Here is a 115,343-nt window from a genome sequence, read left to right as displayed (position 1 = left end):
CATCAGCCAATCTTTGCTGACTTCAAGTACATCCGCAATTTGTTGGATTTTTTCAGAATTACATGCGACAACTCCGTTGAGTAACGCTTCAATTTGAAACGCTGGAAGCTTGAATAACTTAGTACATGCTTGAATGCGCTCAATTATTAATGTAGGAACCCCAAGTTCATCCAACTCATAATTCAAACGCTCAGTTAGTTTTTTATTTGACATGGTAGTCTCCTATTTGCTTTTTTATAAGTGTACGGCAGCTATGCTTAAGAATTAATTAACGAATAAATCCGTGAAAGCAAATTATGCGTAAATAAATTTTCGCTTTTGATACACAGTGATGAACAGATTAAAGTTTAAAGAAATGATTCCAATTTAAACGTAGAACGTTTATTTAATGCGGTACCATGGTCATGTAAGAAGACATCGGCTGTTTTACGCCCCTCTTCAAAAAGCATACGCAGAAATGACCATTCTGCGTTTAATTTTGAAGAATAACCCAATTGCACCATTTTATTACTGGTAATCCGATGAATACGCATTTTCGCCCAGCGTGCACGCTCTCCTGTTCCTGTACCCGCTGTTTTTCGCAATATAGCCAACATGCGTAACTCTTTCATTAATGTGGCGTTAAACGCTACCTCATTAAGGCGATTTAGAATATCGCGCGCGGTTTTCGGAGTCCCATGCCGTTCAACAGGATTAATTTGTATCAAAACAGTATCACTTGACTCACACTCTTCTACTAAAGGGGTTATCGTTGGGTTTCCAGTATATCCTCCATCCCAATAAGCTTCACCATCAATTTCAATTGCTTGAAATATCAAAGGTAAACAAGAAGATGCTAATAAAACTTCCGCTGTAATTTCGCTATTACGAAATACATTGCCTCGACCAGTGCGTACATTCGTTGCAGTAATGAATAATTTAATTGGTGATTTTTTTAGTGCTGGAAAATCAATGCTGTGTGCAAGAATATCGCGCAAGGGATTTAAGGCAGCAGGATTCAGATCATATGGGGAAAAAAGATGCGATGCTAATTCAAAAGTAATAAATGAAGGTGAATAATCCATAGTCCAATTACCTGAAATAATATCAAAGATACCTCGTTGCAAAGGGCTGAAACGTGCTGCCTCAGAAACGCGATACCAAAAGTCATGCAAAGCATGGCGTGCCCCTTCAGCCCCGTTTTTGGCATAACCGCTGGCTAAAACAGCCCCGTTCATAGAGCCTGCTGAAGTTCCGGAAATTCCCTCAATTAACAGGCGTGGCTCTTCCAGGAGCCTATCTAAAACGCCCCAAGTATAGGCGCCATGGGCGCCGCCGCCTTGCAATGCCAGGTCAAGAAGAATAGGTTTACCTGATGATTTCTTTATTGCCATAAATCCTTGTATCCGTAATCGCTTTTATAGCTAATTTTAGCATCTTTTAGTTAAATCAAAGATTAAATACTGTAATATTTGAGTATATTTAATTCACTTAGTATAATTTATTAATATCCATTAAGTGGAATATATTGATGCTACCCAATCACTTTTTCTATTCTAAAAATAAAGAACATACGAGCTATAGTTTTAATGCTCCTGGTCAGTTAAACGTTAATAAATTCATTAATGGCAAGCCTTGTTGGCAACGAAGTGCAAATAATAATGGCCTAGAACCTAAAATATTTGTACTTTATGATTGGACTGCAGATCAATGGACAGAAAAGCAACTTGATGATTATATTAGCAAATTAAATTGCCTTGTTGAGAAAGGCTTTACATGTTACATATGGCAAAAAGAGAAGTTAATTCCTCTAACTAAAGAGAAAATTGCAAATTTATCTGCTTCAATAGAACGCAATATTTCCCTAAGTACCTCTCAAAACGTACTCGACTATATAGAAAAAACAAAAAAATTACAAAAGCATCAAGTGCTTCTCCTGGATGATTATGAATTAGAGTATTTGTTTACTCCTGAAAATCAACGACCAACTCGTTATTTAGAACTATCCAAACTTGTTGATTATAAGACGAGTAACTCTAACACAAATTTTTTCTCCGTGATGAAGCAAGCTACACCACCTATTACCATTATTTATGATGAATTATCTGAACTCGCAGATGAGTTTATTTCAGAAAATCAAAAAAAGCTGGATAAATTTAATAGAATCGAAAATTACACAAAGATTATCTTCAAAAATAAACAAATTGTTGAGCTCACTCAAAATAATACTTTTAGTTTTGCAAGCGCTCAATACATACAAGGGGATGTCCTGGCCACAACGAAACACCTTGGGTTTACCGAGATACAAGATAATGCAGTACTGCCTCAGCTATTGAAACGCACCCCTTTATTGAATAAGTTAGAATTCGATAATCAAACAATTCCAAATTTTCACACCAATCTGGACTTGCCATTATTAGAATATCTTGAAGTAAACGGAGGATATTTAAGCGCTGATGACTTATATAAGCTTACAGTCCACTCAAACTCCTTAAAAACATTAAGTTCTCTTTATTCCACCATAAAGGGATATTGCACACAAACTTATCATTTCCCCGCTTTAGAGAGTTTTTCTTTACTATCAGTGAACGTATCAGCAAAAGTTATTGAGCAGATATTATCTCAAACACCTGAGTTACAGAGATTAGACTTAAGAAACTATAAAGATACAGAAAATTATCCTGGTGATGTTTCTGTTAAAATAAATCTTCCTGAACTGGTATCACTCGAGTTATCAGAATCCAATATTAGTAAAGAGCTTGTTGATAAAATATTAGCTTCGACTACAAATCTAAAATCGTTATCAATTGAAGGGAAAGAACAATTCTCCGCATTTGAATCTAATATAGAAAATTTACAATTAATTGAAAATTTAGACATTAAAAACCCACACTATAAACAGGGTGATTTAATTGCGCTATTGTCAAAACTTCCTAATCTTCGCCAAGTAACTTTATCTGAGTGCTCTGTTGATGGACCTATTCCTCAAGAGAATATTGAATTTAATTCACTAGAAAAAATTGTGCTGAAGGGCTGCTCTTTTGATACGGAACAATTAGCCACAATACTTGCAAAAGCTCCCAATTTAAAATCAGTTGAAATCACAGAGTGTTCCAATATTGATCGAAATAAAGAACTTAATGTTTCTCTCCCCAATTTAGAAGAGTTGATACTGGATTGCCAAGTAAATGCACAATCATTGCAAAATATACTTTCTCAGGCACACCATTTAAAATATTTAAAGTTAGGATCAGAGGTTTTTGACGAAAACATTAACGAAACATTTTATTTAGATTCACTGCAACAATTCGAATTGGATTTAGCTCATAACTTGGTTTACTCGAAAGAACTGTATCAACTCATAGGTAATGCCCCAAATATAAGAAGTTTAGTCATAACTAAGATGGTCCTTGTTGATGAAATTACTCAAGAGTTTAATCTATACTTACTAGAAGACTTAACTTTAAATGACTGTGCACTCAGTGTGGATAGCCTAAAAAAACTACTTGCGAAAACACCTAATTTAAAAAATTTAAGTATCGATAATTGCATATCAGAGCTCACTGAAGATCCAGAGTTATTACAACTTATTAACAAGCTCAATGAAACCAAAAACGCAAACACAAAAAAAACCGAACCTATAAATATCAATCAAAGTCCAGCATTCAGCACTATGTCAGTAGATGCCGATACTCATTATGACCCCAACATAAGCTATAACATCCCTCGTATTTTTTATCCTCTCGATCCCAAGGATAAAATACCTGAGCCCAACTATTATCGACAGGCAGTCTTTGGTGGTTTTTCTATATCGCCAACACCTTGCAATATCAATAAAGCGTTTAATTTACAAAAAGGGCCCAATATAGCACTTATTCCCTCCCCTCAATCCCAAGCTTGTGAAGAAGATGTTTTTGCTATCGGAAAGAGTCTACCGAAAGAGAAAGAAACATCCTACGTTTATGGAAAACAAAAGTTAAATATCAGCCCCGAATGGCAAGCTTTAACTTCTCTGAAGCCTGATGAAATGTTGACTCATTTTCATACTGACCCTAAAGTCGATGTTGAAATTGCTTATTCTCAACGAGACAACCAATATTATGTGCGAAGCACTAGCACCCAAACCATTGACATTGACTTTTTATTGCGCATTCCCAAACGTACTTCATTACCATCCACAATTCCTCCTCAGATGCAACAATATATCGAGATATGCAACTCATTTACCCAAGGACCTCTCATAATAGAGCAACCAAATCCTACAGGTTTTGATTATCTTGAATGCATTGCAAAACAAAAAAAAGGGGCATGCCGACATTCTGCCATGCTATTTAAAGCCCTTATGCAACAAAATTTACCACACATACCTGTTCGTATTGTTAATAATGATTGCCATATGTATCCAGAAGTATTTCTTGAGGGACGTTGGCATGGGATCAGTTTAAGCGGTTATCCTGCTCAATTGAATATTAATGAAGCAAATAATCCCCATAAACGACGCCCTATTCCTACGCAGACAGCCCCAGACATTGCTAAATCTCAAGAGGAGCCGACAATTACGCATGTGGTAATTGATCAAACTCCAGAACATAAACAATGGACTCAAATCAATAATGCGTTAGAAACCTGGAAACAAAATGTCGTTGCCACAATAAATGCTTTTGAACTCTCACAGCAGTTAACCCATAATGACGAGCAGAAAAAACACTTGGTAAATATTCCTGATAATCAGGAACTTGAAATCTATAAACTGTATTTACAAAAATACTGTCATTCTATTAATCGCCCCGTATTTGTCATTAATTCACCAGATGATTTAGTATGTTTAGCCCCTTTTGTTGCTCATCAGGGAGCTTTAGGTATCATGCAAAATGGCCCAGGTGGGCGTTTGCATGATTTCTTAACCGCACCCGTCGATAAAAATAATCCTCCGATTTTAATCGTCAACTATAATAATTTTTCTCGTGAAGACATTATACGATTTAACGAGTTCTTGGAAGGACGTGCTGATGGTACACCTATTCCTCCAGAAGCCCGTATTATTGGCTTAAGAAATCCGCAAAAGCCAGATTGTTATCACGGCAGTGATTTCACCTCACGTTTTGATAAAAGGGCAACTTATTTAAAAATCACGAATGCGCTGTTAGGGCAAAATTATTTCGAAACTGCAGAACAAAGCGCCACAATTGCGGAGCCGATTAATCTATACCATTCTCCTAACTGGGAAGAGTTACTCTTAGGATATTGGGTGATTCAAGGTAATGAATTGCATTGGTCTGAAGGGAAACTTGTTGATGCATTAAAAACCAATCGGCCTTTGGAAATCCAAAATGGTCCTTGGCAGGATGAGCGTTTTAATCGTTTTTGGCAGCAAGCATTTGCCTTAGGTTATATTGAACATGCAGGGCGTAAAATCGTACTTCCCAAGAACTTAAAACTACGAAAAGTAGAAAATTATGACTGGAATAATGCTCCTATCACTTTAAGTTGGCATACAGATTTTAAACCCGGGGCAGAAACACTAAATTCAACTCTGTTTAATACTCTTTTCGTGCGCTATGAATGCGATAAAAAACAAAAAGCCTTATACAGTAAAAACGGTCTAATTAAAGCCCATGCCAAACAAACACTACACGTCAACCTCACCCATGATCTTAGTGAAGATGAATGGGCTATGCTTGTGGATGAATGTAAAAAATATCAAGTGCATTTAGTGTGTCACGCGGCGCCCTGCGTGATCCTACCAGAGTATCTTAAAGCAACTCTAGCCCCTCAAAGTACCAGCGTACCTTGGGATCAATGCCTGGGAATCAACCCACACACTCTAATTTTTGCAAGTTCCGATGTGGATGTGACCGTAAAACAATTTGCTGATGGCAGTGGAGATTGGCAGATCATTGATGTATCCGAATGCGATGCTTCTGATTTATTATTCAAACTCAGTGGTGAATTTAAAAAAGACGATTTACGCTTTGAGTTTAATGAAACCGAAAATGCTTTATTGAAGGCGTTGAAGATGAATCAACGTGTGATTTTAAAAGGAGCTTTCTCTCAAGAGCTGCGTGATGCTTTGGCACCGCTCTTATTAGAACGACTCTCTACGGCTAATCCTAATGGGCAATTGATGATAATCAGTACACTTGAGACGCCAATCCAATATATTAAAAATATCCCTCATCAGGTCAGTACTGAAGAAAAAAGCACCATTTTAAGCACAAAATTCACTGCAGAAGAACTTAAAGTTGTGGATGGCCAACCTTTAGAAACAGAGCCACTGGCCATACTACAAGCACGCTTGCAAAGTTATAGACGTGCCCCTCTAAGTTCTACGGACAAAGCCTGGGAAGGCATGAATAGCCTTCCCGTGAACTTGCATACCGGTGATTTTGATGCCGAGCACAGCAAGGAAAAAGCTCAAGCCTTCATCAAAAAACGCAAGAATGAACTCGAGATCTTCCTTGCGCAAGAACATAATGTATGCATTACAGGACTTACCGGTGTGGGTAAATCCACCTTCGTGGAAACCTATTTAAACTCCGCCAACAGCAAAGTCTTTACAGATATACATGATTGGGTAACATCAAAAGAGCCAGGGCGCAAAGTCCTTTTTCGTGATGAAGCCAATATTACCGATGCCGACTTGAGTGAGCTTGAAGGCCTATATAATAATCCTCCTGGCATTTTAGTTGATGGGGAATATTTTCCCTTAACTTCAGAACATTGCGTATGTGCAGCGATGAACCCTAAAAACTACAGTGACGAGCGCCGTCTACCTTCGTTTTTTGCGCGTCATGGCAATGCCTTAGTTTTTGAACCTATGCCTCAAGAATACATTTATGAATACATTCTAAAACCGGTTTTTGCGTATACACGCCTTGCCGAACATAGCTTTGATATTGCTCAACAATTGTTGCCTATTTATTCCTTTTTAATAACACATTCCCATGAAGAAGTGTTAATTTCTGCACGTGAATTACAAATGATGGCTTTATTGGTGCTGCAATACCATCGGCAAAATCCCCAGGCAGATATAAGCAAAGTAGCTGCCAATTATGCCTATACCATTGGCAAGAATTTAGTACCTAAGCATTTACACCACCAATTTGATCAGAAATTTAAACCACAAGAACCTTTATTCAACGCATACAAAGCTCCAGAGTTTTTGGACAATAAATTTTTGATGACTCCATCACGGCAACAAACACAACAAAAGCTCAATGAACTCATTGAGCTGCATCGTTTCCGTCGTACAAGGGCCATAACTCACCAGCAAATGTTTGGTGGCATCAATGGCATGATTTTGGAAGGAGTTCCAGGCATTGGAAAAACCCAATTAGTACGCGAAACTTTAGAAGCCCAAGGATATCACGAAGCATTGATTAATCAAGACCAGGTTCCAGAATATTGCTACTATCGCATGCCCGCCAGCATGCATCCAGAAGAGAAAAAACGACTTTTACTTAAAGCTTTTGATGAAGGTGCTGTAGTCGTTATTGATGAAATTAACAGCTCACTGATTATGGAGCAATTAATTAATGAATTATTGATGGGGAAAACTCCAGAGGGTAAACGCCCTACATCTCCAGGATTTATGATTTTGGGAACACAAAATCCACCAAGCATGGGGGGAAGAAGAGAATTAAGCAATGCGGTGAAAAGACGTTTTTTGCACGAAGTACTGCCTGATTATACCTCTCAAGAGATGAAAACTATTTTAATGCACCAGGGATTATCAGTAGAGATGGCAAATAAATTAGTTAACGTCTATGATCAGAAAGTAGCTGAAGCCCAAGCTAAAAATCTCTTCCCAGCACCTAATTTTAGAGATTTAAATAAACTGGCCAAACAATTCATTACTGCTGCGGCAAGCAAGAAACGCATGCGTTTGGAGAGTTCAGAAATAGAGGAACAGGTAAAGAGACAAAAGCAAGAGCATAATTACGCGCAGCTCTGCGAAACATATACAACGCCATTACAAAAAATTAAAGGGTTACTTACCGATTATGTAGGGAGTTATAGTACGCATTCACCCACTTTTTTTAAAGAAGGTACTTATACGACTCAAATCAATAGCTTATTACGGCAGAAAAAAATCAATACAGTGGAAGAATTTATGGAGCAATTGAATCAAATTCAAATACCCGCTTCAGACAAGCAATTAACCTCGCGGATTATCTTTATTAATAATCACATCTTACACTCTACCGCGCAAGATATGGCAATGAAAAAAATTAGACCCTCAAGACTTCAATAGTTGACTACACATGGACAACCTCATAATTACAATATTAATTACATGAAAACTCACTCACGTTTAATGCTTGGCATACGCTTTTTCAGCAGTTTCATGAACTTCGGCAATATAGCCACCAGGGAACTGTACCATTGCAGAAGTGCGTTGATCAGACACAAACGGTTCAACAAGTACTTTGGTTCCTACCGCCTTAGCTTTTTCTAAAGTATCATTCAAATTGGTAACTTGATAGCCAGTGATTTCCCGCCCATAAGGCCATGCTAAATGCCCATTTGTGATAATAACCAGCATCTTACCAAATTCCGACTCAATGGTAACGCGGCGGTACGTGGTACCTGGTTGACCAATTTCAACACCCGAAGCATGTGGTGCGTCGGTAACTACCTTACCTTTTGCAAAACGAACAAAACGTTGAATAAATAAATTAGCTCTATCTTGGGAAACGTAAACTCGATTTTCTGGAATTGTGGATAAAGATTCATAAGATGGTGGTGTGTTATGCCAATAAATGTGCATATTCACCCCTCCCGGCCATTGAATGATGGCATCACGGCCAATGGGATCAGAAAATGGACTTACAATCACATCAGCACCTGCAGAATGTGCAGCAGAAATTGCTTTATCAAAATCATTGACTAAATATCCAGTACGCTCAGTACCAAAGGGATAAGGAATGGGTGTTTTAAAACCAAAAACAGAAATGGTTCCAACTGGAGTTAAAGCGAGCTGAGATATAGTTTGACTAAGAGTTGGCGTGACTTGAAATATACCTTGTTTTGAAGTTTTACCACCAAAAGTGGCGACAAAACTGGAAATAAATCGATCAAAATCTTCGGGGGCAACGTAAACATGAGTTGTATCGTACTGAGGACCAACAGCAAAACCCATATTAGATGCAGCATACACAATACCTAAAAATAAAAAATAGAAAATAAAAGCACTAATTCCAATGTTTTTCATCCATGAATCCTTGCAAAATAATCATTTATTCAAGCACATGAGTCGTGGAAATTATATCGATATTATTATCTTTAAAATACCCATTGCATCAAAAATAAATATTAATGAGAGCTTTTTGCGATTTTGAAACAATCTAATAAGCAGTTTTATACTTATTAACTATTGCAAGTAATTACTTCAGCATCAATAAGAATTTGTTCAACTTGTTTATTTTTAAATACAACATGTTTATGCAATCCTATAGAAATTACTGCCGGTGCCAATTCTTTCATTATTTTAATTGCTACTTGTCTATGGTGTTCGGTAGTACTTTTTTTTTCTAAGAGATCTACGTTTGCTAAAAAAGCAGCAATTGTACCTTTTCTTATCATTTTTCCATTGATGATCGTGCTATCAACCCCATCAGGTAAAATATCGTCTGGCCGTACTAATTTATTAGTCAAAATAGTTACTCCTCTTTTCTGAATTTTATTACAACATAAAGGGCCGATTATGTGATTCCTAAAAACTATTTATCAGCATAAATAGAACGACGTCATAAAATTTTATACTAACATTTTTCTAAATAAAGTATAGGGATCTCTCTTGATAATATAACCTTCTCAAACTTTTTTGCTTAAAAATAAAACAATGGTCTATATTTAAGATATTGCTTTAATCAAATTTGGTTCCATTAATAAACATAGGGATGCTCTATTATGGACAAAAAAATCGAATTATTGACGCCTAAAAATTCCGTTTTATTGCTGATTGACTACCAACCACAAATGGCTTTTGGTGTCGTAAGCATTGATCGTCAAATGTTAAAAAACAATGCAACTGCCCTGGCATGTTCTGCTAAATTATTCCAGGTTCCTACTATCCTTACTTCGGTTGAAACAGAAAGTTTTAGTGGCTATATTTGGCCTGAATTACTCGATATTTTTCCTAATCATGAAATTATCGAACGTACCAGCATGAATTCTTGGGATTCTCAGTCGGTAAGGCAACATATCGAAGCAACTGGCCGTAAAAAATTAATTCTTGGTGGATTATGGACTGAGGTCTGCATCAATTTGTGCGCTTTCTCGGCGATGCAAGATGCTTATGAACTTTATGTTGTGGAAGATGCTTGTGGTGGTACCAGTGAAATAGCGCATCGCGCCTCAATGGACCGTATGATACAGGCTGGGGTCATCCCTTTGTGTTGGCAACAATTATTGCTTGAATGGCAGCGTGATTGGGAAAGAAGAGAAACATATGATGGCGTTATGGATATTGTAAAACAATACAGCGGTGCCTACGGAATGGGTGTGGATTACGCATATACTATGGTACATAAGCAAAAACCACGTAGTGAATGGAAAGGAAAAATAGTTAAATAGAATCGAAAGCGCTAAATACTTAATCAATTCCAAGTGGATTAGTTAAGGAGTTTTTCATTATGGATGTAATTTATTATAATGGTAATTTTAAAGGCTCAGGCATTAATGGAAAGAAAATCACTGCTGTTGCCATCAAAAATAGTCGTTTTGCTCAATTTGGTCGTGATGATGAAATTATAAAGCTAAAAAATAATTTAACACAACTGATTGATCTCAATAAGAAAACCGTAATTCCAGGTTTAAACGATTCCCATATCCATCTGATTCGTGGTGGACTTAACTATAATATGGAACTGCGTTGGGATGACATTCATAGTCTTAGCGATGCCTTATACATGCTCAAAGAGCAGGCAGATCGAACCCCTGAACCACAATGGGTTCGCGTTGTTGGTGGCTGGAGCGAGTTTCAATTCAAAGAACGACGCATGCCTACTTTAGAGGAAATCAATACAGTTTCTAAAGATACACCTGTATTCGTCTTGTATTTATATGATCGTGCATTACTTAATAAAGCTGCATTAAACGCTATTGGTTACGATAAAAATACACAAGAAATGCCAGGAACCATGATTCAACGCGATAAGCAAGGTAATCCAACCGGTATGTTAATTGCACATCCTAATGCCATGATCCTTTATTCAGCCCTTGCTAAAGGACCTAAATTAACTCATAAGGATCAAATAAACTCCACTTTGCAATTTATGCGTGAACTCAACCGCTTAGGCATTACTAGTGTGATTGATGCGGGTGGTGGTTTCCAAAATTATCCAAATGATTATGAAATCATTGAATCCTTGCATAAGGAAAATAGATTAACAGTGCGCATTGCTTATAATTTATTTACACAAAGACCAAGATACGAATTAGAAGATTTTACTCAATGGACTAAAATATCTAAATACAAGCAAGGAAATGAGTATTATCGCCATAATGGTGCCGGTGAAATGCTTGTTTTTTCTGCAGCTGATTTTGAAGATTTCTTACAGCCTCGCCCTAACCTGTCATCAACTATGGAAAAAGAGTTAGAACCTGTAGTGCGTGTTTTAGCCGAAAGCAATTGGCCTTTTAGACTCCATGCAACTTATGATGAAACTATATCCAGAGTATTAACTGTGTATGAACATATTCACACGCAAACTCCTATTGATAAATTACATTGGTTTTTTGATCATGCAGAAACAATTTCTGATCAATCCATAGAGCGTGTGAAAAAGCTAGGCGGTGGAATTGCCATTCAAAATAGAATGGCTTTTCAAGGAGAATATTTTATCAATCGCTATGGCGCAAAACAGGCAGAACATACACCACCGATTAAGAAAATTATCGAAGCAGGAATTCCTGTTGGCATGGGTACCGATGCAACTCGTGTTTCAAGTTACAACCCTTGGTTATGTTTGTATTGGCTAACAACTGGAAAAACGGTAGGTGGTCAAGCCCTCTATTCAGAAGACAATATTCTATCTCGTGAAAAAGCCCTGGAACTTTACACTCAAGGAAGCGCATGGTTTTCTGCGGAAACCGACAGCAAAGGCTCTTTTTTACCAGAGCAATTGGCAGATTTTGCAGTTCTATCTCAAGATTATTTCCAGGTTGCAGATGAAGAAATTAAAGATATTTACTCATTAATGACCGTTGTTGGTGGCCAGATTGTTCACGCAAGCGCTAATTTTTCTAAATACAATCCGCCCCTACTTCCGGTGAGCCCCTCATGGTCTCCGGTGAACTATTATGGCGGATATCATCATGATAAAGTGTTACATTCTGCGGCACAAGTAGCCCATCAACATCATAAACACTCCTCTTCTTGCACGCATCATTTATGGCAATGGGGGGGATGTTTTTGTTGGGCATTTTAACTATCAAAAAGTGAGGTACACAAAATGGATTTAAGTAAGCGAATAGAACCTAAAACTTGGGCTTTTGTAGAAAAAATTCACAAAGCAGGTGGCAAGCCACTATATGATCTTCCTGTTAAAGAAGGAAGAGCCATATTTGATAAACTGCAGGCATTATCTTCCGACAAACCAGAAGTTGATCTGCATGATTTAGTCCTCAACAAAGGCAAAGGAGATGAGTTTTCCATTCGCATTGTCCGTCCCAAAGGCGTTAAGGAACCTTTACCTGTGATTATGTATTACCATGGAGCTGGTTGGGTTTTTGGCGATTATCAAACTCATGGGCGTTTAGTGCGTGAACTTGCAGTTGGTGTACATGCCGCTGTGGTATTTGTGCAATATACTCTGGCCCCAGAAGCACAATATCCTACACAAATAGAACAGGGTTATGCGGCGATGAAATACGTATTTGAGCATGGTAAAGAATTAAATCTCGACACTTCTCGGTTTACCGTTGCTGGTGACAGTGTTGGTGGCAATATGACCATTGCCATGACTTTAATGTCTAAAGAACGACATGGTCCACATATTGATTATCAAGTATTGATTTATCCAGTAACTGACTCTAATTTTGAAACTTCGTCTTATAAAGAGTTCGCTGAAGGACCTTGGCTTACTAAAAAAGCAATGCAATGGTTCTGGGATAAGTATTTGCCCAATAAAGAAAAACGCAATGAAATGACTGCATCACCCCTCAAAGCAAGTATTGAGCAATTAAAAGGCTTACCTCCTGCTTTGGTCATCAATGGCGAATGTGATGTTCTAAGAGATGAAGGCGAAGCCTATGAGCATAAACTTAATGCCGCAGGTGTTCGAGTAACGGGACTGCGCCATCATGGCACAATTCATGACTTTTTAATGCTTAATGATTTAGCAGACACACCGGCATCACGTAATGCGATCGAAACTATTATTCATCACTTACGTGCATTGTTTGCTAAAAAGCATTAACAAGAACAACAAATCATAGATGATTCCAAATCAAGAAAAACAAGCGGTGAAGACAGAGCAAAGAGTATCAGACAAATGCTGATAAACCAGCGCTAAATGGAGTACGTTGCGCCTAAATTTCGGTCACAATCCTCTTTTAGGGTTAACAGAAATTAAGTTGACGGCGTCCCTTTTTTTATTTACAAATAACTAAATTTAATATAAAATGTATATTTTTAGGCCAATTTGGTGATGTAATGCCTTATTTAGTTTTAGATCTGGACGAAACCATTTTTGTAATAGAAGAACACAAGCAGTTTATTCATCAGAGTCAAGAATTGTCATCTCTATTCATGATCTTCACCCACTCAACAATGTTCCCAGCTTACGTTATTAACCGCCAAAAGCTGTCCCTGCTCATCCAAGAAGCTTTTGATGAATACGATGGCGTCATCATTCTCACAGCAGGTTCATGGCCTGTTTCTATTTTACAAGATATAGCCCCACAACTTATTTTATCTGAAGAAAATAAGCGGCGATTTGTAGCTAGTCCTTTTTTCTCTCCAGAAGTAGAGGCAGATTTTGGAGACTTCCCCGCGGCGACGATTAAACACCAAAGTAAAGATATTCGTTTACTTAATATTAGGCATTATAATAGCGAATTTCGCAACGCGCTTTTTGTTTTGCTTGACGACAACCCCGTACATATCAATGCTTGTTGTGATGCACCTCATGTAATAGCGATACAGGCAACTACTGAAACCTCCGAAACAGAGTTTTATGAGCATGCAAAAAAAGCATTAGAGATACTATCTTCTCTGGAGCGACACCATAATTATCAAACGACATCATATACTGTTCCTGAGAATGAAGAGAATGCCTCAAAAATAATCATTCCTACATCTAATACTATTAATGTTCCCAAAAGTATAGGCATTAGCCCTTCATTAAATTTCTTTTCACCAAAACCCGAATATGCTTCAAACATGCCTCAAATGGAGGGATCTGCTGAATTTAAATTATTCCTGAGAAATCAAAATCTTCTCTAAATTGGTGCTCAATGGAACTGTCTAGACGCCGATGATGTACAAGCTTTGATGTCATGAATTCCTGGGTTGCGCTTCGTCGCACCCAGGGCTTCGTTATTACTCGTGATCTGGATGAACCACAAAAATACCCGGGGCATTGCGCAGATATTCATTATAATCCATACCATAACCAAAGATAAAATGATCTTCAATTTGTAAACCCACAAAATCAGCTGATTGTAAACCATTTTCTACACGCTTACGATATTTATCAACCAAGACTGCGCTGTACACTTTATTTGCACCTAATTGATTAATTTCATCAATAATTGCAGCCAAAGTCACACCGCCATCAAGAATATCATCAACAACTAAAACCGTTCGTCCAGCAAGAGCAACTGAAGGTTTCGCTTTCCAAACGATATCGCCACCAACTGTAGAGCCACGATAACGAGTTGCGTGGACATAATCTACTTCTAAAGGAAAATCCAAACGTGGTAGTAAATTACCCAGAAGGACCAATCCGCCAACCATTACACAAATGATTACTGGATTCTCATCTTGCAATTTTTTATGGATATTAATTGCCATTCGGTCTAAAGCTGCTTCAACTTCATTTGTAGTAAACAAACAAGTTGACTTTTCATAAACTTCTTTAATCTTACTAGGAATAGTCATTTACGTACTCTTAAAGTAAAAAAGACAGGATTAATCTTTTAATTTTCCTGCGCCAGGGAAAGGACTAACTTTCCCACCATAATTTGGATTATCCTTAACCTTAGCTGTCCCATGTTTATTCACTTCATCAATACGATACACTGAATGCATCGGGATAAATGTACGCTTTACTCCATTAAATTCCAATTTTAATCGCTCTTCCGAAGGATCAACTACTAATGCTGTTTGCTCACCAAATACCAATTCTTCAACTTCTAAAAAGCCAAACATTTCACTCTCTTTGACTGAACGCGCATAGATCTCATAAATTGCTTCCTGATTGGCAAAAGTAATTCGGAATAGTGTTTTTTTTGTCATAGCCCAAGCCTGTTTTTAATGCTTTGCGAAGTATACAAAATTATAGATTTTATTCAACAGGAGTCAACGTTACTGGTTGTAACGGGGATTGATAATCACTCATTGGCTTGGTTACAGGCCTTAGCAAATGATTAGGAGTAATAAGCTGATATTTTTGAGCAATATAACAGTAAAAACCCGAAGGAAATGGCCATAACATTTTACCAATTTCATCTAAAAAAGTCAGTCGTGTAATCCATTTAGGATTGTTGATTGGGGGAATATAACAAAAATTACTTAATAAAATTTGCTGATAACCTCTTTGAATAAACATTCTATTTAAAGTAAATGGCGAACGCATTTTAACTTGATGCTCTCTATAACAATGAAGCCTGCCTAATTTTATTGCCGCACCCCATAAGCTCCAGGGATTAATACACATAAACACCACAAACCCCATGGGATTTAACACTCGATCAATTTCATCAATTAAACTCAAACTATAGTTAAAAGGCTCCAAAGTTAAAGGAACAAGCACGCAATCAACACTATTACGATTTAAGGGTAAATGGTTTAATTTGCTTTCAATCTGAGCTTTATGCAGTACAGTAAATGGCGAGACAATCCATTGATGGTCAAAATGAAGCTTTTTGAGCCAAACATTCTCTCCACAATTCCCAAGCTGCACTAAAGTATCTCCTCGTACCAGCTCTTCTACTGACTCAAGATTTACCGCAAACTCATGTGCAGCAAAAAGACCAAGTGGCGTTTGAAACCATTTATTCAAAGTTCTATATTGTTTTATTTGTTGTGCAATCAACAAGGTAATGCCTTTTAAAAAGGTTAATCTTGAATTAAACTACAATACAATGAGTTTCATGTGCAAACAATCCATTTTCAATCTTTCACTTAAGGAAATGTGTGATTTTATTGAATAGAACAACCTCAGTTAACATTATACACAAACTGATAAAAATTTATGTTGAAAAATAACGGATTTAAACTACAAGGAATTGGACAGCTTTTTGTCCTTGAAAAGCTTTTGGAAAAGTCTCAAGCTATTTTATTTTATAAACTTGCTACCGATGAAAGAATTTCTTTAGTCCAGTACTTGGTCAAAAATAACATCCTTTCAGCAATACAAATAACACAAACAGTCGCAGTAAGCTTTGGCGTACCAATGATGGACATAGACTGTATTGAAATCGACGCCCTACCTATAACTCTAGTCAGCGAAAAACTCTTACGTCGTCACGCGATGATCCCCTTGTTTTGTCGCGGCACGAATTTATACTTAGCTACAGATGACCCAAGCAAGCACTCTTCATTAAAAGAAATTCAGTTTCATACTGGTTTAAATACACATGCTATTGTGGTTGAAACCGATAAACTTGCAACATTAATTAACCATCTATTAACCATGAAGGAAAACGAGGGTTTATCGGAATATGGGGATGATGTAAACGATTTTAATGGCATTATTATTCATGATGATGAAGAGATCGGGGCTAATTCAAATAGTGAAGATGCGCCTATAGTCAAATTTGTGAATAAAATGCTGCTTGATGCCATTAAACAAGGAGCTTCAGATATTCATTTTGAACCCTTTGAAAAAGAATACCGTATCCGCTACCGCCAAGATGGTATTTTAACCGAAGTTGCCACACCGCCATTGAGCCGCTCTTCACGTATCACGGCACGTCTTAAAGTAATGTCCAATCTGGATATTTCTGAGCGTCGAGTACCTCAAGATGGGGGCTTCAAGATGAAAATCTCGAAAAATCATTCCAGAGATTTTAGAGTCAGTACTTGTCCTACCACAGGAGGTGAAAAAGTAGTGATACGTATTCTAGATCCCAACACAGTCAAGCTTGGGATTGAAGCCTTAGGATTTAGCTCAATTCAAAAAGAACATTTTATTCGTTCTATTGAACGTCCTCAAGGTATGATTTTAGTTACCGGACCAACGGGTAGCGGTAAAACTGTAAGTTTGTACACCGCTTTAAACATGCTCAATACCAAAAAAGTCAATATTTCAACTGCTGAAGATCCAGTAGAAATCAAGGTCACTGGCATCAACCAAGTCAATATCAATCCTAAAGCTGGCCTCACGTTTTCTAATGTTTTACGTTCATTTCTACGCCAAGACCCTGATATTATCATGGTTGGTGAGATTCGTGATTTAGAAACGGCAGAAATCGCCGTTAAAGCCGCGCAAACCGGACACTTAGTGTTATCAACTTTACATACCAACAGTGCTGCAGAAACTCTAAACCGATTGGTAAATATGGGTATTCCTACTTTTAATATTGCCAGTTCGGTGACAATGATTATTGCGCAACGCCTAGCGCGTAAATTATGCAATCATTGTAAAATTTTACGTGATGATTTCACCAAACTCAGTTTATTAAGCTTAGGTTTTACCGAGGATGATTTAGAAGACATTAAACTTTATAAAGCGGTCGGTTGCACTCAATGCATTAATGGCTATCGTGGGCGCATTGGTCTATTTGAGGTACTACCCATGACTAAAACCATAGGTGAAATAATTATGTCAGGAGGAAATTCTCTGGATATTCTAAAAACTGCACAAGCCGAAGGTATGAAAACTATTTATCAATCAGGCCTGGAAAAAGTTAAAGACGGCATGACTACCATTGAGGAGGTCAATCGGGTAACCGTTGATTAACCAAAATGGCAAAAACAGAGAAAAGTACTAAGAATGCACTAATCTTCCACTATACCGGTATTAATAAAGCAGGGCAAAAAGTAATTGGTACTATTGAGGCAAGAAGTTTAGCCTTAGCTAAGGTAGAAATACGCCAACAAGGCGTTGTAATTAATAAGGTGGCGCAAAAACGTACCTCATTATTTAATAAGAAAATTACCTCAGGTGATATTGCCCTATTTAGCCGACAACTCGCAACTATGGTTGAGTCGAGCATTCCTCTAATGCAAGCCTTTGATATCATTGCTAAAAGCCAACCCAACATAAAACTTAAAGAATTGATCGAACACATCAAACATGATATAGAAACCGGTTTAACTTTAGCCGAAACCTTCCAAAAACACCCTGCCCATTTTAATGAGCTCTTTTGTAATTTAGTAAATGCTGGAGAAAAATCCGGTTCTTTAGACATTATGTTAAATAAGATAGCCACCTATAAAGAAAAAATCGAAACTATTAAAAAGAAAATCAAAAAAACACTGGCCTATCCCATGACAGTTATTGTGATTGCTTTTATTGTGACTACAGGTTTATTGATTTTTGTAGTACCACAATTTGAGTGCTTGTTCAAAGGATTTGGAGCGGAGCTGCCGGCTATGACTAAAATTGTGGTACAAGTGTCTAAATTCTTTCAATCCTGTTGGTATCTGATTTTTTCCACCTTAGCTATGACGGTGTATGCCTTTATTTATACACAAAAACATTCAGCAAATTTTGCCCAAAATGTAGATAAAGTTTTATTAAAATTGCCCATAATCGGCTCCATTCTTAAAAAAGCAGCCATTGCCCGCTTTTCAAGAACCTTATCGATTACGTTTGCCGCTGGGTTACCTTTGGTCGATGCACTTAAATCCGTAGCTGGAGCAACTGGAAATATAATCTTTTCCAATGCAACAAAGCAGATTAAAGACGAAGTATCCACTGGTCAGCAAATGAATAAGGCCATGGAAAATACGTCTTTATTCCCGAAGATGGTCATTCAAATGATTGCCATCGGTGAGGAGTCTGGGTCTTTGGAAAAAATGTTAACTAAAGTCGCAGACTTTTACGAAGAAGATGTAGATAATTCTGTAGACTCACTCAGCAGCTTATTAGAGCCGCTGATTATGTCCATCTTAGGTATTTTAGTAGGTGGCTTGGTTATTGCCATGTATCTGCCTATATTTAAACTTGGTTCTGCAATTTAAAAGGTATAAGCGTAAAATGGTTCATGAACTCACTACCAATCATCTTTGGTTTATGTATGTTGTCGTCGCCCTATGTTCACTTGCTGTTGGCAGTTTATTAAATGTTATCATCTACCGTTTACCCATTATGTTACAACACGAATGGAAACATGAATATTCTGAATTGATGGGATTGGAAGAGGAAATCACGCCGTTATTGAATTTATTCTTTCCGCGATCTTTTTGCCCTTCGTGCAAGGCCACGGTTACATATTGGCAAAATATTCCCATTCTAAGTTATTTATTCCTGCGAGGACGCTGTTATCAATGCCAAAGCCCTATATCCCCGCGCTATCCCTTTATAGAACTAGGCACAATGCTTTTATCTCTCTATGCCAGCTGGCATTTTGGTTTTATTTGGCAGCTTCCTTTTGCTTTGCTTGCTTTGTGGATTTTGATTTGTTTGCTGTTTATCGATATTGATCATCAACTGCTACCAGATAGCCTAACCTTAAGCTTATTGTGGTTAGGCTTAATCGCGAATACCGCTAATTTATTTGCTCCTTTGTCCGAAGCAGTACTCAGTGCAGCTGGGGCTTATTTAAGCTTATGGTTTTTTATTAAATTATTTTATTTATTTACCGGAAAAATTGGTATGGGTAATGGAGATTTTAAATTATTCGCAGCCTTTGGTGCCTGGTTTGGATGGAAAATATTACCTTTAATTCTGCTCTTTTCCTCAATTACTGGTACAATAGTAGGGCTTTTGTATTTATATCGAGAAGATAAATCCAAAGACACCATGATTCCCTTTGGTCCCTTCTTATGTATTTCAGGAATTGCTGCATTATTTTGGGGGCAGGAAATAATCAATTGGTACTTACGTATATGGTTTTAAATTTTGAGGACTCATAATGCCGTATCAAGTAATTTTATTTGATTTAGATGATACTTTAATAGATTTTGTCGCTGCAGAGGCTGTTTGCTTGCGCAAGATTTATGAGCAATTTTATAACTCAATAGATTATTCTTTTTTTAAAACACATTATCATAATGTAAACAATGAACTTTGGAGTCGTGTAGGAGCCTCTGAAAATGCTCTTCTGCCTGGAGATGTTCGTTTCATGCGCTTTAAAGAATTAAATGCACGCTTAGCTTATGACGCTGAGCATATTGAAATTGCAGATCTTTATGAATATCTTCTTGGTGAAGAAGCTGACTGGTTTCCAAATGTAAAAAGAGCTATTGAATTATTGCATCAAAAAGGACATATTTTAGGCATTATAACCAATGGATTATCTGACTCACAAGCGAGGAAATATGAGCGCTTGGAATTAAACCGATGGTTTGACTGTTTTATCGTTTCTGACGAAGTAGGCTATGCTAAACCACAAAAAGAAATCTTTGATTTAGCCTTAGAAGCAATTGCTAATAAGCACCAACAACCAATCCATATTTTTGATAAAAAATTTATGTTGATGGTAGGTGATTCCATGATGAATGATGGTCAAGGAGCTATGAATTTTGGGATTAAATATTGTCATATCAATAAAAACGCAGACGATCTAAATACACCTCAGGCAACGCTGAGCTACCATATTAACTCAGTAGCTCAATTACCAGCGGCATTGGGGTATGAATAGCCGTAAATTAAGACATCTAATTAGTAATTTTCATTGATGGTTGTATATCTTCATTTAGAGATTCGCTTTGTTGATAATAATTGATAAGTAACGCCTGCTCAAATTCATTATTCTCAAAAACAATGCGTGATTTTTGAGCTATATATCTCACCATGTTTTCTATAAAATCATTAATCTTTGGAATTTTTTCTTTATGTATTTCTAATTGACTAAGGCAATTAGCGGCAGCGCTTTCGAATTGCATAGAAAAATCAACAACAGGCGGTGGTGCTATGTTAAGGTCAAGAATTTTTTTTATCTGTGATAACATACTAGCATCTAAAAACTTAATAATTGTTTCATCTTGTATCATTTTTTGCAATTCATCTCTTATCTTGGTGTGCTGCGAATTAATTTTTAAAGCGACATAATAAAGATTGACTGCAATTAAATGATGCCAAATTTTCATGTTTGACTGGAAATCTGTAAGCTCAGGGCGTTTATAATGCAAAAAATCTCCCATAAATTTTAATATATAAACATATGTATCTTTAGTTGGTTTTGCTCTAACAGTTGCCAATATAGAATTATAAAACGCTTGAAATAGCGAAATGTCAGTATCAATCTTGCTTATAGAAATGTTTTCTTGATGTTGAACATTTTGAGATTTTTGTTTTTGTAAGCAACTTTGAAATGGTTTAAACATAGTTAAAGCAGATGATGTTGAATAAGGTGAAGCCATATTTGCTAACTTAGCTCCTGGTAGGTACTGTGGAGGATTTAAATGTAGTATATTATCAAGAGTGCTGGATGCCTCTACTTGTGGAGTTGTCCTCATTTTTCTAATTGGCTTATCATTATCCTTATGAGCACTTGTTATCGAATTACTCGATGGGCCTAAATCAATATTTTGAGATAAAACTTGCGTCGTTGTGGTGAATAAAGATGTAGATTGAGTTTCAGTATGAGGTTCCTTCTCTTCGGTAAGGATAGAGTTTTCTGCCAACTTTTCTTGAGATGTAACATCATCTGATAATATGTCCATCCAAAAATTATCCTCGAATAAAGACTCCAAGCCTTTTTCATACAAAGCCGCTAAATTTTCAGAAACATTTGGAGCTGCTTTTTTTTCTTTAGGCTTAATTATGAGACGAGAGAGAGCAGGTAACTTAGCTCTTGGTGGGTACTGTGGAGGATTTAAAGGTAGTGTATTATCAAGAGTTCTGGATGCTTCTACTCGTGGAGTTGTCCTCGTTTTTCTCATTAGTTGCTTATCATCATGACGAGCACTTGTTATCGAATTATTCAATGGAACTAAATCAATATTTTGAGAAAAAACTGATGAGTTTGTCCTCAAATTATCCTCGGCTACTGGCTGAATTATGACTTGCGAGAGAGATTTATTCACTACATTAGAGACAGAACATTCATCATTCATTTTTTCTGTAAGAGGTTCGCTCCTACTCAATTGTTCAAACGATGCATCTTTGTGACGACGTAACCTTGAAAAAGACCTTGATTTCCTAGCATCATCAAGACAATTACTATCATTATCTTGTTCACTGGATAGCTCGGAAGATTTCCTTTTAAGGGTTACAGGCTTAGTAGAGTCATTTTTTAAAAGACTTTGTGTTCTATTTGTAGATTGATTGTGTTGGGATGCTTTTTCCAGGTCTTTATTTACTTCAATAACCAGTTCATTTTGTGCAAGGGCTCTGTTCTCCTTTATTAATTCGCGGATCATACTCTCGCAAGATTTTTTAATATTATCTGGACTCAAATTCATCGCCAAAACTACTATCAACTGGTAACCCAAAAACTCTAAAGCCTTTAAAGAGGGCGTTTTAATTGAATTCAGAGTTGACTCATTAATATATTTTTCCATCGCTAACAAATATTTGGTGTCTCTTGTCAGCATATATTGTTGGTGAAGTAAATTCAGATAGCCGTTAGAAACCCGTAATGGTATGGGAAAATTATATCGTTTATGCAGAGAGAGACAACGCTCCATCCAAATTAATGCTTGTTGATAATCATCTCCATCAGCAAACACATCACTAATATCTTCACAGCTCAAAATTGCTATTTCATAGGTCTCTTTAACATCTTCCTCAGTTGTAATAGTCTGAATATTTTTTTCATGATAAGTAGTTAATACACCCCAATTTATTACAAGCTTTTCAAGATCATGATTAAGCTCTTTCCAAAATTGTTCAGCATTAGATTTATTAATATCTTTTGATTCATTAAATGCATAGCATCTTGCATAAATTACGTTGGCTAAAGCCTGAGTAGTATTGTCATGGTAATCGTGATCGTTATATTGTTCTTTAGAAGCGGCCTTAGCGAGTTTATTCAGGCCTTGATTATAATAATTGAACGCAGCCTTATAAGCTTTTTTATTGAATGCGATGTCACCCTCAGTTTGTTCTGGGGAGTCAAAATAAAGTTTCGTCATAAAATGTCTTAAAATTTATAATAATTTAGGCATAATACATTATAAAAGATTAAGATAAAACTAATCTGGTATATTTTTGCCCATCTTCTTGAAAATTCTGGATATTACATCCTCCTGCAACTGAATTGAAAACATTAACAATGCTATCTAATAATTGTATTTTTTCTTGAATTATAATTAATTGATAACGATCTACATTAATTTGTGCATTTACTACATCACGAAAATCTCTTGCACCCGCTTTAAATTGAGCAAATGTGATAGAATATCTTTTTCTTGCTGCAATATAGCTCTTTTGAATTAATAAATATTCTTCTCGCCTCTTTTTTTCATTCATAAGACTATTATCTACATCAGCAAATGCAGAGCGTAAAGTTTGTAAATAATTATAATAAGTTGCATAGTAATTGGCTTTTGTAGATTGTAGATTTTGATATGCATTACCATTTAATACTTTGATTGACGCAAGTGCTTGATCAACCCAAAAACCAGAGGTTAATCCCAAGATTTTTTTTAAATCTGCTGAAACGCTTCCTGCGGATCCAGTTAAAGAAATCGCGGGGAAAAATGCAGAATACGCTTTACCTAAATCGGCATTTGCTACGTTTACATTGTTTAATGCCACCATAATATCCGGACGATTTTTTAATACCGAAGAAGGTAATGCCGTGGGGATAAGATTATTGGTGTTCAGCAAATAAATTGTATGGTGAGTCCGTATGGGATCAGGATTTTCATTTAAAAGTATATGTATGGCGTTTTCAATTTGTGATATGGAATTTTCAATTTGAGGAATTTTTACGGTTTCTTGATATAACTCTTGATCTAATTGAACCGTTTTTTCGATATCACTACCACCTTTTTTATAGTGGATGTCTTCAAGTTGGCGTAATTTTTTTAAATCACATATGAGCTTTTTTTCCAATATTAACTGTTCTTTTAAGCCTAAAAGCATAAAATAGGAACTGCTCATTTGGCTAATAATTGCAAGCTTAGTTGATTGAGCCATTGCCTGCTTTATAGCTAAAGACGCCTTTGCCGCACGAACATTATTTAGGTTTTCTAATATATTGAATGAGTAGCTGGGATAAAAACCAGCATAATAGCCTTTTAATTGCAAGTTAGAAATATTGGTTAATAATCCGTGACTGGCAATAACTCCTTTAGGTTCCAAACCAGTATGCCAGGTGCCCGCATTAAATCCACGGATATTTGCATCCAGAGTTGGAAACCAGTCATATTGTGCTGCCTTTAATTGTGCCTGTGCTTGTGAAATCGTAGCATTTGCATTTTTTAGTTGATTATTTTTTAGAAGTGCTTGCTTAATGAATTGATTAAGCTCTGAATTATTTAATTTTTTCCACCATCTTGCAGTACTTAGGTCCGCTTTATTAAGGGCATATTGATGACCCGTCCGAGTATGTGTAGGATACTCAATCCCCTTATTAGGGGGAGGCATTTTGCTGCATCCCTCAACAAATACGGCCATGAGTCCCAGCAATACAGTTTTTGCTTTCATAGTTCTTGCTCTAATCAATCCAGTGTCGTTCTGAATATTTTTATGGTTAAGAAAAACAAAATAATCATCATAAACAAAATAGGAAGGATATTAGGAATGACTTGTAATACAGTGTTTCCTTTAAGCAAGATCCCTCTTGTAATACGAGTAAAATAAGTCATCGGCAAGCAAGAGCCGAGTAGTTGTGCCCATTTTGGCATACCATAGAATGAAAAAATATAACCGGATAAAAATGTAGAAGGAAGCTGAAAAAAGACACTAAGCTGCATCGCTTGCATGGGTGTTTTTGCAATCACCGAAAAAATCATGCCTATCATCAAATTAGCAATAATAAATGGTGTCGCACAAAAGTATAATAATAATATACTTCCTTCTATTGGAATATTAATGAACCATTTGCCAAAAAACAAGAGCGTAGTCACTTGGAGGTAGCCAAAAATAATGTAGGGTACTACCTTGCCTACCATAATTTCAAAAGAAGTTAATGGTGTAGTTAATAACATCTCCAAAGTACCTGACTCTCGTTCTGAGGTAATTGCTGTGGCAGTTAACATAACCATAGTCAACGTTAATAATATCCCAATTAGCCCTGTGACTATGTTAAAGGAGCTCTTATTTGATTCATTATAAAGTTTTTGGACTATAATGTTCACTGGTAATGGAGATTTTTTAGATACTTTACCTAAACCTTGTTCATTAAAACGCGCTGCAGCTTGATTAACAATAGGTTGAATACTGGCTAATGCACCACCAAAACTACCCTGATCAGAACCATCGATTTCAACAAGTAATTGCGGACTTTCACCCCGAATATATTTTCGTGAAAAATTAGCGGGAATTGTCAGGGCGGCACTTAAAGTGCCGCTACTCAGGCCTTGATTTTTTTCCTTTTCATTGCCATTGATATTAACAATTTTATAATAGTGAGAAGTTTCCAAAGTACTAATGATATCACGCGTTAAGGGTGAATGATCATAGCTAATAATCATCGTTGGTAAATGTTTCGGATCAAATTCAATAGCATAAGTAAATATGAACAATAACATAATCGGCAATATGGCCAACATAGCAATTGTTCCATAATCATGCATGATAAGAATAAATTCTTTACGAATTAACCCCGCTATTCGTTTTAAAGATATTCTATGAAAATTTTTATAATTCATTGTATTAACAATATAAAGACTTCTTCAAAAGAAGGGAATACTTCTTTAAAACGTAAGTTATGATGTTTTTGAATAAATTCTCTTAACTGTTCCAAATTACGAGATGAAATCCGTAAATCATTATTCACAATGAATGTTAAAATTGCTGGAAATGAGCTCTTAATTTCTTGAATTAATTCCTCTTGTTTACTTCTCTCACCCGTCCAAGCCCAGGTTTTTACAGCTGAAAAAGGAACTAAGTCTTTGGTTTTCCCGGCATATAAAAGCTTCCCCATGTGAATGTATGCAATATCTGTACATTTCTCCGCCTCATCCATGTAGTGAGTAGCAACCAAAACGCTTGTATGTTGTGTTATGGAAATATTATGTAAGTAATCCCAAAACTCTTTCCTGGCTTTAGGATCCATACCTGCTGTTGGCTCATCTAAAACAAGTATATGGGGTTTGTGAATGACGCAACATGCAAGAGCAAGGACTTGCTTCCATCCGCCAGATAAGGAAGCTGCTTGTAAAGCACGATAAGGTGTTAAACCCAAAGTAGCAATGGTCTCTTCAATTGCCTGCTCTGCATTCGGCACCTGATAAATAGTAGCAATAAATTTTAAGTTTTCATAAACAGATAATCCTGTGTAAAAACTAAATTTTTGTGGCATATAACCAATATTTTTTTTGATCTCAGCACTTTGTGAAAAGATGTTATATCCTAGACAATATCCTTCACCAGATGTCGGTGTTAAAAGACCACAAACCATGCGCAAAGTAGTGGTTTTACCACTGCCATTGGCACCTAAAAAACCAAAAATTTCTCCTCGTTTTACATTCAAAGAAAGATGGTCTACTACTGTTTTTTGTAAGAATTTTTTAGTCAACCCAGTAATACTAATAGCTATATCATTCATTATTCCAACTCCACACTTACAGGTTGACCTAAGTGTATACTTTCTATTTGTGGGGTATCTATTTTTGCTTCAATCCGGAATACAAGTTGTTGACGTTCCTCACGAGAATAGATCAAAGGTGAAGTATATTGAGCAATATTTGAAATATAGCTGATATGTCCTTCAATTAATTGAGAGGAGTTATCTATAAGTAACCTAACTTTTTGATTAAGTTTTAACCGACTTAGTTTTATTTCTGGCACAAAAAATATAGCTTTAATGTTATCTTTACTAATAAGGGATAAAATAGGTGAACCTGCTTGGACAAATTCACCGGGAGTATAATAAGTGTCGAATACAATACCGGAGCTGCCAGAGTAACCATTTTTACGCTCAGTTTCCCATTTTCTTTCTGCGGTATCTACCTGATTTATTTTTATTTTTGAATCAATTTCGGCAAGACGTTGTTTGGAAGCATCCAAATCTTTTTTAGCTACATCGAGATCGTTTTGACTGGCAACATTTTGCTTACGCATGCCTAAAGTACGGTCATAATTTATCTGATTATATTGAAGTTGAGTTAAAACTTGCTGTCGCTGCGCCTGTAGATCCTGAGTATTTAGTTGACTCATCTGAACATTATAACGCTCACGTGTTTGTTCAAGCCCAAATAAAAACTGATCGGGCTGAACAAGTTGCCCTCTTTGAACTTCCAATTTAATAAGCCGTCCGCTAAAATCTGATGATAAATAAATGAGATCTGTATCAATATATCCATTAAAAAAATTTTTTTGCTCATGATGTTGCTGACAAGCAACAAGAGTAAATATCATTAAGTTCATGGCAATGAATCGAATCATTTATATATACTATCCTTAGCAGCTTATGGTAAATGCATTTTTTTGCTAAACCGACAATACAAATCTATTTTTGCATTATTTCAAGAAAAAAAATATATGATAAGAGTCTTTTTAATAAAATAAGAACTTAAGGTACTTACTAAACATTACCGTCTCTGGCTACATCAAATATAAAAACACCCTCTGGATTTTTTGGACGTTTAAAAATTTGCGGGTGAGCCAGAGTATGTTTTGCATCAAAATACCCTGCCTGCCAATGATCTTGCATGGATAAACGGGAAAATTCATAATCTTTAGAATGCCCTTCGTACTGCTGAGCATGATAAATCAAATGAATAATGTTATACACTTTATGATCAGCAACTTTTTTCAATAACTTCACATCATAATCATTTAACAATTCGGCAGGCAACTTTTCAATTAAATTAGAAACCGCCGCACGAGCGCGCTGTAACTGCTTGAAATGGTTAGTTGCTGCACGAGTACGGCTCGAATATTGAATTTCTTTTTGTCGGGTCATAACTTCAGTCAAATTATGAGGTAAGGAGCCTTCTGCATTCCAAAGATCTACTTGAAATACTAAAGAATCCAAACGAGTATTACTATCAACAACCCATTGCAAAGGAGTATTAGAAACCAAGCCACCATCCCAATAAAACTCCCCCTCAATTTCCGTTGCGGCAAAGCCCGGGGGTAAAGAGCCACTGGCCATTACATGTTCTGGAGTAATATCATGGGTTTCATTATCAAAATAAACAAAGTTTCCTGAACGTACATTCACTGCTCCTAAACTAATACGTTCTTTGCCATGATTAATTCGATCAAAATCAACGTACTTTTCCAAAGTGCTTTTTAAAATAGTTGTATCATAAAAACTCGTTGCTTCCGTAGTACCATCAGGATGTAAAAAAGGTGTAGCATGACGTGGCACAAAGAAATTAGCAGTTCCTGCAAGCAAAGTATAGGCAGCACTTATTTTATTAAAAATACCTCGCGCCAGATCTCCTTTAAGATAGAGATCAGCGAAGGTATTTGCTCTCTCAAAAAATGGATTTTCAGTGATGGTTTCCCAAAATTCACGCAATTTTTCCACTCGTTTATCAGGAGCATTACCCACAATAATTGCTGCATTAATAGCACCAATAGAAATACCAGCAACCCAATCCGGATAGACCTTTGCCTCATCCAATGCCTGATAAACTCCTGCCTGATAAGAACCCAAAGCGCCACCACCTTGCAAAACAAGAGCAATACACTCAAAAGGAATTTTTTCACGAGGTATTGGCTTCTTATGCCGCGGCGTTGTGCGTTTCATGAGATTCTCCATCCTGGATTTTATGTTTTTAATTATAGACTGATTAACCTTTTTTTTGCCTGGATGCGGCAAATGCTGCTAAGCCTTGAGTACGAAACCAATATTTATCTTCAGCAACAACATAGGTCTTCAGCCCAGGAATATCTTGAATATTTGAGTACTCTACTGTTTCAAAATACGATTTACCCACTGCATAAAACTCTTTGGTAGCCCGAGAAGGGCTTATAAGAATTTGGCCATCGAGGACTAAATGCAGAAGTTGTTTAATAAAAGTGACGATTTCCTGTTCTTGTTCAATTCCATGACGAACACCTAAAAGATAAGGCACAAATGCAGTGTCAAAATGAGGTTTTTCTTTGAGTGCCAACAAATCGTCTGCGGTTCCAACAAAAAATTGAATATTCCTATCCCATTCACACTCTTGAACATGGGCACGCACTGCCTGTTGTATCAAGTCTATCATGTAGTGAATATATGCTCTTCGTAATGAATTAGGGCTAAAAAGCCAGCTTAAGACATGAGCAACACGTCCTGAAGGCAAAGTGATAATGGGCGGGTACCAACGTGTTAATGCAGTTAATAATTCACCTACTGAAGGATAATTTACTCCTTCGCGATAATGATAATATTTCTTAAAAGCTTTTAACCACGCAATAGTGACCGCATCTTTATCATAAGCAATCACTGACTTAGCTCCTGCTTCTACAAATAAAAAACTACTGTTCCCATAACCTGGAATAACTAAAACATCTTTTCCAACAATAGCACTGCGAATGTCGTAACGTTCTTGCTCTTGACCAAAAAGCTGCAACGACAAATAACGTTCAGCTCCCATGGGATAGATTTGCACTTCTTTATTATCCGTCAAACGACTTACTCGGCGCGCCAGTATCCATTCTTCTTCTTGCTGGGTCAATGAGGTCACAATAAACGACATAAAATTCCTTCGTGGCTATGAGAACAAAACCTATTTTTTATAGGCCTGTGCATTCATCAACTATCTGCAAATACAAGAGCACAATATTTCTCCCTCTTTTGTTAAATTACTGAAGTTCTTGAAGACAAGCTCATCATATTTTAATGAGCATTTGGAGAAAATCGTCTGACGTCAAAAGTTAATAATTTAAAATAATCATACGACATATAAAAGTTTCCATTATCTCCAACTTTACTTCCCCAAGAATTACGTAATGTGAGTAATCCTTTATGTTCTTTACCCTTATTATCCACAGCAAGAGCATCGTCATCATAACCAGTAATGATCATTTCATGTGCTGCTGTTGCATCATAGACAGCTTTTTTTATTTCTGAGGTAAGCACCCAAGTATCTTTCCCTCTCTTATACTTACCTATAGCACCAGCAACACCTAAATCAACGCGTGGAAAAATGACTGCAAAAACGGCTCTATCTCCAGAGTTAAGTGCTGCTTTTACTTCAGATAATGTCCAGGAAGAACTAATACGCCAATAAATATTAGACCAATTAGCTGACTTACCAAATACTAGCTCACTCATTAGATAATATTGTTCTGGTTCTATAAAAGATACAGGAGAATATTGTGTATCGGTAGGATATTCGGTTAAGCCACCACATCCAGTTGTTTTTTGCTTTTCTTTGCTTATTACACCATACTGTTCAATCTGATGGATCACCCAAATAGGCAAACTGCCATCCCATCCACTTGCTTTAATATATCCATGATTTTCTAAATAAGAACCTAATTGTAAGTTGCAAAGCTGACTAATATAATCTCCCTTATCCATTGTTGCATCAAGCGCTGCAGTGATAGCAAAGGTTACACATGTTCCATGTCTCCCTTGATCAAGTACTGGTACATTATTCATAGCTACCTGAACCTTACCAGGAAATGCTGCATTGGACATGAGTGCTAATTGCTCACTATGATCTTCAATCTCTTTCATACGTGTAGCTAAAAGCTCTTTCCCTTCATCTGATAGATGGATTTTCAGGAACTGAATTATTTTTTCATTATTGTTGCTTCTTTTTAAAGAAAGACTCTGATTAGACTGAGTAATGGAATGCTCCATTGAACCCGTTACAGCAACATCTCCAGCAACAACACATTTAATCATCAATAAAACTAAAACAGCTACTTGCGCTAGTGTAATAAGAATCGTTTTTAATTTCATTATTATTTGTACCAAGAAGTAAATGAGAGATTTTACATCTACTTGTTATTTTTTTCAATATTATGTAAGAAATTTGTAAGAAATTTAATTCGTTACAGTTGTTTTTCTAACACTTTTAAATCACCCACATAGTCATAAAATCATCAACTCTCATCGCAGCAAGTACATTTGTATCACTCATGGCTTGTATAATTTTTTCCATATGCTCTGCTGAAAGCCGCGTACTCAAGTTTTTCTTAAATTTAGATAATAAAACCGGAATACCTTCTTCACGACGGCTCTTATGACCAATTGGATACTCCATAGTCACCAATTCGCTTTCAGTGCCATCTTTAAAGATCAATTTAATGCTGTTGGCAATCGAGCGTTTCTCTGGATCCAGATAATCCCGTGAAAAACACTCATTCTCAGTCACATGCATCTTTGCCCGAAGGGTATCAATACGTGAATCTGCAGCAACCTTATCTTCATAATGCTCTGCAGTTAAATCACCCAATAAAAGACCAATAGCAACCATATACTGTAAACAATGATCACGGTCTGCAGGATTATGCAAAGCTCCTTGCTTACTAATGATGCGAATAGCTGATTCATGAGTAATTAATTCAATTTTCGCAATATCTTCAAATCGACTCGCCACCAGAGGATGCAGTTTCACTGCACATTCAACAGCAGTTTGTGCATGAAACTCTGCTGGGTAAGATAATTTGAACAACACATTTTCCATGACATAGCTGCCATAAGGTTGTTGGAATTTAAATGGCTTTTTACCAAATAAAACATCATAAAAACCCCACGTTGGTACAGTCAAGGCACTGGGATACCCCATTTCCCCACGTTGAGCGATTAAAGCAAGACGCACTGCTCTAGAAGTTGCATCCCCAGCAGCCCATGACTTACGTGAACCCGCATTAGGAGCATGGCGGTAGGTCCTTAAGCTTTGTCCATCCACAAAAACTTGCGACAAAGTACGTAACATCATGTCTCGATCTGCACCCAATAACAAGGCAGCAACCGCAGCACTAGCAAGCTTAACTAAAATCACATGATCTAACCCCATGCGATTAAAACTATTTTCTAAAGCCAAACAACCTTGAACTTCATGAGCTTTAATCATGGCAGTAAGCACATCATGCATTAAAATCGGTGCTTTACCTTGAGCACAATTTTGCCGGCATATGTAATCAGCCACCGCCAGAATTGCGCCTAAATTATCTGAAGGATGCCCCCACTCAGCAGCTAACCAAGTATCATTGAAATCCAACCAGCGAATCATCGTGCCAATATTAAATGCTGCTTGCACAGGCTCTAATTCATAAGAAGTACCAGGCACTCGGGCTCCATCTGAAAGAGTCGCTCCAGGAACAATAGGTCCCATTAACTTGACGCATTCAGGAAAATTCAGCGCTAAAATCCCACAACCTAAAGTGTCCATCAAACATAAACGTGCAGTTTCATAAGCTAAAACACTGTCGATCTTCTTATTTAACACATAATCTGCAATATCGATCATCACTTTATCGTAATCAGGTTTTACATTATCTTCTACATAATTACTCATAATTAACCTCTTGTTGTCATTGGAGGAAATGCTCTAGGCTCAGGCCCAATATATTCTGAAGTAGGACGAATTAGCTTATTATTTGCACGTTGTTCAAACACATGAGCAGCCCATCCCGTAATCCGCGACATCACAAATATTGGTGTAAATAAAAAAGTAGGGATACCGCAATAATGGTATGCTGAAGCACTATAAAAATCTAAATTAGGGAATAGTTTTTTCTCAGACCACATGACTTCTTCAATACGCTCTGAAATATTATATAAAAGAATGTCATTCTTCGCTTCACCCAAACGGAATGACCATTGTTTAATAATGGCTGAACGTGGATCGTTAGTTGTATACACGCGATGACCAAAGCCCATGATTTTATCTTTATTTTGTAACATTGTTCTTAAACCCGCTTCTGCATCATCAGGGGAATTAAAGTGCTCAATCAATTCCATCGCAGCTTCATTAGCACCACCATGCAAAGGGCCACGTAAAGTACCAATAGCAGTAACAATTGCTGAATAAAAATCAGAAAGCGTTGCTGCGGTAACACGTGCAGCAAAAGTTGACGCATTAAACTCATGTTCAGCATACAAAATCAAAGAAACATTCATCATATCCGTTTCAATCTTTGTAGGTTCATGACCATGCAGTAAAGTAAGAAAATGACCTCCCGTTGTCGGTACATCACTTAAGCCACTGATTTCTTTATTTTGATAATGATAGGCATACCAATAACACATCATACCAGGGAAAATAGCCAATAAACGATCAGCAATTTGATGCTCTGAGGAAAAATTCTCTTCAGGCTCAATCGTGCCTAGAAAAGAGCAACCTGTCCTTAACACATCCATAGGATGCGTCTGTTTCGGAATTAATTTCAATACCGTTTTTAATGCTTCAGGTAAATGACGCAAACTAACTAATTTATTAGTATAAGCAGCCAATTCTTTTTGTGTCGGTAATTTTTCGTATAATAATAAATAGGCAACTTCCTCAAAGGTCGCGTGTGCCGCTAAATCATCTATAGAATAGCCTCTATAATTTAATCCAGTACCTAGCCCAACTGTAGCAATTGCTGATTCTCCAGCAACAACTCCGGCTAATCCGCCGCTCTTAGTATTCATGATCATCCCCCATCAATTGGTCTAGTTGTTGTTCATATAGGTAATACCTTAGGACTCCATATAATTCTTCTCGAGTTTGCATTTTATCCACCATGGATTGTTGCGTACCCTTTTGCATAATTGCTTGGTAAGTAGCTAAAGCAGCTAAAGACATTGCTCGAAAAGCACTCAGAGGATAGAGAATTAAAGAAATTCCTGCGCTGTCAAGCTCTTCTCTGGTGAATAAAGGTGTTTTACCAAATTCAGTAATATTAGCAAGAACAGGAACATGCAGCGCTTTGGTAAATTGTTGATATTCATCCAAGGTCGTCATCGCCTCAGGAAAAATCATATCAGCGCCTAATTCAACACAACGCTGCGCTCTGTCGATGGCTGCATTCATTCCTTCAATCGCATAAGCATCAGTGCGCGCCATAATGACAAAATCGGGATCTTGACGTGCATCAACTGCTGCTTTAATGCGATCACCCATTTCACTCATCGAAACAATAGCCTTATTAGGCCGATGCCCACAACGCTTTGCCAAAACTTGATCTTCGATATGAATGGCAGCAACACCAGTTTTTTCCATTAATTTAACGGTACGTGCGATATTGAAAGCATGCCCCCAACCAGTATCAACATCTACCAATAAAGGCAAAGGACAAGCTTCGGTAATTCGTTGAGCGTCTTCAAGTACGTCTGCTAAGCTGGTCATACCTAAATCAGGTAAACCATAAGATGCATTGGCAACCCCTGCTCCAGATAAATAAATTGCTTTAGCTCCAGCAGATTGCGCCAACATAGCAGCATAAGCATTGATTGCCCCTAGTACTTGCAAGGGTTTATTTTCTTTAACCGTTTGCCTAAAGATCTTCCCCATTGAACCAGTCATGAATCATCACTCCTTGACTATAAGGACTATTATTATGCGCTAATGAGTAGTACATCTCAATAGAGATACCTGATATCCCTATTTACCACGTAAAATATTTTTGCGTAAGAAGCGTGCTGGAGACAAGGCTTGTTGTAAATTTCTTGGCAAAAAACTTACTTCTTGATTGATTAAAGAAGCCAACCATTCAGCGCATAAAGGGATTGTTGTCAAGCCTCGCGAACCAAAACCAGTACAGGCATACAGTCCTGGATAATAGGGACCAGCTTGGGCAATCCAGCGTTTTGAGTTGCTTTCTAATCCAGCATAGACTTTTCTAAATTGAGATGCATTGACGATTCGTCCAACAATGGGTAAATAATCGGTAGTGGTTGCTCTCACTCCAGCCCATTGTTCAATGATTTCTTCAGACCAAGATACTGCCGGCACTAATTGCTGTAATTTGGCTAAATTAAGTAAATCATCTTGATGTTTAATTGAGGATTCTGCCGTTTTTAATTCATAAGTAGCCCCTAAACGATGCACTCCCTGTTGCTGAGGTAAAACGTGACCTACAGCAAATAAAGGCACTTTTAACAAACTACTTTCATGTGTAGAAGTAATGGTGGTCATTTGCCCACGAATAGGTTTTATGGGTAAGTATTCAGCCTCTTTAAATGAAGTAATTTGATAACCATTGGCTAAAATCAATACTTCTGTTTCCCAATCATTAACCTGCCATTGTTTATCATAATGCAGTTGCTCTACCTTTGTATTCGTCACTAAAGAAATTGCTTCACAATTCACTAAAAATTGGCATAAAGCAGGAGAATTTATCCAGCCGGAGAAAGGAATAAATAGTCCTGATTCTTCTAGAGGTAAACCTGATAATTTTGAAGCTTGTTCTGGGCTTACTAAAACGCCTAAAGAGGGATAATACTGTAGCCATTCAAATAAACTGGCTTGTGCCAATTGCTCTTTTTTATTATGTGCTAACAATAAAGAGCCATTTAGTTCGCCGATGTCTGCTTGTTTTAAAATGGATTCATAAGCAGTTCTTGCATACAAAAAGGCACTGAGCATTAACTGCGTTAAAGGCGAAGTATAAGCCGATAATTTTGGAAACAATACCGCTTGTTGATTTGCAGAGGCTCCCATGCCTACCCGATCGTGTTCATCAATTAAAGTAATTTGCCACCCTCGTTTAGCCAAGGCATGGGCAGTAAAACATCCAGCCAAACCTGCACCAATAATAATGGCAGATTTTTTATTATACCGTTCTGGATAACTTTGCTGCCAAGGAGTATGTCGACATTTTATACTTTGAGCAGGTAGCGTATTAAAATACGCACTCACCATATGCCGTTTTTCACCAAAGCCTTTCTTTTTTTCTACTGTAAAACCATTTTGTTTTAAACTTTTTTTGACTACTGCCGCTGCAGTATATGTAGCTAAAGTAGTTCCTGGTTTTGACAATAAAGCAATTACTTTAAATATAGTATCAGACCACATGCGTTCATTTTTTGTTGGAGCAAAACCATCAAGATACCAAGCATCAATAAAAGAAGCTCTAAGCGTAGATTCTAATTGAGCATCACCGCAAATTAACAATTGTTCATAGCATTCCAGTACATCTCCTAACATTAAAGTCAAACGCACTCGATCTTGAGCAAAACTTAGATGATGATATCCAGGAGTTAAAACAGGATACTTAGTTATCAATTGTTGTGCATATTTTTGCACCTGAGGCCAATGTTTTAAAGCGCGTATTAAATCATCACGCATAAACGGGTGTTGTTCGCAAGAAATAAAATGTAAGCATGATGATTGTGGCGCATGCTCTTCCCACAACTTCCAAGCAAGAAGAAAATTTAAACCCATCCCAAAACCCGTTTCACCAAGAGTAAAGGTTTCTTGCGTTAAAGCCTGCCAACGAGGAATTAAATTATTCCCATCAACAAATACATAACGACTTTGCTCAATGCCATTCTGCGTTGAATGGTATATGTCATTATATTCTAATGAAAATGGCAGCTCATCATGCCAACTAAGCGCCGCTGTTTTTATAGGTACAAAAAATTTACTCACATACAACCATTGATTTTGACATTTCTATTTGATTTGTATCCTCACGCGTTAACATGCGCAAACGCGGTACAAGAATAAAAGCCACTATTGAAGATGCAATTGCAAACAACCCTAATAAAAGAAACACATGACTATAACCACGATTAGTCGCCAGAGGAGAAACGCTGTCTTGTCCAACAATCATCCAACTCGAACTATAGCTTGCTAAAGCACCACCGACTCCTGAAGTCAGCATCCACATCCCCATAATGGTACCTTGCAAATAAGAAGGGGCTAGATACCCAATCATTCCATAACCTATGGGAGAAATTAATAATTCACCAGCACTTTGTAATATATAACTTACAACAATCCAGGTAGAATTTACTAATCCTGCATGATTAGCATAAACAATGCCCACCGGTAGGATAACAAATCCTACACCAATACACAGTAAGGAAAGAGCAAATTGGGTAGGAATATTTATTTGTAGCCCTTGCTGACGAAGCCGATTCATGAGAATTCCAAGTAATGGCCCACCAAATGCAATACATACGGTATTAATATTTTGAAACCATTGCGGCGGAATAATCCACTGAGCATATTCGCGTTGTACGTTGTAATTAACAAACATGGTAAGTCCCATGGGAGCTACATGATAGAGCATAAAAAAGATGATTCCAATGGTCATAAATATGACAAAAGCGAATAATTTATTTTGTGCTAATTTAGTAGGCTGTTGTTTCGCTAAATACAAGGCAAAAACAATCATCACTGCTCCAGTAATTAAGACCAATTTCTTTGCCCAATCGGCATTATGCAACAACACACTTAATATAAAAGGAAGAACAAGAATCAGCAATAACCCCACCCTATTCGCTTTTTTTTGTTCTATTTTATTTTTTTGTGAAAATAAAGTGCCTCGATCTGCTAATTGCCTCCAGCAGCACAAACAAAGAATTAAAGCACATAAATTACCTAAGCTACTGATTAAAAAAAGACGTTCATAACTTTGAGTAAGTTGAAATATGCCGCTCATACTAAAGCCAATAAAAAAACCAACGTTCATCCCTGCATAATTGATTAAAAAAGCAGTTTCTCTTCGAGGATCATCGGGTGCGAAACGCTGGGTAAGCATGCAATTTAAGCAGGTAACATTAAGACCCGAACCGGTTAAATAGACAGCAAGGCCATAATACAGAAAATTAACCGTACTGAATGAAAGTAAAATACAACCTATAACTTGCAGCACCATCCCCAGACAAAATAGCGCGCGATTAGAGATAAAACGGCCGCCCCAAAATCCACCCAAAAGGTGTAAAGCGTAGTTAAATGCAACAAATACTCCCATGATACTATGTGCTGTGCTGACCGGAACTCCTAAGTTACTTTCCATGAATAAAACAAGGGTTGAATAAAGCACACTAAAGCTTAAAGTGGAAACTATTTGTATAGCGCATAAAGAAAACACTCCCTCTGGCATTAACTGTATGCTCTTGTTTCTTTTTAATAAAGATACCATTGCTCTTCCTTTAAAGCTTTGAACGTGAGTTTATTTCTATGGACAATGCTTCAACATTTTTATTTATCTCATCAACTCAGTAAGTACCTGCTCCGCAGCTTCTTGCGTCTTACGAATTTCCTCATCTCCATGAGCACTGGAAACAAAACCTGCTTCATACATTGATGGAGCAAAATAAACTCCTTTATCCAACATCCCATGATAAAACTTCTTGAATAATACCTCATCAGATACCGCCACATCTGCATAATCAGTAATTCGTGTTTTCTCAGTAAAACAAAAACCAAACATTCCACCTAAACTTGCAGTAAAGAAAGGTACATGCAAAGATTCAGCCACTGCAGCCAAAGCTTGAATTAACTGCTTAGTTGTATGACTTAACACCTCAAAAAATCCCGGTTTTGCTATTTCATTTAAGGTCGCAAGACCTGCAGCCATAGCTAAGGGATTTCCAGATAAAGTTCCTGCTTGATAAACAGGGCCTTCAGGTGCTAAATGCGACATAATCTCTGCATTTGCACCCAAAGCGCCCACGGGCATACCACCACCAATGACTTTACCCAAAGTCGTAATATCCGGTTTAATGCCAAAAACCCCCTGCGCCCCAGTTAAACCAACGCGAAAACCAGTCATCACTTCATCAAAAATTAATAAAGCATTGTAATGGTCACAAAGCTCACGTAATCCTTTTAAGAAATCAGCATCGGGCATGACAAAACCCATATTTCCAGCCACTGGTTCTAAAATTACAGCCGCAATATCCTCAGGGAATTTCTCAAATAAGGCAGCTGTTTGCTCTAAATCATTAAAATTTGCAGTTAAGGTATGCTCAGTAACACTTTGCGGAATTCCAGGTGTTGAAGGAATTCCCAACGTTAATAACCCTGATCCTGCTTTCACCAACAAACTGTCACTATGGCCATGATAACAGCCATTAAATTTAATAAATTTATTTTTACCAGTAACACCACGCGCCAGTCTAATTGCCGTCATGGTCGCTTCAGTCCCAGAATTCACCATGCGTACTTTTTCAATAGATGGGATTAGCGAGATGATCTTTTCAGCTAATTGCACTTCCAGTTCTGTAGGTGCGCCAAAACTCATACCACTATGAAGCACTTCATTTACAGCAGCAATCACTGCAGGATGACAATGCCCCAGGATTAATGGCCCCCACGACCCCACATAATCAATATAACTTTTATTATCAACATCAATAAGATAAGCACCTTTCCCTTGCTTGAAAAAAATAGGCGCACCACCAACTCCTTTGAAGGCACGTACAGGGGAATTCACGCCACCAGGAATAAGGGTTTGTGCATGTTGAAATAAATCTGTAGAACGAGTCATAAAGATCTCCATAAATTTTGCAGGTATATTACAGATAATTAGAAAATTTGGCAAAAAGGTTTTGACTAGGGTGTAAGCCAAATCGGAGCACAGAAAGTCAACCCATTTTTAGAATTGCAAACACACCCTACTTTACATCCTGACTCACAATAGCTAAATTACCCCTTTTTCATATGAGTACGAACAATTATGCAAGAATACAAAAAATATATTTGCGTTATTTGTGGCTTTATCTACGATGAAGCTGAAGGTTGGCCTGAAGACGGTATCGAACCTGGCACACGCTGGGAAGATGTGCCAGAAAATTGGTTTTGCCCTGATTGTGGTGCTGGCAAGGAAGATTTTGATATGGTTGAAATGGATTAATTTTTATTTCACCACGACCAATAAAACAATGCCCACTAGTAATAAAGTGGGTATTTCATTATAAACTCTAAAAAATAGCGGACTATATTTATTTTGATCTTTAGCAAAATTCTTACGAAAGTGCCCACAGAATAAATGATAAATCCACACAACCCCCACTAAACTCAATTTCGCATGCATCCACCATGCTTTTAGGTAATATTCTATATTATAACTAAGAAGCCATAAGCCCAAACACGTTGTGAGAATCGCCGCAGGCCAAGTAATTCCATAATATAAGCGCCGCTCCATGATTTTAAATCGTTCGCAGCTTAGCACATCATGACTTTCAGCATGATATACAAACAAACGTGGCAAATAGAATAACCCGGAAAACCAAGCAACCATGGTAATGATGTGAAACGCTTTAACATACAACATATTAATTATCAGCTCCTTTTCTATTTTTTTTTCGTGATCGCTTCATTAGGTTTAACCACTCTACGGCCAATGAAAATCCCATTGCAAAATACACATATCCTCTAGGAATATGGAAAGAGAAACCATCAGCAACCAGCACCATGCCAATTAAAATTAAGTAACTTAAAGCCAGCATTTTAACTGTTGGGTGACGATTAATAAATTGACTCACTCCTTCGCTGGCAAAAATCATAATTAAAATGGCACAAGTAATTGCAAAGCTCATCACCCAAAATCGCGTGGTTAATCCTACTGCGGTTAAAACACTGTCCAAAGAAAAAATAATATCCATAACAGCTACTTGGAAAACAACCATTTTGAAAGTTATCTTTTTGAAAGTCATTTTATTGTTGACAGTTGATTCGGAGTCTTCAGTCACATCATGATGAATTTCATCAGTTGCTTTCCAAATTAAAAAAGCGCCGCCGGCAATAAGAAATAAATCTCGCGCAGAAAGGGATAGTTCACTAATGGAGATCAACGGTCGTGTGAGCTTAACCATTTCTACAGCTAATAATAACAATAATAAACGAGTTACCCAAGAAAAAGTTAAACCCCATCGCCGTGCTTTTTGACGCTGATGTTTTGGCAGTTTCTCCGTTAAAATAGATAAAATGACTAGATTATCTATACCTAAAACAACCTCTAAAATGATCAGCACAATCAAACTGGCAGCAATATCTAAAAATTCCATCACACCCTCTACCGTATCTCAAGATGAATCAACTTACACCACACTATACACACATAAACCAATATTTATAAAGACAAAAGATTCACTTTATTGTTTTGCTTCGTTATAATTACATCGGTTTAATTTTATAAGTGAGAAAGTACAATCATCAAATTCATCAAAAAGCTGCTAAAGAGAAATAGAACGCCATCGTGTCCTATTAATACAGCCTACATCATTCCTAGAAATAAGCATTCCATCTCTAAAGCGGACATTAGCAGTAATGCATTAAAAGTGCTTAACCGTTTAATTAGTAATGGCTTTCAAGCATACATTGTTGGTGGTAGTGTCAGAGATCTATTGCTGCATAAAGCCCCTAAAGATTTTGATGTGGCAACCAATGCAACGCCTACTCAAATTAAAAGCTTGTTTAGAAATGGACGCATCATCGGACGTCGTTTTAAGCTGGTTCATATTATTTTTCATCGCGAAATTATTGAAGTGGCCACCTTTCGTAGCCATGTTGCAACAGATGAAAATCAGCAAACCAATGACCGTGGTATGTTAGTTCGTGACAATGCTTTTGGTTCCTTAGATGAAGATGCATGGAGACGTGATTTTACAATCAACTCACTCTACTACAATATTACTGATTCAAGCATCATTGATTTCACTGGTGGTGTTAATGATGTGCATCAAAAACTCATTAGCATCATAGGAGATCCAGTTACACGCTATCAAGAAGATCCCGTACGCATGTTGCGTGCAGTACGCTTTAGTGCCAAGCTCCATTTTAATCTGGCACCAGAAACGGCAGCACCGTTTCCAGCAATTAGCCATTTGATCACTCATGTTTCCAGCTCACGCCTATTTGATGAAATGACTAAGCTTTATCAGTGCGGAAATGCTGAAACAGTACAAAAACTACTCATAGAATACGGTTTGTTCGAGCATTTATGCCCACAAACCGCTGCCTTGCAGCATAACAACCAATATCCTGTTAACGCATTGCTTACGATTGCTCTGGAAAATACAGATATTCGTATTCATGATAATAAACCAGTTACCCCTGCATTTTTATTTGCTGTGCTTTTGTGGTTCCCTATGATTGAACGCTCAAAGCAGCTGCAAGCCTCAGGTATAGAGCCTTTACCAGCAGTAGAAAAAGGCATGTCGCAAGTTATTTCTGAACAAAATAAAATTGTTTTCATCCCCAAACGTTACAGCCAAATTATTCGTGAAATATGGTTATTACAGTATCGTTTTGCGAAACGCCAAGGTGGTAGAGCATTTAATCTCTTACAGCATCCACGTTTTCGTGCCGCTTATGATTTTATGGCACTACGTGCGCTAGCTGGTGATGAAGCAATAGATCTAGCCCAATGGTGGACGTCGTTTCAAGATGCAAGCGAAGAAATGCGTATCAAAATGGTTGCACAACTAAATTCTGACGCTCCTTCAAAACCAAAACGCCGCAGAAAACCAAAGGCGAATAAATGATTATTTGTTATCTGGGATTAGGTTCAAATCAAAAATCACCAGAACGCCAACTCAGAAACGCTATTTACGCCCTTCGCACATTAGAATTTACTGCAGTAACCAAAGTCTCACATTTTTATTGGACTAAAGCATGGGGACTGCATACCCAGCAAAATTTTTGCAATGCAGTTATTGAAATCAAAACACGGCTTTCTCCTTTTCAATTATTAACTGCTTGTCAGAACATAGAGAAAACTATGGGCCGTGTACGTAAAAAACATTGGGGCCCTAGAGTCATTGATATTGATATTCTTCTTTATGGGTATCAATGCATCCACCATAAAAAAAACTTGCTAATTCCCCACCCTCATCTCTTGTCGCGAGATTTTGTCGTACTTCCTTTAAAAGAAATTAACCCACAAGCCCTTCGCAACGCAGAGCATTTGCTTCAACAGTAAGGAATAATATTTTAATAATTGCTCTGATATTATTTTTTCATTACTCACTAACACTCTAAGTCTTAAATCAGTTACACTGCTAAGAAGAAGTTCTATTAATTGCGAAGGATGCGATAATGTACACCAATATTTTATTTGCTACAGATTTACTGAGTGAACATAATCATCTCACTCAAAAAGCAGTTGAAATTGCCAAACAATTTAAAGCCAAATTATATCTTTTACATGTCATTGAACTACCAGCCAGCTTTCAATTAGCTCAAGGCCTTGGTTTTACCGAATTGGCTCAACCAGCAAAAGACGATGCACAAACTGTTTTATCATTACTTGGTGATAATTTTAATATTCCTAAAGAGCAATTATTTATTGATATTGGCTCAGTCAAGGAACATATTTTTAACAAAGTAAAAGAATTAAATTGTCAATTGATCATTATTGGCAGCCATTCAGTTTCAGGCTTACATTCATTATTGGGAAGCACAGCTCATGCTACAGTGAATCATGCTCCATGTGATGTATTGACCTTACGATTGTAGAGACGACCGAGTTCTTTTTAAAAAGCTCCAAGACAAAAAGTAATCATGAAATATGAAGGGCCGGGACTCACTGCCATTAAATTAAGGAATATGGCTGATTGCCTACGTTCTGCGACTTGTTCGCGAAATACAGAAATCTGGCTCCCGCGAACAAGTCGCGGGATGTAGGCAGTAAAAAACTGGCTTAACTTAATGGCAATGCGTCCGAGACTGGCCCCTGTAATTCACGCTAAATAAATATAATGATGTTATAGGGGATTTTTCGAAGATGAGCTTCCTTGATTAGCTAAATCGTGTTCTACTTTTTCCCGATGAGCCCTAACAAATCCATCCATACAGAAATCAATTATCTTATCTTGCATAGTTATCTCATGATTAGCTCGGCTTTTTAATTCTTGAGGAGATACGGCATGCAAGTTTCTATTAGCCGATGCTTCATCTTTTGGCATAAAAAACTTACGTTCATTACGTAAGTTTTTATTCTCTGGTTCTGATTTCTTAGGATCAAACCCGTGCGCAGGATGAGGTTGTGTTTTACTAGGAATAAATTCTGAATCATCCCAAGTAGAGGTTGGCAACTTAAACTTATTCAAAAAACCAGGAGCATCAGGATGCTCAAGCTTTTTTTGCTGATCTCTTAGACCACGATATAAAGAAGCATAGTCGGAGATAGTCTTATCAGTAGCAAAATCTTTCTTCTCTGCATTGGGTTTAGCCTTAGGAGGGTGAATTACTGCATAATCTTTATCTTCCGTTGGTATACGATTAAAGGCTGCTAATGCATCTGCGTTCCAAGGGTGCTTCTTATTTCCAAAAAAATTAGTTAGAGTATCCACTGCAGAAGAATATTTTTGGATTGAACTGAGGGAACGCATGTTATAAATTCTAACTTTAATTCCTAAATTGTGAAAATGCTCTGCCACGAGCGTTCCAACGACGCCTCCGAGAGAATTTCCTAATAACGTAATTCTTCTTGGGTCAGCCCCCTTATCCAATAAATTTTGTACTTGTGCGATTCCATCCTCAACTAACTCATTTAATGCAGTAATCGGAGCATCACTTTTGCTATTATGAACATTACGATAATCAAATGAGGTGATCTGCAAAGTAGTTGAAAAGTTGCTTTCTGTTAGCGCTTTATTTGCCAATTTCCTATACAATGAAGAGGCTAGTGAATAATTGAATTCGAGTGCTTCGTGATAAACTCCTGCATTTCCATTAAATATAACAACATGGTTGCAGACGCTGGGGTCTGACTTCAAATCGCCAACCTTGATCGTATTTGTATCCAATTGAACATTCTTTGATTTTCCATTTTTGTCAGTGCTGATTGGACAAACAAAGAAACGTCGAACTTCATGGCTAGCAGTAATACTGTACTTCGTACCCGCCTTAATGCCTGTAAATATATCTCTTAAATATCCTTTTATACCATCATTATTTCTCTGCATACGTACTTTTATTTGGTTCTCACTCTCTGCATATTTACTCTTTGGACCATAGTCCGTATGTATTGCAGGAACTATGAGTTTGGAAGCATCAAAGAATGAGTAATCTAATGATGACTTAGATATAGGGCAAAATATATACTGTTTTAAAATAGAGTTAACAGATAGTGAATGCTCAAGAACCTCATTAAGATGAAGGATTATTCTTTTATCTATATCTTTTGGCAAATTATTTATAAAAGCAGTGAGTTTAAGAAGAGACTTGACTAAAAGAGATTCTAATTCTTGTTCATCTTTGTTCAATTCTTCTTTCCCTATTTCACATATCTCTTTCCTTATCATCTCATATTCTTCTTTATATTCTTTAAAATCAGCGTTAATCTCATCTAATTTTTTGAAGCTTTTATTAATATAAAAGAAGTTTGGCAAAGACATGATGCACCTTTATTGAGTTAATCTTGTCTGTAATTATAAACTTTTTTTAAAATTTTCACAAATAATTTACATATAGACTTAAATTTAATCTCTTGATTTTCGTGTGGAGCGCTCAGGAACAACCCTGCTGGGTTTGGGAGGGAACATTCCTTATTCCAGATATTTGTTACCTTATCGACCCTTTTTCACCTTTGTTTTGGATTTTGCTTTCATTTTTTTCGACCAGCTCATTAAACGACGCTTTTTATTCACTTGTCGTTGTGACAGCTTATTCTTTCTATCAGCAAAGGGATTTGATCCGCCTCTAAATTCAACTTTTAAGGGAGTACCTACTAAATTTAAGTGTTTGGTAAATTCATTATTTAAATAACGCTTATAACTATCAGGAAGAGCTTCCAGCTGGTTACCATGAATAACAATAATTGGAGGATTATGTCCACCTAGGTGGGCATAGCGAAGTTTTATGCGTCGGCCACTCACACATGGTGGTGTATGCTTGGTCACCAAATCTTGTAATAAGCGTGTTAATCGCGGAGTAGAAAAAGACTGAGTTGCCGAAGCATAAGCTTCATTAATGTCTTTAAATAAAGTACCTACCCCACTACCATGCAAAGCAGAGATAAAACGAATCTTAGCAAAATTAGCAAAATGCAATCGGCGCGATAATTCACTTTTAATTTGCTCTTTATGCTCGTCATCTTGGCCATCCCATTTATTTACAGCGATGACCAAAGCCTTACCAGATTCAATAATAAATCCCAGTAAGTTCATGTCTTGATCGGTAATCCCTTCATTCGCATCCAGCAATAACAAACAAACGTTTGCTTCCTTAATTGCTTGCAAAGTTTTGATTACCGAAAATTTTTCAATTTTGTCATCAATGCGTGATTTTCTTCGCACTCCAGCAGTATCAATCAAGACATAATTTTGTTCATCACGCTCAAAAGGAATAGAAATGCTATCGCGTGTTGTTCCAGGCATATCAAATACCACAACACGCTCTTCACCTAAAATACGGTTGATTAAGGTTGATTTGCCAACATTAGGACGACCAGCAAATGTAATCTTAATCGCTTCATCTTCAGCCTCTTCTTCTATTTGAGAGCTAAACGGCGTAAGAACATCATCAAGCAAAGAAGTGATGCCACGACCATGTGATGACGAAATCGAGTAAATATCAGCAATCCCTAAAGACTGAAAATCAGCGCAAACCATATCCTCATCGCTGTCTTCTGTTTTATTAACTACCAGATACACTTTTTTATTTAATTTTCGTAAGTTGTTCGCAATATTCTCATCAATGCCGGTTAAACCGGAGCGTCCATCAACTAGAAAAAGCACAATATCGGCTTCATTTAAAGCAATGGTCGATTGTTTCGACATCAAGGAATCTACCTCGATGTCATCAACACCGATCCCGCCGGTATCAATAATGATATAAGGCTTATCATCATGATAGGCTTGTCCATATTGTCTATCGCGTGTTAAACCAGGAAAATCAGCAACAAGCGCATCTTGTGTTTTGGTCAATCTATTAAATAAAGTAGACTTTCCGACATTAGGACGCCCTACCAGCGCAATTACAGGGATCATTACATTATCTCACTGATAGTTGATTAAGCATTCCATTATCCGTTGACACATAAAGCGTTTTTCCTACCACGCTTGGAGAGATACTGACACTACTTGATGTTTTGTAACGGCCTAATAATTCACCAGTTTTTGCATCAATAAAATGCAAATATCCAGTCTTATCTCCCACAATCAAATTATTACCAACTAAAGCAGGCTCAGTTAAGCCTCTGGCTTTTAATAATTTTTGCTTCCAGTGCACTTCGCCATTTTGCTTATTGAAAGACCAAAGAACATCACGACTATCACTTACATATAAGGTATTACCACGTAACAACATATTTTTGTAGACAGAGCCAGGTTTTCTCCAAACGAACTGCCCATCAACCAAAGATAAAGCACCGATATATCCTTGATAGCTTCCCAAATACACCACATTGCCATCGACAATAGGATCTGCATCAATATCCACCAAGCGCTCTACATCACTGGCTCCAGAAGCATAAGCAATACTACGCTGCCAGACTACGCGGCCAGTCTTGAGATCTAAAGCATCCATTTTGCCATCAGGGAAACCAATTAAAACCAAGCTCCCCATAACTACAGGTGAAGAACTTGCTTTTAACACGAGATTTGGTGAATCATGTTCAGAAACCCATATTTGCTTTCCATCGGTTGCATTAAAAGCATAGACCTTGCCATCAATTGTCTTGGCAATTACCTTATTATGAGCAATTGCTGGAGGTGAAAAAACTTCTCCGGAAACTTTCTTTTGCCAAACTTTTTTTCCAGTGTTCTGATTTAATAAAACCACTGACGAGTTGGTAGTTCCTATGGCAATATAACCGTTACCAATTGCAGGGCCACTTACTAAGTCATCAGTTAATTGCGTAGTCCATTTTATTTGGCCATCATTCTTTTTAACGGCATGAACTGCGCCACTACGATCTGCAGTATAAATTATTCCACTACGAACTACAGGCTTTAATCTTAAATATTCTCCATTCTTAGAAGATTTCCCTATAGATACACTCCAACCTGGTGATACTTTGACCTTATCCTGGATTTCAGTCAATTCTTTTGGCTTAGGTGTATTGTCTTTACCAAGCATATAATCATCAAGCTTTGAGCAACCTTGCATTGCGGCACAAAGAGCTAAAACAAACAGTCTTAATTTCATAAAATACTAACCTCATTATTACTAACACCATAACTTAACGAGCTATGTTTGTACCAAATAATCCCTAAATATATCATACGGATTGTATCTTTTGTTCATCAGAAACCATGGAGTGCGTCTTATCCGCAACTTCATTAGATTTCATTTCTAGAAATAAATTTCCCATCCCATTAGTTTTTACTTCTTCAATTGCTTGTTTGTAGGAACTCATGGCCTCTTCATATTTACCTGTAGCACCATAAATATCGCCTTTCAATTCATTAATAACAGGCAAATAAGTAACATCAACCACGACATTCAATTCATTTAAAGCATCAGTATAGGCTTTTTCCGCAGATAAAATACGTGCAATACGGATTTTGGCAATTTGCTTTAAAGAATTCATTTTGCTGTTATTTGCAACAGCTTTTAATTCACGTTGCGCTTGCGCCAATTTATTCTTAGAAATATATATCTTAGCAAGTGTCATATGAGCCACATCCGCATAAACAGTGCTATTATGGTCGGTAATAAGCTCGTTTGCATAAGATTTTACTGTTTTGTTATTATGGTTTGATAAGGCAAGCATCATTTGTTCATACGCGATAGAAGCTTGTTGAGTCAACTTATCCTGATGCCAGGTTAGATATCGATAACCGGCAATAGCAAACAGCACTATAGATAAAATAACCGTAATCAGGTTACCATACTGCTTCCACCATTTTTTTATCGATTCTAATTGTTCCTCTTCTGTCATATAAACTGACATAACCCTCTCCTAAGCATTTAACTTATTTTAAATAGTTGTATAAAAATTGATTCAGTGCACTTTGGTCAACTGTAACTTGCTCTGTTTCTTGACGTAAATCTTTAATACTCACTTTTTGATTAGCCATTTCCTCATCTCCCAACACTAAAGCCAATCGCGCCCCGCTTTTATCTGCTTTTTTAAATTGGCTTTTAAAACTGCCACCGACCGTATTGACGATCACTTCAAGGTGCGGATATGTAGCTCGAATTGACTCAGCCATAACAAGCCCTTTAACAATGGCTTCATCACTCGTTCCCATAATAAACATTGAATTTTTTTCAGTTTCTTTTTTTAGCAATTCCAGTGTTTCCATCAAGAGATAGATACGCTCAATGCCTAAAGCAAAACCTACAGCAGGAGTTGGATTACCACCTAATTGCTCTACTAAAATATCATAACGCCCACCAGCACAAATGGTTGCCTGGCTGCCCAGTTTATCAGTAACCCATTCAAAAACAGTATGTCCGTAATAATCAAGGCCTCTTACTAATGCAGGATTAATTACATAAGAAATTTGCAATGCTTCTAAACCATTACAAAAAGCATGGAAATGATCACGGCTTGGGCTTTCAAGCACATCCATTAACTTAGGTGCATTAACAATCAATTGCTGCATTTCTGGATTCTTACTATCTAAGATACGTAATGGATTACGAGTTAAACGACGCTTACTGTCTTCATCCAGTTGATTAAAATGATCATTTAAATATTCGACCAAGATATTTTTATATTTTTGGCGTTCGGACAATTCACCTAGAGTGTTTACTTGCAATTGCACCAAATGAGCAAAACCCAATTCCCTCCAAAACTTGCGACACAAAGAAATAAGTTCTAACTCAATTTGCGGCCCTGGCATGCCTAATGCTTCAACGCCTAATTGATTAAACTGTCGATAGCGACCTTTTTGTGGGCGCTCATGACGAAACATAGGGCCTATATACCATAATTTTTGTTGCTGATTATGTAATAAGCCATGTTCTAAACAAGCTCTGACACAACCTGCTGTGCCTTCAGGTCTTAATGTAATGCTGTCGCCGTTGAGATCATTAAAGGTATACATTTCCTTTTCAACGATGTCGGTAACTTCACCAATTGTACGCTTAAATAATTGCGTGCTTTCAACAATAGGAAAACGAATTTCCTGATAACCATAGTTCAACAAACAATTAATAAAGGTTTTCTCAATATGACGCCATAAACCTGTGCTTTCGGGTAGAATATCATTCATACCTCGAATTGCTTGTATTCTTTCACTCACCAGTTTTCTCCAATGGAGTCATTTCAGGTTTAGGATGCAGTAAGGATTGCATTTTAGAAATATCAGTTAATTTGATTTCAGCTGGCACATTAGTATTTAAAGATAAATCCACTGATGTTGTCTTCTCTGAGAAGATTTGTTGTTGGCTGTCTTGGTTTTTTTGCCACCAAACACCTACAGCGATAATCACCCCTAAGGCAAATAAAATAGTAAACCAACGAATAGCATGCTCTGCCTTATTGGGTTCACGTTTGCTTTGTTGCCATAAAGCGCGCTCAGGTTTTTTCTCAGAAACAAATTGCTGATTGAACACGTCCAAATAAGGCTCAGGAGAAACTTCCACAAGCTTTGCATAAGCTCTTATGTATCCTTTAACAAACACAGGACCAGGTAATAAATCAAATTCATTACCTTCGATGAGTTCAATAATTCGTGCTCTCAAACGTAACTTATTAGCAACAAATTCAACTGTATACCCTTTTTGCTCGCGTATATTTGCAAGTTGCGCTCCAGGATTGATCGTATGAAGAATTGCATTATCATCAAGCGTGGTTATTGTATTCATTATTTTCTCCACTATTATCGAGATTTGGATCTATTTTTTTAAGATTATTGTCATATTCTACAGCTACATCATGTTGACCTACTTTCTCGGCAACGTCCTTAGCTAAGGACAACAATGTTCTATCATTTAAAACTAAATCAGAGTGCTTGCGCAACAATGCATAGGCCTCAGAATAATTTCCAGCTTTAATATCTAATTTAACAAGTTCATCCAAGGAAACTTTGCGTGTAGGATCTTGATTCAATGCCTTGATAAAATATAACTTCGCTTTTTCTGATTGAGAAACGGATAAAGCACAAAGCCCAGCATTTTCGTAAGCACCAGCTGTATGAACATAATGCATATTATTCGCAGCGTTTAAAAAATAATACTCTGCCTTTTTATAATCACCTTGTCGACATAAAAAAGCACCATAATTATTGCTCTGAGCTCCTGCATTAGAAGCCAAGGCTAACGCCTTTAAATAATATTTTTCAGCGCGTTCTGCTTCATTTGTTCGTTCAAAATAATAAGCCATGGCTGAATTAACATCGGGTGATTTGGGTTCTTGCTCTAAAGCCGTTAGAAGTTTTTTCTTAGCTCGTGGTCGGTCACCTTGTTTTAAATATCCCAAACCTAGTTGCACATTATAAGCAGCAGCCTTGCTAAGATCAGGCTTTTTCAAATTATGCTTCTCTGTTTGTTCATTATGCACACATGCTTGTACCAATAAATAAGCAATAATGAATACGAGATAACGCGCTTTTAACACAATACTCACAATAGAAAAGGTTAGAAATGATGAAACGCATTATAACCGCTAACCGATAAATTAAAAATGTTTTGTGATTAATTAACTAAGAAAATATATTGATTTACCATCAGCGTGAGTTCATCATATGTAGGTTGAGCCAAGGCTCAACCTACATATATTGTATTTGATGAAAAAAATTACGCTCTTTCTTCGGTCTCATGAACTTTAGGAATAAAATGTAATTTTTGCCATCTTTGTGAGCGGCTAGTTCTATCCTGAACTTCACCGGCTAATTGACCACATGCAGCATCAATATCATCGCCTCGTGTTTTACGAGTTATTGTATTAATTCCATGTGCCATTAATTTATTTCTAAACGCATCAATTGCTTCTTGGGATGAGCGTTGATATTGCGTCATTGGAAATGGGTTAAAGGGAATTAAATTGACCTTAGCGGGCACATCATGTAACAGTTTAATAAGCTGATTCGCATGCTCTGGTTGATCATTAATACCTTTTAACATCACATACTCAAAGGTTACCTTTCTTCTTGGTTCATCTTTAAAATATTTTTTACATAACGCCATCAATTGCACTAAAGGATATTTTTTATTGATAGGCACTAACTCATTGCGCAATTTGTCATTAGGAGCGTGCAAAGATACTGCTAAAGCTACAGGGCTCACTTCTTTTAAACGCTCTAAATCAGGTAAAACGCCAGATGTACTTAAGGTCACACGACGTTTTGATAGTCCATAGGCAAAATCATCCATCATAATGTTCATCGCAGAAACCACATTATCAAAATTGAGTAAAGGTTCCCCCATGCCCATCATGACCACATTCGTTAAATGCTTGTCATGAGTGCCATTATTGGTTGATAGCTCACGGACAGCTACCCACACCTGGCCAATAATTTCCGCAGTACTTAGATTACGGTTAAAACCTTGTTTTGCTGTAGAACAAAATGAACAGTTCAACGCACAACCAACTTGCGATGATACACATAGAGTACCACGATTTGCTTCAGGGATAAATACAGTTTCGATGCAGTTGCCACATTCAAGTTTAAGCAACCACTTATGTGTACCATCACTGGATTTTTGACAAGTGACAATTTCTGGTAACTCAATAAAGGAACGCTGAGAAAGCTTTTCTCTTAAAGCTTTCCCAAGATTGGTCATTTGCGTAAAATCGGACAAGCCTACTTGATGAATCCATTGCATTATCTGCTGTGCTCTGTAAGGTTGTTCCCCCCAGGAGCTTAAAAGGTCACGCATTTGCTGATAATTGTAATTCAATAGATTAACTTTCTGCTCAGTCATATTTATCCCAAACCTTAAATCTTATCGCTCACACACTTCATGTGGTTCGAAGAAGAATGCAATCTCACGAGCAGCATTTTCTTGACTATCAGAACCATGCACTGCATTCGCATCAATACTGTCAGCAAAATCAGCACGAATTGTGCCTGGAGCCGCTTCTTTAGGATTAGTAGCACCCATGATTTCTCTGTTTTTCAATACTGCATTCTCACCTTTTAATGCTTGGATCATTACAGGCCCAGAAATCATGAATTCAACAAGCGCATTGAAGAAAGGGCGTTCACGGTGAATATCATAGAAATCTTCGGCTTGCTGGTGAGATAATTGAACCATTTTAGCAGCAACGATGTCTAAACCAGCATTTTCAAAACGGCTATAAATTTGACCAATAACTGATTTAGCTACAGCATCAGGTTTAATAATTGACAACGTTAGTTCTTTTGCCATTATGCGCACTCCATAGGGGTTATTAATTAAAGTGCGTTATTATACATGAAATGCATGCTTCATGGCTAATATAAATTCATTTATTCAGGAACAATTACTCATCGCCAATAGTTTTATCGAAATCTAAAGATTCTCTATTATTCGCATCTTGCTCTGGGTCAATCTTGTATTCTGGCAATAACTTAATCAGTTCTAAAATACGAAGAACTGCATTATAAAATTTGCTTCTGTAAAAACTGGCCTGTATCTTCATGTCTTCAGCACGTTCAGCAAAAGACCGAATTTCATCATCAAAATTCAATACAATTTTTAACAACGCAGCGACATTTTTGGTGATCTTGGCTTTAATGTCATGATCAACTGATGTTTTTAATCCTTCAACAATGCTATCAGTAAAAAGAAAAGGATCACTTTGCATCTGAGGATTATTTAAATCACAATGGATTAATGCATGGTTAATTGCTCGACGCACTACCGCTTTAGTTGTTGCATTACTTGCGGCTTTTAATGTGGCCTCAATTGCGGTTACAGATTGTTCTAGCACCACATTAAAATTATGCGTTATGGTGATTAATAACGATTGGCTTGAAGCAATTATATTATTATGCTCAATCTCTTTGTGATGAAACTCTTCACCCAAAGTAATCAAATCCTTACGTTCAGATTCCAAGCTTTCACGAGTACCAACACCTTGAGCTGTCTCATCCTTGGAGCTTTCACTAGATAATAAATAATCAATGAATAATTTTTGTCCGTAGATTAGATAGTCTTTGGCTTGCTGCAGCACAATCCCATTCAGTACGTTTTTAAATGGCACTTCCAGTAGCTTATGATAAAAACTAAATGGACTTTTTATTGCTGTTACCAAATCTGTAGTCGCTATTTTAATTTGGTATCGCCCCAAAATCCGCTCCGCGGTAATTACACCGTAAGTTGAAAACCAGTGGCCTACGTCAATCTCTGATTCTGCTACGCCCATTTCTTATCCAATTTAATTTATTCACAGTATATGATATAAGACTACTTCTTTGAAAGTATAGTGTATTTTCCTGATGTTAAAACGATTAGATGCTGATTTACAAACATTAAATGACTTTCTCCACACCCCAACCTCAAAAAAATGGTTGGAGTATGCTGCGCAAAATGTGCCTTTGTTGCTGGTGGATCATGCGCATTGTGAGCGTAAAGCCGCTGCTACTGCAATAAATTTTATGAGTAAGTATCCTGAAAAAAAAGAATTAGTTACTGTGATGTCCCCTTTGGCTCGTGAAGAGTTACTGCACTTTGAAAAGGTAATCAATATCATGACCAAACGTAATATTGCTTTTAGACCTTTGCCACCATCAGGATATGCTACTCAGATGCACCGACATGTAACCCAAAAAGATTTTATTGAACGCTTATGCGATCAATTAATCAGTGGTGCCATCATTGAAGCACGCTCCTGTGAACGCTTTTATGCCATTATTCCTTATCTTGAGGATGCAGAATTAGCTAAATTTTATGGCACTTTAGTACGTTCTGAAGCACGCCATTTTGAAGATTACTTGCGTTTAGCCAAATTATATGGTGGTAATATTCAACAACGCATTGCGAAATTTTTAACGTTGGAAAATGAATTTATTTTATCAACAGATGCAGTATTTCGCTTCCATAGCGGAGTTCCTGGTGAAGTAATGGATTTAGACTAGCAATCCATCTTCACCTAAACGCTATGGTCTTGGAGCTGGGGCGGGCTCTGGTTCTGGAATTTCTTCTGCAACAGATTGAAATTTGAGCTTGCTTAAATCTTCCAGGAATTTATCGAGTCCCAGGTTTTTGTCATTTTTTAACTCATTGAACTTTTCTTTAGTCAAGATCTTACCGTAATCAGGTGAATTTTTATCTTGATTAATATAAGCACCTATTTCTGGTCCTGGTGCATAACCATGACCAGCCAGCCATACAGACACGAACTTGGTAAATTGAGTTTTCAAACTGCTGACATTGCGATTAGGGTCAAGACTTTTTAATTCTTTAATGTGCAATTTGTTATCGTCGCCTATTGTAACATTATGCAGTATCGTGGGTATATTAACGCGAGGATCACCGCGAACTGTATCCAAAATTTTATGTGCAATCGGATAAAAATAATTTTCACGCACTGATTGCTTAATAGTAAAATATCTTTCACCAACTAATTCTTTTTCTGATTGCGATATCGCAGAAACTAACATCGAAAATAAAGACATTAATGACATCATCGCCGAGCGCCAATCATGGTATGTGGTTTGCTCTAAAACAAGTGCTTCTTCGGCCTTATTCACAACACTATCCCACAGAGTAATCTGATTCTTCCCGCGACTATCCATTGTATATTTTTCATTATACCATTTCATTAGAGCATCTTTATCTTCGGCATTACGCTTCTCTGCCAAATATTTACGATATTCTTCTGTTCGGTTCTCGGCTTCTTTCACGGCGACTTTTTTAGCGGCATTTTCAAATTCATTCGCTACTTCTCGTTTTTTCTCTTCACTCACACTCATTTTAAAGATCCTAAATTATAATGAAAAAACTATATTTGGGTAAAATAAACGCCTTTTGTATTATCGTAACACAATATCTTTGGCTTGTCATCCCAATCACTAAGCACATAGCGCACTAATTCTTCTGCCCCTACTTTATAGGTACTCATGCCTGGTTTATGTGTGTGTCCATGAATTAATTTAGTCACACCATGTTCCTGCATATGCGAAATCACCGACTCAGTCACTACATCCATCTGTTCTAAAGACTTACTGACATTATTCTGACTGCGGCTACGTACCTGAGTAACCAGCTTTTCACGATATTTAAGGGATAAACTTAAAAATAACAGAGGGAAAATCCGATTACGGGTCAAAAGACGAAAACGCTGGTGAGCAATGTCTTTAGTACAATAGCGATCGCCATGTGCCAACATGATTTTTTCATTACCAAGATAAAGAATGGTAGGTTCCGACATCATCGTCCACCCAGTCAATTGAGCAAAAGCCTTACCCAATAAAAAATCACGATTGCCATGCATATAAAATAGATTAATTCCTAATTGCTTTAAGGTATGCAATTGTTCTGCAATCCCCCTACTCCAATCATTAAGAGTATCATCGCCAGCCCAAACATGAAAAAAATCCCCTAGAATGTAGATATTTTTTACTTCATGTTTTATAGCCCATTTAAGAAATGCATCAAAACGCGCTTGAATAGCAATTTCTTTAGGGTGTAAATGCAAATCTGAAATAAAAACAGCTTCGATCATAAGGGCTCAATTTGGATATGATCATCCAATAAATAAATTTGACAGGGTTTATTCAAAGGCTCAATCGCATCACTTAAACGATAAAAACCAGCAATAGATACTAATTCTGCCTCAAGTGACTGACAAAAAATACGTGCTTCTTTATCCCCGGAAATTCCCGCTAAAGCACGACCACGTAAAGCACCATACACATGAATACAACCATCTGACAATAATTCAGCGCCATGACTTACTGAAGACGTCACAATAAGATCCGCACCTTTTGCAACAAATTGTTGTCCCGAGCGCACCGGTGTAGTTATTAGTTTTGTTTTGGTCTGTTCAATAGGATGCGCTGGTTCAATTGAACGCTCAATAATCGGTTTATCTTGCGTTGCGGAAGCATGTAACACAGCTAACTCCTGACATTGTGCTAAAGCATTTTGTAAAGTACTCCCCCCCTGGACGGCCACAGGGATCATGCCGTTGGTTCGTGCAGATTGTAATAAAACATTTAAATCAAACGCTGATTGAGCAACTGAGGAGAGATCAAAAACTACTGGCGTACGCTCGAATAATTTGGGAGCTCGTGCAACAGTCTCTGCTAGTTGTTGCGCAAATATATCGCTATCGGTGTTTAAAACTTGTAAAACAGTAAAAGTGTAAAGACGCCCTTTTAACTTAAATGCTTGGATTTGCGTTGTATTTTCACTCATGAGCATGATATCCATAACTAAAAATTTTGTTTATACTAACATGTGAAAAATAATAACAGAAGGACATTAAGGTGGATAAAAGGTGGTTTGAACAATATCAAGATGGTGTTCCACATGAAATTGACCCAGGTCAATATTCGTCCCTTGTTACCTTATTTAAAGAATCTTGCGATAAATATAAGGATAGAATTGCCTATTCTAACTTGGGAACGGAGATAAATTTCAAGGAGTTAGATGAACTAAGTCGTGATTTTGCTGCATACCTGCAACAACTAAAAATGAAAAAAGGCTCACGCGTGGCAATTATGATACCCAATATTTTGCAATATCCGATTGCTCTTTTTGGTATTTTACGTGCGGGCTTTGTGGTAGTGAATACGAATCCGCTATACACTACTGATGAAGTGATTCATCAAATGAATGATGCCGAAGCTGAAGCAATTATTGTCTTAGCCAATTTTGCGAAAACACTCGAAAAGGCGCTTCCCTCCATCCCGTCAATAAAACATGTCATAGTAACTCAAATTGGTGATTTATTTCCATCAATAAAACGATTCATAGTCAATTCAGTAGTCAAATATATCAAGAAAATGGTTCCTGCTTATTCAATACCTCGCACAGTGGATTTTAGATATGCATTACTTGAAGGGAAACAATCAACGCTTCATCATGTAGAATTGGACCATGACGACATTGCTTTTTTACAATATACCGGTGGCACAACCGGAGTGGCTAAAGGCGCAATACTTACACATGGAAATCTAATCGCGAATTTATTGCAAGCCTATTCATGGATTTCTCCAGTAATTGGTGAATACGAAATAATTGTCACCGCTCTACCTCTGTATCATATCTTTTCATTGACAGCGAATTGTCTAACTTTTATGAAAATAGGGGCAAAAAATATTTTAATTACCAATCCTAGAGACATGAATCATTTCATAAAAGAACTTAAGCATAGTGGTTTTACAACCATAACAGGTGTGAACACTTTATTTAATGCCATGCTAAATCATCCTAAATTTAAAGAAGTTGATTTTAGTAAGTTAAAACTCACTTTATCAGGCGGTATGACCTTACAAAAAAGTGTCGCTCTGCGCTGGAGAGAAGTAACTAACTCCCCTATTTTGGAAGCCTATGGACTTACTGAAACCAGTCCTGCGGCAACCATTAATCCCATGTCAATGACCGAATATAATGGCAGTATTGGGTTACCTTTACCTTCAACAGACATACTCATTCTCGATAATGAGGAACATGAAGTTCCTATTGGTACTAGTGGCGAAATTTGCATTAAAGGTCCACAGGTAACCCCAGGATATTGGCGGCGTCCCGATGAAACCGCTTTAGTATTTACTAAAACGGGTTATTTAAAAACTGGAGATATTGGTAAAATGGATGAGGAGGGTTTTATCTACCTCGTTGATCGCAAAAAAGACATGTTAGTTGTTTCTGGCTTTAACGTTTACCCCAATGAGGTAGAACAAGTCATCAGTATGCATCCGGGAGTATTAGAGGTAGGCGTCGTTGGGGCGCAAGACAAAGAATCAGGTGAACGGGTTAAAGCATGTATTGTCAAAAAAGACCCTAACCTTACTGCAGAAGAGATCATTGCTTATTGTCGCGAACATTTAACTGCTTATAAGGTCCCCAAAATAGTAGAGTTTTTTAACGAGCTACCCAAAACCAACGTTGGAAAAATCTTACGTCGAGCTTTAAAAGAAAATAATGATCAAAAAGAAAGGGCTTAATGAATTAAACTTAAAAAACGAATCCTTTTGGGGATTCGTTTTTGGTTAACTGTTTCATAATCTTAGCAGTAGCCCCCCAAACCCAATCTCCTTCAAAAGCAAATTCACAACTTTTAAAACGAAACTTACCACGTTCAACAATAATGTCACGATAATTCTGAGGTAACAGCACCAAACTCATTGGAATCAATATCAAACGTGTTACTTCATTGGGATTTAATTGATAAGGAATTACTGATTCAACACTGCCAAGCCAGGGATGAATAATACTTCCTAATAGAGTCCGTTGAATTTTTAATTCCCTAAGGAAGGTTACTCTATCTGCAGTAATCCCTATTTCTTCATGAAGCTCTCTTAACGCGGTAGCATATAAATCTTGATCGTTTTCCTCCCATGCACCACCAGGGAAACAAACTTCACCAGGATGTGAACGTAGGTTCTCACTGCGTTTCGTAAGAATTAGGGCATCTGCGAAGCGATCATAAAGTACCATCACTGCTGCATGATGCGGTATATGATTATTGTTAGGTTTCTTTAAGTCCATTGATTACTGCCGCTATTTTAATAAAACACTCTTGATATTCATCTTCAGGTTCAGAATCCATTACAATTCCACCGCCAACGGCTAAGTGTAAACGCTCATTGGTCGCTGTCACAGTCCTTATAGCAATATTAGTATCAAAATAACCATGACGCGAAAAAAATCCAATGGAACCACAATAAATACCACGAGAATGGAGCTCTAATTCATGAATCATATGCATTGCTTCCAATTTAGGTGCTCCGGTAATTGAACCTCCAGGAAAGCAGGATAAGAACGCAGAAAAAGGCTGAATTTCAGGTAAGCATTGGGCTTCTATAGTGCTGACTAAATGATGGACTGAATTATAGCTTTCAAGTGCACACAAAGCAGAAACATGGACACTCCCTGGCTGAGCAATTTTACCTAAATCATTTCTTAGCAAATCAACAATCATCACATTCTCTGCAATGTTTTTTTCACTTGTTACTAATTCTTGCTGCAATTGCCCATCAATACTCGGATCTGCAGAACGCCTTATCGTGCCTTTTATAGGTGAAGTAAGTAATTTACCTTTATCATAAAGCAAAAAACGCTCGGGTGAAAAACTTAAAATATCAGCTTCATCCATGCGTAAAAAGGCAGAAAATGGCACGGGATTTTTTTTACTGATTTTTCTATAGAAAGTCCAGGCATCTCCTTCATAATGAGCATGAAATGGTTGCGTATAATTTACTTGATAACAGCGGCCTTTGTGTAAAGCCTGTTTGATCGTTGCCAAAGCAGACCCATACTCTTCTTTAGTAAGGATGGGACAAAATACGCTAGTCATGGAGCCTTTTGCTTTTGCTTTGATTGGCTCTTTCCATAAACACATGACTTCAGCCACAATATGCTCTGTTTCTGATTGGGTTTGTGCAGCAAATAAAGTCGTCTGTTGCAAATGATGATCCACAATAATCGCCCAATCATACATCCCCAGATTAAGGAGAGGCATGGCACTTAAACCAGGTGGTGGTGTAGAGTGAATACCTAAAAGTCGTTCGCCAAAATCATAAGAAATATATCCTATCGCACCACCTTGAAATGGTAAATCAGCAACAGAAGGCTTTAATGAGATTTCTTGGCTCAATGATTGCACTATTTTGCCAATATCACGTGTTTGTGCTGTAATTTTAATTGAATCATAAGGATAAGCACTCACAATATCATAACGGCCTCTTGACTTATCTGTACTTTCAAGCAGTACAAATCCAGGCAAATGAGATAATTTCTGATAATAGTCTTGCATAGATAAGCAATAATTTAACGAATACAATACATACTGACTCAATATTTACCTCATATCTAATAAAATAAAACGGCCCCAAAAGACATAAAATGAGTAAAGAAATATACGAAATCAAGCGATATTCCGCCCAATTTACTGGTGTTTAAATAAAATTGTGAGTATGCTATGTAAACGCTTTGTTGACAAGGAGCCACGCATGGCAACAGTTGCTCAATTTGATATTACATATACTCAGTTTCTAAATGAACAAGGCAAATTAGCAGGACCTGCTCCTGAGTTTGCTAAAGACCATGAGGCTTTAAAAGAACTATATAAGATTATGGTTCTTACTCGTACTTTTGATAAAAAAGCAATTGCATTACAACGGACTGGAAAAATGGGTACCTATGCTCCAATTAATGGCCAGGAAGCAATTTCTGCCGCAATAGGTCATGCGATGAAACCTGAAGATGTATTTATTCCTTATTACCGTGATTATGCCGCACAAATTCAGCGCGGAGTAAAAATGTCGGAGATTCTCTCTTATTGGGGGGGGGATGAACGTGGTAGTCAATTTACAGCAAACGCACAAGATTTACCCATTTGCGTTCCTATTGCGTCACAATGTTTGCATGCTACGGGTATTGCATTTGCCTTCCAATACCGTAAGGAGCCTCGCGTTGCCGTAGTTTGTGTTGGTGAAGGCGGTACCTCTGAGGGTGACTTCTACGAAGCCATCAATGTGGCCGGCACGTGGAAACTGCCTGTGATTTTTGTGGTCAATAATAACCAATGGGCCATCTCTGTACCCAGAAATAAACAAACTGGAACACAAACAATTGCACAAAAAGCCATTGCTGCTGGTTTTACCGGGATGCAAATAGACGGGAATGACATTCTGGCCACTCGCCAAGTAATTGGTGATGCCATTGAAAAAGCACGTCGTGGGGAGGGACCAACCTTAATTGAAGCTCTATCCTACCGCTTGTCGGACCATACTACTGCCGATGATGCAACACGTTATCAACCCTCGCAAGAGGTCGATCAAGCCAAGCCTAAAGAGCCAATTTTCCGCTTTAAAGAATACTTACTAGAACATAATATCTGGAATGCTCAAGAAGAAGAGCAATTAGTAATGCATTGTACCTCTGAAGTAGAAAAAGCTGTAGACGAATACTTGAATAAAGTACCTCAGCCCATCAGTAGCATCTTTGATTATCACTATGCTGAACTGCCCGAATATCTGGTAGAACAACGTGCAATTGCAATGGAGGAAGCTGACAATGCCTGATATTACTTTAATTGAAGCAGTTACTCAGGCCTTAGCTTATGAGTTAGCTCATGATGAAAATGTAGTTATTTTTGGTGAGGATGTAGGTAAAAATGGTGGGGTATTTCGTGCCACTGTTGGCTTACAGGAACGTTTTGGCGAGTACCGCGTTTTTGATTCACCACTAGCGGAATCAATGATTGCCGGTTTAGCTATTGGCATGTCGCTACAAGGCTTAAAACCAGTCGCAGAATTCCAATTTATGGGATTTATCTATCCCGCAATGAATCAAATCATTTCCCATGCAGCACGTATGCGTAACCGCACTCGTGGACGTTTAAGTTGCCCCTTAGTATTTCGTGCTCCATTTGGTGGAGGTATCAGAGCTCCTGAACATCATTCAGAAAGTACTGAAGCATTGTTTGCTCATATTCCTGGCTTACAAGTGGTTATTCCTTCGTCACCCAAACGTGCTTATGGCTTGTTACTCTCGGCAATACGCAATCCTGATCCAGTCATCTTTTTAGAGCCTAAACGTATTTATCGTCTAGTAAAACAACCCGTAGAAGACAATGGTGAAGCCTTACCTATCGGTAAATGTTTTACTCTACAACAAGGCGATGATGTCACCTTGGTAAGTTGGGGTGCAAGCATACATGAAACACTGCAAGCAGCCAAGCAATTGAATGATGAAGGTATTTCCTGTGAAGTGATTGACGTTGCCACAATTAAACCTCTAGATATTGAAACTATTCTTGCTTCAGTTGAGAAAACTGGCCGTTGCATTGTGGTCCATGAAGCAGCAAAAACATGTGGAGTGGGCGCTGAAATCTCCGCCCAAATTATGGAGAATTTAATGTCCGATTTAAGAGCACCAGTACAGCGAGTTACTGGCTATGATACGGTCATGCCTTATTTCCAGCTGGAAAAACAATACATACCTAGTGTCGCGCGTATTAAGAACAGTGTTATGAGCATAATGGAGTAATAATGAATATTTTCAATCTACCCGATTTAGGTGAAGGCTTACCTGATGCTGAAATTCATGAATGGTTTGTTAAAGAAGGTGATACTGTTATTGTGGATCAACCTCTAGTCTCGATGGAAACTGCGAAAGCAGTTGTTGATGTGCCCTGCCCTCAAGCTGGTGTAATCAGTAAATTATACGGTAAACCTGGCGATGTCATCAAAACTGGTGAGCCTTTAATTGCTTTTGTCGCACCAGTGTCAAAAGCAACAGATAAAGGTACTGTGGTAGGCAATTTGGAAGAAAGCAGCGAAATTAGTGAAGATAATTTTGTTATTGGTACCCAACAATCTGGCAAATCGCGTATTAAAGCAACTCCTGCGGTAAAAATACTGGCTAAAAAATTAGGTGTCGATCTTGCGGCACTTAAAGGCAGCGGTGACTTTGGGGTGATCACTCGTGAAGACGTTCAAACTCAAGCTGATAAAAATTCTCAAATTCCTGCTGGTTTTGAACCCCTGCGTGGCGTACGCCGTGCAATGCTCAATAGCATGGTGCAATCTCATGCAGAAATTGTTCCTGTTAGTATTTTTGATGAAGCAGACATTAACAATTGGAAACCAGGAACAGACATTACTGTTCGTCTGATTCGTGCAATCATTGATGCTTCACAAAAAGAACCTGCGCTAAATGCTTGGTTTGATACTAAACATGGTGCACGTCAATGTTTTAAAGAAATCCATTTAGGCTTAGCAATGGATAATAATGAAGGCTTATTTGTACCGGTCATTCATAATGCCGCAAAGCATTCTGATATTGAATTACGAACGATGATTAATGATCTTAAAACCTCTGTTGAAAATCGTGATATCAGCGCGGATAAATTAAAAGGTGCAACCATTACTCTTTCTAATTTTGGCAAATTTGCAGGTCGTTTTGCAAGCCCAATTATTGTACCACCAATGGTTGCCATTTTAGCCGTTGGCAGGTTGTATCAAGGTGTTATAGCTACGAAGGATGGAGCAATTGAAACTCATAACATACTCCCCTTATCCTTAAGCTTTGATCACCGCGCAGTAACCGGCGGCGAAGCTACTCGCTTCTTAGGAGCAGTAATGACCTCCCTGCAACGAGTATAAATGCCTCTATATTTGCAACTGAACATTCCAGCCTATCACCAGAAAAGCATCCGTTTTTCTGGTGATTAATATATTGAGTTTTCCTGCATATTCAGCCCAAACTGGCAATGAGATATAATTAAACTCGAACATCAATAAGAATGATCAATCATTTATCACTCAGCGCTCTAGTTTCTTGCAATGTAAATGTATAAGTGACCAATCCAATTACGGCAATAAAAGATAATGAAATAAATCCCACATGAAATCCGTAAATTTTTGTTATGAATCCTACAATAATGTTGCTCAGTGATGAACCATGAACGATGGATTCATTAATACTGACTCTTTGGGGAAACAAGTCTTTCCCCACCAACCCCAATGATATCGCTGCAATTGAAGGAGGGAGCAGGTTGGAGGCTAGGCCAACAAGGGATTGCGCTGCAATAATGAGATATAAAGAAGTTTGGCTTAACAAAATGGCGCAGCTTAAAATAATGCAGGTACATGCACAGGCTATAAGCGACTGCTTAAATCGAATGGCATCAACTATTATTCCACTTGGAATTTGAAATAATACGCCAACAATACCTGTTGTAGCTAGCGCCATACCAACCTGGCTTGTATCCCATCTTAAATTGGACCGTAAATAAATAGAGAGAATAGGGCCAATGCATCGGCAATGAAAAATATCATTAGGCTTAATGCAAGCAAACTACGGCCTGATAGTAGTGAGTTTTTCACTCAATCTCCTTGAAGGAAATAAGCATAGATTAAAAGATTGATTAACGTAAGCGGGACTCCTATTTTTATAAACTCAAAAAATCCAAATCCCATAATTCCTCGTTTTTCACTATTTTGTATAATAATGATATTAGAAGCTGCACCTAAAATAGATGCATTACCAGCAATGGTACTACCTACCGCTAAAGATAATAAGCTCAAATTAGAATGTGAATGATGCATTAGTAGAGGCAAGTACAATGCAGCCAATGGAACATTTGAAATAAACTGGCTAAGAACAACGCTGATTAGTAAAATAACCGCAATATGTGTCACAGAAATGTGAAAGTGGCTAATATTCGCTTGAAAAAAACCACTATCCCATACACTTTGTATGAGAATGAAGGTACTTGCGAAAAAAATTAATGTCCCCCAATCTAATTTTTTTATAAAAATCCATCGTTGATTACTCAATAAAATAGGTATAGCCGATAGAAGAGCAATGTAGCTAAAATTTATTTGTATTTTTGAATGAAGAAAGTCCATTACGATTTTGATACTCACAAGAATAACCATCATTATCAAACTTATTTTAACTAGCCTAACTGTATGAGAATCGCTGATTGGCGCTGGAATAGGTTTTTCAATAGATGTATTTAATCGGTCTCTGTAAATCAAATAAATAAATAAGTAAGTTACAGCCAGATTTAATATCGTTGGAATGATCAAGTAGTTAATAAAAACAACAAAGGGAGAAATCATTTTTCCCTTTATCGCGATCAACAAATTCTGTGGATTGCCTATTGGACTCAAAGCACTTCCAATCGTTATTGAAAACGCTAAAGCAAATAGTAATGGCTTGATCAAATTTTTATGTGATTTACAGAGTTGCAATATAATGGGCGTACCAATAATGGCTATAGTATCATTCATTATCAGTGCTGCACTTAGACCAAGTATAAAAACAATCATCAATAACGCTTGTTTCCCAGTGTTGGTGTAATAAAAAATTTGATCAGTCAAGTGTTCCAAATAGCCGCTTTCTTCTGCAGCCTGAGAAATAAAAAAAATACCAAATAAATAAAACATCACTTCCGGTTCAACGGCCTTAATAGCATTTAATGGAGTTATTTGTTGAAATAAAATAGTGGCAATAGCACCTGCAGCCATAATTGCCCATATAGGGATAACAACGCTTGCTATTCTGCGCAATGCAATTGTAATGAGTACAAACAGAAGAATAAAGACTGAAGCAGACATGCCATTTTCCTTTATATCTATTAAAAGGTAGAATCAATACTAAAGTTATTTCTTTAATTTTTTGATAAAGGCTTTCAGTGATAAATACTTGCCATATCCTAAATGGGTTTCAATGATTTTTTGAAGTGGGACACTTAACTGATAAAGATGAAGAGTTTTTTCTTTGTTTTTATCATACATTGAAGTCTGTATTACTCCCTTTGGCTTGCCAAGTTTGATTCCTTTGGCAGCGCGTGCTTTTAGTCCCTCTTTGATTTTATTATCGTTTATAACGAACCAATATGATATATTTTCTCGCCAGATAAAACGAGTGTTCATAGTAGTAACTTATCAAGAGGCTGCTATTTGATTAAGTAAAGCAGCCAAGCGACATCCAGCAATTACCGTTTGTTTTTGCACAATGTTTTGTGCATTTTTCTGATATTGATTGCCTGGTATCTCATTAGGATTGAGTTGATAAACTTGCGTTAACGCAAGTTTATAAGAAGCTCTTGCCCATTGCTCCGGTATCTGCTGTGTATCAATCTGTGTGCAAGGCCATTTTTTTTCCATCATCTGCGCTTTCATTTTGATTTGCGCTATGTTACTACGTCCAAGGTAAATCCCTGCACCATTATCCCAATATTTATGTAAATTATTACCTACCTCATTGGCGCCTAATGGGAATAAATTTCCACCTAAATCACCATGCGGTAACTGTTTACTTACTTTCGTTGCAGCATGTAAAGGTTGATGTACATCGCCCACAAGATGCATTAAAATAAGTAAGGCTAAACGCTTATCCCCCTTATTTTTCTTCTTTCTGGCTGCAAGCACTTTAATTGCATTATTGATTCCCCATACAGCATTCGTGTTTTCAATAGCAGGTAACATGGTATTATCATCAGAAAAAGGAGTATCAATATAATGAAAGGCATCATACCAATGAATATTTCTAAAACGTATGATATCTAACCAGGTTGCTGCAGCAAGAAATTGTACATTCGCTGATTTATTGACGCGAAATTTGAGGTACTGGTGGCACATTTTCTTCGCTGCAGGTGTTAAATGATTAAAAGCAACTTGAGCAATTACTCTGTGCCCTTGCATATTCCATGCATAGCTACTTAATGCATAAACGCTAAGAAGGAGTATACAAAAAAATCGTGTCATTAAGCCTCTCCTTTACAGGTTTTTACTTGTCTTGATTAGTGATAAAGAACCAAGAACTCACTGCCAGCTTCATTGTCGTCCTCATGAGAGTGGGGACTCATTTGTATGGAGGCGCCAAACCAACATAGGCAATAGATTCCCGCCTTTCGCGAGAAAATGACAATACTAAAACTCATTTAACTCAAATAAGGGGACCAGGCTGGCTCTTGAATGTCTCCATCACCACCGGGTAACTTCATGCGAATACGACCATCAAGAGATACAATGCCTAACACACCTTTATCATTATTATGAGTTGCATAAAGAATCAAACGGCCATTAGGTGAAACTGAGGGTGATTCGTCACGACCGGAAAAAGTCAGGCTAATAATTGGCCCACCGTTGGTATTTTGCATGCCGATATTAAATTGTTTATCGTCACGATGCAACATGACAATACTCTTCATATCAGGTGTATAAGAAGCACGTGCGTTATAATTTCCTTCAAAAGTAACACGACTTATTTGACCATCAGTTAAAGACAAACGATAGATCTGTGGTGAACCACCGCGTCCCGAAGTAAAAAGAATGCTCTTACCATCTGGAGCATAACGTGGTTCAGTATCAATCGCATCACCAAACGTAATTTGCTTCATTGTACCGCTATGCACATCAACCGTATAGATTTTAGGCGTACCACTCTTAGATAGAACAACTGCCAATTGGTTGCCATCAGGTGACCAGGCTGGAGCACCGTTAATTCCTGGAAAACTTGTAATTAAGCGACGTTGCCCGCTTTCTACAGATACTGTAAAAATTTGAGCTCGCTTTTTCTCGAATGAAACATATGAAATATTTCGACCATTCGGAGACCAGGAGGGCGACATAATCGGCTCAGAAGAGATTAATAAGCTTTGTGGATTATATCCATCTGCATCAGCTACCTCTAAAGAATATTGCGTTCGTTGCGAGGTTCTTTGTACTGAGATATACGCGATTCGTGTAGAGAAAATACCGCGCTCACCAGTAAGCTTTTGATAAACTTCATCACTGATATGATGTGCTAATGCCCGCACTTGGTTCGCATTAATCGTATAAGTTTTAGTTAATAAAGTTGCGCCATTTGCTACTGCATCAGTCAAAGTAAAGCTGACTTCATAACCTTTACCCATAGCAGTTACTCGCCCGGTAACAACGCTATCAGCACCCAATTGTTTTAAAGTACCTACTGATGAATAAGCATTAGGACCTTGTGGACCAGAAACAATTCGAAATTGCCCAGAAAAAGTTAAATCATTTTCAACTACTTGAGCAATTTCTTGTGCTCCATGGTCTGAGCCAAAGGAGTTAACCGCTATGGGCAATGCCGAGTTAATTCCTTGAGTCAATTCTAAATCAAGCGCAAATACCTGTTGCGTCAACAAGAAGACAAACAGTGTAATAATTCGATTAATCACGAGTTTTACCCCCTAACTTGTTCTGGACGAACGGTTAAACTAATATCGCGAAACATATTAAATGTGCTTGCATCCTTAGGGACAGGAAGTGGTGATGCTTTATAAATCGCTGTTTGTGCTGAACGATCAAGAAGCGGATCGCCACTACTACGTGTTAAAGTCACTTCTAACACGGCCCCATCGGGTGCTAAACGAATTCTAAATTGACTCGATAAGGTACTATCTACATTTTCAGGAAGAATCCAGTTCCTGCTAATAGCATTCACAATTAATGCCTTATATTTATCTACTTCACCAGCAATACGCGCCTGACGCTCAGCATCTTGTGCTGCAGCAACCTGAGCTTGACGCTTTTTCTCTGCCTCAGCCTTAGCCAGTTGTTCTGTATGTTCTTTTGCTGCTTGAACCCGCTCTGCCTTTAATTTATCCTCTTTTTCTTTTTCAGCAAGTTTTCTCTTATTGAGTTCTTCAAGGCGTTTTGCTTCGAGTTGTTGCTGTTTAACTAACTCTTCTTTTTGTTTTTTTAACTCCTCGATGCGTTTTGCTTCTTGTGCCTTTTGTTCAGTAAGTTGTTTTAATCGTTTTTTCTCTTCTTCAGCTTGCTTTTTGCGAGCAATGGCAATGCGATTTGCTTCTTCTTTTAGTCGCACAATTTGCTGTTGCTCTTTAATGCGTTGTTGTTTTGCAGCTTCTGCTTGACGTTGTAACACGCGTTGCCTATTCATCTCAGCACGTTGCTGCTGTGCCCTCTCTTCTTTTAGACGATTAACCGTTTCCATCACCTGCTTATTATCCATGCTCACTGCTTTTACTACTTCTTGTTGCGGCAAAGTTACAGCGATTGGCTGCTCAAGTCCTGGTGTATTTTGTGTTTCTGGAGTTAACACTGGTCTTTTAGTTGTATTATCAGATAAAAGCATCACAATAATGAAAAGATGCAAACCAATAGCTACAAAAAAAGCGTTCCGGTACGTTGGTGAATTAATCATGCTTGGCCCTCTGATTTATTTTGCCCTGAGTCGTCAGTCAGTAAGCCTACTTGTTCTGCACCTGCTTGCTTTAATAAAGCCATTGCCTGTACTACCTTACCATAAGCCACACCTTGGTCACCTTTAACTAAAACATTCAGTTTTTGATTGGATTGTTTGGCTAACTCAAGTTCTGCAGCAACACGAACTGCTAGTGCTTGCGGTTCAATAGGATCTGCTGGAGTATTGCTAATGTTAAGAAAATAGGTACCTTCTGCATTCACGGAAATAATAATAGGTTCTCGATCTGTAGGCGCTAGTGTTTGGCTTGCGGCTTTAGGTAAATCTACGGTAACCCCTTGACTTAACATGGGTGCCGTAATCATGAAAATAACGAGTAAAACCAACATCACATCGATATAAGGTACCACATTAATCTCAGATATGGGACGTTCTCGTTTGGTTTTGTTTCTAAACATTTTGAATTTTATCCTCTTACAGTATCACTGCTTTGTTGCTCTATAAGTGATATTAATTCTTCCTGAAATAAATCAAAGCGATCTAATAACAGATTGGCACGAGTTGAATATCGATTATATGCAATTACCGCAGGGATTGCCGTAAACAATCCTAATGCTGTAGCAACAAGTGCCTCAGAAATACCAGGAGCAACCATAGCAATAGTTGCCTGTTGCGCATGGCCTAAAGCTTGGAATGAAGTCATAATTCCCCAAACAGTTCCAAATAATCCAATGTAAGGAGCAATAGATCCTACAGAAGCAAAAAAAGGTAAATGTTTTTCTAATTTTTCTGCTTCTTTTGCATGGCTAATTTGCATAACACGTTGAATAGGCTCAATTGTAACATTACCTTGCTTGCGTGCACGTACAAATTCTTTAAATCCAGCATGGAAAATTGCGGCAATACCATCGCGCTCTTCGGCATTACTGTCAATATCGGCATAAAGTCTACTTAAATCCCCACTATCCCAAAAACGACGACAAAATGCTTCTGTGAGTTGTTTTTTACGATTAAAAAACCAAGCTCTTTGAAAAATTAATGTCCAGGAAGTGATGGATGCAATCAACAGTAGAATCATTACTGATTTAACTACTAAACCTGCTTGCATAAAATACATGAACACATTTGCTTGACCACTCATTTTTTCTTATCTCCGGAACTAAAATCTTGATTTAGTAATTTCTACGTTGGAAACCTTTTGGGTTTTAAATTGCTATTAACGCATACTACTTTAATCTGTGCTTTACAAATCAATTTCTCGTGCTGATTAAACATTATCTGATCAAAAATAAAACTACAAGCACCCGATTTACTGATTTGCGACTTAATAGTTAACAAATCGTCTAGCCGTGCAGGAGTTATGTAACGAATATTAATTTCACTAATGGCAAACAAAGTATCTGATTGCAATAAGTCGCTCAATATTAAATTATTCTGCCGCAACATTTCTGTACGCGCACGCTCAAGATGGCGTAGATAATTTGCATGATATACAATGCCCATATAATCGACATCTTCTGCATAAATACGTACGTTATGCTGATAAGTGATTTCTGGCTCCATGGACTATTCCTGTTCAACCCTGCTTATGCCAAAATGCAGATAAGCCTTTGGTGTTGCTATTCTACCTCTCGGAGTACGCATAAGGAATCCTTGTTGTATTAAAAAAGGCTCTAAAACATCTTCTATTGTACCTTTTTCTTCACCTATAGCAGCAGCAATACTGTCTACCCCTACAGGACCACCACCAAATTGTTCAATTACTGACATTAATAGTTTGCGATCCATTAAATCAAAACCTTGTCTATCTACTTCCAACATTTCAAGTGCCTTTTGAGCCATATCCTTCGTAATCACACCCTGACCTTTAACTTCAGCATAATCGCGAACCCGACGCAGCAAGCGATTTGCGATGCGAGGTGTGCCTCGTGAACGGATCGCAATTTCTCTTGCACCATCTATTTGTGCACCTACATTTAATAATTGCGCTGAACGCACAACAATTTGCGTTAATGAGTCTACGGAATAATATTCCAGGCGTTGTACAATGCCAAATCGGTCACGTAAGGGAGAAGTAAGCAAGCCTGCTCGCGTCGTAGCACCAATTAGTGTAAAAGGTGGTAATTCGAGCTTAATTGAACGTGCTGCCGGCCCTTCACCAATCATAATATCGAGTTTGTAATCTTCCATTGCTGGATAGAGAATTTCTTCAATGACAGGGCTTAAGCGGTGAATTTCATCGATAAATAGGACATCATTTGTTTGTAAATTAGTCAGTATTGCAGCAATATCCCCTGCTCGTTCAATAACTGGGCCTGAGGTTTGGCGAAGGTTAACCCCCATTTCATGAGCAATAATATTGGCTAGGGTTGTTTTACCAAGACCTGGAGGACCAAAAATAAGTACATGATCTAAAGCATCATTGCGTTTCTTTGCCGCATCAATGAAAATTTGCATTTGTGAACTTACTGCTTTTTGCCCAATATATTCACTAAGACGTAGAGGCCTGATCGCACGATCAATGGCTTCTTCAGAAATAATATTTTGACTACTGATTAAGCGGTCACTTTCCAGCATAAAAGTCTCATTAAGAGTTTATTGTATTCGCAATATTTTAACATATGTTTTTTTAATATCAGCTGATTTAAGCAGAATTCAAATAATAAATGCAACGTGTTAAAGTTTAAAAAAATTTCCCACCAGCATAATAGTCTTTGATTATTTGATGTTACATCTAATTTTTAGATGCAATAAGCGCCATTGCTCTTTGGGAATTTGATCATGAAACAAAACTATCAGTCGCTTATGTTGCTCATGACTAAATTGAATTAATTGAAATAAAGGATTATGAATAAGAACCTGCACTTCTTTATAAAGTAATTTTTTGCCATTATTTAAGTATAAAAGCCATTTACCATTAATGAACTGAATCTCTTTAATTCCATTATTTGGGCGTCTATCAGTCCAATCTACCCGTAGTAAAACTGCAATAATCCCCACAAGAACCAGCTTGATAATCCAAAATAAAGAGGAAAATATTACTAAAAAAATAGTAAGCAGATATAAAACCAAAACTAAACGCCAATAAAGCCTTGAATCTCCCGGTTTAATGGTTATTTCTGATAAGTGCAACAATTTCTTTGAACTCCGTCAATTCAGGCTCTTCATGTCCCATCAGCCAAGCAAATAACTCTGGATCAGTACAACTTAATAGCTTGTCAAAACTTTTAAGTTCTTGTTCTGAAAGCTTATTCAAGCGTTTTTCCAAAAAGCGTTGCAGTATTAAATCCAGCTCCAGCATGCCGCGGCGACAATGCCAAACCAGCCGTGCTTTTTCACGCGCATCGAACATAGTAAAACTCTTGATGATTTAATGAACCAGTCAATGATACACTACTGCCTTTATAAACGGAAATCGCAATTTATTATGAATCACTTAATTAATAACCGAAACTTAACAACCTTTAATGCACTTGAGCAAGAACTATCTTTACAGACTAATAAAAATTATTTATTTGATTTATCTTACTTGAGCGTCATTGATGTGATTGGTGATAAAACATTGGAATTTCTTCAAGGACAACTAACCTGTAATGTTAATACAATATCAGACATCCAAATCGCTCAAGGTACTTTATGTAATCTGCAAGGACGTGTTTTAACGTTAATGGATGTAGTAAATTGGTCAGGCATTAAATTAATCCTTCCTAAGGATTTGTTAGAAGCAACTATTAAATCATTAAACAAACCTGCAATGCTTTCTCGGGTTACTACTAAAGAAAACCAGCACTTATGTGTTCTGGGCTTTTATCTGCAAAATCAACAGGATATGGTCCCTGATACTTCATTTTTTCCTACTGAACTTTATGCATTAACTTATGGCAAAGATTATTGTTGTTACCATTTAGGTTCTGGTTTTTATATCTTTTTGATACAAACTGACTTTGCTGCTCAGATCAAACATCGCTTTTCTAAACAAGAACAACTTCTGGGTTCATTAACCTGGCATACTTTTCGTTTGCAACAAAAACAATTTGATATCTACCCAGAATCACGCGGTTTGTTTTTGCCTCATCGCCTTGAACTACATAAAACACCTTATTTAAGTTTTAATAAAGGCTGTTATAAAGGACAAGAAATCATTGCGCGCATGCATTATAAAGCAACCTTAAAGCATGAGTTACGTATTTGTTCGGTAAATACCAATGAAAAAATCCATTCCGGACAAAAATTATTAAACGAACAATGTTCAGAACTTGGTGAGCTCATTGACTATTCACCACAAGGGGAAAATAATTATCTAATTGCTGTTAGCATACTTAAAAATAGTAATCAGTTGGTTGTATTTGAAAATTCAAATACACCAATATATTTAAAGAGGCTATAAAAATTTTGAATAAGGCATTTAAATTCTTCAGGTTTTTTAAAACTATTTAACAATTGCTCTTCTAGCATTGACAACTCATTGTGGTAATTTTTGCTTTCTTTGTTTCTTATTTTAACATTCCTGGCTTAACAAAACCTCAAGACTGTTTGACGTGATCAACCCTAAATTTGCAGCAGCTCCTTAATAATTCATTAACAAACATCCTTTATAATGTATATTTTAATTTCACTTATCTCTCGGGTTAGCAAAAAATCTCAATAAAATTGGAGGGCACATGCCTGGTAAATATACTATTTCGCAAAATGGTTACGATTCTAGTTATGAAAGTGATGGTGGAACTAATTTTTTTCCAAAAGAAACTCTTGGAGAGGGATCTAACTCAAGAGCAAGAAAATTTCAGTCTCTAGATGGTAGGGAATTAGTTGTGTTAAATCCTCGGGGTGTTAAGCGTATTGATTCTCTTGAATTATTTACAAAAAAGTATTTTTTTGAACTTAACTATCCTTATGGAACTACTGAGCTTTTTCAGGGAAAGGAAAATTACCGGCTGATTACTCCCTTAGTCCCTGGTGTGCTATACAATAAATTAATATTCAATTCTCCAGAACAACAACTAAAGGTTTTTCTTTCGGCAGTTAGAGCATTAAAACAACTCCATGAAAAAGGATATATTTTTATAGACCTTAAAGAGGATAATATTCTTTATGATAACTCCACCAATGAAAGTCATTTAATTGATGGTGGCCTTATTACAGCAAAGGATCAGTTTGTTTGCCCAACGACTTTTAAACAAAAAACCAAAACCAATGTGCAAAGAAAGAGAAAAAAGTACGGTCACATTGCACCGGAGTGCTGGTCACAGACGGAAGAAATTGCTAATGAGGCTATGGATGTATATTCGCTAGGGAACATGATGAATCGCATAATAAGAGCTAACAGGGACCCTCATGTAGCAAATATAATTCAACGATGTCAAGATCCTATAATAGCGAATAGACCCAATTTATACTCTTTAGAGCTATGGCTCCAAGCAATACTGACTATTAAAACCTCTGAAACACTATTTGGTAATTTTAGTAAACTACATACAATAAAAAGCGTCAATGAACACAAAAATAACTTATTACAGACTCTAAATGATCTTACTGAGGGGAATAAACTCATTGTCGCTTATCATACACTGAGTATAAATTATACTGACTCAAACTTTACAGCTTTTTATCAAGCTAAATATAAAGAGATAACTCAACTTGCAGACCAAAGAATTGCTCAAATAAGGGCCCCAAAAAAAAGAAAGAGAGAACGGGGGAAAGAAAAAGAAGAAATTCAGAAAAGTGATACTATTTCTTCAAATCAAGCGAACGATGCGCTCTTGTCGAGCATCTTCAGCAAAAAACAAAGAATCATGCAAATATATTCTAAAAAATCTCAGGACATTCTTACAATGATTAGTACTTCGTCAAAAAACAATAATGACGTTCCGTCAACTCAAGCAGGAAAAGGTACTTCCGATGTGATTAAAGGCTTATTAAATGGTCCTACAGAATCTTTGCCTGAAAAAGTCTTGCCTAGTTCAGAAAAGACTTCTCTTGCTACTACTTCCTCATCCTATAGATTTTTTGAGAGTACGATAAATGAGGACAAAGTATCTATTAATTCAGGTATATTTTTGGATAATGGCTTAACTCAGAATTAATATTTACATGCCCCTGCCGGGGGTTCTTTGCAGGAAGATACGAAGTTTCCCAGAGTCCCCTTTAAATTGAGATGAAATTGTAAATCTCTTCATTATTCAGTTTTCAACCACTCTTCTATGGTTTTTAGTGTTTCTTCATTAATTAGTAATACTTGAGCATAAAGCTTTTCTAACATTAAACGATGACCTGCTTTATAATAACGCTCCAAATATTGACATGCATAAAATAATCTTCGAGTACCTATATAAACAGCACCACTTTTAATCTTATGGGCAATTTTCTCAACTCGCTCCCAAGACCCTTGATTATAGGCCAATATCATTTCCTGTATGTCTTTTTGAACAGCTTCAGAAACACTTTCTTTGAGTATTTGAATTAAAACCGATCGGTCATTTATTTGACCCAATGCATGCTGAATATCAAAGATCGGAATATGTTCGAGTTGAAATAATTCCGCTTCGGTATTGGGTAAATCCATCCCAAGCCCTAATGATTTTTTCTCTACGGCATGCTCCTTGGGCCCGCTTAATTCTCGATTGAAAACATATTGGTTTATTAATTGATCTACCAGTTGTGCCGTACCTGGCTTAGTAAATACATCGTTCATTCCCGAGGCAATGCATTCATTATAAGCCTTTTCTTTGGCGTGTCCTGTTAATCCAACAATCGGTTGAGCCTCTTTTGCATTCTCTGTTTCCCACTGACGCACTTTTGCCGCAAACTCATTACCGGAGATGCCAGGAAGTCCAATATCAGCAATAATTAAATCAAAGGCCGTTAATTGAGTTAACGCGAAAGCATCTTCGCCAGTTGAAGTGGATTGATAGGTACACCCTGCCTTGGCAACTAAAGATTCCAGCACTTTTAATGCCATTAAATTATCTTCAACCAATAACAAATGAGGACTCTTTTCATTCACAAATATTTTTGATTGAGGAGACTCAATAATGCAATGTTCTGTTCTTGGCACGTTTTCTTCTGCCCCTTTTGAACATAAGATGTCAAAGTAGAAGGTGGTGCCGTGCCCCTCTTCACTCGTTAGGGTAATTTTACCACCAAGTAAGTGAACATAGGACTGAGCAATGGAAAGCCCTAAACCATAGCCTTGATAAATGCCTTTGTAGGAAGGACTTACACGAAAAAATCGTTCAAATACCTTATCTTGCGCTTCTTTGGGAATTCCAATACCTGTATCCGATACACCAAATTGTAAATGAACTTGATTGTCCTCAGTACTTAAGCACTTCACTTCAATAGTAATATGACCTGTTTGAGTAAATTTGATGGAATTTCCCATAAGATTAAGAAGAATGCGGTGAATTTTTTTACGATCACTAACGATATAGCGTGGCACGGTAGAATCTATATTTACATTTAAGCCCAACTGTTTCACTGTGGTCGTTGGACGCTCTAGTTTGATTAAATCATCAATGCTTTGATATAAGTCAAATGGTTCATTATGCACCTCATCTTCGCTCACATCCCCTGCTTGCACGTCTGTTAATATGTCATTAAGCATGGTTAATAATTTCTCACCACTATCGTGCAATAAATGAGCATCTTCTTTTTGATGGGGATTATTGAGCTCGCTTTCCAATAATTCAGAAAGCCCTATCACTCCGGTTAATGGCGTTCTAATGTCATGACTCATATTTGCAATAAAAGCACTTTTAGCCTCATTTGCAGCCTCTGCTTTTGCCCGTGCCTCTTTCAAAGCAGTAACATCCACAGAAATTCCTGCAATTCCTAAAATCTCTCCTTCTTGATTTCGTAAAGGAACACGACTGGTTAAAAAATTGGAAACTGTTCCATCGGCATGCGGTATCGGAGGATCTTCTACACCAAATATAGGCGTCCCAGATCGCATTACATACAGATCATCATTTTTTAATTTTTGTGCTAATCCTTCTGGCCACTGTGCTAATTCAGACAACTCCTCATAGGTTTTACCTCGAAATTCTTCACGACGCATGTGCAGCATCGTTAAAACGTTTTGATTGCAATTGATCATCTTGCAGTCTTTGTCGACCCAATAAACGTTACAAGGCATGTTTTCAATTAAAGTTTCCAGCTGAAAAATTTCATTTTGGTTTCTTTTTTGTTCTAAATTGATGGTTTTAATAAAGTAAAATACGGCCTCATCCTCAACCATGCGCTGAACAGACCAATCCAGTTTCATGTGATGAATGACTGTAGAAATCGCACGGGTTACCTCATTTTCTTTATTAAAATCAACTAGATTAAAAAATAAAGGAATATGATTTTTCTGACAGAATGCAGTAAAGGAGCTGCCTATCGCCGGATTAGCACTACACCGAAATACGTTCTCTGCATTAGCATTTAAGAGAAATACATTAGCCTGAGCATCCAAGACAACAAGTGCTTCTGCTGTCTGATTGGCTAAAGTAATGAGAAAATTTTGATCTTTTTTCATTCGTATATGATACCCTTGCGTTATGTTGATTTTAAAATGAACTTTTAATCCTAATTATAGATGAAAGGATAAATAATGAATTCTTGCTGCTTAATTGGCGAAGACAGTTTATTGATTCAGTGCGGTGATATTCTTCTGTCACATCACTTTTGGATAGAACGAGTAGTTTCCCCCACAAAAACGATTCAGGAGTGGGCAGAGAAAAATAATATTGTTTGGGTCTCTTCTATTGGAGAATTACTGTCTTCTTCTTTTTATCCTGTGGAGTACGTGTTCAGTATCGTCAACAGTTTTATTTTACCCGCCTCTGTTCTCAATATGGCAAAGCAAGCCACTATTAATTATCACGATTCCTTATTACCTCGATATGCAGGTCTTAATGCAACCACTTGGGCATTAATTAATAAGGAAAAAGAACATGGAATTACCTGGCATATGGTAAATGAAGGAATTGATGAAGGAGATATTGTCAAGCAAGTGAGATTCCCTATTCTCAATGAAGATACGGCTTTTTCTTTAAATTTACGCTGTTATGAACATGCTATCCAAGCTTTTTCTGATTTGGTGTCCGACATTCTCAATGGGACTCTTTTGTTAACAAAACAAGACCTACGGCAGCGCAGCTATTTTGGCCTAACCGCAATGATTCCTAATTTAGGATTTATCGATTGGAATAAAAACTCCGCAGAATCTATTGTTCAATTATGTAGAGCAACCGCATTAGGTCACTATAATAATAACGTAGGGTGCGTCAAACTCTATTTGCATCAAGATTATTTGATAATTTCTCAGGCACTTGTTATTTCCTGTGATGTGAGCTCTTATACATCTGGAACGCTTATTGATATTAAAGAAGATGGACTCGTTATAGCCACTTCCACTAATGCCTTAAAAGTAACTCAAGTTTTCTTAAAAACAGGTGAGCTCATTTCAATTGAATCCCTCAAAAAAACCTATAATCTCCATATTGGTATTCAATTTGAATCAATACACAATGAACCTATCTATTTTAAAACGCTTCATGCAAAGGCTGTAAAAAATGAACCCTATTGGATTCAACAATTCGTAAAATTAAATGAGCATGAAACATTCACTCCAGCCAGTTTGAAAAAAAACAACACAGGCCTTGAATTAGCACCTTCGAGCATACGCCTTCCCCCTCCTCTTATCCATACAGATGAAGACACAAAGAAAGAGATGATCCTTACAACCCTCTTAATTTATTTGTATCGTCTTAATGATTACGGGAAAACCTCAGTCTCTTTAGTCTATTCAGGTCATCATGAATTAAATAATCCATGTGGCAGTTTATTTTCTGCATTTTTACCCTTAATTTTAGGGTGGAATGAGGAAATGACTTTAGAAGATTTAGTGATTGATGTCAAAACACGCCTCAAGGAGCATGAAAAAGCACAGACCTTTTTTACTGATATTGTGGCACGGCATCCCATTCTTGAAAATAAGCACCTCACATCAAACATCATTATTAATTTAATGGATGAGTCCGAGCACTTAGTGTTACCTCAAGATACGTTATTGTATTTCCATTACAGTACATTGTTTCACGAGGTGAAAATAGCTCATTGCATCGATGAACACTATCACAGTGGGCTGTTACAAGAAACACTCAATAACATGGCGCCTCATATGGAACACATTCTCGATCATCTGATCACAAAACCGCACCTCCAAGTATCTGAATTTTGTTTTTTAACTGAAAACGAACGTTATACCCTATTGAATGTTTGGGGAAAGGGTGAAGTCCATCCAATACCTCAAAAATCCATCATCGAATTATTTGAATATTATGTGCATACCACACCTCAAGCTCCAGCATTAGTCACCAATGAACAAATAGTGACCTACAACGAATTATCCCACCAAGTAGATAAAATAGCGTACTACATTCAGAAACAAAACATTCCACCCCAAACATTAATCGGATTATACAGCCCAAGAACTACAGAAATGCTGGTCGTACTTTTAGGTATATTGAAAGCTCAGTGCATTTATGTGCCTTTAGATACACGATATCCCTTATTAAAAATTGAAACGATTGCCAATGAAGCGCAATTAAATCATGTCATTACCACAACGGCGCTCAAAGCAAAGTTAGCCCCTTATTTTTCAGAAAAACAAATAGTTCAATGCCATGATCTGGAATCGATTCTCGTCAATTCAATACCACAAAATCACTTTTTTTTAGCCAAGGATATCCTACAGTCGCTTGCATACATTATGTTTACTTCCGGTACTACAGGAACGCCAAAAGGTGTTGTGGTTTCTCAGAAAAATGTCCTTAATTACTGTACCTGGTTTACTAAGACTACAGCATTTTCTTCCTCCTCAATTATTGACTTTTCTTCCTCGATTGCATTTGATTTATCCGTTCCGTGCACTATTGCACCTTTAGTAGTAGGCGGATGCATTGCATTATGCGATGAGGCGACTAAAACAAACCCTAAACGCTATTTACATCATTTAATAGACCATCAAGTGACCCATACTGAATTAACCCCTGGTTATATTGAGATGCTGCTGCACTATCCCAACTTGGTGAAAAAACTGACTGATTTAAAATTTTTAATGTTAGGAGCGGACGTAGTTCATACGCAAGAAGTCAAAAATTGGCTTGAGCTGTGTCCTCATCATCAAATCGTCAATGAATATGGCCCGACTGAAACCACGGTGTCCGTCACCTCTTATTTTGTATCTCATAATGAGTTTATGGCTGAAGCCGCCGCTCCTATTGGTCGGCCAGCCTTCAATTCAACGGCTTATTTATTGGATAAAAGAAAAAATCTATGCCCAATCGGAATGAAAGGTGAATTGTTCATTGGTGGCGCTCAAGTCACGGATGGCTATTTAGGAAAACCAGAATTAACAGAAGCTAAATTTATTCCTTTGTCCTTAAATAATCATCGTGAAACTCTTTATCGAACAGGAGACTTGGCCGCGTGGCTTCCCAAAGGGTTTATTCAATTTTTTGGAAGAAATGATTTTCAAGTAAAAATTCAAGGGTATCGTATTGAATTACCTGCGATAGAATCCGCTTTATTACACATGGATGAAGTAGAGCAAGCCGTAGTACTTGTTCACAAAGGACATTTTAAAGAAAAATATTTAAGAGCCTACCTAGTATTAAAAAATGATTCTTTATCAATCAAAGAGATACGAACTTTTCTATCTACGTATCTTCCCAATTATATGATTCCGAAAGAGTTTTGCATCACGCACTCGATTCCATTGAAAGAGAATGAAAAAATTGACATCAACGCCTTGGAGCAACAAGCCTTTATCCCGTTTGGATTGGAGCACGAGGTTGATGAGCATTTAACTGAAAGTGAAAAAATCATGATGACTATTTGGCATGGCGCTTTTAATGCTACGGATATTCATCATCATGATGATTTTTTTGCTCTTGGCGGAGACTCGTTACTTGCATTGCACATTATCAATGCATTAAAACAGCATTATCACATAGATATTCCTTTATTTTACATCTTTGAATACCCAACAATTGCTCTACTTTCCAAGCAAATTGATCACCGGCTCACACAAATAAGCTCAGAAAATCTTTCAAAGGGCATAGAAAATAAATGGATTATTCCATTAGCAACGGGGACTCATAAAACCCCATTGGTATTAGTTCATCCGGTTGGCGGAACCGTTTTCTGGTACAAACAGCTCGCCAATCATCTGGCGGGAAAGTACACGGTATATGGAATTCAAGATGCAAGTGTGGATGGAGATGAGCGGCGATTTCACTCCATTGAAGAAATGGCCAGATTTTATATAGAGGCTCTTTCAGAGGTGTATCAAGGAGAGGAATTTGCGTTAGCTGGTGCATCTTTTGGTGCTACAGTAGCTTTTGAGATGGCAAAACAACTTCTCTCTTCTCATAAAATCATTCACTATTTAGGTTTTTTTGATGGATGGACACAATATCCTGAGTCGCTCATGAGAAAAAATACCATTTCTTTATTAGTCTATAAAGAAGGAAATGGCACAGACGAGTTAGCGCAATTAGAAAAGTATCGAAAAAACTTATTACTTAACTATACCTTTTCCTCAATAAAAACCAATGCGGTGCTTTATAAAGCAAAAGAACTGTGGAACGATTTTATTGACGTAAATCAAAACGATAATGGTTGGTCGTCTACGATTAATGGGCATTTAAGCACTCATTTAGTCGAAGGAAATCATGAAACCATGTTGTTTCAAGAAAATGGAAAGTCATTGGCTGAGCAAATTCATTTAGATTTATCAACAGGCATGAATGTCTCATAAAACGTTCGTTAGTATTAACTGCTAAGCGCTCATGGTATTGATGATATTTGTTATCGCGTGCCAGTTTTTATCGATATCTTTCTTTAAATGAATAAATAGCAATTGGCACGCGGTTCGAGGTAAATTATAATTTAGATAGCGGATGATTCTGCATGTTCATTGATAGGCTCACGAAATAAGCCTATAGATGTTATCGGAGATTTTTCTTTTTCTGAGCTTTTATCAAGCATATGTTCCTTTAAATTTTTAATCATACGCACAAATCTCAAAGGAACATTATTAGGAAGCATCACACTTCATCAGAAACTGCCTTATAAGCTAATGTAGTGTATAGTTTAACTCTAGGAAGTGTTGCCATCATTTCTAGTTGAGAAAATCCATTTAAATGTGCCTCGCGTTCACAATGCTTTAGAAGCATACTTCCCAGACCCTGTCTGGTAAATTTGGGATGAATAAAAAAAACTCTTATTTCAACTTTTATTTAGGATATGCCAAGTAGGTGAATGGTATGCTTGGCAATAATTAACTCTTCATTAGTAGGAATGACATAAACTGAAATTGAACTAGTGTCTGCGCTAATAACTGAAGCATCATTAAGATTAGCTTCCTCATCCAAAACAATCCCTAACCATTGAAGATACAAACATATTTTTTTGCGTACTACAGCGGAATTTTCACCAATACCCGCAGTAAAAATAAGCGTATTGCACCCTTGTAAAACGACCATTAAAGAACACAATTCTTGAGCAGCACGAAAACAAAATAAATCCATAGCTTCAACGGCACGAGGATCTTCGTTAAATTGCAACTCCTGAATATTAGCACTAATTTCGGATACCCCAAGTAAACCGGATTTGGAATATAAAAGCTCACTTAATTGTTCTGTACTGTACATTTTTTCCTGCAGTAAATATAACAATACTCCCGGATCAATAGTTCCTGTGCGAGTCCCCATCATTAACCCATCCAAAGCAGTAAATCCCATGGAAGTCGCCACACTTTTACCATCTCGTAGAGCACAAACACTTGCGCCATTACCCAAATGAGCAACCATCACTTTAGACCCAGCATTCTTAGGTATGACAGAAGCAATATATTCATAAGAAATACCATGAAAGCCATAACGAATGATACCCTCTGCAGTTAAAGACCTGGGAAGGGCAAATAAAGTCGCTAAATGTTCTTGAGTTTGATGAAAGGTAGTATCAAAGCAAGCTACTTGCGGCAAGAGTGGATAAATTTTTATAATAGTACAAACTGCTTCTACATTAAGCGGTTGATGCAAAGGAGCTAAGGGTGTAAGCGATGCAATTTGTTCGATGGTTTCAGGCTTAATTAAACAAGGGCCATGAAAAATTCCCCCACCATGAACTATTCGATGTCCCACGGCTTTTAATATAAAACGATTAGGAAGCACTCTTAACCAATCAAATAAATGCATTAGCGAAGTCTCATAACCTGAAAACGCCAGGACTTCATCAATCACTAACTTACGCTCATGATTAAATGCTTTAAATTGTGGTTGACCAAAAATAGAACCAATTTTTCCTTGATACAATAAATTGAGCTTTACAGAAAATAAGGCAAATTTAATGCTTGATGAACCTGCATTCAGAACTAAAATTGCTTCCTTCATGCTATTCTACCCTCTTTTTCGACGCTCATACAATAAAGCCATCGCACAAGAGGCCTTGCGCGACACTTCATCGCTACCACGACTGGTCAAAATAATTGGTACACGTGCTCCTAAAACAATGCCTGCAGCCTCAATTCCAGAAAGATATGTCATTTGTTTATACAGCATATTTCCTGACTCCACATCAGGAACTACCAGAATATCAGCATTACCCGCAACCAGTGAGTTAATTCCCTTTTCTCGAGCAGAATCCATTGAAATCGCATTATCAAAAGCTAATGGGCCGTCTAAGAGCCCTCCTTTAATTTGTCCGCGCTCAGCCATTTTGCATAACGCGGTTGCATCTAAAGTCGAAGGAATTTTTTCATTAACCGTTTCAACTGCAGATAGAATGGCAACTTTGGGTATGCCCAATCTTAATGTGGTAAAAAGATCAATAGCATTTTGCACAATATCGCACTTATCACGAAGACTAGGAAATAAATTAATCGCTGCATCCGTTAAAAATATAGGTTTAGAATAATTAGGCACATCCAGGCAAAAGACGTGACTCATACGCCGTCCTGTACGTAAGCCACTCTCTTTATTAACAATAGGAGACATTAATTCATCCGTATGCAGCTTGCCTTTCATAATCGCTTCCACTTCATATTTTTGTGCCATAATGATGGCTGTTTCTACTGCCGCAGTACTGTGCTCCGTGGGAACAAGAGTATAATTTGAAAGATCAAGATCCGCTTCTTTAGCAGCAGCATGAATTTTTTTCTCTGGGCCGATTAATATGGGTATTATTAAACTCTCTTCTGCTGCAGCAATTGCTCCTTTAAGAGATAGTATATCTACAGGATGGACTACTGCAGTGACTAAGGGTTTTAAAGAATTTTTGGCAGCAATTAGCGTATAATACCAATGATTTTTGGGTGATTTAAACTCGACTGTAGCCAAGGCAACCCGTTGTCTTTTGACTTTTATCGTTGGGGCAATTACTGTTGCAAGGCCACTAATCACCGTTTTACCGTCTTGATTAACACAAGAACATTTAAAATCAATAATATGTTTTTCTGGCTTTTTATCTATAACCATCAGGGTTACAGTGACACTATCACCAATCGCAACAGGATGCTCAAATTTTAACGTTTGCTCTAAATAAATAGTCCCCGGTCCAGGAAGTTCCGTACCTAAAATTGTAGACAATAATGAAGCACCCCACATTCCATGAGCAATAACTTTATGAAATAAATCATCTTTTGCATATTCTGCATCAACATGTGCGGGATTAACGTCTCCCGACATAACGGCAAAGAGTTCAATATCTTTTTGAGTTAGTGTCCGTTTTAATGAAGCAGATTGACCAATGATGATTTCATCAAAGACATGATTTTCAATATAACTCATAGTACTTACCTAACCTCCTTGTATACTCTTGTTCCAAGTTTGGTTCACTTGAGCAATTTGTCAAGTTTTATAAAAATGCTAAAATAAAAGAATAAGCAAGGAAAGGATGTTCATTATGCACGCAATGATCCTCGCAAAACCTAGACAACCACTAATCAAAAAAGAAGTTCCCAAACCAAATCCCAAACCGCATCAGATATTAATTAAAGTAAGCGCCTGTGGAATTTGCCGTACTGACTTACATGTTGTGGATGGTGAATTAGAACACCCCAAATTACCATTAATCCCTGGACATCAAATTGTTGGGACTATTGAGCAACTAGGTTCAGAAGTTAAAGCATTTAAAATTGGTCAATGTGTTGGTGTTCCCTGGCTGGGATATAGTTGTGGGCGTTGCCTTTTTTGTTTATCCGAGCGAGAAAATTTATGTGATAATGCCCGATTTACAGGCTATCAAATTGATGGCGGTTTTGCCGAATATTGTGTGGCTAATGCGCATTTTTGCTTTCCCATTCCTGAAGGTTATTCTGACGAACAAGCGGCTCCTTTATTCTGTGCAGGTCTAATCGGTTATCGTGCTTATTTAAAAACAGGTGATGCACAACATTTAGGGTTTTATGGCTTTGGTGCAGCAGCTCATATATTAATTCAAGTTGCCTGCAAGAAAGGGAGAAAAGTCTATGCCTTTACTAATTCCGGTGATCGAGCAGCTCAAGATTTTGCTTATCAATTAGGTGCCACCTGGGCTGGTGATTCACATCAGCGCTCTCCTCATCTATTAGATGCAGCGATTATTTTTGCTCCTGTGGGTGAATTAGTACCCATAGCACTAAAAAATACGGAAAAAGGAGGAACTGTGGTATGTGCAGGAATTTACATGAGTGAAATCCCCAGTTTTCCCTATGAAATCCTCTGGGGAGAACGTTGTTTATGTTCAGTGGCAAATTTAACCCGTAAAGATGGAAAAGAATTTTTAGATTTGGCATCAACCATTCCTATAGTCACCGAAGTACATACTTATTCTTTAGCTCAAGTGAATCAAGCACTAGATGATTTACGCCATGGCTGTTTTACAGGTGCTGCAGTGATTAAGCTGTAAAAAACACTCTCCTGCATTTATTTAAGCATTATATAATCAAGAAAACATCATTTGACATTCTGCTCAAAACAAGGTTAGTATGATAACAATTTAAAACTACTGACACTATAAATGACCTCTTGCCAGCAACATCAAGTAACATTAAACAACTCTTCTGCGTTGCTGCAGCTTTCTTCTTCTATTGCCTCAATTTCTGTAGTGGTCGTCCTCATTATTGATCCGCCCCTGCCCTAGAGTCATGTCCTTGATTATTCGACCTCTCTAGGGAGAAAGCAGAATAATCAGCCAATAAGACACTAACAAACTAGAGGAGGAATAATGAGGAACTCTTGTGATGCACAGGCAATAAATATGATCAAAACTAAAACTACTAATACACGTGCAATTCTTGTCATCAGTCTGTGCGCTGCTTTTTTATTTTATAAGTATATCCTACAAAACTTCCCTAGTGTAATGGCTCCACAAATAATGGAAGCTTTTCATTTGCAAGGCTTAGGTCTTGGAATGTTTTCTGGAGTTTATTTTTGGACTTATCTAATCGTTCCTTTATTTGTTGGTGTAATCCTCGATCATTATGGAACACGTTGGATCACTACTGGAGCGATTTTTTTCTGTGCTTTAGGTACATTTTTTTGTGCTGAAGCAAACTATTTAAACACAGCAATTTGGGGGCGAGCCTTAATTGGTGTTGGTGTTTCTTTTGCCAGTATCGCCTATTTTAAACTGGCCGCTGTTTGGTTTGATAAGAAATACTATGCTCTATTAACTTCATTATTAGTAACTTCTGCCATGATTGGTGCTGTATGTGGACAAATGCCTCTGGCCTGGCTCATTGAGCAAATTGGTTGGCGCTCCAGTTTAGCTACCTTGGCGTGGAGTGGTATTGCTTTGGGTTTTCTGTTTTTACTTTGTGTGAGAGATAAGCCTTCTACAGAAACGGAAGAAATTAAAACCTCAGACAAACAGCATTTATGGAGTGATGTTCTTTCTATAGTTAAAAATAAACAAAATTGGCTACTTACTGCCTACAGCGGCTTAGCCTTTTCCCCTGTAGTTATTTTCTGTGGTTTATGGGGTAATCCTTTCTTACAAAAAGCTTATAATCTTGATAAATTAACTGCTCCAAGCATGGTTTCCCTGGTATTTATTGGCTTAGCCATCTCAAGCCCTTTATTAGCTGTGGTTACTAATTATGTGCGTAATCGTTGCGCTTTTATGTTTTATAGTACTTTGGTTTCAGCTCTGTGCATTAGTTTAGTGATTTATGCTCATCCGATGCCTCTATGGTTATTAAGTTGTTTGTTATTTATGTTTGGTTTTAGCCTGGGCGCATTTCCTTTGGTTTTTGTAATTGGAAAAGAACTTAACCCCTTGCACTTGGCGGGAACTACAACGTCATTGCTTAATGCGAGTGATGCCTTTTTAGATGCGATTGCAGAACCAACTATTGGGAAATTATTAGATGTATTCAATGGCACTGGGATAACGCAAGATTTTTCATTATCCAGCTACCATATTGCACTATCGATATTACCCTTAATGCAAATTATCGGCGCGTTTATGATGCGCTGGGTTAAAGATGAAAAGCGTAATTAGTGTCGTGTTTCTGGCACGTTTGCTGCCAGAAAGACTTTATCATCGCCGATCTTCTTTAGAAATCTTGCTTTGCTCTAAATAATATTCAGCAACAATAGCTAAGATTTTTTCCTCAAGTGCTTTTGCTTTTTCAGCTTTTCCTACGCCGTTGGTGATAATCGAAAATACAAAGGTTTTTTCATTGGAGTTTATTAGAAACCCCGATAAGGAAGACACATCATGCATGGTACCTGTCTTCGCAAATACTTTTTTATCCAAAATAGTATCTTTCATCCGTGCTTGCAAGGTTCCGGAAACACCGGCTTGCGGCAAAGAATTCAGCAATAAAGGTCGGATGTCTTTGTTATGATACAGTTCCATAAGCAAAGCAACAAACTGTTCTGGAGCAATTAAATTATAACGAGTACCTTCACCGTCAATTAATTCCATCTCTTTCACATCAATCGGCGTGTGCTCTGAAATAATCTTTTTCATCGCAAACATACCTTCTTTATGACTGCCTTTTCCGGTTACTTCATAACCTAATTTTCGGGTGAGATTATTTGCATAAAGATTGTCTGATTTTTGCAGCATATGCCTTACTAATTGATGTAAATTAGCTGACTTATAACTTGCTATAGGAATTACATCTGCAGGTGTTTTCCCGCTAATAATCTCTCCTTTAAGCTCAATCCCCTCGTTATCTAAGGTTGATTGAGTTACTTGCTTAATAAACAAAATAGGATCAGGGATAGCAAACTCTACCATTTTGGGATTTTTACTCTGCATCATACATCCAAACAACCGTAACGTATTATTTGCTTGTAATTCAACATGTAAACTGCAATGATTTTTTTCTTCTTCTTTCCTTACTGTAATAACTTCATTCTTAAATGTTAAGGCTCTGATTTTTGGTTTTTCTTTAGCTGATATTTTAGGTTTTATCTGGATATGGCTTCCCAAGATTTGCCCACTGATTAATTCATAGGCTTCTGCATTTTCATTCAATACCGCTGCTGTATCCGGAGCAGTATAAGCCCAACCTAAATCATCATAAGAATCACCACTAAGATAATAAGGCTGTGGAAACTGGCTACTGTCTATCACTATATCTCCAGCAATAGAGGTCACATTATTCTTTTTTAAGGTCATCAATAAAGCAGATAAATTATCAGCAGAAAACGAAGGAGAACCCGAAAAAGTTATGTAATAATCTTGGCCTTTCTGCGACAAAGTAGTTAAAAAATGAAACTCTGGCTTTAAATAATAAAATGCTGCAGCAGCAGTAAATAATTTAGTACTACTGGCAGGAGTTAATAATTTATTGGCATTCCGGCTATAAATAACTTCACCCGTTTGTGCATCTTTAATAAGCGCACCTACAGTTGCACGCGGTAATTGTTGATCAATGAGTTCATCAACTTTTGCTGACAAAGTTTGAGCGTAAGCAACTTGATTCAAGAATAATACCGCATAAAACCACTTGAGATTAAAATATCGCACGGGAATTTACCTCAATATTGATTAATTAGTGTAACATCGCTTCGTCCATCCTGGAGGAAGGGCAAACTTTTATTTTCTTCAATAATTACCTAAATCAAAAGCTCTTCTTTTTTATTATTAATCACACCCTCTTTCTCATTAAAGATGTACTGATAATTTGCAGGTTTTAATAAGGATTGTGATAAGTACAAGATAAAAATGCTTAAAGGGAAAATACAAATTAAATCAAATGGGAATTGCAAAGCGCCTATACCACCAAAAGCCCCTAAATAAGACAACAGTAACATAGCCACCATATAAAACATAAACCAACACATCAGTCGGCCATTATCAAAAGAGCTTTTTCGATGAGCCATAAAGTACAACCCAATCCCAATTAATAAAGCCACATCTAATTTCCATAGGATAGCAAAGCCGCACCAATACAACATTAAATTACAAAAATAAAATGCAAGATGAGAACAGGCCACAGCTCCAGACAGACGAAATGGGCGCACAGTATCTGGTTGTAACTTACGCATTGCTAAAAGACAAATGGGGCCAATACTGTAAGAAAGAATGCTCGCGGAAGAAAGAAAAGCGACCAATTTTTGCCAGCCAGGAAATGGCAAAAATGATAACATACCCACAATTAAATTGGCGTACAAAGTAATATAAGGAATTTTATGACGATTTACTTTTAAAAATATTTTAGGCAAATGCTTATTTTGAGCCATACCGTATAAAATACGTGATGTTGCTGCCGTATAAACCAATGCAGTTCCAAAAGGAGAGAATGAAGCATCGATCATCAATAAAATGGCCACAAAAGCCAGACCTAAACTCAATGCCAATCCGACTAAAGGTCCACTATCTCCAGGATATGTTAATCCTGCCCAACCGTGCGCTAAATATTTTTGTGGAACAGCAGCAATAAAACTCAATTGCAGTAAGAAATAGAGAATAAAGCCAATAATTACCGCCCCTAAAATGGCTATAGGAATACTTCGCTGCGGATTTTTAACTTCTCCAGCCAAGATTAAACCATTTTGAAATCCAGTAAAAGCAAATACAACCCCACCTTCAGAAAGTGCGGCAAAAATTTTCACCCAACTGTCCTTATCAGTCAAAGATACCGAAACATTGCTCATTGAAGGGGCTACATGCAACAAAGAAACAATGGCAATACTGGGTAAAATAAATTTGATAATACTTGCATATTTATTACATTCAGCTAGCAATTTAATTCCATAGGAATTTAATAAAACAACAAAAAGCATAATCGCAACTGCAGCAAGATAACCATAAGATGAAAGCTGTAGAGTGACTGAATTACCAGCGACTAAAGATGGAAAGAAGTGGCTCGTGTATTGAAGAATTGCTTGTATTTCAATAGGCGTCATTACCACATAGGAAAGCCATGACGTCCAAGCGAATAAGAATCCTACTTCTTTGCCATGAGTAAACGTAGGATAATTGGACATTCCGCCAGAAATGGGAAACATAGTGCCTAACTCACACAACGGTAGAGCGATAAACAGCATAAAAATCGTTGCGATAACCCAGGAAACAAGCGAATTACTGCCTGCTATTTGCGCACTGATATAGGGGCTAAACAACCAGCCAGAACCCACCATACCTCCAGCGGCAGCTATTAAAACATTTGTTGTAGTGATATCGCGTCGCAGCATAAAAAATCCTTTCTACCTATGTTTCATCCATTACATAATAGATTATCATAACATCTTATTAGGTAAATCCAAGATTTATGTTTAAAGGGATGGTGAATCATTCAACAACGAAACCTATACTACTAAAAAGCATTGTATTCATTATGAATCCATGAACTAAGTGCTATTTCAGGGTAGTATACATGGCGATTTCACCGATAAAATAATTTGTAGGTTGAGTCTTGGCTCAACCTACAAATTATTATTTGATTTATTTGTTTCAAGATTATATTTTGGTGTAACCTGCTACGAGGATTTTCGATGTTGCATAATGGCAGAAAAGAACTCCGGTTTATTAAGTCCAATAGCAGCAAATATTTGCGGTACGCGATCCCAGGCTCCTTCTTGTTCAATACTGTCAACTACCATTTCAAAACCTGCTTTTTTATCAACATCAACGCCCCAACCATTAATATAACAAAGACCAGTCAACCGTTTTGCTTCAATATGGCCTAATTTAACTGCTACAGACAAATAGGCATGTGCTTCATCAAAAAGTTGTTGGCATTTCTTCTGATTGATTTCACTTTTAAATACGCCCTCTTGTTCCAAATGATTTCTCAATTTTGCCTCATCAAGAACTATTTTTCCCAGCAGATAATTCGCCTCAGCATCATCAAGCCCAGCGGCTGTACGTAAACACTCCTCGTACATTAACATCGCAAAAGGGAATTTTTTACTACACTGCATTTTTTTATAGATGCTAGCTAAATCATAATAATAAGCAATTTCTTTTTTCAGCACGTCATCACCTGGCTGATTATTCACTCGGTTTGCCTGCATCGCTTTAATTTTTTTAGTAATACTTTTAATTTTCCAACGCTTAAACATAAATAACTCCTGTTATCATCCGTTAGACAGTTGATTGAACAAAATATTGTAATAATAGGATAATAACCACAATAGCAATCATTAATCCCAAGATTTTGCCCCCTAAACTTACAGATTCCTTGATCTGTTTTTGTAATTCTTCGGTATTTTTTTCTTGCTCTTCTATTGGTGGTGTTTCAGGTCCATACATTTTGCTGTCTAAATAACGAGAAACGAAATAAGAAGCAAGCCCAGTTAGAACGCAAGGTACAAAAAACAACATCCAAACAATAAATTTACTGCCTGCAAGAGTATAATGATAATTATCCTGATATATTGTCAAAAGATTTAAAATAAAATCAGGTACATCATAATTCCATTCAAAGAGAAAATAAGGCAAAATATACAAACTAAAAAATAATAACCCCAAGCTTATCACCAGGCAAATAATGCCAAAAATAAAAAGTTTGCTATTGCCACCAAAGCGTTCATATTCCATATGAGCCTTTACAAAATATTCCTCTTATTTTTTAAGATAGCAGATGCATATAAATATGTACACTTGCTGGAGATATTAAGCATTTCATTTTAAAATGAAATGCTCCACTTATTTCATGTAAAAGGCACACTATGAAACGCCACGTTTTTATGCTCTCAGATGGCACTGGGATTACTGCTGAAGCTTTGGGTAACAGTCTTATTACCCAATTTGAAAATATTTCATTTGAACGCCTGACAATTCCTTATATTGATTCTTTAGAAAAAGCATCTAGAGTAGTTTTGCAGATTAATCAGGCTTATTTGAATACAGGAATTAAGCCTTTAGTATTTATGACCTTAGTCAATCAAGAAATTCGCAGTCATTTTTTTGAAAAAACCAACGCTTGTGTTTTTGATTTATTTAATACGTTTATTGGACCGTTGGAGAAAGAGCTTCATGAAAAATCGTCTTATACTGTGGGACGAACCCATGGCGTAATTGATAATAAATTGTATTTACATCGTCTGGAGGCTATTGATTTTGCGCTGGCACATGATGATGGCATTAAAACACGAGGTTATGATAAGGCCGATATTATTTTAATTGGTGTTTCTCGCTGTGGTAAGACACCTAGTTGTTTATATATGGCGCTGCAATATGGAATTTTAGCAGCAAATTATCCATTTACTGATGACGAAATTATGGGTTTTAAATTACCTGAAGTGCTACGCTCCTATAAAGATAAGCTTTTTGGCCTAACTATTGACGTGCACCGCCTCCAGCAAATCCGGCAAGAACGACGACCCAATAGTAAATATGCCACTTCAGAGCAATGTCGGCTGGAAGTTAACGAAGTAGAAGCAATGTATCAACGAGAGAAAATTCCTTATCTCAATTCAACCAAGTATTCTATTGAAGAAATTTCTACTAAAATTCTTGCTGCAGCAGGTCTACAAAGGCGAATTTAAAGACCTAATACCTCATCAATGCGCTATTTTCTGACGAAAAAATCAAATGCTGTTTACATTTTGATGTGAATAACAGAAATGTAAACATACCTATCAATTTGCTTTAATAATTTGTCATTGCCCCCGTTATTCTTTAAATCTCATATTGCAGAATTCAAAATATCAATGTATGTTAATGAGTGATGGGTAAGTTTCTTTTTATGCTTTAGTGATAATGTCACAATTTGTAACTGTTAAGACACGCCTTATTATCTACCTGCCCTACTGTGATTAAAGCATAAGTCCCTGTTATCTGTACAAAATATTTGCAATTTAATGAACTTAACTATGTTTAACAGCGATCATTTTTTATTGATGCTGTTGTAATTGGAGATACGTTGTATGAAGAATGACGACTATCAGATAAATGGTAGGCTGTCGCCTCAAAATAGCTTTATATTATCCCTCGAATGTATGGACTTTCTTGTCACAATGGAGCGTTTTTCTCGCACACGTCGTCAAGAATTGCTATTAGCGCGGCAGCAAAGGCAACAAGATTTTGATGTAGGGATTTTTCCTCAATTTTTAAACGAAACTCAGCACATTCGTGAGGATCATTGGACTTTAAATAATACACCAGCAGATTTACAAGACCGACGGGTTGAAATTACTGGGCCTGTAGATCGAAAAATGATCATCAACGCACTCAATAGCGGCGCTAAAGTATTTATGGCCGATTTTGAAGACTCCAATTCACCAACCTGGAGTAACTGCATCGATGGCCAAGTTAATTTATATGATGCAGTACGTAAACAAATTACTTATACAGATTCCAAAACCAACAAGCATTATAAACTCAATAAGCAAACTGCGGTTCTTATGGTGCGTCCTCGCGGTTGGCATATGGAGGATCCTCATGTTTTAATCGATGGCCAGCCTATTTCTGCCTCTATTTTTGATGCTATGACCTACTTATTTCATAATGCCAAAGAACTATTAGCTCAAGGAACAGGCCCTTATTTTTACCTACCGAAACTCGAGTCTCACCTTGAAGCACGTTTATGGAATGATGTGTTTCTCAAGGCTCAAGAGTATCTAAAACTCCCTCCTGGTAGACTCAAAGTCACAGTACTCATTGAAACGATTACTGCAACTTTTGAAATGAATGAAATTATTTATGAATTACGTGATCATATTGTTGGCTTAAATTGTGGCCGATGGGATTATATCTTTTCATTCATAAAAAAATTCTGTAACCATAAAGAGTTTCTCTTACCCGATCGTCAACAGATCACCATGAGCACGGATTTTTTAAAAGCCTATGTGACTTTATTAATTCGTACCTGTCATCGGCGAGGAATTCACGCAATGGGTGGCATGGCTGCGCAAATTCCAATTAAAGGAAATGAGGCGGCCAATCAAGATGCTTTGGAGAAAGTTTTTGCTGATAAACAAAGAGAAGCCTTAGCAGGACACGATGGTACCTGGGTTGCTCATCCTGCCCTAATTCCTGTTGCCCTCAAAGCCTTTAATGAGGTTATGCCTGAGGCAAATCAGCTCAAAAAAATCCCTGAAGACTGCCAAATTACAATCCATGAGTTATTGGCTGTGCCAAATGGCGAGATCACTGAAAGCGGAGTTAGAAATAATATTACAGTCGCACTACTTTATCTGAGATCGTGGTTATCGGGTAATGGATGTGTTCCTATCCGCAATTTAATGGAAGATGCTGCTACGGCAGAAATTTGCAGAGCGCAATTATGGCAATGGGTAAAATTTTCTGCACCTTTAAGTAATGGAATACAGTTAAATGCATCATTGTTGCAGCAATGGATTAAGGAAGAATACGATTCATTATTAATAGAAGAGCAAAACAAGCTGTCGGATTCACAATCATTAATAGCAGCAAAAAAAATAATGGAGCAAATGATTTTTAATCCATCCTTCGCTGATTTTCTTACCACCCTGGCATATCCCTATTTAATCTTAGAAAAAAGGATCGCACGATGAATATCCTAGACCAAATAAATGAGCTAATTAACGACTGGAAAGATAACCCAAGATGGAGAGGTGTAGTTCGCCCCTACAGCGCAGAAGACGTTGTCAGTCTAAGATCTTCCATTAAAATCGAATACACTCTTGCATCCTATGGTGCGCATAAATTATGGAGCATGTTACAGCATGATGAACCAGTCACTGCTTTAGGCTGTTTAACAGGTAACCAAGCAATCCAGGCAGTGCAAGCCGGTTTAAAAGCAATTTACTGTTCAGGTTGGCAAGTGGCTGGTGATCATAACTCTTCAGGACAAATGTACCCCGACCAAAGTCTTTATCCTGTAGATTCAGTACCTAAATTGGTAGAAGCAATTAATAATGCTTTACGCAGAACCGATGAAATTCATCGTTTAAATAAAAATGAAACTATTGATTGGTATGCACCAATTATTGCAGATGCTGAATCAGGATTTGGTGGTAATTTAAATGCCTTTGAATTGATGAAGCATATGATCCAGGCCGGGGCTGCAGCCGTACATTTTGAAGATCAATTGTCGTCAGCTAAAAAATGCGGGCATATGGGAGGAAAAGTACTTGTTACTACTTCAGAAGCCATTCATAAGCTAGTAGCAGCGCGTTTGGCTGCAGACATTAAAAGCGTATCTACTATTATTATTGCACGTACTGATGCGAATGGCGCTAGTTTAATTACGAGTGATTTTGATGAAAATGATAAAGTGTTCTTAACTGGTAAACGATCAAAAGAAGGTTTTTATTATGTGCGTGATGGTTTAGAACAAGCCATCAGCCGTGGTTTAGCTTATGCACCATACAGTGATATGATTTGGTGTGAAACATCTAAACCAAATCTTACTGAAGCACGTGAGTTTGCGCAAGCCATTCATCAAAAATATCCTGGTAAACTTTTATGCTATAATTGCTCTCCTTCTTTCAACTGGCAAGCTAATGTGGATGAGAAAGAATTACGCTCATTTAGAGAGAAATTGTTTGAAATGGGCTATAAATATCAATTTGTTACTTTAGCAGGTTGGCATAGCTTGAATTTGAGTATGTTTGAAATCTCAAAGGACTACAATAAAGACGGCATGTATGCTTACTCACAAATGCAACAACGTGAAATGCAGCAAGAGCAAGAAGGTTTTAGAGCAACCAAGCATCAAAGTTTTGTTGGAACGGGTTATTTTGATGCAGTACAAAATGTGATTATGCAGGGTCAAAGTGCTACTACCGCCTTGAAAGGGAGTACTGAAGACGAACAATTTGCCGAAACTGCATAATTTACAGCAGCGTTATCAAGGAAAAATGTCGATTTGCTGATCGACATTTTCCTATTTATTGCTCCTACTTCTCAACTGCGCTGTTCACAATGTAAAATACATACCAGTTAATCAATTATCTTACATACTGATCATTTGATAATGAATTATAAAGTGGGTATAATTCACTCGTTCATGACTTTAGTGCTCACAAAATGGACGATCGCAAAAATAAAAGACAGCCATCCCAGTTTTTTTATCTTTATTCCCTTTATCTTGCAATTGATAGTGGCAAACTTCCTTTTGCCTTTATTCGTTATTATTTTGATATTGTCCTTAATAATCCAGCGCTTGTTAGTCAAGAAATGCAAAAATGGATGTTTAATCCCCTGGGTTCAACAATCGTAGTAATTAGCGTCTTCTCTAGTGTAAGCATTGCTTTACTTTCGTTAAACAGAAAACAAGAGGAACAAAACGCGAACAAACAGATTCTAATTAGTTTATGGTTTTACACTCGCGATGCTATAAAAAATTTACGCAATGCACTTCGAGGTGTAAGCAGTACGTTCACTCTATTCTATTTGCTAGATATTGACGATCTTCGTTATTTAATTATCCCTACTGCGCTATTTATTGGCATCATTTCGGCTTTAAATCGCATGGGAACTCGATATCGCATGAGCAAATATCATGAACAAGTACAAGCTAATGAAGATTTTCTGAAAGACATTCAAGAATTAAAACACTACTCTTCAGAACAATTTGTTAAATTAAACCACAAAATACATCGCTATTCTTCCACACAACAGCTATTCTCTTTTTCCTCAACCTTACTCGGTGCATTGATTGATGGCATTAATCCTTATATAGGTACTCTGACGATAGGTACTTTATCTCCCTCAATGTTACCTTTTATCGCAACATTTTCTTTGCTTTTTTTTATTGCCACTTTAATTATTAAGATCAATGATGAACTACATTATCAAAAACAATTCGTAAAAACACAAAAAAGTGTTGAATTAGCATTAATTAGCAAAGAAATTGATTATCTTGAGCTTACTGGTAAATACTCTGCTCTTAGGAAATTACATTACAGGCAAAAGCAGCTAAAGCAAGATATTGATGCTCTCCATGTAGAATATCCAGTTTTTCTGGCGGGGATAAAACAAGGATTAGCTTATTACAAATACATTATGCTCTCTATAAATACAATTACCTTTATTTCGCCAATAAAAATTGCCAGTATTTTACCCATTCATCGCACAGCCTTAGGAATGCTTTCTTTAATCAGCGGAATCAGTGTAAAACTTGCTTTAAGCTGTACCAATAAAAAAGCCAATGAGAGTTTGCACATGCAAAATAGAAACTTATTTTTTGCGTATCATAATGCCACACCAAGCCATCAATATACTAACAAATTCAATCCTAAGATGGATAATAAACAAGCTACTTATTGTAATGGATGCAATGGCTTATAAAAAGTATAAATGCCCTTATTTTATTTGCTATGGTCAATTATAAAAATGTATAATCTAAAATAATCAAAAAAATTTTCGAGGAATAACAATGGTCTTAGTTTTTATAAGCGGGGCATCTGCCTCTGGAAAAACAGGGATTGCTGAGCACCTGGCTAAAGAGCTAGGAGAAAAAGCTCAAATCCTCAACATGGATGATTATTTTTTGGAAATCCCAGACAAGGCTGATCCTGTCAAATATAGGAAGAATACTAATTTTGACCTCCCCTCTATGCTTGATATGGACCTATTTAAAAAACATCTTAAAGATTTGCACAATGGAAAAACTATTGAAAAACCTGTTTTTCATTTCCCAACAAATAAACGATTACCTGAGAAACAAAAAATTTCTCCTAGTGAAGTAATTATTATTGAGGGTATTTTTGCTCAGTATTTTTACGACAACTACATGCCTGACAATGCAGCAGCAGTAACATCCTTTGTAACTACTGATAGCTACAGAGACATTGTTGGACGTCGTGTTAGTCGTGATATAAAAACACGCAATCGCGAGGCGAAGGATGTAATTTTTCAAGAAAAAAAATATGTTGGTCCTGGCTTTTTACAATTTACCGCAAGTCATTCTCATGTGGATGTTTTTCTTCACAACTCCTCTGAAACGGATACAGAGAGGCAAGATAATTTATTAAAAAATGAAGCAGCAAAGCTTGGCAAGGTCATTAAAGAGCGCCTAAAACAAGAAAAAAATAATTGCCTACCCCCAAAACGCAAGCTTCCAGACTCACGAGAGTTGGTAACCAAAAGTCATTTTATGGCTGGAGATGAAGAGTTCAAAGGAGAATTTCATGGCGTCTTTGGCCAACATATTAATGAACAAGAAATGCGTATTCGCCTCATTCGCAATTTACGCGAATGCAATCACCAAGCTGACCAATATAAGCTTCTTAGCTCGACAAAAAATGGAGGATTTTTTGAAAATCCTGAGGCAGCTGACTATAACTTAGCTAAAAACTTGTTACAATCTTTAGTTGAAGATGAACATATTTCTATCAAGGAGCTATTTTCTAATATTGAAAAGCAGAACTTAGCCAAGAGCAGTAAGCAATTAAATACAATTATTACAATGGCTCAAAATTATATTCACAATGATCAAACTTCCAAAAAGAGAATATCCTGATTCCACTATAAAATGTAGGGTTCATTGGACTCTCTGTAACGCTACACACTGACATGCATAACTGCCAACCTCAACCCTCAAATTTTTTTACACGGTATATACTTGTAAAGTAAAACAAATTATAGGGACATAAACATCATGGTCAGTAAAATGAATAGCAGAAAACCTCTAGGCTTAATTAATAAACCCTATAACTCTATGAAAGAAAAGCAATCTTATCAACGAATTGCCTGTGTCTTTCAAGGTGGAGGTGCTTTGGGGGCTTATCAAGTAGGAGCTTATCGTGCAATTCATGAACGTGGTTATACACCTAATTACTTAGCAGGTGTTTCCATTGGTGCCATTAATAGTTCAATCATTGCCGGTAACCCTCGTGAATTACAAATGGATAAATTAATGCAGTTTTGGAATACCATTGTCCCTAATTTATGGACAGACCAATTTATTCAATATAATAAGACAGACTATCTTCGCCATATAAATAATTGTATGGGCTCGCTCTATTCTGTATTTTTTGGCCTCGAAGGCTTTTTTAAACCTCGTCTTATTCCACCGAATGATTTAACTCGCGATACACCAAATAATTTAAGCTATTACGATACCTCAGAATTAAAAGACACATTAAAGAAAGTGATTGATTTTGATCGTATTAATTCTAAAGAGGTAACCTTATGCTTAGGTGCAGTGAATATTGCTTCAGGAGAAATGACCTTTTTTAATAATCAACAACTTAATATTACTCCTGAGCACATTATGGCAAGTTGTTCTCTGCCTCCTGGTTTTCCTGCTATTGAAATAGATGGAGAATATTACTGGGATGGAGGCATTTATGCGAATACACCATTAGTAACAGTACTTGATGCCCTTCCAGAAGAAGACACCTTGTGTTTTGTTATTGATTGCTTCAGTTTAAAAGGCCCTTTACCAGAAACTATGGATCAAGTAGAAGAACGCCAAAAAGATATACGCTATGCAAGTCATTCGCGACGTTTAACCAATGTCTACAGTAGCCGTCAAAATTTGCAGTCAGCCATTACTCTTCTAGGTGAATATTTACCACCTAAAGTAAAAAAAGATCCTGCAGTTCAAGAATTATTACAATTAGGCATTAGCAAACGTTTTAGTGTGGTCCATATTATTTATCACGGAACTCCTTATGCTCATTCTTTTAAAGACTATAATTTTGTCCGCTCAGCGATCAATTTACGGCTAGAGACAGGATATAAAAATGCGATTGATGTATTGAATAAACCAGAATGGGAAACAAAATCAACACATCCTATTGCCTGCTCTATTTATGGAGTGCCTCCGGATTTTTTTTACCAGAGATAATGTTCAAGACCAAGGTCATCCTTGCAAAGCATAATTAACTTTGCTAGTTTGTTTGTTAAGATCTTGGAAAATTGTTTATTAATGCATTCATTACGCGTTTTTTTTGCCATTACCCCACCAAAACTCATACAACCATTATTGGTAAAAACCTTAGCATCTTTAAGAAAAGCATTTCCCGAACAGGCATTAAAGTGGATGCAACCCGAAAACTTACATATCACTCTGCAATTTATAGGTAATATTCCACAAATACAAATTACTGAGTTAATACACCAAGTACAATTAGCATTCAAAAACACTTCCGCATTGCCATTGCAATTAGGTCAATTGGAATGGTTTCCTTCATTAGAGCAGCGTAAACTTCTTTCTCTTACGGTAGAACCTCAGGATTTGCTTAGAATGCTCTCCTCAACTTTAAGACAAATCCTGATTGACTTAAACCTGGGTCCAGAAACTTTACCTTTTCGTGGACATATGACTCTGGGGCGTATTGTTCAACCTTCCCTATGCCTTAAGCGATTAGAAACACAAACCATACCTTCTATTCCTGAGGTACTAATTGATACGATTCATCTTCTTGAAAGCAGATCTGATAATAGTGGAAGTAATTATCATCCATTAGCGGAATTCAAATTAACCTGAGTTTCAAATTAGCCAAGGGATAGAAATCAAAACTTTTACCGCCATTTTGAGACAAATCAAGCTGGAAAATCCTTAATATTATCTGAGCAGATAGAGAATATCTGTTGAACCGTCTTCGTTTGTGAAGACTTTATTGTATTTTTTGGCTTAAAAGTTGATTACTGCTGCAGCACTTTCACCACTTTGAATTATATGAAGTTGATAATTTTGTGGGTCGTGTTCCATTTGCTTGAGCAATATTTCATTCATTTTTTTATCTTTTTCTGCTTGCTCATGTAAATGGGTGCATTCCAATACGTATCTTAGGTCAAAAAAATAAATTTCATCATTCTCGTGAGATAAATATTGTTTAATGCTTTGTAGCGATAGTCTGTTATTATAATGTGTTTCATAGTCGAATCTATTTTTCACAGAAATTTATTGATTATAACAAATAGATTTATTTTTGTCTGATTTGGTGGTTAATAATTCACTTTGGACGGCGGTAATTGATTAATTTTTAAAAAATGCGTATCTTTTGTCCGTTATTTTATAAGGATAAAAAGCAGTGAAATCATATTCACCATGTAAATTTACGTAATGCCAAATTAATTAGGATAAGGATCATCAATGTTCAAACAACTATTATTGCTCAGCGCTTTATTCTCTTCTGTGGTTTTCGCACAAGAACGCGAAATTGCGATTACCATAGATGATTTACCTTTAGTTGCCTCAAGAATGAATAACCCAGGCAATATCCAACGCGCTACAGAGCGTTTTAATCAAATTGTGCAAGCTTTTCAAAAATATAAGGTTCCTGTGGTTGGTTTTGTTATTGCAGGAGCAATTGAGAAAGGTCAATGGGCATTTTTAGAGCAGTTTCGCCAGGCTGGTTTTATGATTGGTAATCATACTTATTCACATTACAATTTAAATCAAATGAGTGCGGAAAAATACATCGCCGATATTGAGCGCGCCGATAAAATTCTGGCTCTCATTATGACCACCCCTAAATATTTTCGTTACCCATACCTTGCTGAAGGTAACACAGTAACCAAACAGAAAGTTCTTGATTATCTAAGAGAGCATCATTATACCATTGCTCCAGTCACTATAGACAGTAAAGACTTTAAATTTAATGAAATGATTTATAAGGTTCCTTATAATTCACGAATTAATTATATTAAAAAATTAAAACCACAGTATTTGGCTTATATTTGGAAGCAAACTTTACTTGCAGAAAAAAGAGCGGGGGAAAATAATGGTAAGCAAATTTTATTAATTCATGCCAATATATTAAATAGCTATTTATTGAGTGCTGTTTTGGAAATGTATCAAAAAAATGGATACAAATTCATAAGCTTAACCGAGGCATTAACTAATCCTGCACCAACTATTCAATTTCCTATAGAAAAAAATAAAAATGAGAAACTTGGCCCAACGCTAGAAGATGAGCTACTTCATATTCCACAGCAAAGATCCTAAGGAGATATCATGCTCATCATTGCAGTCATTTTATTTTTGTTTGCTGCAGCACTTGGTTTGGTGATTTTAACTGCAGTACTGGAAGACAGAAAAACCAATAAGAAAATACTTTATATTCATGGGATTGTAGCAATAATTGCTCTAGTACTTATGATTATCGATATCGCTCTTTTTGGCAGGGGCTCCTTAGTAATCTTAAGTCTTATTTTGTTTATATTAGCAGCTTTAGGTGGCTTAACTATGTTTACTTTGGATATGCAGAAAAAGCCTGTTCCTAAATGGCTTGCTCTGATTCATCCAGTAGTAGCTCTTGCTGGATTGATTGCATTAGTCGCATACATACTGCCTTGATACGTTCCAACAAGCGTGTCGCTACCTCATTATACGCTAATGAAGAAGCTCAAAAAGCATTCGAAGTCGCCCTGCATAAACGCAATATTTAATACGCTATAATCTGGAATTAAGTTTAATTATGAGTAAAATAGCGTTTCTCAAACGTAGTGATGGCTCCTCTGAATGCGGCATTATATGCCAAACTTAGAGATCACTGCGTTTGAGCCGAACCACTCCACCAGAAATAGCCGAGATTCGTGGGCCTGGTAAGATAAATCCAGATAAGTTTAAAGGATCAACCGCTGCAATTTCTATTGTTTCTTCAGCAAATTGTTTATGCCGAATAGCTCTTAATGATTCAACTGCATAAGGCAAAGCAAATTGCTCCCCTAAAAAACCTTCAACAAAACGCCCACCTCTAATTTCTCCTCGATCTTCTAAAATCCTGAACACTGTATGCAATTCACGCCAGCGTGGAATATTTTTCTCGCGAGCTAAAAGATCGCGAAATATCACCCCATAACGTTTTAACAAAACCCAACACATCGCCTCAATTTGTTCAAAATTAAAAGAATGCACACTCTTTTTTAACAAAGACCAACGCCCAGAACTGTATTGATGCCGTACCATAGCCCGTCTTTTTTTCAACAGCCGTCGCTTAGGATCAATAATAGAACGTAAGTTATCAAATAAATCCGCAGTAACCAGTCCTGCAGTCACTAACTCCCATAAACCCATTTCTACTTCGGATTTAAGGTGTCTTACGCCATCAACAATATCCATAAAAAAGGAAGCGCCATTGTGAAATAGATACTGATAAATATCCTGAGCAAGATAACTTAAACTTGCCAAATGCTCATTACTAATCCCTTCTTTGATGTGAACAAGCCAAGAAGAGTTTTCTCTTAAGAAAAAAGTAATTGGAGCAACACTTGAGGGATTGATGCGTTTGCCATCAACAAAAGTATCAGCAGGATTCATTGTAGATGACAATCGTCCCCAGCCAACAACCCCCATGAGGCACAATTTGTCCAGCATCATTGGCTCATAATTTTTAATCCGCTTGGCAAAAATATAAGGTTCCCATGCTTTTGCCGGAATTTCAAAACCCTGTAATTGGTCAATAACAGCCAATAATCCTTGCTCTCCACTTAATTGTGTTCCTGACGCCACATGCTGCCAATTAAGCAACCAATGCACAAATTGCAAAGCCTTAACAGGTTCTATTTCTTGGCGCAACTTAGCTACTGTCAAGCGATGAATACGCGCTAATAAGCGACGTTCACACCATTCCTCAATTTCATTGCCTGCAAATATACCACGTAAAATTAAACCGTTCGCTTCCAAACGCAAGAGTACAAGTTCGATTTCAGAAGATTCTAAAGTGAGTAAATCGCTTAAATACGAATTACTGGTTGGCCCCAAATGATATAACCATCCACGAATCATGCTCAGTATGCCCTCATCCCGATTTAAAGGCTGTGATTCTATATTTTTTAACTGTTGAGGGATTAGTGCTTGCGGATAAATCACTGCAAATGTTTGTGCTTTTTCTACAGCAAACCAAAAAGTTTTGTCTTCGTAAGTAGCAACACCTGCACGTCCTGTTTTAATAAGCTCATCCATAAAAGGTTGCCAGGAATTAACAGCCTCTTGATAAACAGCATAATGTGCCGGAAAAGCAATTACAGTTTGCAACATATCCTGTAATTCATCAGCATTGCGCACATCAGGCCATGCTTGTTGACAAACTTCATTGATCACTTGAGGATCTAAACGACCAAGCTCCTTCACCAAGTGCACAGGCAAAGTTTGTCGCATTTCTACTGCTCTTGCTCGCCGTTCTTCCAAAGGTGCATCATCTAAAAATGCGTAAGGATTTGCATTTAAAATTTCATGGGCAAATACGGAAGGCGTTGACGTATCCACAGCAACACATTCAATTTCCTGGTTTTTAATTTGCGTTAACAATCGCAACAAGCCATCAATATTTAAGGCCTCATTTAAAGCATCTTTCATCGCCTCATTAATTAAGGGATGATGTGGCAACTGGATTTCACCGCCCTCCAAATTATCCTGGCATGCAACAGCATCAGGAAAAACAGCTGCCAGCAAATCCTCTGATCGCATGCGCAAAATATGAGGCGGTACTTTTTTTCCATTACGAAACCGTACTAAAGCCAAAGAGCGAATTGCATCCCAACGCCAGCGTGTGGGAAATAATGGCGACTGCAGAACTGCTTGGACAACTATTTCTTTGGCAGTTGTAGCACTTAAAAAATTAAATACATCACTCAAAGGAAAACTATGTTGTTCGGTCAGCGCAATATTAATGCCATTATCGGTTGCAGATGCTTGTAATTCCACATTAAAGGAGCGGCAAAAACATTTGCGTAAAGCTAATCCCCAGGCTTTATTAATACGTGCCCCTAAAGGTGAATGAATAATTAATTGCATGCCTCCTGATTCATCAAAAAAACGCTCAGCAATAATTCGTTTTTGGGTGGGTATCGCACCTAACATCGCGCATCCTTGCCGGATGTATTGAATCATTTGCTGCGCACCATAAGCATCGACTTTACAATAAGTCATTAACCATTGTTCAGTCTTTTTTAACGACATTTTTGATTCACCAAGTTTAGAGCTAATGAATTCGCGCAAATTAGATAAACGTAACGAAAGTTCGGCAGTACGCTCAGGAGCTTCACCCAGCCAAAAAGGAACCGATGGCGGAGCACCATGCGCATCTTCGACAATCACCAATCCTTTGGCACTTTCAATACGATTAATTTTCCATGAGGTGCTGCCTAAAAGAATAATATCACCACGATTACTTTCAACTGCAAAATCTTCATCCAAGGTACCTACCGTAATGCTGGGTTCTTCAGTTTTTACTGTAAATAAAGCATTGTCAGGAATGACACCACCACTGGTAATCGCAACTAAACGACTACCACGTCGCGCTTTTAATATCCCATTAATGCGATCATAAAAAAGATAAGCCCCATAACGCCCACGTGAGCCGGCAATCCCCTCCGAAAGCATGTGTATCACTTCATTAAAATACTCTCTAGATAAATACTGATAATGAAAAGCTTTACGCACTAACTCAAATAAAGCATCAATATGCCAATCTTCAGTGGCACAAGTAGCAACAATTTGCTGAGCCAAAATATCAATGGGTTCGTGAGGGATAAGCAATTGGTCTAAATCCCCATCGAGAATAGCATTCACAATAGCAGCACATTCTAATAATTCATCGCGAGTAGTCGCAAAAATACATCCTTTTGATACAGCACCACGCCAATGGCCTGCTCGCCCTACTCGCTGTAACATTACGGCAATAGAACGTGGTGAGCCTAATTGACACACTAAATCCACAGAGCCAATATCAATCCCAAGCTCTAAAGAAGCAGTAGCAACCAAGGCTTTTAATTCACCCTTTTTTAATTTGGTCTCTGCAGTCAAGCGTAACTTCCTGGAAAGGCTACCATGATGCGCTAATACTAAATCTTTACCTAAACGTTCCGCTAAATGATGTGCTGCTCGCTCCGCCACACGCCGAGTATTAGCAAAAATTAAAGTGGAACGATTCTGCTCGGCTAATTGCGCAAGACGATCATAAATTTCATCCCATATCTGATTTGTTGCTACGGCTCCTAATTCACTCTTAGGGACCTCTACTGCTAATTCCAAGTGTTTTACATGGCCGATATTAATAATGGCAGGAGTTTTTCGACCATTGCCTACTAAAAAATGCGCCACTCGCTCCAAAGGCTTTTGTGTTGCGGATAAACCGATACGCAATGGCGGATGATTTGCTGTTGTCTCCAAACGCTCTAAAGACAAAGCTAAATGCGCGCCACGTTTATCATCAGCTAAGGCGTGAATTTCATCAATAATGACTGTGCTTACTGTACGTAATAATTCGCGACTTTTATCTGCCGTCAGCAAAATATACAATGATTCTGGAGTAGTTACTAAAATATGTGGTGGATGTTTAAGCATCGCCTGACGTTCTTGTGCTGAAGTATCACCTGAACGCACCATCACATTGATTTCTGCCATTGCAATTCTTTGTTTTTTCGCCAGTTTCACAATATCATGCAATGGTTCTAGTAAATTTTTTTGTACATCGTTTCCCAAGGCTTTTAATGGCGAAACATACAGTACTTCTATTTCATGACTTAAAGTACCAGTGATTGCTTTACAAATCAGACGATCCAGACAAGCAAGAAAGGCGGCAAAAGTTTTTCCTGAACCTGTGGGTGCGGAAATTAAGGTATTCGTGCCAGCAAGAATTTGTGGCCAGCCATGAATTTGGGGTTCTGTGGGCGAACCAAACTGCTGCACAAACCATTGCTGCACTAAAGGATGAGCCCAAGCAAGATGATTAACAATATTCACGAAATTAACCTGGAAAAATCATTAAGAAAAGTCATCACTGTTTAAGTATACACTAAAAAATGACGCTTATTGTCTATGCATGTTCATTGACTAGAAACAAAAACAGGTAATTAAAAATCCATATGTACAGGAATAAAAAATTGAGTTGTTCCTTAGTAAGGACTACCGAAAAAATTTCAAATTTTATGACAAAAGATTTCATGATCCGTAATCAATAGATCCGCGGTTTGATTCCGCGCAACGTCATAAGAAAAGTATTAATAATCAATCATTGGTTTGATGATGCTCGCACTAAAAGTCTGATGGAATTGGAATACCTTAATTTAATTGTGGATACAGTTTGGGTAGCGCAAATGAAGCCAATTTTTTAAACATGGGTGGATTCTGATGATATACATTTATCCCCATCGTTTAAGGTATAGGCGATGGAATGTTTTTGCAACGCAGACGTGAAACCCCTTGGTGAAAAAAAAGCAGAAATATGATTAGCAACTTTAATGCCAGTTACATGTCTTTTTATACCGATCTTTTCTAAAATATCCCAGAATATCGTTAAAAATTTATTGCCGTGATGACCACGATGCATACCAAGAACATCAAGGTCATTACTAGTAATAATATGTTCTTGTTTAAAATTTTCTAAAATAATATTAGCTGACGGATCGTCGTTTAATTTTCTGAGCATCCTATTAAGAATATTTTTCTTTTTTTGCAATAAAACATCATCTAAAGGTGTTTGTTGATTTAAATGTTTTTGATACTCTTCACATATTTTTTTGAGACTAATAAGTGTTTTTAACTGAGGAATGCAGTCTTTTAATTCTTGGCAACTACTACATCTGAGTAATTTTTTACTTATCTGAATAAAAAAAAGGCGAGTCCTTCTTTACGAAGAAGCATAGCTCTGTTAAAAAACCTGCTCTAATTTCTTCAAATTTTTTATATTCTTTTTGTAATTCTCGTAGTTCACTATCTGTAGGAGGAGAAAGAAAATTATTTGTTTGAAGATAATTTGCTAAAAAACAATAGGCTGATATATCTTCAACTTCTCTACCACCTATAAAGTAATTCTTTTCTCTTTCCCCTAAAAGAGCAAGTATTTTCGATGTGTCGTTGCTATACCATTGATTAGCTAATATAAAAACAACCATTATTTCTTTATAATTTTTTGAAGTTAAAAAACCGTATAGCCATTTAGAACGCATCGAGTCCAAAAGATAACGATTAAGGGGATCATAATGCTCCTCTTGATGAATAACAAAAGAGGTGGTACTAGAGGTACAGCGATTAGTAAGAACATATTTCCCTGCTTTTATAGCTTGGAACGCTTTTTCATAATCAACTTCTGAAGCATATTCAATTGAGTGAATATCAATGTTTCCAAATTCTTTTAGCTTTTCGATACATGAATCATAAGCATCTTGTGAACTCGATTTAGTTAAAGGCATTTCAGTTGAGATATTATTTGATCTAAAAGTGAATTATTTTGCCATATTAGCTTAAAAAGTTCAACTTCTCTTTATGGAGGAATTAATTTGGCTTAGTCGGTGCCTAGATAATTTAAAGAACATGGCTCTAGTAACATTATTTATGGTGCATTGCTCATGATCAACTTATGGTTAAAATTTTCCATATGTTGGGTTAAATGAAGCTAATTCTTCCATTTCCATAATAGGAGGAGCTGATGGTGCGACTGTATTTACCTGATTATTAATTAATTCATTTGCTACAAAATAAAATGAAGAACCAATCGTTTCCAATTTACTTAAGAGTCTTTCTAAAATAGCAACAGACGCAGTTACCGATGCATTTAAACCATACTCTATTGCAACTCCACCAAAAAGAGGCACACTGGCAAATAAAAAAGAACCTGTCGCAAAACCAAGTAAAGTTGAACTGGCTACGATTACTGGCGTGCGTTTTTGAGAGATTAGATGGGTCATGGTTGGGCGTGGTGTGTTTAAGACTGCTCTATGTTTTGCGAGACAAAGAGTAATTGTATCTTTTAAGCTTGCTATTAGAACACAGATATTATTAATTTCGGTGATGGAATCTGATGGAACAGGCAAGTTATTAAACTCATTGATAATTAAATCAATTTGTTGACAAAGATTAGTAATAATTACACTTTTTTTATAGCTTGGATTCCCCGCATTATTATCAACTAAATCTGTTAATTCCTTATCCTTATTTTGTAATTCTTTCAGTAAAGGGTATAAATCCCGTAATTCTTTAATACTTTTAAAATGACTTTCTCGTTTCAAAAACATAGTTCCTCCTTGACAATTATAGCTTATGTGATTATTTGCTTTTAATAAAGAAAAATTAATAACTACCTTAAGCACTCCTATGTTCATCCGCATCGAACTGCTCTACTTGCTTAAAGCATTTGTCCGCCAGAAACTTCAATTCTCTGAGCAGTTAGCCAGCGATTATCATCACTCAGTAAAGAAGCTACCATGGAACCAATGTCATCAGGAAGTCCCACTCTTCCTAGCGCAGTTTGTGAGGCAATAAATTGATTTAATTCTTTATTGTCACGTACAGCCCCGCTACCAAAATCAGTTTCTATTGCGCCAGGAGCCACAACATTAACCTGTATACGTCGTTCCCCAAACTCTTTCGCCATATAACGGGTTAATATCTCTATTCCACCTTTCATGGCAGCATACACTGCGTAGCCAGGTAGAGTAATACGCGTTAAACCTGTTGAAATATTCACAATATGACCACCATCATTAATTAATGGTAATAATTTCTGAGTAACAAAAAATGGACCTTTAAGTTGAATTTTCATTAAAATATCAAACTGTTCCTCAGTCATTTCAGCAACAAGAGCGCCAATACCAATTCCTGCATTATTTACTAAATAATCAAAATAGGAGGCTCCCCAATGATCAAGGAGTTCGCGCTTGACACGCTCGGCAAATACCTCAATAGAATGAATATTCGATACATCCAATTCCAAGGCGCGAGCTTTACGCCCCATAACTTCGATTTGTTTTACTACTTCTTCGGCTTCTTGCTTTTTACTGTTATAGCTTATGATGACATCATTTCCCTTCTTAGCAAGATGGATCGCCATACTTTTTCCTAAACCACGACTTGCGCCTGTTATAACTGCAATTTTCATAGCATTTCCTTGGTCAATTTACCTGCATTGAGTATAGGCCCAAAATAGATCATTTACCCATTTGCATACTAATTCATTGCATTTGAAATAAATCTAAATTATAATTTTATTTGAAACATAATAGGAAAATAAAATGAAAGCTTCTCTAAATAAACATCAAGAGCGAGAACGTGTTTTAACAAAAGCAATTCTCAATTTGGCTGATTTTTATGATTTAAGCGGCAAAGACTTAAGTGACATCATTGGCATTAGTGAATCTACTACTACTCGCTTACATCAAGGTAAAAAATTGATTTCACCAGACACTAAGGAAGGCGAAATGGCCTTACTTTTACTACGTGTTTATCGTGGATTAAATTCGCTTATTGGCAATAATCATAACAAAGCCAAAATTTGGCTCAATAGTTTTAATCATTATTTTCATGAACACCCTCTTAAACATATGAAAACAGTTTCCGGATTAGTTGATGTAGTAAATTATTTGGATGCAATGCGTGGAAAGCTATGAATGCTTGGGATTTATGCAAAAATAATGAATTAATAAAACCACTTACCGCTGAACCCTGGCGAGTTGTCGAGGCACAACATATCTTAAGTGCACGTGATTTAGTAGATAATCGTGAAGAGCATGATTTGTTAGAGGAGCTTTTAGAAGAATCAAAACCGCTCATTGAAAAAGAAAAAAACTACCTGATTTTTACTCCCTTTCGCTATCCACCACTCAAATATGGCTCCCGTTTTGGTCGTATTTGTGAGCCATCACTGTGGTATGGCTCACTGAAACTAGAGACAGCCTTTAATGAAGTTGCTTACTATCGATTTAAATTTTTAAAGGATACACAAGCAGATCTGGGGTATTTAGAAATTTCAATGACCGCGTTTACTGCTTATCTAAGCACTGGCCGAGGTATAGATCTTACTGAAGCTCCTTTTCATGAATATCTAGACCAAATTACGAATAAAGAAGTTTATGAATACAGCCAAATGCTGGGCACCTCAATGCGAGAACAACAAATTGAGGCCTTTCTCTACCCTTGTGCTCGTTCTAAAAAAACGGCAACAAATGTTGCTGCTTATACACCTACTGTATTTAAAATGAAAGGAAACCGATACATTAATAATCAACAAACTTGGATCTGCCTGGCAAATAAACAAGTTATTGAATTTACGCGAATTGGTATTTTAGGTAAGGAACGATATTCCTTTACTGAAAGTTATTTCCATTAAGCAAAAATGAGGACAATGTCCTCATTTTTATTACTTTTTCTTATTATCTTTTGCTTTTTCGTGATGTTTTTTCATTTTGTCACTAGGATGAACAGCATGTTGTTGATCATGACGACGTGCATCTTGAGATTCGTGTTTAAATTTATTCTCTTTGGACATATCCATTCTCCAGAAGATTAAAATTAGTACTACCGCATTAAATTTAGTTTCTAATAATCAAAAAAGCAAATCTATGTTTATATTTAAATCCCAATTTTTCCTACCACGTTATCTGGATTGAATTACAGAAACGGAGCAAAGCTGCATCTATGTAACAGTAATAATATGCACATTAAATGCCCTATGTGGTACAATATGAAGTTATTGTTTGTTCTTACGGAATAATTCCATGTTAGAATGGCTAAAAAGGCAAGCCCCCCATTTTTTTAATCCCTTGAAATTAGGCATAGCGGGGATTGCTTTAACTATTCTTGCTCTTCTCGGCGCCACTGTTGCATCTCTGATGACTTTTTTTATAGGTCCTTTTCTTTCCGTTCGCATGCAGTGGCAATTTAATTTAGTCAATGAATCTATTTTAAAACGTATTTTATTAACTGCCCTTACTGGAATTGGTCTCTTTGTTGCTTACGCAATAAGTTTTCCTTTCGTTGTTCTTGGTTTAGCAATAAGTACTGTCATCTGGCCAGTAGGCGGTGTTTATTTTGCTGTTTCTCGTGGTTGGGAAAATGGAATTGTACTTTCCTTGAAACACGCACGGGATTATTTAAGTCTACTAAAAACGCTATTGTTTCATCCTGAACGAATTATGGGAGAGCCAGAACGGGAAATTAACTTTCCACAAAATAATAATCCTCGCTCTATTTTGGATAATGCAAGAAATCAGATTAATTATGCTCAAAGTGCGCATCAAGCAACTATTGAAACTGGAGTAGAGGATGTTTTAAAGATTTGGAAAGAAAAATATGGAAATTTAGAGAGTCGTAACATTTTAACGCAGATTAAAGAATATCAAGATCAACTAAAAACCAAGGAACAAAATATAAAAACTAAAGCAGCGATTCGTTTTTTAGATCGTGTACTTAATGAGGGAAGCCTTATGACGTTACAACGCAAAGATGGAACTTCTTTAAGGACAATCGTTATATGGGCTTTTTCCCATATGCAAATTCCAGAAAACTGGTTACCTGAGGTGACAAAAGAAGACGTTGACAATAATTTCATCGAATCCCTTTATCAAATACAGCGAGGTTATAATATAGATAAACAAAACATTGATGATGGCAAAAGCGATAATAATACATGTTTTGGTGGTAGTATCAACAAATTAGTTTATGGAATGAAAACTGTCTTAAAAGGAATAGAAATCAATTACATGAGCAACACAACTGCGTTACTTAAATTACAGGCACTTGCAAAAAAGGAAATAAATGATTATATCCATCATGCTAGCGAAACAGAAAAAGCAGAAATTAGTTTTGAGGATATACCAGCACAGAAACAAGAACAACTGAAAGAAAACATTAAGATTGTTTTTTCAAACGAGTTCAAGAAAATGCCAGGACGTGACAAAATATTAACCGATTTTTTCTCAGCACTGCCCTATTTAACGATTCCTATAACACGAGATACACCTAATGCAAGCCCTAGTCCTAACTTATGATCTGCAACCATTTAGTTTTAATGGGCACTATTTAACAGAGGTTAAGATGTTCTTATCTTTCAGGTAAAAAGGAAATAGAGTCTTGCCATAATTATTTTTATTTTTTTAAGGAAGCATTTATTGTATCATTGGCTTCACGCGCAGGTAAGTTAAAAAGCACAAAAGGAAATTGCTTTTATGAAAATCATTATCGGTGGTGGCACAGGTTTAGTCGGGCAAGCTTTAGTACCAGAACTTATCAAATCTGGATATGAAATCTACATAATTGGCAGAGATAAGGAAAAGATTAAAAAAATTTTTAAAAATAAAGTACATGCAAATACCTGGGATGGGTTACCTGCTTTAAATCCCGCAACCTTTGATGCAATTATTAATCTAACCGGCGAGAATATTGCAGCACACCGCTGGTCCTCCAAAGTAAAAAATAAATTGTTATCCAGTCGTATCAAAGCAACTCAAAAATTTGTGGATTGGGCCGCAAAAGTCAAATTGAAAAAACCTCACTTGTATAATGCCAGTGCTATTGGAATTTATGGTTTGCAACATAAGGTTCCTAGTGAACAAGAAGCCTATACAGAGAACAGTGTTATTCCACCAGCAATGCAAAACAGTTTTTCCAGTCAATTAGTACATCAGTGGGAACAAACTGCTTTACAGGGCAAAGAAGCCAATATTCCAGTGACTTTAATGCGTTTTGGTGTTGTATTAAAAAGTGGTGATGGTTTGCTCAAAAAATTAGAGCTTCCCACGCAATATAGCTTGAGTGCTGTCATTGGTAATGGGGAGCAGCCTGTTGCCTGGATAGATCATGCAGATCTCATCAAAGGCATCTGCTTTTTATTAGATCACCCAGAAATTATCGGACCTGTCAATTTGGTAGCCCCTGAATTGGTATCGCAGAAATATTTTAACAAAACCATGGCGCAAATATTTGGTAAGCCAACCTTCTTACGTTTACCATCGTGGTTTGTGCATTGTGCGTTTGGACAAATGGGTGATGAGCTATTACTTGCTGGGCAGGCAGTAATTCCACAACGCCTTACGGAAGCGGAATTTCAATTTCAATATCCAACACTATTATCCGCATTAAGCCATGAATACGAAAAAACAGCATCTCAGCATTAACATAAAGCAGCTTAGTTTAACTAAGCTGCTTTCTTTGGGATTTCAAACAATTAATTATGGAAATTAGGCCCTTTGTTCAAAAGACCAAGATCCTTAATGCTACTTTTTTCAGGTAAAGAACCTACCTTTGGTAAGTTATGGCTCATGTCTTTAGATTGTAAATGTTGTTTATCTGCTAATATACGCACATCGTGTTTTACAGGGTGTGCGGGCATGTGAT

101 protein-coding genes (1 of these 101 running past the window's edge) are annotated in these 115,343 nt (G+C 37.1%); 36 read left to right on the top strand and 65 right to left on the bottom strand.

The window, feature by feature from the left end; all coding sequences use genetic code 11:
* Together QM652_RS00505 and QM652_RS00500 are read right to left on the bottom strand one after the other, a co-directional pair.
* Positions 1–213: the 5' portion of a hypothetical protein gene (locus tag QM652_RS00505; RefSeq protein ID WP_415072186.1), read on the bottom strand. It extends 24 nt beyond the left edge of the window; 213 of the gene's 237 nt are visible here — the first part of the coding sequence; the start codon lies at positions 211–213; its stop codon lies beyond the left edge, outside the window.
* A gap of 134 nt (positions 214–347) precedes the next feature.
* Positions 348–1,373, bottom strand: a complete 1,026-nt coding sequence (locus tag QM652_RS00500) for a patatin-like phospholipase family protein (RefSeq protein ID WP_415072185.1) — start codon at positions 1,371–1,373, stop codon at positions 348–350.
* 137 nt (positions 1,374–1,510) lie between these two features.
* Between QM652_RS00500 and QM652_RS00495 the strand changes: the two genes are divergently transcribed.
* The gene (locus QM652_RS00495) at positions 1,511–8,233 is read left to right on the top strand and encodes an AAA family ATPase (RefSeq protein WP_415072184.1); all 6,723 of its coding nucleotides are present in this window, start codon (positions 1,511–1,513) and stop codon (positions 8,231–8,233) included.
* 60 nt (positions 8,234–8,293) lie between these two features.
* Here QM652_RS00495 and QM652_RS00490 read toward each other — a convergent pair whose 3' ends face one another.
* Together QM652_RS00490 and QM652_RS00485 are read right to left on the bottom strand one after the other, a co-directional pair.
* Positions 8,294–9,193 (bottom strand): glyoxalase, encoded by a 900-nt coding sequence (locus QM652_RS00490; protein WP_415072183.1) that lies wholly within the window; start codon positions 9,191–9,193, stop codon positions 8,294–8,296.
* Positions 9,194–9,348: 155 nt separating this feature from the next.
* Positions 9,349–9,636, bottom strand: coding sequence for a hypothetical protein (locus QM652_RS00485; protein ID WP_415072182.1), 288 nt, complete (start codon positions 9,634–9,636; stop codon positions 9,349–9,351).
* Between the two features lie 255 nt (positions 9,637–9,891).
* Here QM652_RS00485 and QM652_RS00480 point away from each other — a divergent pair, with 255 nt between their 5' ends.
* From QM652_RS00480 to QM652_RS00465, 4 genes are all read left to right on the top strand, one after another.
* Complete coding sequence (locus tag QM652_RS00480; protein ID WP_415072181.1) at positions 9,892–10,557, top strand: hydrolase; 666 nt, start codon at positions 9,892–9,894, stop codon at positions 10,555–10,557.
* A gap of 59 nt (positions 10,558–10,616) precedes the next feature.
* The gene (locus QM652_RS00475) at positions 10,617–12,413 is read left to right on the top strand and encodes an amidohydrolase (RefSeq protein WP_415072180.1); all 1,797 of its coding nucleotides are present in this window, start codon (positions 10,617–10,619) and stop codon (positions 12,411–12,413) included.
* A 24-nt stretch (positions 12,414–12,437) separates the two neighbouring features.
* Positions 12,438–13,403, top strand: a complete 966-nt coding sequence (locus QM652_RS00470; protein WP_415072179.1) for an alpha/beta hydrolase fold domain-containing protein — start codon at positions 12,438–12,440, stop codon at positions 13,401–13,403.
* 236 nt (positions 13,404–13,639) lie between these two features.
* The gene (locus QM652_RS00465; protein WP_415072178.1) at positions 13,640–14,431 is read left to right on the top strand and encodes an NIF family HAD-type phosphatase; all 792 of its coding nucleotides are present in this window, start codon (positions 13,640–13,642) and stop codon (positions 14,429–14,431) included.
* Between the two features lie 96 nt (positions 14,432–14,527).
* Here QM652_RS00465 and QM652_RS00460 read toward each other — a convergent pair whose 3' ends face one another.
* Genes QM652_RS00460 through QM652_RS00450 form a run of 3 tightly spaced genes read right to left on the bottom strand, consistent with a single transcriptional unit; the run spans position 14,528 to position 16,247 of the window.
* Positions 14,528–15,088: a hypoxanthine-guanine phosphoribosyltransferase gene (locus QM652_RS00460; protein ID WP_415072177.1), complete on the bottom strand. Its 561-nt coding sequence runs from the start codon at positions 15,086–15,088 to the stop codon at positions 14,528–14,530.
* 30 nt (positions 15,089–15,118) lie between these two features.
* Complete coding sequence (locus tag QM652_RS00455; protein ID WP_415072176.1) at positions 15,119–15,445, bottom strand: DUF1820 family protein; 327 nt, start codon at positions 15,443–15,445, stop codon at positions 15,119–15,121.
* Positions 15,446–15,494: 49 nt separating this feature from the next.
* A complete protein-coding gene (locus QM652_RS00450; protein WP_415072175.1) occupies positions 15,495–16,247 on the bottom strand; it encodes a methyltransferase domain-containing protein in 753 nt (250 codons plus the stop codon).
* A 156-nt stretch (positions 16,248–16,403) separates the two neighbouring features.
* Here QM652_RS00450 and pilB point away from each other — a divergent pair, with 156 nt between their 5' ends.
* Genes pilB through QM652_RS00430 form a run of 4 tightly spaced genes read left to right on the top strand, consistent with a single transcriptional unit; the run spans position 16,404 to position 20,961 of the window.
* Positions 16,404–18,113: a type IV-A pilus assembly ATPase PilB gene (pilB, locus tag QM652_RS00445; RefSeq protein WP_415072174.1), complete on the top strand. Its 1,710-nt coding sequence runs from the start codon at positions 16,404–16,406 to the stop codon at positions 18,111–18,113.
* A 5-nt stretch (positions 18,114–18,118) separates the two neighbouring features.
* Positions 18,119–19,339 carry a type II secretion system F family protein gene (locus tag QM652_RS00440; RefSeq protein WP_415072173.1) on the top strand — a complete coding sequence of 407 codons (1,221 nt, stop codon included), beginning with the start codon at positions 18,119–18,121 and terminating at the stop codon, positions 19,337–19,339.
* Between the two features lie 16 nt (positions 19,340–19,355).
* Positions 19,356–20,216, top strand: a complete 861-nt coding sequence (locus QM652_RS00435) for a prepilin peptidase (RefSeq protein ID WP_415072172.1) — start codon at positions 19,356–19,358, stop codon at positions 20,214–20,216.
* A 16-nt stretch (positions 20,217–20,232) separates the two neighbouring features.
* Entirely contained in the window at positions 20,233–20,961 is a 729-nt protein-coding gene (locus tag QM652_RS00430) for an HAD family hydrolase (RefSeq protein WP_415072171.1), read from the top strand.
* A gap of 16 nt (positions 20,962–20,977) precedes the next feature.
* On the opposite strand, the gene QM652_RS00425 is transcribed toward QM652_RS00430, so the two are convergent.
* The 14 genes from QM652_RS00425 to hemL all read right to left on the bottom strand — a co-directional run bounded on the left by QM652_RS00425 (position 20,978) and on the right by hemL (position 39,758).
* Positions 20,978–23,398 carry a hypothetical protein gene (locus QM652_RS00425; RefSeq protein ID WP_415072170.1) on the bottom strand — a complete coding sequence of 807 codons (2,421 nt, stop codon included), beginning with the start codon at positions 23,396–23,398 and terminating at the stop codon, positions 20,978–20,980.
* Positions 23,399–23,447: 49 nt separating this feature from the next.
* On the bottom strand, positions 23,448–24,917 hold the full coding sequence (locus QM652_RS00420; protein WP_415072169.1) for a TolC family protein: 1,470 nt from the start codon (positions 24,915–24,917) through the stop codon (positions 23,448–23,450).
* Positions 24,918–24,931: 14 nt separating this feature from the next.
* Positions 24,932–26,083, bottom strand: coding sequence for an ABC transporter permease (locus tag QM652_RS00415; RefSeq protein ID WP_415072168.1), 1,152 nt, complete (start codon positions 26,081–26,083; stop codon positions 24,932–24,934).
* The gene (locus tag QM652_RS00410) at positions 26,080–26,982 is read right to left on the bottom strand and encodes an ABC transporter ATP-binding protein (protein WP_415072167.1); all 903 of its coding nucleotides are present in this window, start codon (positions 26,980–26,982) and stop codon (positions 26,080–26,082) included. Before QM652_RS00410 ends, QM652_RS00415 begins: the two co-directional genes overlap by 4 nt.
* Positions 26,982–27,803, bottom strand: a complete 822-nt coding sequence (locus tag QM652_RS00405; RefSeq protein WP_415072166.1) for an HlyD family secretion protein — start codon at positions 27,801–27,803, stop codon at positions 26,982–26,984. The genes QM652_RS00410 and QM652_RS00405 overlap by 1 nt, the downstream gene beginning before the upstream one ends.
* A 157-nt stretch (positions 27,804–27,960) precedes the next feature.
* A complete protein-coding gene (locus QM652_RS00400; RefSeq protein ID WP_415072165.1) occupies positions 27,961–29,136 on the bottom strand; it encodes a patatin-like phospholipase family protein in 1,176 nt (391 codons plus the stop codon).
* A gap of 43 nt (positions 29,137–29,179) precedes the next feature.
* Positions 29,180–30,073, bottom strand: a complete 894-nt coding sequence (locus tag QM652_RS00395) for an ABC transporter permease (protein WP_415072164.1) — start codon at positions 30,071–30,073, stop codon at positions 29,180–29,182.
* A 140-nt stretch (positions 30,074–30,213) separates the two neighbouring features.
* Complete coding sequence (locus QM652_RS00390) at positions 30,214–31,287, bottom strand: C1 family peptidase (protein WP_415072163.1); 1,074 nt, start codon at positions 31,285–31,287, stop codon at positions 30,214–30,216.
* 115 nt (positions 31,288–31,402) lie between these two features.
* The gene (locus tag QM652_RS00385; RefSeq protein WP_415072162.1) at positions 31,403–32,848 is read right to left on the bottom strand and encodes a bifunctional 2-methylcitrate dehydratase/aconitate hydratase; all 1,446 of its coding nucleotides are present in this window, start codon (positions 32,846–32,848) and stop codon (positions 31,403–31,405) included.
* Between the two features lie 2 nt (positions 32,849–32,850).
* A complete protein-coding gene (prpC, locus tag QM652_RS00380) occupies positions 32,851–33,966 on the bottom strand; it encodes a 2-methylcitrate synthase (protein ID WP_415072161.1) in 1,116 nt (371 codons plus the stop codon).
* Positions 33,956–34,840, bottom strand: coding sequence for a methylisocitrate lyase (prpB, locus tag QM652_RS00375; RefSeq protein WP_415072160.1), 885 nt, complete (start codon positions 34,838–34,840; stop codon positions 33,956–33,958). Before prpB ends, prpC begins: the two co-directional genes overlap by 11 nt.
* A gap of 78 nt (positions 34,841–34,918) precedes the next feature.
* Positions 34,919–36,907, bottom strand: coding sequence for a bifunctional tRNA (5-methylaminomethyl-2-thiouridine)(34)-methyltransferase MnmD/FAD-dependent 5-carboxymethylaminomethyl-2-thiouridine(34) oxidoreductase MnmC (gene mnmC, locus QM652_RS00370; protein WP_415072159.1), 1,989 nt, complete (start codon positions 36,905–36,907; stop codon positions 34,919–34,921).
* Positions 36,900–38,408 carry a peptide MFS transporter gene (locus tag QM652_RS00365; protein WP_415072158.1) on the bottom strand — a complete coding sequence of 503 codons (1,509 nt, stop codon included), beginning with the start codon at positions 38,406–38,408 and terminating at the stop codon, positions 36,900–36,902. Before QM652_RS00365 ends, mnmC begins: the two co-directional genes overlap by 8 nt.
* Positions 38,409–38,471: 63 nt before the next feature.
* Positions 38,472–39,758, bottom strand: a complete 1,287-nt coding sequence (gene hemL, locus QM652_RS00360; RefSeq protein ID WP_415072157.1) for a glutamate-1-semialdehyde 2,1-aminomutase — start codon at positions 39,756–39,758, stop codon at positions 38,472–38,474.
* Between the two features lie 189 nt (positions 39,759–39,947).
* Here hemL and QM652_RS00355 point away from each other — a divergent pair, with 189 nt between their 5' ends.
* Entirely contained in the window at positions 39,948–40,124 is a 177-nt protein-coding gene (locus tag QM652_RS00355; RefSeq protein WP_058535029.1) for a rubredoxin, read from the top strand.
* A 3-nt stretch (positions 40,125–40,127) separates the two neighbouring features.
* Here QM652_RS00355 and QM652_RS00350 read toward each other — a convergent pair whose 3' ends face one another.
* Positions 40,128–40,544, bottom strand: a complete 417-nt coding sequence (locus tag QM652_RS00350) for a CopD family protein (protein ID WP_415072156.1) — start codon at positions 40,542–40,544, stop codon at positions 40,128–40,130.
* A gap of 1 nt (position 40,545) precedes the next feature.
* On the bottom strand, positions 40,546–41,277 hold the full coding sequence (locus QM652_RS00345; protein WP_415072155.1) for a TerC family protein: 732 nt from the start codon (positions 41,275–41,277) through the stop codon (positions 40,546–40,548).
* A gap of 165 nt (positions 41,278–41,442) precedes the next feature.
* Between QM652_RS00345 and pcnB the strand changes: the two genes are divergently transcribed.
* The 3 genes from pcnB to QM652_RS00330 all read left to right on the top strand — a co-directional run bounded on the left by pcnB (position 41,443) and on the right by QM652_RS00330 (position 43,729).
* Positions 41,443–42,756: a polynucleotide adenylyltransferase PcnB gene (gene pcnB, locus QM652_RS00340; protein WP_415072242.1), complete on the top strand. Its 1,314-nt coding sequence runs from the start codon at positions 41,443–41,445 to the stop codon at positions 42,754–42,756.
* On the top strand, positions 42,753–43,193 hold the full coding sequence (gene folK / locus QM652_RS00335) for a 2-amino-4-hydroxy-6-hydroxymethyldihydropteridine diphosphokinase (RefSeq protein ID WP_415072154.1): 441 nt from the start codon (positions 42,753–42,755) through the stop codon (positions 43,191–43,193). Before pcnB ends, folK begins: the two co-directional genes overlap by 4 nt.
* 116 nt (positions 43,194–43,309) lie before the next feature.
* Positions 43,310–43,729 (top strand): universal stress protein, encoded by a 420-nt coding sequence (locus QM652_RS00330; RefSeq protein WP_415072153.1) that lies wholly within the window; start codon positions 43,310–43,312, stop codon positions 43,727–43,729.
* Positions 43,730–43,977: 248 nt separating this feature from the next.
* Here QM652_RS00330 and QM652_RS00325 read toward each other — a convergent pair whose 3' ends face one another.
* The 10 genes from QM652_RS00325 to QM652_RS00280 form a co-directional block, all read right to left on the bottom strand.
* Positions 43,978–45,612, bottom strand: a complete 1,635-nt coding sequence (locus QM652_RS00325) for a hypothetical protein (RefSeq protein WP_415072152.1) — start codon at positions 45,610–45,612, stop codon at positions 43,978–43,980.
* A gap of 171 nt (positions 45,613–45,783) precedes the next feature.
* Positions 45,784–47,205, bottom strand: coding sequence for a ribosome biogenesis GTPase Der (gene der, locus QM652_RS00320; protein ID WP_415072151.1), 1,422 nt, complete (start codon positions 47,203–47,205; stop codon positions 45,784–45,786).
* A gap of 4 nt (positions 47,206–47,209) precedes the next feature.
* Positions 47,210–48,364, bottom strand: coding sequence for an outer membrane protein assembly factor BamB (gene bamB / locus QM652_RS00315; protein WP_415072150.1), 1,155 nt, complete (start codon positions 48,362–48,364; stop codon positions 47,210–47,212).
* A 73-nt stretch (positions 48,365–48,437) separates the two neighbouring features.
* Positions 48,438–49,112 carry a YfgM family protein gene (locus QM652_RS00310; protein ID WP_415072149.1) on the bottom strand — a complete coding sequence of 225 codons (675 nt, stop codon included), beginning with the start codon at positions 49,110–49,112 and terminating at the stop codon, positions 48,438–48,440.
* Between the two features lie 22 nt (positions 49,113–49,134).
* Positions 49,135–50,415: a histidine--tRNA ligase gene (hisS, locus tag QM652_RS00305; RefSeq protein ID WP_415072241.1), complete on the bottom strand. Its 1,281-nt coding sequence runs from the start codon at positions 50,413–50,415 to the stop codon at positions 49,135–49,137.
* Entirely contained in the window at positions 50,405–50,977 is a 573-nt protein-coding gene (locus QM652_RS00300; RefSeq protein WP_415072148.1) for a helix-turn-helix domain-containing protein, read from the bottom strand. Before QM652_RS00300 ends, hisS begins: the two co-directional genes overlap by 11 nt.
* Positions 50,955–51,728, bottom strand: coding sequence for a type IV pilus biogenesis/stability protein PilW (pilW, locus tag QM652_RS00295; protein ID WP_415072147.1), 774 nt, complete (start codon positions 51,726–51,728; stop codon positions 50,955–50,957). Before pilW ends, QM652_RS00300 begins: the two co-directional genes overlap by 23 nt.
* A gap of 179 nt (positions 51,729–51,907) precedes the next feature.
* Positions 51,908–53,035, bottom strand: coding sequence for a 23S rRNA (adenine(2503)-C(2))-methyltransferase RlmN (gene rlmN, locus QM652_RS00290; RefSeq protein WP_415072146.1), 1,128 nt, complete (start codon positions 53,033–53,035; stop codon positions 51,908–51,910).
* A gap of 21 nt (positions 53,036–53,056) precedes the next feature.
* Positions 53,057–53,482, bottom strand: coding sequence for a nucleoside-diphosphate kinase (ndk, locus tag QM652_RS00285; RefSeq protein ID WP_415072145.1), 426 nt, complete (start codon positions 53,480–53,482; stop codon positions 53,057–53,059).
* A 94-nt stretch (positions 53,483–53,576) separates the two neighbouring features.
* Entirely contained in the window at positions 53,577–54,461 is an 885-nt protein-coding gene (locus QM652_RS00280; protein ID WP_415072144.1) for a hypothetical protein, read from the bottom strand.
* 73 nt (positions 54,462–54,534) lie between these two features.
* Between QM652_RS00280 and QM652_RS00275 the strand changes: the two genes are divergently transcribed.
* Positions 54,535–55,173, top strand: coding sequence for a tRNA-(ms[2]io[6]A)-hydroxylase (locus tag QM652_RS00275; RefSeq protein ID WP_415072143.1), 639 nt, complete (start codon positions 54,535–54,537; stop codon positions 55,171–55,173).
* Positions 55,174–55,194: 21 nt separating this feature from the next.
* Here the strand turns inward: QM652_RS00275 and QM652_RS00270 are convergent, their stop codons facing one another.
* From QM652_RS00270 to minC, 3 genes are read right to left on the bottom strand one after another with little or no spacing between them, the layout of a single operon-like run.
* Complete coding sequence (locus QM652_RS00270) at positions 55,195–56,010, bottom strand: hypothetical protein (protein WP_415072142.1); 816 nt, start codon at positions 56,008–56,010, stop codon at positions 55,195–55,197.
* Between the two features lie 29 nt (positions 56,011–56,039).
* The gene (locus QM652_RS00265) at positions 56,040–56,762 is read right to left on the bottom strand and encodes a UDP-2,3-diacylglucosamine diphosphatase (protein WP_415072141.1); all 723 of its coding nucleotides are present in this window, start codon (positions 56,760–56,762) and stop codon (positions 56,040–56,042) included.
* Positions 56,759–57,457, bottom strand: coding sequence for a septum site-determining protein MinC (minC, locus tag QM652_RS00260; RefSeq protein ID WP_415072140.1), 699 nt, complete (start codon positions 57,455–57,457; stop codon positions 56,759–56,761). Before minC ends, QM652_RS00265 begins: the two co-directional genes overlap by 4 nt.
* A 71-nt stretch (positions 57,458–57,528) precedes the next feature.
* Here minC and QM652_RS00255 point away from each other — a divergent pair, with 71 nt between their 5' ends.
* Positions 57,529–59,208 (top strand): AMP-binding protein, encoded by a 1,680-nt coding sequence (locus QM652_RS00255; protein WP_415072139.1) that lies wholly within the window; start codon positions 57,529–57,531, stop codon positions 59,206–59,208.
* A 10-nt stretch (positions 59,209–59,218) separates the two neighbouring features.
* Here QM652_RS00255 and QM652_RS00250 read toward each other — a convergent pair whose 3' ends face one another.
* Positions 59,219–59,752: an NUDIX hydrolase gene (locus QM652_RS00250; protein ID WP_415072138.1), complete on the bottom strand. Its 534-nt coding sequence runs from the start codon at positions 59,750–59,752 to the stop codon at positions 59,219–59,221.
* Positions 59,733–61,061, bottom strand: a complete 1,329-nt coding sequence (gene pabB, locus QM652_RS00245) for an aminodeoxychorismate synthase component I (RefSeq protein WP_415072137.1) — start codon at positions 61,059–61,061, stop codon at positions 59,733–59,735. The genes QM652_RS00250 and pabB overlap by 20 nt, the downstream gene beginning before the upstream one ends.
* A gap of 154 nt (positions 61,062–61,215) precedes the next feature.
* Here pabB and pdhA point away from each other — a divergent pair, with 154 nt between their 5' ends.
* Genes pdhA through QM652_RS00230 form a run of 3 tightly spaced genes read left to right on the top strand, consistent with a single transcriptional unit; the run spans position 61,216 to position 64,374 of the window.
* Positions 61,216–62,289 carry a pyruvate dehydrogenase (acetyl-transferring) E1 component subunit alpha gene (gene pdhA, locus QM652_RS00240; protein ID WP_415072136.1) on the top strand — a complete coding sequence of 358 codons (1,074 nt, stop codon included), beginning with the start codon at positions 61,216–61,218 and terminating at the stop codon, positions 62,287–62,289.
* A complete protein-coding gene (locus tag QM652_RS00235) occupies positions 62,282–63,256 on the top strand; it encodes an alpha-ketoacid dehydrogenase subunit beta (protein WP_415072135.1) in 975 nt (324 codons plus the stop codon). The genes pdhA and QM652_RS00235 overlap by 8 nt, the downstream gene beginning before the upstream one ends.
* A 2-nt stretch (positions 63,257–63,258) precedes the next feature.
* Positions 63,259–64,374: a dihydrolipoamide acetyltransferase family protein gene (locus tag QM652_RS00230; RefSeq protein ID WP_415072134.1), complete on the top strand. Its 1,116-nt coding sequence runs from the start codon at positions 63,259–63,261 to the stop codon at positions 64,372–64,374.
* Between the two features lie 148 nt (positions 64,375–64,522).
* Here QM652_RS00230 and QM652_RS00225 read toward each other — a convergent pair whose 3' ends face one another.
* From QM652_RS00225 to QM652_RS00170, 12 genes are all read right to left on the bottom strand, one after another.
* Positions 64,523–65,008, bottom strand: a complete 486-nt coding sequence (locus QM652_RS00225; protein ID WP_415072240.1) for an MFS transporter — start codon at positions 65,006–65,008, stop codon at positions 64,523–64,525.
* 89 nt (positions 65,009–65,097) lie between these two features.
* The gene (locus QM652_RS00220) at positions 65,098–66,336 is read right to left on the bottom strand and encodes an SLC13 family permease (RefSeq protein WP_415072133.1); all 1,239 of its coding nucleotides are present in this window, start codon (positions 66,334–66,336) and stop codon (positions 65,098–65,100) included.
* A 45-nt stretch (positions 66,337–66,381) separates the two neighbouring features.
* The gene (locus QM652_RS00215) at positions 66,382–66,654 is read right to left on the bottom strand and encodes a hypothetical protein (protein ID WP_415072132.1); all 273 of its coding nucleotides are present in this window, start codon (positions 66,652–66,654) and stop codon (positions 66,382–66,384) included.
* Positions 66,655–66,666: 12 nt separating this feature from the next.
* The gene (locus QM652_RS00210; protein WP_415072131.1) at positions 66,667–67,488 is read right to left on the bottom strand and encodes a S1/P1 nuclease; all 822 of its coding nucleotides are present in this window, start codon (positions 67,486–67,488) and stop codon (positions 66,667–66,669) included.
* Between the two features lie 176 nt (positions 67,489–67,664).
* Positions 67,665–68,924 carry a Tol-Pal system beta propeller repeat protein TolB gene (gene tolB, locus QM652_RS00205; protein ID WP_415072130.1) on the bottom strand — a complete coding sequence of 420 codons (1,260 nt, stop codon included), beginning with the start codon at positions 68,922–68,924 and terminating at the stop codon, positions 67,665–67,667.
* A 5-nt stretch (positions 68,925–68,929) separates the two neighbouring features.
* Positions 68,930–69,913, bottom strand: a complete 984-nt coding sequence (tolA, locus tag QM652_RS00200) for a cell envelope integrity protein TolA (RefSeq protein WP_415072129.1) — start codon at positions 69,911–69,913, stop codon at positions 68,930–68,932.
* Entirely contained in the window at positions 69,910–70,371 is a 462-nt protein-coding gene (gene tolR / locus QM652_RS00195) for a protein TolR (RefSeq protein ID WP_415072128.1), read from the bottom strand. Before tolR ends, tolA begins: the two co-directional genes overlap by 4 nt.
* Before the next feature lie 8 nt (positions 70,372–70,379).
* Positions 70,380–71,054: a protein TolQ gene (tolQ, locus tag QM652_RS00190; RefSeq protein WP_415072127.1), complete on the bottom strand. Its 675-nt coding sequence runs from the start codon at positions 71,052–71,054 to the stop codon at positions 70,380–70,382.
* 41 nt (positions 71,055–71,095) lie between these two features.
* Positions 71,096–71,476: a YbgC/FadM family acyl-CoA thioesterase gene (locus QM652_RS00185; RefSeq protein ID WP_415072126.1), complete on the bottom strand. Its 381-nt coding sequence runs from the start codon at positions 71,474–71,476 to the stop codon at positions 71,096–71,098.
* A 3-nt stretch (positions 71,477–71,479) separates the two neighbouring features.
* On the bottom strand, positions 71,480–72,490 hold the full coding sequence (ruvB, locus tag QM652_RS00180) for a Holliday junction branch migration DNA helicase RuvB (RefSeq protein ID WP_415072125.1): 1,011 nt from the start codon (positions 72,488–72,490) through the stop codon (positions 71,480–71,482).
* A 141-nt stretch (positions 72,491–72,631) separates the two neighbouring features.
* A complete protein-coding gene (locus tag QM652_RS00175) occupies positions 72,632–73,048 on the bottom strand; it encodes a protein YgfX (RefSeq protein ID WP_415072124.1) in 417 nt (138 codons plus the stop codon).
* The gene (locus tag QM652_RS00170; RefSeq protein ID WP_415072123.1) at positions 73,020–73,265 is read right to left on the bottom strand and encodes a succinate dehydrogenase assembly factor 2; all 246 of its coding nucleotides are present in this window, start codon (positions 73,263–73,265) and stop codon (positions 73,020–73,022) included. Before QM652_RS00170 ends, QM652_RS00175 begins: the two co-directional genes overlap by 29 nt.
* A gap of 75 nt (positions 73,266–73,340) precedes the next feature.
* Here QM652_RS00170 and QM652_RS00165 point away from each other — a divergent pair, with 75 nt between their 5' ends.
* Both QM652_RS00165 and QM652_RS00160 read left to right on the top strand, forming a co-directional pair.
* Complete coding sequence (locus QM652_RS00165) at positions 73,341–74,300, top strand: YgfZ/GcvT domain-containing protein (protein WP_415072122.1); 960 nt, start codon at positions 73,341–73,343, stop codon at positions 74,298–74,300.
* 274 nt (positions 74,301–74,574) lie between these two features.
* On the top strand, positions 74,575–75,996 hold the full coding sequence (locus QM652_RS00160) for a protein kinase domain-containing protein (protein ID WP_415072121.1): 1,422 nt from the start codon (positions 74,575–74,577) through the stop codon (positions 75,994–75,996).
* A 92-nt stretch (positions 75,997–76,088) separates the two neighbouring features.
* Here QM652_RS00160 and QM652_RS00155 read toward each other — a convergent pair whose 3' ends face one another.
* Entirely contained in the window at positions 76,089–78,431 is a 2,343-nt protein-coding gene (locus QM652_RS00155) for an ATP-binding protein (protein ID WP_415072120.1), read from the bottom strand.
* A 75-nt stretch (positions 78,432–78,506) separates the two neighbouring features.
* On the opposite strand from QM652_RS00155, the gene QM652_RS00150 reads away from it, so the two are divergent.
* Positions 78,507–82,721: an amino acid adenylation domain-containing protein gene (locus QM652_RS00150; protein WP_415072119.1), complete on the top strand. Its 4,215-nt coding sequence runs from the start codon at positions 78,507–78,509 to the stop codon at positions 82,719–82,721.
* Between the two features lie 289 nt (positions 82,722–83,010).
* Here QM652_RS00150 and QM652_RS00145 read toward each other — a convergent pair whose 3' ends face one another.
* The 3 genes from QM652_RS00145 to QM652_RS00135 form a co-directional block, all read right to left on the bottom strand.
* On the bottom strand, positions 83,011–83,139 hold the full coding sequence (locus QM652_RS00145; RefSeq protein ID WP_415072118.1) for a hypothetical protein: 129 nt from the start codon (positions 83,137–83,139) through the stop codon (positions 83,011–83,013).
* Between the two features lie 63 nt (positions 83,140–83,202).
* Entirely contained in the window at positions 83,203–84,357 is a 1,155-nt protein-coding gene (locus QM652_RS00140; protein ID WP_415072117.1) for an acetate/propionate family kinase, read from the bottom strand.
* A 6-nt stretch (positions 84,358–84,363) separates the two neighbouring features.
* A complete protein-coding gene (locus tag QM652_RS00135; RefSeq protein WP_415072116.1) occupies positions 84,364–85,752 on the bottom strand; it encodes a bifunctional enoyl-CoA hydratase/phosphate acetyltransferase in 1,389 nt (462 codons plus the stop codon).
* Between the two features lie 115 nt (positions 85,753–85,867).
* Between QM652_RS00135 and QM652_RS00130 the strand changes: the two genes are divergently transcribed.
* Together QM652_RS00130 and QM652_RS00125 are read left to right on the top strand one after the other, a co-directional pair.
* Positions 85,868–86,851 carry a zinc-dependent alcohol dehydrogenase family protein gene (locus tag QM652_RS00130; protein ID WP_415072115.1) on the top strand — a complete coding sequence of 328 codons (984 nt, stop codon included), beginning with the start codon at positions 85,868–85,870 and terminating at the stop codon, positions 86,849–86,851.
* Positions 86,852–87,169: 318 nt separating this feature from the next.
* Complete coding sequence (locus QM652_RS00125; protein WP_415072114.1) at positions 87,170–88,447, top strand: MFS transporter; 1,278 nt, start codon at positions 87,170–87,172, stop codon at positions 88,445–88,447.
* Between the two features lie 39 nt (positions 88,448–88,486).
* Here the strand turns inward: QM652_RS00125 and dacB are convergent, their stop codons facing one another.
* From dacB to QM652_RS00105, 4 genes are all read right to left on the bottom strand, one after another.
* Positions 88,487–89,929, bottom strand: a complete 1,443-nt coding sequence (dacB, locus tag QM652_RS00120; protein WP_415072113.1) for a D-alanyl-D-alanine carboxypeptidase/D-alanyl-D-alanine-endopeptidase — start codon at positions 89,927–89,929, stop codon at positions 88,487–88,489.
* Between the two features lie 89 nt (positions 89,930–90,018).
* Positions 90,019–91,599: an APC family permease gene (locus QM652_RS00115; RefSeq protein ID WP_415072112.1), complete on the bottom strand. Its 1,581-nt coding sequence runs from the start codon at positions 91,597–91,599 to the stop codon at positions 90,019–90,021.
* 285 nt (positions 91,600–91,884) lie between these two features.
* A complete protein-coding gene (locus QM652_RS00110; RefSeq protein ID WP_415072111.1) occupies positions 91,885–92,469 on the bottom strand; it encodes a hypothetical protein in 585 nt (194 codons plus the stop codon).
* Positions 92,470–92,491: 22 nt separating this feature from the next.
* Positions 92,492–92,947, bottom strand: coding sequence for a hypothetical protein (locus tag QM652_RS00105; protein WP_415072110.1), 456 nt, complete (start codon positions 92,945–92,947; stop codon positions 92,492–92,494).
* A gap of 131 nt (positions 92,948–93,078) precedes the next feature.
* Here QM652_RS00105 and QM652_RS00100 point away from each other — a divergent pair, with 131 nt between their 5' ends.
* The 7 genes from QM652_RS00100 to thpR all read left to right on the top strand — a co-directional run bounded on the left by QM652_RS00100 (position 93,079) and on the right by thpR (position 101,774).
* Positions 93,079–93,897: a pyruvate, water dikinase regulatory protein gene (locus tag QM652_RS00100; protein WP_415072109.1), complete on the top strand. Its 819-nt coding sequence runs from the start codon at positions 93,079–93,081 to the stop codon at positions 93,895–93,897.
* A gap of 381 nt (positions 93,898–94,278) precedes the next feature.
* Positions 94,279–95,886 (top strand): malate synthase A, encoded by a 1,608-nt coding sequence (gene aceB, locus QM652_RS00095; RefSeq protein WP_415072108.1) that lies wholly within the window; start codon positions 94,279–94,281, stop codon positions 95,884–95,886.
* Positions 95,883–97,169 carry an isocitrate lyase gene (gene aceA, locus QM652_RS00090; RefSeq protein ID WP_415072107.1) on the top strand — a complete coding sequence of 429 codons (1,287 nt, stop codon included), beginning with the start codon at positions 95,883–95,885 and terminating at the stop codon, positions 97,167–97,169. The genes aceB and aceA overlap by 4 nt, the downstream gene beginning before the upstream one ends.
* 194 nt (positions 97,170–97,363) lie before the next feature.
* Entirely contained in the window at positions 97,364–98,626 is a 1,263-nt protein-coding gene (locus QM652_RS00085; RefSeq protein ID WP_415072106.1) for a hypothetical protein, read from the top strand.
* Between the two features lie 88 nt (positions 98,627–98,714).
* Positions 98,715–99,800 carry a uridine kinase family protein gene (locus tag QM652_RS00080; RefSeq protein ID WP_415072105.1) on the top strand — a complete coding sequence of 362 codons (1,086 nt, stop codon included), beginning with the start codon at positions 98,715–98,717 and terminating at the stop codon, positions 99,798–99,800.
* Positions 99,801–99,950: 150 nt separating this feature from the next.
* Positions 99,951–101,132, top strand: a complete 1,182-nt coding sequence (locus QM652_RS00075; protein WP_415072104.1) for a patatin-like phospholipase family protein — start codon at positions 99,951–99,953, stop codon at positions 101,130–101,132.
* A gap of 81 nt (positions 101,133–101,213) precedes the next feature.
* Positions 101,214–101,774 carry an RNA 2',3'-cyclic phosphodiesterase gene (gene thpR, locus QM652_RS00070; RefSeq protein WP_415072103.1) on the top strand — a complete coding sequence of 187 codons (561 nt, stop codon included), beginning with the start codon at positions 101,214–101,216 and terminating at the stop codon, positions 101,772–101,774.
* A gap of 147 nt (positions 101,775–101,921) precedes the next feature.
* Here the strand turns inward: thpR and QM652_RS00065 are convergent, their stop codons facing one another.
* The gene (locus tag QM652_RS00065) at positions 101,922–102,185 is read right to left on the bottom strand and encodes a hypothetical protein (protein WP_415072102.1); all 264 of its coding nucleotides are present in this window, start codon (positions 102,183–102,185) and stop codon (positions 101,922–101,924) included.
* A gap of 198 nt (positions 102,186–102,383) precedes the next feature.
* On the opposite strand from QM652_RS00065, the gene QM652_RS00060 reads away from it, so the two are divergent.
* Together QM652_RS00060 and QM652_RS00055 are read left to right on the top strand one after the other, a co-directional pair.
* Complete coding sequence (locus QM652_RS00060; protein WP_415072101.1) at positions 102,384–103,238, top strand: polysaccharide deacetylase family protein; 855 nt, start codon at positions 102,384–102,386, stop codon at positions 103,236–103,238.
* 9 nt (positions 103,239–103,247) lie between these two features.
* Entirely contained in the window at positions 103,248–103,589 is a 342-nt protein-coding gene (locus tag QM652_RS00055; RefSeq protein ID WP_415072100.1) for a hypothetical protein, read from the top strand.
* A gap of 186 nt (positions 103,590–103,775) precedes the next feature.
* Here the strand turns inward: QM652_RS00055 and QM652_RS00050 are convergent, their stop codons facing one another.
* From QM652_RS00050 to QM652_RS00030, 5 genes are all read right to left on the bottom strand, one after another.
* Positions 103,776–107,978 carry a DEAD/DEAH box helicase gene (locus QM652_RS00050; RefSeq protein ID WP_415072099.1) on the bottom strand — a complete coding sequence of 1,401 codons (4,203 nt, stop codon included), beginning with the start codon at positions 107,976–107,978 and terminating at the stop codon, positions 103,776–103,778.
* Between the two features lie 367 nt (positions 107,979–108,345).
* A complete protein-coding gene (locus QM652_RS00045) occupies positions 108,346–108,693 on the bottom strand; it encodes a hypothetical protein (protein WP_415072098.1) in 348 nt (115 codons plus the stop codon).
* Between the two features lie 136 nt (positions 108,694–108,829).
* Positions 108,830–109,426 (bottom strand): hypothetical protein, encoded by a 597-nt coding sequence (locus QM652_RS00040; RefSeq protein WP_415072097.1) that lies wholly within the window; start codon positions 109,424–109,426, stop codon positions 108,830–108,832.
* Between the two features lie 171 nt (positions 109,427–109,597).
* Positions 109,598–110,248: a hypothetical protein gene (locus QM652_RS00035; RefSeq protein WP_415072096.1), complete on the bottom strand. Its 651-nt coding sequence runs from the start codon at positions 110,246–110,248 to the stop codon at positions 109,598–109,600.
* 110 nt (positions 110,249–110,358) lie between these two features.
* Positions 110,359–111,111, bottom strand: a complete 753-nt coding sequence (locus QM652_RS00030; protein WP_415072095.1) for an SDR family NAD(P)-dependent oxidoreductase — start codon at positions 111,109–111,111, stop codon at positions 110,359–110,361.
* Positions 111,112–111,244: 133 nt separating this feature from the next.
* Here QM652_RS00030 and QM652_RS00025 point away from each other — a divergent pair, with 133 nt between their 5' ends.
* Together QM652_RS00025 and QM652_RS00020 are read left to right on the top strand one after the other, a co-directional pair.
* On the top strand, positions 111,245–111,619 hold the full coding sequence (locus tag QM652_RS00025) for an MbcA/ParS/Xre antitoxin family protein (RefSeq protein WP_415072094.1): 375 nt from the start codon (positions 111,245–111,247) through the stop codon (positions 111,617–111,619).
* Positions 111,616–112,338 carry an RES family NAD+ phosphorylase gene (locus QM652_RS00020; protein ID WP_415072093.1) on the top strand — a complete coding sequence of 241 codons (723 nt, stop codon included), beginning with the start codon at positions 111,616–111,618 and terminating at the stop codon, positions 112,336–112,338. The genes QM652_RS00025 and QM652_RS00020 overlap by 4 nt, the downstream gene beginning before the upstream one ends.
* Before the next feature lie 30 nt (positions 112,339–112,368).
* Here the strand turns inward: QM652_RS00020 and QM652_RS00015 are convergent, their stop codons facing one another.
* Complete coding sequence (locus tag QM652_RS00015; protein WP_415072092.1) at positions 112,369–112,497, bottom strand: hypothetical protein; 129 nt, start codon at positions 112,495–112,497, stop codon at positions 112,369–112,371.
* A 229-nt stretch (positions 112,498–112,726) separates the two neighbouring features.
* On the opposite strand from QM652_RS00015, the gene QM652_RS00010 reads away from it, so the two are divergent.
* Together QM652_RS00010 and QM652_RS00005 are read left to right on the top strand one after the other, a co-directional pair.
* The gene (locus QM652_RS00010) at positions 112,727–113,998 is read left to right on the top strand and encodes a hypothetical protein (RefSeq protein WP_415072091.1); all 1,272 of its coding nucleotides are present in this window, start codon (positions 112,727–112,729) and stop codon (positions 113,996–113,998) included.
* A gap of 177 nt (positions 113,999–114,175) precedes the next feature.
* Positions 114,176–115,123: a TIGR01777 family oxidoreductase gene (locus tag QM652_RS00005; RefSeq protein WP_415072090.1), complete on the top strand. Its 948-nt coding sequence runs from the start codon at positions 114,176–114,178 to the stop codon at positions 115,121–115,123.
* Positions 115,124–115,343 lie beyond the last annotated feature (220 nt).

The sequence above is a fragment of the Legionella sp. genome, from assembly GCF_047605385.1.
In the GTDB taxonomy this organism is placed as follows: Bacteria; Pseudomonadota; Gammaproteobacteria; order Legionellales; family Legionellaceae; genus Legionella.
Note: the sequence above shows the minus strand (reverse complement) of the source record. Positions and strands in the feature narration are given on the sequence as shown.

What these genes read in the sequence shown, in the direction of transcription:
- QM652_RS00135 (WP_415072116.1), bottom strand. Translation starts at nt 85,752, where the DNA reads ATGAGTTATATTGAAAATCATGTCTTTGATGAAATCATCATTGGTCAA.
- folK (WP_415072154.1), top strand. Translation starts at nt 42,753, where the DNA reads ATGATTATTTGTTATCTGGGATTAGGTTCAAATCAAAAATCACCAGAA.
- tolA (WP_415072129.1), bottom strand. Translation starts at nt 69,913, where the DNA reads ATGATTAATTCACCAACGTACCGGAACGCTTTTTTTGTAGCTATTGGT.
- QM652_RS00140 (WP_415072117.1), bottom strand. Translation starts at nt 84,357, where the DNA reads ATGAAGGAAGCAATTTTAGTTCTGAATGCAGGTTCATCAAGCATTAAA.
- QM652_RS00115 (WP_415072112.1), bottom strand. Translation starts at nt 91,599, where the DNA reads ATGCTGCGACGCGATATCACTACAACAAATGTTTTAATAGCTGCCGCT.
- QM652_RS00355 (WP_058535029.1), top strand. Translation starts at nt 39,948, where the DNA reads ATGCAAGAATACAAAAAATATATTTGCGTTATTTGTGGCTTTATCTAC.
- QM652_RS00220 (WP_415072133.1), bottom strand. Translation starts at nt 66,336, where the DNA reads ATGTCTGCTTCAGTCTTTATTCTTCTGTTTGTACTCATTACAATTGCA.
- QM652_RS00345 (WP_415072155.1), bottom strand. Translation starts at nt 41,277, where the DNA reads ATGGAATTTTTAGATATTGCTGCCAGTTTGATTGTGCTGATCATTTTA.
- QM652_RS00020 (WP_415072093.1), top strand. Translation starts at nt 111,616, where the DNA reads ATGAATGCTTGGGATTTATGCAAAAATAATGAATTAATAAAACCACTT.
- QM652_RS00500 (WP_415072185.1), bottom strand. Translation starts at nt 1,373, where the DNA reads ATGGCAATAAAGAAATCATCAGGTAAACCTATTCTTCTTGACCTGGCA.
- QM652_RS00210 (WP_415072131.1), bottom strand. Translation starts at nt 67,488, where the DNA reads ATGACACGATTTTTTTGTATACTCCTTCTTAGCGTTTATGCATTAAGT.
- QM652_RS00105 (WP_415072110.1), bottom strand. Translation starts at nt 92,947, where the DNA reads ATGGAATATGAACGCTTTGGTGGCAATAGCAAACTTTTTATTTTTGGC.
- QM652_RS00275 (WP_415072143.1), top strand. Translation starts at nt 54,535, where the DNA reads ATGTTAAAACGATTAGATGCTGATTTACAAACATTAAATGACTTTCTC.
- QM652_RS00040 (WP_415072097.1), bottom strand. Translation starts at nt 109,426, where the DNA reads ATGCCTTTAACTAAATCGAGTTCACAAGATGCTTATGATTCATGTATC.
- der (WP_415072151.1), bottom strand. Translation starts at nt 47,205, where the DNA reads ATGATCCCTGTAATTGCGCTGGTAGGGCGTCCTAATGTCGGAAAGTCT.
- QM652_RS00490 (WP_415072183.1), bottom strand. Translation starts at nt 9,193, where the DNA reads ATGAAAAACATTGGAATTAGTGCTTTTATTTTCTATTTTTTATTTTTA.
- QM652_RS00110 (WP_415072111.1), bottom strand. Translation starts at nt 92,469, where the DNA reads ATGTTTAAGCGTTGGAAAATTAAAAGTATTACTAAAAAAATTAAAGCG.
- QM652_RS00440 (WP_415072173.1), top strand. Translation starts at nt 18,119, where the DNA reads ATGGCAAAAACAGAGAAAAGTACTAAGAATGCACTAATCTTCCACTAT.
- minC (WP_415072140.1), bottom strand. Translation starts at nt 57,457, where the DNA reads ATGAGTGAAAATACAACGCAAATCCAAGCATTTAAGTTAAAAGGGCGT.
- QM652_RS00100 (WP_415072109.1), top strand. Translation starts at nt 93,079, where the DNA reads ATGAAACGCCACGTTTTTATGCTCTCAGATGGCACTGGGATTACTGCT.
- QM652_RS00465 (WP_415072178.1), top strand. Translation starts at nt 13,640, where the DNA reads ATGCCTTATTTAGTTTTAGATCTGGACGAAACCATTTTTGTAATAGAA.
- QM652_RS00475 (WP_415072180.1), top strand. Translation starts at nt 10,617, where the DNA reads ATGGATGTAATTTATTATAATGGTAATTTTAAAGGCTCAGGCATTAAT.
- QM652_RS00145 (WP_415072118.1), bottom strand. Translation starts at nt 83,139, where the DNA reads ATGCTTCTAAAGCATTGTGAACGCGAGGCACATTTAAATGGATTTTCT.
- QM652_RS00215 (WP_415072132.1), bottom strand. Translation starts at nt 66,654, where the DNA reads ATGAACACTCGTTTTATCTGGCGAGAAAATATATCATATTGGTTCGTT.
- QM652_RS00270 (WP_415072142.1), bottom strand. Translation starts at nt 56,010, where the DNA reads ATGAGTGTGAGTGAAGAGAAAAAACGAGAAGTAGCGAATGAATTTGAA.
- QM652_RS00250 (WP_415072138.1), bottom strand. Translation starts at nt 59,752, where the DNA reads ATGGACTTAAAGAAACCTAACAATAATCATATACCGCATCATGCAGCA.
- QM652_RS00280 (WP_415072144.1), bottom strand. Translation starts at nt 54,461, where the DNA reads ATGGGCGTAGCAGAATCAGAGATTGACGTAGGCCACTGGTTTTCAACT.
- QM652_RS00405 (WP_415072166.1), bottom strand. Translation starts at nt 27,803, where the DNA reads ATGAACTTAATGATATTTACTCTTGTTGCTTGTCAGCAACATCATGAG.
- prpC (WP_415072161.1), bottom strand. Translation starts at nt 33,966, where the DNA reads ATGAATACTAAGAGCGGCGGATTAGCCGGAGTTGTTGCTGGAGAATCA.
- QM652_RS00015 (WP_415072092.1), bottom strand. Translation starts at nt 112,497, where the DNA reads ATGTCCAAAGAGAATAAATTTAAACACGAATCTCAAGATGCACGTCGT.
- aceB (WP_415072108.1), top strand. Translation starts at nt 94,279, where the DNA reads ATGAAGAATGACGACTATCAGATAAATGGTAGGCTGTCGCCTCAAAAT.
- QM652_RS00425 (WP_415072170.1), bottom strand. Translation starts at nt 23,398, where the DNA reads ATGACGAAACTTTATTTTGACTCCCCAGAACAAACTGAGGGTGACATC.
- tolR (WP_415072128.1), bottom strand. Translation starts at nt 70,371, where the DNA reads ATGTTTAGAAACAAAACCAAACGAGAACGTCCCATATCTGAGATTAAT.
- QM652_RS00185 (WP_415072126.1), bottom strand. Translation starts at nt 71,476, where the DNA reads ATGGAGCCAGAAATCACTTATCAGCATAACGTACGTATTTATGCAGAA.
- QM652_RS00435 (WP_415072172.1), top strand. Translation starts at nt 19,356, where the DNA reads ATGGTTCATGAACTCACTACCAATCATCTTTGGTTTATGTATGTTGTC.
- pdhA (WP_415072136.1), top strand. Translation starts at nt 61,216, where the DNA reads ATGGCAACAGTTGCTCAATTTGATATTACATATACTCAGTTTCTAAAT.
- thpR (WP_415072103.1), top strand. Translation starts at nt 101,214, where the DNA reads ATGCATTCATTACGCGTTTTTTTTGCCATTACCCCACCAAAACTCATA.
- QM652_RS00455 (WP_415072176.1), bottom strand. Translation starts at nt 15,445, where the DNA reads ATGACAAAAAAAACACTATTCCGAATTACTTTTGCCAATCAGGAAGCA.
- QM652_RS00230 (WP_415072134.1), top strand. Translation starts at nt 63,259, where the DNA reads ATGAATATTTTCAATCTACCCGATTTAGGTGAAGGCTTACCTGATGCT.
- QM652_RS00410 (WP_415072167.1), bottom strand. Translation starts at nt 26,982, where the DNA reads ATGAATGATATAGCTATTAGTATTACTGGGTTGACTAAAAAATTCTTA.
- QM652_RS00480 (WP_415072181.1), top strand. Translation starts at nt 9,892, where the DNA reads ATGGACAAAAAAATCGAATTATTGACGCCTAAAAATTCCGTTTTATTG.
- QM652_RS00310 (WP_415072149.1), bottom strand. Translation starts at nt 49,112, where the DNA reads ATGTCAGTTTATATGACAGAAGAGGAACAATTAGAATCGATAAAAAAA.
- QM652_RS00160 (WP_415072121.1), top strand. Translation starts at nt 74,575, where the DNA reads ATGCCTGGTAAATATACTATTTCGCAAAATGGTTACGATTCTAGTTAT.
- QM652_RS00400 (WP_415072165.1), bottom strand. Translation starts at nt 29,136, where the DNA reads ATGAAACGCACAACGCCGCGGCATAAGAAGCCAATACCTCGTGAAAAA.
- QM652_RS00030 (WP_415072095.1), bottom strand. Translation starts at nt 111,111, where the DNA reads ATGAAAATTGCAGTTATAACAGGCGCAAGTCGTGGTTTAGGAAAAAGT.
- QM652_RS00155 (WP_415072120.1), bottom strand. Translation starts at nt 78,431, where the DNA reads ATGAAAAAAGATCAAAATTTTCTCATTACTTTAGCCAATCAGACAGCA.
- bamB (WP_415072150.1), bottom strand. Translation starts at nt 48,364, where the DNA reads ATGAAATTAAGACTGTTTGTTTTAGCTCTTTGTGCCGCAATGCAAGGT.
- QM652_RS00430 (WP_415072171.1), top strand. Translation starts at nt 20,233, where the DNA reads ATGCCGTATCAAGTAATTTTATTTGATTTAGATGATACTTTAATAGAT.
- QM652_RS00235 (WP_415072135.1), top strand. Translation starts at nt 62,282, where the DNA reads ATGCCTGATATTACTTTAATTGAAGCAGTTACTCAGGCCTTAGCTTAT.
- QM652_RS00385 (WP_415072162.1), bottom strand. Translation starts at nt 32,848, where the DNA reads ATGAGTAATTATGTAGAAGATAATGTAAAACCTGATTACGATAAAGTG.
- ndk (WP_415072145.1), bottom strand. Translation starts at nt 53,482, where the DNA reads ATGGCAAAAGAACTAACGTTGTCAATTATTAAACCTGATGCTGTAGCT.
- QM652_RS00060 (WP_415072101.1), top strand. Translation starts at nt 102,384, where the DNA reads ATGTTCAAACAACTATTATTGCTCAGCGCTTTATTCTCTTCTGTGGTT.
- prpB (WP_415072160.1), bottom strand. Translation starts at nt 34,840, where the DNA reads ATGACTGGTTCAATGGGGAAGATCTTTAGGCAAACGGTTAAAGAAAAT.
- QM652_RS00075 (WP_415072104.1), top strand. Translation starts at nt 99,951, where the DNA reads ATGAATAGCAGAAAACCTCTAGGCTTAATTAATAAACCCTATAACTCT.
- QM652_RS00420 (WP_415072169.1), bottom strand. Translation starts at nt 24,917, where the DNA reads ATGAAAGCAAAAACTGTATTGCTGGGACTCATGGCCGTATTTGTTGAG.
- QM652_RS00300 (WP_415072148.1), bottom strand. Translation starts at nt 50,977, where the DNA reads ATGAATACAATAACCACGCTTGATGATAATGCAATTCTTCATACGATC.
- QM652_RS00330 (WP_415072153.1), top strand. Translation starts at nt 43,310, where the DNA reads ATGTACACCAATATTTTATTTGCTACAGATTTACTGAGTGAACATAAT.
- ruvB (WP_415072125.1), bottom strand. Translation starts at nt 72,490, where the DNA reads ATGCTGGAAAGTGACCGCTTAATCAGTAGTCAAAATATTATTTCTGAA.
- tolQ (WP_415072127.1), bottom strand. Translation starts at nt 71,054, where the DNA reads ATGAGTGGTCAAGCAAATGTGTTCATGTATTTTATGCAAGCAGGTTTA.
- QM652_RS00165 (WP_415072122.1), top strand. Translation starts at nt 73,341, where the DNA reads ATGAATCACTTAATTAATAACCGAAACTTAACAACCTTTAATGCACTT.
- QM652_RS00265 (WP_415072141.1), bottom strand. Translation starts at nt 56,762, where the DNA reads ATGATCGAAGCTGTTTTTATTTCAGATTTGCATTTACACCCTAAAGAA.
- QM652_RS00325 (WP_415072152.1), bottom strand. Translation starts at nt 45,612, where the DNA reads ATGTCTTTGCCAAACTTCTTTTATATTAATAAAAGCTTCAAAAAATTA.
- rlmN (WP_415072146.1), bottom strand. Translation starts at nt 53,035, where the DNA reads ATGACTGAGCAGAAAGTTAATCTATTGAATTACAATTATCAGCAAATG.
- QM652_RS00125 (WP_415072114.1), top strand. Translation starts at nt 87,170, where the DNA reads ATGAGGAACTCTTGTGATGCACAGGCAATAAATATGATCAAAACTAAA.
- QM652_RS00415 (WP_415072168.1), bottom strand. Translation starts at nt 26,083, where the DNA reads ATGAATTATAAAAATTTTCATAGAATATCTTTAAAACGAATAGCGGGG.
- QM652_RS00130 (WP_415072115.1), top strand. Translation starts at nt 85,868, where the DNA reads ATGCACGCAATGATCCTCGCAAAACCTAGACAACCACTAATCAAAAAA.
- QM652_RS00170 (WP_415072123.1), bottom strand. Translation starts at nt 73,265, where the DNA reads ATGTTCGATGCGCGTGAAAAAGCACGGCTGGTTTGGCATTGTCGCCGC.
- QM652_RS00495 (WP_415072184.1), top strand. Translation starts at nt 1,511, where the DNA reads ATGCTACCCAATCACTTTTTCTATTCTAAAAATAAAGAACATACGAGC.
- aceA (WP_415072107.1), top strand. Translation starts at nt 95,883, where the DNA reads ATGAATATCCTAGACCAAATAAATGAGCTAATTAACGACTGGAAAGAT.
- QM652_RS00055 (WP_415072100.1), top strand. Translation starts at nt 103,248, where the DNA reads ATGCTCATCATTGCAGTCATTTTATTTTTGTTTGCTGCAGCACTTGGT.
- QM652_RS00085 (WP_415072106.1), top strand. Translation starts at nt 97,364, where the DNA reads ATGGACGATCGCAAAAATAAAAGACAGCCATCCCAGTTTTTTTATCTT.
- QM652_RS00010 (WP_415072091.1), top strand. Translation starts at nt 112,727, where the DNA reads ATGTTAGAATGGCTAAAAAGGCAAGCCCCCCATTTTTTTAATCCCTTG.
- QM652_RS00390 (WP_415072163.1), bottom strand. Translation starts at nt 31,287, where the DNA reads ATGAAATTAAAAACGATTCTTATTACACTAGCGCAAGTAGCTGTTTTA.
- QM652_RS00005 (WP_415072090.1), top strand. Translation starts at nt 114,176, where the DNA reads ATGAAAATCATTATCGGTGGTGGCACAGGTTTAGTCGGGCAAGCTTTA.
- QM652_RS00460 (WP_415072177.1), bottom strand. Translation starts at nt 15,088, where the DNA reads ATGACTATTCCTAGTAAGATTAAAGAAGTTTATGAAAAGTCAACTTGT.
- QM652_RS00150 (WP_415072119.1), top strand. Translation starts at nt 78,507, where the DNA reads ATGAATTCTTGCTGCTTAATTGGCGAAGACAGTTTATTGATTCAGTGC.
- QM652_RS00470 (WP_415072179.1), top strand. Translation starts at nt 12,438, where the DNA reads ATGGATTTAAGTAAGCGAATAGAACCTAAAACTTGGGCTTTTGTAGAA.
- QM652_RS00365 (WP_415072158.1), bottom strand. Translation starts at nt 38,408, where the DNA reads ATGGTATCTTTATTAAAAAGAAACAAGAGCATACAGTTAATGCCAGAG.
- QM652_RS00080 (WP_415072105.1), top strand. Translation starts at nt 98,715, where the DNA reads ATGGTCTTAGTTTTTATAAGCGGGGCATCTGCCTCTGGAAAAACAGGG.
- QM652_RS00350 (WP_415072156.1), bottom strand. Translation starts at nt 40,544, where the DNA reads ATGTTGTATGTTAAAGCGTTTCACATCATTACCATGGTTGCTTGGTTT.
- pilB (WP_415072174.1), top strand. Translation starts at nt 16,404, where the DNA reads ATGTTGAAAAATAACGGATTTAAACTACAAGGAATTGGACAGCTTTTT.
- QM652_RS00025 (WP_415072094.1), top strand. Translation starts at nt 111,245, where the DNA reads ATGAAAGCTTCTCTAAATAAACATCAAGAGCGAGAACGTGTTTTAACA.
- QM652_RS00395 (WP_415072164.1), bottom strand. Translation starts at nt 30,073, where the DNA reads ATGTCGTTTATTGTGACCTCATTGACCCAGCAAGAAGAAGAATGGATA.
- QM652_RS00035 (WP_415072096.1), bottom strand. Translation starts at nt 110,248, where the DNA reads ATGTTTTTGAAACGAGAAAGTCATTTTAAAAGTATTAAAGAATTACGG.
- hemL (WP_415072157.1), bottom strand. Translation starts at nt 39,758, where the DNA reads ATGACTCGTTCTACAGATTTATTTCAACATGCACAAACCCTTATTCCT.